Source organism: Serratia sp. Res13-Sevr-LER1-36-b (assembly GCF_015673035.1).
Classification (GTDB): domain Bacteria; phylum Pseudomonadota; class Gammaproteobacteria; order Enterobacterales; family Enterobacteriaceae; genus Chania; species Chania fonticola_C.
The window spans coordinates 115,344-230,686 of record NZ_JADACK010000020.1 but is presented as its reverse complement, the minus strand read 5'-3'; the positions used below and the strand labels follow the sequence as shown (position 1 = coordinate 230,686).

97 protein-coding genes (2 of these 97 cut by a window edge) are annotated in these 115,343 nt (G+C 54.3%); 71 read left to right on the top strand and 26 right to left on the bottom strand.

The genetic code is table 11. The annotated features are described in order from the left end of the window. Nucleotides 1–1,960: the 3' portion of a preprotein translocase subunit SecA gene (secA, locus tag IMQ33_RS15215; protein WP_065687085.1), read on the top strand. It extends 752 nt beyond the left edge of the window; only the last 1,960 of its 2,712 coding nucleotides appear in the window; its start codon lies off the left edge, out of view; its stop codon occupies nucleotides 1,958–1,960. A 79-nt stretch (nucleotides 1,961–2,039) separates the two neighbouring features. Further along, nucleotides 2,040–2,441: an 8-oxo-dGTP diphosphatase MutT gene (gene mutT / locus IMQ33_RS15210; protein ID WP_065687084.1), complete on the top strand. Its 402-nt coding sequence runs from the start codon at nucleotides 2,040–2,042 to the stop codon at nucleotides 2,439–2,441. Nucleotides 2,442–2,481: 40 nt separating this feature from the next. On the opposite strand, the gene yacG is transcribed toward mutT, so the two are convergent. The 3 genes from yacG to coaE form a co-directional block, all read right to left on the bottom strand. Then, nucleotides 2,482–2,679, bottom strand: coding sequence for a DNA gyrase inhibitor YacG (yacG, locus tag IMQ33_RS15205; protein WP_226906633.1), 198 nt, complete (start codon nucleotides 2,677–2,679; stop codon nucleotides 2,482–2,484). 157 nt (nucleotides 2,680–2,836) lie between these two features. After that, the gene (zapD, locus tag IMQ33_RS15200; protein WP_065687082.1) at nucleotides 2,837–3,589 is read right to left on the bottom strand and encodes a cell division protein ZapD; all 753 of its coding nucleotides are present in this window, start codon (nucleotides 3,587–3,589) and stop codon (nucleotides 2,837–2,839) included. Further along, on the bottom strand, nucleotides 3,586–4,209 hold the full coding sequence (gene coaE / locus IMQ33_RS15195; RefSeq protein ID WP_024527160.1) for a dephospho-CoA kinase: 624 nt from the start codon (nucleotides 4,207–4,209) through the stop codon (nucleotides 3,586–3,588). The genes zapD and coaE overlap by 4 nt, the downstream gene beginning before the upstream one ends. Before the next feature lie 363 nt (nucleotides 4,210–4,572). Between coaE and IMQ33_RS15190 the strand changes: the two genes are divergently transcribed. Further along, nucleotides 4,573–5,616, top strand: coding sequence for a GMP reductase (locus IMQ33_RS15190; protein ID WP_065687081.1), 1,044 nt, complete (start codon nucleotides 4,573–4,575; stop codon nucleotides 5,614–5,616). Nucleotides 5,617–5,677: 61 nt separating this feature from the next. Here IMQ33_RS15190 and hofC read toward each other — a convergent pair whose 3' ends face one another. The 3 genes from hofC to ppdD are packed head-to-tail and all read right to left on the bottom strand — an operon-like array spanning nucleotide 5,678 to nucleotide 8,760. Continuing rightward, on the bottom strand, nucleotides 5,678–6,877 hold the full coding sequence (hofC, locus tag IMQ33_RS15185; protein WP_196062221.1) for a protein transport protein HofC: 1,200 nt from the start codon (nucleotides 6,875–6,877) through the stop codon (nucleotides 5,678–5,680). Further along, nucleotides 6,874–8,310, bottom strand: a complete 1,437-nt coding sequence (gene gspE, locus IMQ33_RS15180; RefSeq protein ID WP_196062222.1) for a type II secretion system protein GspE — start codon at nucleotides 8,308–8,310, stop codon at nucleotides 6,874–6,876. The genes hofC and gspE overlap by 4 nt, the downstream gene beginning before the upstream one ends. Before the next feature lie 12 nt (nucleotides 8,311–8,322). Then, nucleotides 8,323–8,760, bottom strand: coding sequence for a prepilin peptidase-dependent pilin (gene ppdD, locus IMQ33_RS15175; RefSeq protein WP_196062223.1), 438 nt, complete (start codon nucleotides 8,758–8,760; stop codon nucleotides 8,323–8,325). Between the two features lie 609 nt (nucleotides 8,761–9,369). Between ppdD and IMQ33_RS15170 the strand changes: the two genes are divergently transcribed. From IMQ33_RS15170 to IMQ33_RS26405, 21 genes are all read left to right on the top strand, one after another. After that, nucleotides 9,370–9,558: a DUF4762 family protein gene (locus tag IMQ33_RS15170; RefSeq protein ID WP_071784393.1), complete on the top strand. Its 189-nt coding sequence runs from the start codon at nucleotides 9,370–9,372 to the stop codon at nucleotides 9,556–9,558. Nucleotides 9,559–9,823: 265 nt separating this feature from the next. After that, on the top strand, nucleotides 9,824–10,498 hold the full coding sequence (locus IMQ33_RS15165; protein WP_065687077.1) for a DsbA family protein: 675 nt from the start codon (nucleotides 9,824–9,826) through the stop codon (nucleotides 10,496–10,498). Beyond that, complete coding sequence (locus IMQ33_RS15160) at nucleotides 10,498–11,445, top strand: ABC transporter (RefSeq protein WP_196062224.1); 948 nt, start codon at nucleotides 10,498–10,500, stop codon at nucleotides 11,443–11,445. The genes IMQ33_RS15165 and IMQ33_RS15160 overlap by 1 nt, the downstream gene beginning before the upstream one ends. Before the next feature lie 24 nt (nucleotides 11,446–11,469). Continuing rightward, on the top strand, nucleotides 11,470–13,605 hold the full coding sequence (locus IMQ33_RS15155; RefSeq protein WP_065687075.1) for a peptidase domain-containing ABC transporter: 2,136 nt from the start codon (nucleotides 11,470–11,472) through the stop codon (nucleotides 13,603–13,605). Continuing rightward, nucleotides 13,605–14,765, top strand: a complete 1,161-nt coding sequence (locus IMQ33_RS15150; protein WP_196062225.1) for an efflux RND transporter periplasmic adaptor subunit — start codon at nucleotides 13,605–13,607, stop codon at nucleotides 14,763–14,765. The genes IMQ33_RS15155 and IMQ33_RS15150 overlap by 1 nt, the downstream gene beginning before the upstream one ends. Continuing rightward, complete coding sequence (locus IMQ33_RS15145) at nucleotides 14,758–16,713, top strand: ABC transporter permease (RefSeq protein WP_196062226.1); 1,956 nt, start codon at nucleotides 14,758–14,760, stop codon at nucleotides 16,711–16,713. Before IMQ33_RS15150 ends, IMQ33_RS15145 begins: the two co-directional genes overlap by 8 nt. After that, nucleotides 16,710–18,104, top strand: coding sequence for an efflux transporter outer membrane subunit (locus IMQ33_RS15140; protein WP_370575375.1), 1,395 nt, complete (start codon nucleotides 16,710–16,712; stop codon nucleotides 18,102–18,104). Before IMQ33_RS15145 ends, IMQ33_RS15140 begins: the two co-directional genes overlap by 4 nt. A 4-nt stretch (nucleotides 18,105–18,108) precedes the next feature. Beyond that, entirely contained in the window at nucleotides 18,109–19,359 is a 1,251-nt protein-coding gene (locus IMQ33_RS15135) for a beta-ketoacyl synthase (protein WP_098928793.1), read from the top strand. 2 nt (nucleotides 19,360–19,361) lie between these two features. Further along, complete coding sequence (locus IMQ33_RS15130) at nucleotides 19,362–20,165, top strand: MaoC/PaaZ C-terminal domain-containing protein (RefSeq protein ID WP_196062257.1); 804 nt, start codon at nucleotides 19,362–19,364, stop codon at nucleotides 20,163–20,165. Between the two features lie 16 nt (nucleotides 20,166–20,181). Continuing rightward, on the top strand, nucleotides 20,182–20,430 hold the full coding sequence (locus tag IMQ33_RS15125; RefSeq protein WP_098928789.1) for an acyl carrier protein: 249 nt from the start codon (nucleotides 20,182–20,184) through the stop codon (nucleotides 20,428–20,430). 4 nt (nucleotides 20,431–20,434) lie between these two features. After that, on the top strand, nucleotides 20,435–21,169 hold the full coding sequence (locus IMQ33_RS15120) for an SDR family NAD(P)-dependent oxidoreductase (protein WP_065687069.1): 735 nt from the start codon (nucleotides 20,435–20,437) through the stop codon (nucleotides 21,167–21,169). Nucleotides 21,170–21,521: 352 nt separating this feature from the next. Further along, entirely contained in the window at nucleotides 21,522–22,082 is a 561-nt protein-coding gene (locus IMQ33_RS15115; RefSeq protein ID WP_024529774.1) for a tyrosine-type DNA invertase, read from the top strand. A gap of 466 nt (nucleotides 22,083–22,548) precedes the next feature. Beyond that, complete coding sequence (locus IMQ33_RS15110; RefSeq protein ID WP_065687068.1) at nucleotides 22,549–23,097, top strand: tyrosine-type DNA invertase; 549 nt, start codon at nucleotides 22,549–22,551, stop codon at nucleotides 23,095–23,097. Between the two features lie 499 nt (nucleotides 23,098–23,596). Beyond that, entirely contained in the window at nucleotides 23,597–24,130 is a 534-nt protein-coding gene (locus IMQ33_RS15105) for a fimbrial protein (RefSeq protein WP_065687067.1), read from the top strand. 93 nt (nucleotides 24,131–24,223) lie between these two features. Beyond that, on the top strand, nucleotides 24,224–24,901 hold the full coding sequence (locus tag IMQ33_RS15100) for a molecular chaperone (protein WP_065687066.1): 678 nt from the start codon (nucleotides 24,224–24,226) through the stop codon (nucleotides 24,899–24,901). A gap of 83 nt (nucleotides 24,902–24,984) precedes the next feature. Then, complete coding sequence (locus IMQ33_RS15095; protein WP_196062227.1) at nucleotides 24,985–27,552, top strand: fimbria/pilus outer membrane usher protein; 2,568 nt, start codon at nucleotides 24,985–24,987, stop codon at nucleotides 27,550–27,552. Between the two features lie 6 nt (nucleotides 27,553–27,558). After that, nucleotides 27,559–28,587 carry a fimbrial protein gene (locus IMQ33_RS15090; RefSeq protein WP_230326741.1) on the top strand — a complete coding sequence of 343 codons (1,029 nt, stop codon included), beginning with the start codon at nucleotides 27,559–27,561 and terminating at the stop codon, nucleotides 28,585–28,587. A gap of 71 nt (nucleotides 28,588–28,658) precedes the next feature. Continuing rightward, on the top strand, nucleotides 28,659–29,186 hold the full coding sequence (locus IMQ33_RS15085) for a fimbrial protein (protein WP_161739166.1): 528 nt from the start codon (nucleotides 28,659–28,661) through the stop codon (nucleotides 29,184–29,186). A gap of 174 nt (nucleotides 29,187–29,360) precedes the next feature. Further along, a complete protein-coding gene (locus tag IMQ33_RS15080) occupies nucleotides 29,361–30,053 on the top strand; it encodes a response regulator transcription factor (RefSeq protein WP_080660661.1) in 693 nt (230 codons plus the stop codon). Between the two features lie 9 nt (nucleotides 30,054–30,062). After that, the gene (locus IMQ33_RS15075) at nucleotides 30,063–30,764 is read left to right on the top strand and encodes a response regulator transcription factor (protein WP_024529781.1); all 702 of its coding nucleotides are present in this window, start codon (nucleotides 30,063–30,065) and stop codon (nucleotides 30,762–30,764) included. Between the two features lie 20 nt (nucleotides 30,765–30,784). Further along, nucleotides 30,785–31,444 (top strand): LuxR C-terminal-related transcriptional regulator, encoded by a 660-nt coding sequence (locus IMQ33_RS26405; protein WP_196062228.1) that lies wholly within the window; start codon nucleotides 30,785–30,787, stop codon nucleotides 31,442–31,444. A gap of 109 nt (nucleotides 31,445–31,553) precedes the next feature. Here the strand turns inward: IMQ33_RS26405 and nadC are convergent, their stop codons facing one another. Further along, nucleotides 31,554–32,444 carry a carboxylating nicotinate-nucleotide diphosphorylase gene (gene nadC / locus IMQ33_RS15065; protein ID WP_121608724.1) on the bottom strand — a complete coding sequence of 297 codons (891 nt, stop codon included), beginning with the start codon at nucleotides 32,442–32,444 and terminating at the stop codon, nucleotides 31,554–31,556. Between the two features lie 379 nt (nucleotides 32,445–32,823). On the opposite strand from nadC, the gene IMQ33_RS15060 reads away from it, so the two are divergent. Both IMQ33_RS15060 and ampE read left to right on the top strand, forming a co-directional pair. After that, nucleotides 32,824–33,192 (top strand): hypothetical protein, encoded by a 369-nt coding sequence (locus IMQ33_RS15060; protein ID WP_196062229.1) that lies wholly within the window; start codon nucleotides 32,824–32,826, stop codon nucleotides 33,190–33,192. A gap of 355 nt (nucleotides 33,193–33,547) precedes the next feature. Next, nucleotides 33,548–34,402, top strand: coding sequence for a beta-lactamase regulator AmpE (gene ampE, locus IMQ33_RS15055; RefSeq protein ID WP_196062230.1), 855 nt, complete (start codon nucleotides 33,548–33,550; stop codon nucleotides 34,400–34,402). A 37-nt stretch (nucleotides 34,403–34,439) separates the two neighbouring features. On the opposite strand, the gene hemL is transcribed toward ampE, so the two are convergent. After that, the gene (gene hemL, locus IMQ33_RS15050) at nucleotides 34,440–35,729 is read right to left on the bottom strand and encodes a glutamate-1-semialdehyde 2,1-aminomutase (protein ID WP_024483481.1); all 1,290 of its coding nucleotides are present in this window, start codon (nucleotides 35,727–35,729) and stop codon (nucleotides 34,440–34,442) included. Between the two features lie 177 nt (nucleotides 35,730–35,906). Between hemL and clcA the strand changes: the two genes are divergently transcribed. Both clcA and erpA read left to right on the top strand, forming a co-directional pair. Continuing rightward, nucleotides 35,907–37,334, top strand: coding sequence for a H(+)/Cl(-) exchange transporter ClcA (gene clcA, locus IMQ33_RS15045; protein WP_196062231.1), 1,428 nt, complete (start codon nucleotides 35,907–35,909; stop codon nucleotides 37,332–37,334). An 89-nt stretch (nucleotides 37,335–37,423) separates the two neighbouring features. Further along, nucleotides 37,424–37,768, top strand: coding sequence for an iron-sulfur cluster insertion protein ErpA (erpA, locus tag IMQ33_RS15040; protein WP_021179368.1), 345 nt, complete (start codon nucleotides 37,424–37,426; stop codon nucleotides 37,766–37,768). 54 nt (nucleotides 37,769–37,822) lie between these two features. Here erpA and IMQ33_RS15035 read toward each other — a convergent pair whose 3' ends face one another. The 4 genes from IMQ33_RS15035 to mtnN form a co-directional block, all read right to left on the bottom strand. Further along, nucleotides 37,823–38,059: a hypothetical protein gene (locus tag IMQ33_RS15035; protein ID WP_059199768.1), complete on the bottom strand. Its 237-nt coding sequence runs from the start codon at nucleotides 38,057–38,059 to the stop codon at nucleotides 37,823–37,825. A gap of 224 nt (nucleotides 38,060–38,283) precedes the next feature. Then, nucleotides 38,284–38,898: a TRIC cation channel family protein gene (locus IMQ33_RS15030; RefSeq protein WP_024483478.1), complete on the bottom strand. Its 615-nt coding sequence runs from the start codon at nucleotides 38,896–38,898 to the stop codon at nucleotides 38,284–38,286. Then, entirely contained in the window at nucleotides 38,895–39,701 is an 807-nt protein-coding gene (btuF, locus tag IMQ33_RS15025; protein ID WP_021179371.1) for a vitamin B12 ABC transporter substrate-binding protein BtuF, read from the bottom strand. The genes IMQ33_RS15030 and btuF overlap by 4 nt, the downstream gene beginning before the upstream one ends. Before the next feature lies 1 nt (nucleotide 39,702). Continuing rightward, on the bottom strand, nucleotides 39,703–40,404 hold the full coding sequence (gene mtnN, locus IMQ33_RS15020; protein ID WP_065687057.1) for a 5'-methylthioadenosine/S-adenosylhomocysteine nucleosidase: 702 nt from the start codon (nucleotides 40,402–40,404) through the stop codon (nucleotides 39,703–39,705). Between the two features lie 138 nt (nucleotides 40,405–40,542). Here mtnN and dgt point away from each other — a divergent pair, with 138 nt between their 5' ends. The 3 genes from dgt to IMQ33_RS15005 all read left to right on the top strand — a co-directional run bounded on the left by dgt (nucleotide 40,543) and on the right by IMQ33_RS15005 (nucleotide 45,000). Continuing rightward, the gene (gene dgt / locus IMQ33_RS15015; RefSeq protein WP_024483475.1) at nucleotides 40,543–42,060 is read left to right on the top strand and encodes a dGTPase; all 1,518 of its coding nucleotides are present in this window, start codon (nucleotides 40,543–40,545) and stop codon (nucleotides 42,058–42,060) included. Nucleotides 42,061–42,258: 198 nt separating this feature from the next. Then, entirely contained in the window at nucleotides 42,259–43,665 is a 1,407-nt protein-coding gene (gene degP, locus IMQ33_RS15010) for a serine endoprotease DegP (protein WP_065687104.1), read from the top strand. A gap of 180 nt (nucleotides 43,666–43,845) precedes the next feature. After that, nucleotides 43,846–45,000: a CdaR family transcriptional regulator gene (locus IMQ33_RS15005; protein ID WP_065687055.1), complete on the top strand. Its 1,155-nt coding sequence runs from the start codon at nucleotides 43,846–43,848 to the stop codon at nucleotides 44,998–45,000. A 236-nt stretch (nucleotides 45,001–45,236) separates the two neighbouring features. On the opposite strand, the gene garD is transcribed toward IMQ33_RS15005, so the two are convergent. Further along, nucleotides 45,237–46,808, bottom strand: coding sequence for a galactarate dehydratase (gene garD / locus IMQ33_RS15000; RefSeq protein ID WP_196062232.1), 1,572 nt, complete (start codon nucleotides 46,806–46,808; stop codon nucleotides 45,237–45,239). 443 nt (nucleotides 46,809–47,251) lie between these two features. Between garD and IMQ33_RS14995 the strand changes: the two genes are divergently transcribed. Genes IMQ33_RS14995 through garR form a run of 4 tightly spaced genes read left to right on the top strand, consistent with a single transcriptional unit; the run spans nucleotide 47,252 to nucleotide 51,680 of the window. After that, nucleotides 47,252–48,610 carry an MFS transporter gene (locus IMQ33_RS14995; RefSeq protein ID WP_024483471.1) on the top strand — a complete coding sequence of 453 codons (1,359 nt, stop codon included), beginning with the start codon at nucleotides 47,252–47,254 and terminating at the stop codon, nucleotides 48,608–48,610. 48 nt (nucleotides 48,611–48,658) lie between these two features. Continuing rightward, nucleotides 48,659–49,990, top strand: coding sequence for a glucarate dehydratase (gudD, locus tag IMQ33_RS14990; RefSeq protein WP_196062233.1), 1,332 nt, complete (start codon nucleotides 48,659–48,661; stop codon nucleotides 49,988–49,990). A gap of 21 nt (nucleotides 49,991–50,011) precedes the next feature. Beyond that, entirely contained in the window at nucleotides 50,012–50,785 is a 774-nt protein-coding gene (garL, locus tag IMQ33_RS14985) for a 2-dehydro-3-deoxyglucarate aldolase (RefSeq protein ID WP_098928757.1), read from the top strand. A gap of 10 nt (nucleotides 50,786–50,795) precedes the next feature. Beyond that, nucleotides 50,796–51,680, top strand: a complete 885-nt coding sequence (gene garR, locus IMQ33_RS14980) for a 2-hydroxy-3-oxopropionate reductase (RefSeq protein ID WP_065687051.1) — start codon at nucleotides 50,796–50,798, stop codon at nucleotides 51,678–51,680. Nucleotides 51,681–51,761: 81 nt separating this feature from the next. On the opposite strand, the gene barA is transcribed toward garR, so the two are convergent. Then, complete coding sequence (gene barA, locus IMQ33_RS14975) at nucleotides 51,762–54,494, bottom strand: two-component sensor histidine kinase BarA (protein ID WP_098928753.1); 2,733 nt, start codon at nucleotides 54,492–54,494, stop codon at nucleotides 51,762–51,764. Between the two features lie 67 nt (nucleotides 54,495–54,561). Here barA and rlmD point away from each other — a divergent pair, with 67 nt between their 5' ends. The 13 genes from rlmD to IMQ33_RS14910 all read left to right on the top strand — a co-directional run bounded on the left by rlmD (nucleotide 54,562) and on the right by IMQ33_RS14910 (nucleotide 71,863). Further along, a complete protein-coding gene (rlmD, locus tag IMQ33_RS14970; RefSeq protein WP_196062234.1) occupies nucleotides 54,562–55,899 on the top strand; it encodes a 23S rRNA (uracil(1939)-C(5))-methyltransferase RlmD in 1,338 nt (445 codons plus the stop codon). Between the two features lie 9 nt (nucleotides 55,900–55,908). Further along, nucleotides 55,909–58,143, top strand: coding sequence for a GTP diphosphokinase (relA, locus tag IMQ33_RS14965; protein ID WP_065687048.1), 2,235 nt, complete (start codon nucleotides 55,909–55,911; stop codon nucleotides 58,141–58,143). A gap of 59 nt (nucleotides 58,144–58,202) precedes the next feature. Continuing rightward, the gene (gene mazG, locus IMQ33_RS14960) at nucleotides 58,203–58,997 is read left to right on the top strand and encodes a nucleoside triphosphate pyrophosphohydrolase (protein WP_186580216.1); all 795 of its coding nucleotides are present in this window, start codon (nucleotides 58,203–58,205) and stop codon (nucleotides 58,995–58,997) included. A 366-nt stretch (nucleotides 58,998–59,363) separates the two neighbouring features. Beyond that, nucleotides 59,364–61,001 carry a glutamine hydrolyzing CTP synthase gene (pyrG, locus tag IMQ33_RS14955; protein WP_024483442.1) on the top strand — a complete coding sequence of 546 codons (1,638 nt, stop codon included), beginning with the start codon at nucleotides 59,364–59,366 and terminating at the stop codon, nucleotides 60,999–61,001. A gap of 80 nt (nucleotides 61,002–61,081) precedes the next feature. Beyond that, nucleotides 61,082–62,377 (top strand): phosphopyruvate hydratase, encoded by a 1,296-nt coding sequence (gene eno / locus IMQ33_RS14950; protein ID WP_024483441.1) that lies wholly within the window; start codon nucleotides 61,082–61,084, stop codon nucleotides 62,375–62,377. 629 nt (nucleotides 62,378–63,006) lie between these two features. Further along, nucleotides 63,007–63,540, top strand: a complete 534-nt coding sequence (locus IMQ33_RS14945; protein ID WP_065687046.1) for a fimbrial protein — start codon at nucleotides 63,007–63,009, stop codon at nucleotides 63,538–63,540. Nucleotides 63,541–63,678: 138 nt separating this feature from the next. Beyond that, nucleotides 63,679–64,407: a molecular chaperone gene (locus IMQ33_RS14940; RefSeq protein ID WP_065687045.1), complete on the top strand. Its 729-nt coding sequence runs from the start codon at nucleotides 63,679–63,681 to the stop codon at nucleotides 64,405–64,407. 20 nt (nucleotides 64,408–64,427) lie between these two features. Next, the gene (locus IMQ33_RS14935) at nucleotides 64,428–66,992 is read left to right on the top strand and encodes a fimbria/pilus outer membrane usher protein (protein ID WP_083196491.1); all 2,565 of its coding nucleotides are present in this window, start codon (nucleotides 64,428–64,430) and stop codon (nucleotides 66,990–66,992) included. A gap of 29 nt (nucleotides 66,993–67,021) precedes the next feature. After that, nucleotides 67,022–68,359 carry a fimbrial protein gene (locus IMQ33_RS14930; protein ID WP_037435196.1) on the top strand — a complete coding sequence of 446 codons (1,338 nt, stop codon included), beginning with the start codon at nucleotides 67,022–67,024 and terminating at the stop codon, nucleotides 68,357–68,359. 4 nt (nucleotides 68,360–68,363) lie between these two features. Beyond that, nucleotides 68,364–69,107 (top strand): molecular chaperone, encoded by a 744-nt coding sequence (locus IMQ33_RS14925; protein ID WP_196062235.1) that lies wholly within the window; start codon nucleotides 68,364–68,366, stop codon nucleotides 69,105–69,107. Between the two features lie 33 nt (nucleotides 69,108–69,140). Continuing rightward, nucleotides 69,141–69,995 (top strand): hypothetical protein, encoded by an 855-nt coding sequence (locus IMQ33_RS14920; RefSeq protein WP_161713175.1) that lies wholly within the window; start codon nucleotides 69,141–69,143, stop codon nucleotides 69,993–69,995. Nucleotides 69,996–70,289: 294 nt separating this feature from the next. Continuing rightward, nucleotides 70,290–71,480, top strand: coding sequence for an FAD/NAD(P)-binding oxidoreductase (locus tag IMQ33_RS14915; RefSeq protein ID WP_196062236.1), 1,191 nt, complete (start codon nucleotides 70,290–70,292; stop codon nucleotides 71,478–71,480). Nucleotides 71,481–71,491: 11 nt separating this feature from the next. Further along, nucleotides 71,492–71,863 carry a hypothetical protein gene (locus tag IMQ33_RS14910; RefSeq protein WP_024529816.1) on the top strand — a complete coding sequence of 124 codons (372 nt, stop codon included), beginning with the start codon at nucleotides 71,492–71,494 and terminating at the stop codon, nucleotides 71,861–71,863. Between the two features lie 72 nt (nucleotides 71,864–71,935). Here the strand turns inward: IMQ33_RS14910 and IMQ33_RS14905 are convergent, their stop codons facing one another. From IMQ33_RS14905 to IMQ33_RS14890, 4 genes are all read right to left on the bottom strand, one after another. Then, nucleotides 71,936–73,330, bottom strand: a complete 1,395-nt coding sequence (locus IMQ33_RS14905) for an amino acid permease (protein ID WP_161713177.1) — start codon at nucleotides 73,328–73,330, stop codon at nucleotides 71,936–71,938. Nucleotides 73,331–73,470: 140 nt separating this feature from the next. Further along, the gene (gene hutH, locus IMQ33_RS14900) at nucleotides 73,471–75,006 is read right to left on the bottom strand and encodes a histidine ammonia-lyase (protein ID WP_065687040.1); all 1,536 of its coding nucleotides are present in this window, start codon (nucleotides 75,004–75,006) and stop codon (nucleotides 73,471–73,473) included. Then, a complete protein-coding gene (hutU, locus tag IMQ33_RS14895) occupies nucleotides 75,003–76,694 on the bottom strand; it encodes a urocanate hydratase (RefSeq protein WP_024483429.1) in 1,692 nt (563 codons plus the stop codon). The genes hutH and hutU overlap by 4 nt, the downstream gene beginning before the upstream one ends. A gap of 398 nt (nucleotides 76,695–77,092) precedes the next feature. Continuing rightward, complete coding sequence (locus tag IMQ33_RS14890) at nucleotides 77,093–78,430, bottom strand: aromatic acid/H+ symport family MFS transporter (protein ID WP_196062237.1); 1,338 nt, start codon at nucleotides 78,428–78,430, stop codon at nucleotides 77,093–77,095. Nucleotides 78,431–78,749: 319 nt separating this feature from the next. On the opposite strand from IMQ33_RS14890, the gene queE reads away from it, so the two are divergent. Next, entirely contained in the window at nucleotides 78,750–79,421 is a 672-nt protein-coding gene (gene queE / locus IMQ33_RS14885; protein ID WP_196062238.1) for a 7-carboxy-7-deazaguanine synthase QueE, read from the top strand. 291 nt (nucleotides 79,422–79,712) lie between these two features. Here the strand turns inward: queE and queD are convergent, their stop codons facing one another. Further along, a complete protein-coding gene (queD, locus tag IMQ33_RS14880) occupies nucleotides 79,713–80,072 on the bottom strand; it encodes a 6-carboxytetrahydropterin synthase QueD (RefSeq protein ID WP_021179400.1) in 360 nt (119 codons plus the stop codon). A gap of 420 nt (nucleotides 80,073–80,492) precedes the next feature. Between queD and cysJ the strand changes: the two genes are divergently transcribed. The 3 genes from cysJ (at nucleotide 80,493) to cysH (ending at nucleotide 84,864) form a co-directional block, all read left to right on the top strand. Then, a complete protein-coding gene (cysJ, locus tag IMQ33_RS14875; RefSeq protein ID WP_161712349.1) occupies nucleotides 80,493–82,295 on the top strand; it encodes an NADPH-dependent assimilatory sulfite reductase flavoprotein subunit in 1,803 nt (600 codons plus the stop codon). Continuing rightward, nucleotides 82,295–84,010, top strand: coding sequence for an assimilatory sulfite reductase (NADPH) hemoprotein subunit (gene cysI / locus IMQ33_RS14870; protein WP_074032408.1), 1,716 nt, complete (start codon nucleotides 82,295–82,297; stop codon nucleotides 84,008–84,010). The genes cysJ and cysI overlap by 1 nt, the downstream gene beginning before the upstream one ends. A 119-nt stretch (nucleotides 84,011–84,129) precedes the next feature. Beyond that, entirely contained in the window at nucleotides 84,130–84,864 is a 735-nt protein-coding gene (gene cysH / locus IMQ33_RS14865) for a phosphoadenosine phosphosulfate reductase (RefSeq protein WP_065687034.1), read from the top strand. 179 nt (nucleotides 84,865–85,043) lie between these two features. Here the strand turns inward: cysH and IMQ33_RS14860 are convergent, their stop codons facing one another. Next, nucleotides 85,044–86,126, bottom strand: a complete 1,083-nt coding sequence (locus IMQ33_RS14860; protein WP_161712348.1) for an aminopeptidase — start codon at nucleotides 86,124–86,126, stop codon at nucleotides 85,044–85,046. 191 nt (nucleotides 86,127–86,317) lie between these two features. Next, nucleotides 86,318–88,939: an MXAN_6230/SCO0854 family RING domain-containing protein gene (locus IMQ33_RS14855; RefSeq protein WP_196062239.1), complete on the bottom strand. Its 2,622-nt coding sequence runs from the start codon at nucleotides 88,937–88,939 to the stop codon at nucleotides 86,318–86,320. Between the two features lie 379 nt (nucleotides 88,940–89,318). Here IMQ33_RS14855 and cysG point away from each other — a divergent pair, with 379 nt between their 5' ends. The 5 genes from cysG (at nucleotide 89,319) to IMQ33_RS14830 (ending at nucleotide 94,136) form a co-directional block, all read left to right on the top strand. After that, nucleotides 89,319–90,749: a siroheme synthase CysG gene (gene cysG / locus IMQ33_RS14850; RefSeq protein ID WP_196062240.1), complete on the top strand. Its 1,431-nt coding sequence runs from the start codon at nucleotides 89,319–89,321 to the stop codon at nucleotides 90,747–90,749. 10 nt (nucleotides 90,750–90,759) lie between these two features. Next, complete coding sequence (cysD, locus tag IMQ33_RS14845) at nucleotides 90,760–91,668, top strand: sulfate adenylyltransferase subunit CysD (RefSeq protein WP_024485711.1); 909 nt, start codon at nucleotides 90,760–90,762, stop codon at nucleotides 91,666–91,668. A gap of 12 nt (nucleotides 91,669–91,680) precedes the next feature. Next, nucleotides 91,681–93,111 (top strand): sulfate adenylyltransferase subunit CysN, encoded by a 1,431-nt coding sequence (cysN, locus tag IMQ33_RS14840; RefSeq protein ID WP_098928722.1) that lies wholly within the window; start codon nucleotides 91,681–91,683, stop codon nucleotides 93,109–93,111. Nucleotide 93,112: 1 nt separating this feature from the next. Further along, entirely contained in the window at nucleotides 93,113–93,730 is a 618-nt protein-coding gene (gene cysC / locus IMQ33_RS14835; protein WP_370572399.1) for an adenylyl-sulfate kinase, read from the top strand. Between the two features lie 88 nt (nucleotides 93,731–93,818). Next, nucleotides 93,819–94,136 (top strand): DUF3561 family protein, encoded by a 318-nt coding sequence (locus IMQ33_RS14830; protein ID WP_074032400.1) that lies wholly within the window; start codon nucleotides 93,819–93,821, stop codon nucleotides 94,134–94,136. A 200-nt stretch (nucleotides 94,137–94,336) separates the two neighbouring features. Here IMQ33_RS14830 and IMQ33_RS14825 read toward each other — a convergent pair whose 3' ends face one another. From IMQ33_RS14825 to IMQ33_RS14815, 3 genes are all read right to left on the bottom strand, one after another. Further along, the gene (locus tag IMQ33_RS14825; RefSeq protein ID WP_196062241.1) at nucleotides 94,337–95,059 is read right to left on the bottom strand and encodes an amino acid ABC transporter ATP-binding protein; all 723 of its coding nucleotides are present in this window, start codon (nucleotides 95,057–95,059) and stop codon (nucleotides 94,337–94,339) included. Further along, complete coding sequence (locus IMQ33_RS14820; protein WP_024485716.1) at nucleotides 95,043–95,810, bottom strand: amino acid ABC transporter permease; 768 nt, start codon at nucleotides 95,808–95,810, stop codon at nucleotides 95,043–95,045. The genes IMQ33_RS14825 and IMQ33_RS14820 overlap by 17 nt, the downstream gene beginning before the upstream one ends. A gap of 85 nt (nucleotides 95,811–95,895) precedes the next feature. Beyond that, entirely contained in the window at nucleotides 95,896–96,666 is a 771-nt protein-coding gene (locus tag IMQ33_RS14815; RefSeq protein WP_065687025.1) for a basic amino acid ABC transporter substrate-binding protein, read from the bottom strand. A gap of 443 nt (nucleotides 96,667–97,109) precedes the next feature. Between IMQ33_RS14815 and ftsB the strand changes: the two genes are divergently transcribed. The 12 genes from ftsB to rpoS all read left to right on the top strand — a co-directional run bounded on the left by ftsB (nucleotide 97,110) and on the right by rpoS (nucleotide 109,312). Then, entirely contained in the window at nucleotides 97,110–97,430 is a 321-nt protein-coding gene (gene ftsB / locus IMQ33_RS14810) for a cell division protein FtsB (protein ID WP_024531004.1), read from the top strand. A gap of 3 nt (nucleotides 97,431–97,433) precedes the next feature. Further along, on the top strand, nucleotides 97,434–98,141 hold the full coding sequence (ispD, locus tag IMQ33_RS14805; protein ID WP_196062242.1) for a 2-C-methyl-D-erythritol 4-phosphate cytidylyltransferase: 708 nt from the start codon (nucleotides 97,434–97,436) through the stop codon (nucleotides 98,139–98,141). Nucleotides 98,142–98,152: 11 nt separating this feature from the next. After that, nucleotides 98,153–98,626 (top strand): 2-C-methyl-D-erythritol 2,4-cyclodiphosphate synthase, encoded by a 474-nt coding sequence (gene ispF, locus IMQ33_RS14800; RefSeq protein WP_021179414.1) that lies wholly within the window; start codon nucleotides 98,153–98,155, stop codon nucleotides 98,624–98,626. A gap of 3 nt (nucleotides 98,627–98,629) precedes the next feature. Further along, complete coding sequence (gene truD / locus IMQ33_RS14795; RefSeq protein WP_098928719.1) at nucleotides 98,630–99,676, top strand: tRNA pseudouridine(13) synthase TruD; 1,047 nt, start codon at nucleotides 98,630–98,632, stop codon at nucleotides 99,674–99,676. 390 nt (nucleotides 99,677–100,066) lie between these two features. Then, complete coding sequence (locus IMQ33_RS14790; protein ID WP_074423421.1) at nucleotides 100,067–100,792, top strand: fimbrial protein TcfA; 726 nt, start codon at nucleotides 100,067–100,069, stop codon at nucleotides 100,790–100,792. Between the two features lie 82 nt (nucleotides 100,793–100,874). Further along, nucleotides 100,875–101,372 carry a CS1 type fimbrial major subunit gene (locus tag IMQ33_RS14785; RefSeq protein WP_065687022.1) on the top strand — a complete coding sequence of 166 codons (498 nt, stop codon included), beginning with the start codon at nucleotides 100,875–100,877 and terminating at the stop codon, nucleotides 101,370–101,372. Between the two features lie 116 nt (nucleotides 101,373–101,488). Beyond that, entirely contained in the window at nucleotides 101,489–104,152 is a 2,664-nt protein-coding gene (locus IMQ33_RS14780; RefSeq protein ID WP_230326742.1) for a TcfC E-set like domain-containing protein, read from the top strand. Between the two features lie 10 nt (nucleotides 104,153–104,162). Beyond that, the gene (locus tag IMQ33_RS14775; protein ID WP_065687020.1) at nucleotides 104,163–105,320 is read left to right on the top strand and encodes a CfaE/CblD family pilus tip adhesin; all 1,158 of its coding nucleotides are present in this window, start codon (nucleotides 104,163–104,165) and stop codon (nucleotides 105,318–105,320) included. A gap of 309 nt (nucleotides 105,321–105,629) precedes the next feature. Beyond that, nucleotides 105,630–106,391 carry a 5'/3'-nucleotidase SurE gene (gene surE / locus IMQ33_RS14770; RefSeq protein ID WP_065687019.1) on the top strand — a complete coding sequence of 254 codons (762 nt, stop codon included), beginning with the start codon at nucleotides 105,630–105,632 and terminating at the stop codon, nucleotides 106,389–106,391. After that, a complete protein-coding gene (locus tag IMQ33_RS14765; RefSeq protein WP_065687018.1) occupies nucleotides 106,385–107,011 on the top strand; it encodes a protein-L-isoaspartate(D-aspartate) O-methyltransferase in 627 nt (208 codons plus the stop codon). Before surE ends, IMQ33_RS14765 begins: the two co-directional genes overlap by 7 nt. 267 nt (nucleotides 107,012–107,278) lie before the next feature. After that, complete coding sequence (gene nlpD / locus IMQ33_RS14760) at nucleotides 107,279–108,259, top strand: murein hydrolase activator NlpD (RefSeq protein WP_065687017.1); 981 nt, start codon at nucleotides 107,279–107,281, stop codon at nucleotides 108,257–108,259. A gap of 54 nt (nucleotides 108,260–108,313) precedes the next feature. Next, nucleotides 108,314–109,312, top strand: coding sequence for an RNA polymerase sigma factor RpoS (rpoS, locus tag IMQ33_RS14755; RefSeq protein WP_024484093.1), 999 nt, complete (start codon nucleotides 108,314–108,316; stop codon nucleotides 109,310–109,312). Between the two features lie 236 nt (nucleotides 109,313–109,548). On the opposite strand, the gene mutS is transcribed toward rpoS, so the two are convergent. After that, nucleotides 109,549–112,104: a DNA mismatch repair protein MutS gene (mutS, locus tag IMQ33_RS14750; RefSeq protein WP_196062243.1), complete on the bottom strand. Its 2,556-nt coding sequence runs from the start codon at nucleotides 112,102–112,104 to the stop codon at nucleotides 109,549–109,551. Nucleotides 112,105–113,412: 1,308 nt separating this feature from the next. Between mutS and IMQ33_RS14745 the strand changes: the two genes are divergently transcribed. Continuing rightward, nucleotides 113,413–113,979, top strand: coding sequence for a LuxR C-terminal-related transcriptional regulator (locus IMQ33_RS14745; protein WP_065687016.1), 567 nt, complete (start codon nucleotides 113,413–113,415; stop codon nucleotides 113,977–113,979). Between the two features lie 405 nt (nucleotides 113,980–114,384). Then, the gene (locus IMQ33_RS14740) at nucleotides 114,385–114,957 is read left to right on the top strand and encodes a helix-turn-helix transcriptional regulator (RefSeq protein WP_196062244.1); all 573 of its coding nucleotides are present in this window, start codon (nucleotides 114,385–114,387) and stop codon (nucleotides 114,955–114,957) included. A 103-nt stretch (nucleotides 114,958–115,060) separates the two neighbouring features. On the opposite strand, the gene IMQ33_RS14735 is transcribed toward IMQ33_RS14740, so the two are convergent. Beyond that, nucleotides 115,061–115,343: the 3' portion of a hypothetical protein gene (locus IMQ33_RS14735; RefSeq protein ID WP_196062245.1), read on the bottom strand. The gene runs 212 nt beyond the window's last position; 283 of the gene's 495 nt are visible here — the last part of the coding sequence; the start codon falls outside the window, past its right edge; its stop codon occupies nucleotides 115,061–115,063.

The window sequence follows — 115,343 nt, the reverse complement described above, 5'->3', positions numbered from 1 at the left end:
AGAAGACTCCGACACCTTCCAGGGGGAAGGGCACTTCTCAGTCGATGAAAAAGCGCGCCAGGTTCACCTGACCGAACGCGGCCTGATCATGATCGAAGAGATGCTGATGGAAGCGGGCATCATGGATGAAGGCGAATCGCTGTATTCACCAACCAACATCATGCTGATGCACCACGTCACCGCCGCGCTGCGTGCCCACGTGCTGTTCACCCGCGACGTTGACTATATCGTTAAAGACGGTGAAGTCATTATCGTTGACGAACACACCGGCCGTACCATGCAGGGCCGCCGCTGGTCCGATGGTCTGCACCAGGCGGTAGAAGCTAAAGAAGGCGTAGAGATCCAGAACGAAAACCAGACGCTGGCTTCTATCACCTTCCAGAACTATTTCCGTCTCTATGAGAAGCTGGCCGGTATGACCGGTACGGCGGACACCGAAGCTTTCGAATTCAGCTCCATCTACAAGCTCGATACCATCGTGGTGCCGACCAACCGCCCAATGATCCGTAAAGATATGCCGGATCTGGTCTACATGACCGAAAAAGAGAAGATCGCGGCGATCATCGAAGATATCCGTGAGCGTACCGCCAACGGCCAGCCGGTGCTGGTGGGGACCATCTCGATTGAGAAATCGGAAGTGGTTTCCCGTGAGCTGACCAAGGCAGGGATCGAACACAAGGTTCTGAACGCCAAATTCCACGCCATGGAAGCGGATATTGTGGCCAATGCGGGTCAGACTGCCGCAGTAACCATCGCCACCAACATGGCCGGTCGTGGTACCGATATCGTATTGGGCGGCAGTTGGCAGAGTGAAATCTCCCATCTGGAAGATCCGACTGAAGAGCAGATTGCCGAAATTAAAGCAGCCTGGAAAATTCGTCACGACGCCGTACTGGCCGCCGGTGGCTTACACATTATCGGTACCGAACGTCACGAATCACGCCGTATCGACAACCAGCTGCGTGGCCGTTCCGGCCGTCAGGGTGATGCCGGTTCTTCCCGCTTCTACCTGTCAATGGAAGATGCGTTGATGCGTATTTTCGCCTCGGATCGTGTTTCTGGCATGATGCGTAAACTGGGTATGAAGGATGGCGAAGCTATCGAGCACCCGTGGGTTACCAAAGCCATTGCTAATGCGCAACGCAAGGTTGAAAGCCGTAACTTCGATATTCGTAAGCAACTGCTGGAATACGATGATGTGGCCAACGACCAGCGCCGTGCGATCTATAGCCAGCGTAACGAATTGCTCGACGTGTCTGACGTGAGCGAAACCATCAACAGCATCCGTGAAGACGTGTTCAAAACCACCATCGACAGCTACATTCCGCCGCAGTCGCTGGAAGAAATGTGGGACGTGAAAGGGCTGGAAGAACGCCTGAAAAACGACTTCGATCTGGATATGCCGATCGCCGAGTGGCTGGATAAAGAGCCTGAGCTGCACGAAGAAACGCTGCGTGAACGTATCATGGCGAAGGCGAAGGAAGATTACCTGCGCAAAGAAGAGGTTGTTGGCGCCGAAATGATGCGCAACTTCGAAAAAGGCGTGATGCTGCAGACGCTGGATTCCCTGTGGAAAGAGCACCTGGCGGCGATGGATTACCTGCGTCAGGGTATCCACCTGCGTGGCTATGCGCAAAAAGATCCGAAGCAGGAATACAAGCGTGAGTCCTTCAACATGTTTGCCACCATGCTGGAATCGCTGAAATATGAAGTGATCAGCGTGTTGAGCAAGGTTCAGGTACGCATGCCGGAAGAGGTTGAAGCCCTGGAGCTGCAACGTCGTGAAGAAGCCGAGCGTCTGGCACGCCAGCAACAGCTGAGCCACCAGGAAGAAAACGCCCTGGCGGTCACCGATCCGAACGCTCCGGCAGTCGCCGAACGTAAAGTAGGGCGTAACGATCCTTGCCCATGCGGTTCCGGTAAGAAATACAAGCAGTGCCACGGCCGCCTGCAAAAATAAGCCGAGTGCAGTGAACGGTTAATGGTAAGGGCTCAGCATGCTGAGCCCTTTTTTTAAGTGGTAACATCTGGAGGATGCGATGAAGCACCTGAACATCGCCGTAGGGATTATCCGTAACCCACAGCAGGAGATCTTCATCACACGCCGCGCTGCGGATTCGCACATGGCTGGTTTTTGGGAATTCCCTGGTGGCAAGATTGAGCAGGGCGAAACGCCAGAGCAGGCATTAGGCCGCGAATTGCTGGAAGAAACCGGGATCCACGCCAATCAGGCACGGCTGCTGGAGGTGCTGGAGCACCGCTTTACTGACCGGATCGTAACGCTGAATTTCTATCTGGTGGAAGATTGGGCGGGTGAACCCTATGGCCGTGAAGGCCAGCCGATGCGTTGGGTGAAACAGGCCGACCTGCGCGAGGAAGAGTTCCCCGAAGCCAACGTCAGTATCATCAAACTGTTGGTGGCGCAGGCCAGTGCCGCGTAGTGCATTTTAGGCCTGGGCTACCAGGCCTAATAACACCACTTTAAAGATCCTTATCCTCTTCACTCCAATCTTCGCTTTCATTCAGCTCATTATTGCTGGGAATGCGTTTCTCTTCATCGGCCCATTCACCAAGATCGATCAACTGGCAGCGTTTGCAGCAGAACGGGCGATACGGGCTGACTTCACCCCAAACCACGCCTTTGCCACAGGTTGGGCATTTTACTACGGTCATATTCATTCCTTTCTCCCTCATACCCGTCGCCTTTCAAGCTGCAGCGTTGTTACCTGCACTCACTCACCCCAGTCACTTACAAAAGTAAGCTCCTGAGGATGAGTGAGCTTGGTGCCTAGCTGCAACTTGAAATTCTTAGGGTATAAAAGGTTAATTTCATATGCTAGCAACAGGCCAGCTCAAAGGTAAGACGCTCTGGCACTGTGCCGTTTTCGCTGTCTAGCGGCAGGAAACGGATGGCATAGCGCGTCTTGTGGCCGGAAATCTGCGGGTAAAGCTGGTAAGCCAGGTTAATACGCAAGCGTAACAGATCTGCCCCTTCGGCGTTATCCTGGAAGAAGCCGTTGAGGCTGATCTGATTGCGAAACGGCCCGGCCTGGCGCACCAGATCCAACACGATGGTCAGCGCCTGATTCAAGGGTTCGAGGGTTTGCAACCAGTCTGCCACGTCGGCATCACGTTCATGCTGCGCTACGTGCATCCACATATGCAGCGTAGGTAAATCAAAGCTGCAACAGCCGCCAGGAATGCTCAGACGTTGGCGAACCAGGCTAATCAGCCGGTCTTCACGCAGCGCCTGGCCCATACGCGGGGCAGACATCAGCGCAGAGGCACAGCCCTTCAACTGGCTGCGTAGCTGATTGACCACTGAGATATCGACACCGGGCAATTCTGCCCACTGCAGTAATTTCTGCTGCTGGCGTTCCAGCTCTTTGAGCAGTTCGGTACGTACTTCGCCACGTTCCAATACGTCCAGCAGGTCCGCAACGGTGCGGAAAAAGGTCAGGGCGATAGCGGTTTCGCTCAGCGCTCTTTGGCCATGCAGTTGCTGTAATAAAAACTCGATCCGCAGCCAGGTGCGCATTTTTTCATTTAACGGGTGTTCAAAGAGAACGGTCGGGGAAGCGTCACTCATTCGGTGTGATCCTGTCGGGTCGCTGAGGTTGCCAGCTCAAGATAGTGTTGATGCAATGCGGCGACATGGGATTCAATTCCTTGTGCGCTACCGCTATTGTCAATTACGTCATCCGCCACGGCCAGACGTTGTTCGCGCGTGGCCTGTGCAGACAGAATATTCAGCGCCTGCTGACGGCTGATGCCGTCGCGGGCCATGGTTCTGGCTAATTGTGTTTCGCTGTCGACATCCACCACTAAAACGCGGTCGGCACGATCCTGCAGGCCGTTTTCTACCAGCAAGGGGACTACCCATAGTACGTAACAACTCTGGGCGTTGGCTAGCTGACGCTGCGTTTCCCGCTGGATCTGCGGGTGCAGCAACTGGTTTAGCCAGCGCTTTTCGTCGGGATCGCTGAAGATCCTTTGACGCAAAGCCGCACGGTTGAGGGATCCATCCGCCAGCAACATTTCATTACCAAAATGTGCCGCAATGGCGTCCAATGCCGGGGTTCCAGGCTCAACAACCTGGCGAGCAATGATATCCGCATCCACAATGGCCACGCCAAAACGTGCAAAGGCGTTGGCAACGGTGGACTTGCCGCTGCCGATACCGCCGGTTAATGCCACTAGGTAGGCCATGGTCAAAGGGGATCCTGATATTCTCTAAAAATTATAAACGAATCATAAAGCGATCGCGCAGAAGTGCAAGCGGGTGCGTCTGACTTGCCCTGCGGTTGGCGTTTTGAGAGGGATAATTTGAACGGCAGGATCGAGAAAATGAGGCGGCAATCACATTGGGATGTCACAGGTAAATTTGTGGGATTGTACCGTAAATAAAGGCGAAATCGCAGTCTTGCCGAGCGATTATTAGTGCGTATGATAACACCACTGGAACTGGCAATAACAATACCCGCCGCCTTTCAAGGTAAAACTTGAAATTCATAGGGTAGTGGTTCGAAATCCCCTTGCGATCCGTCGCCAAAAACCAGGAAATCATAAGTCATGCGTATTGAAGAAGATTTGAAGTTAGGCTTTAAAGATGTGTTGATCCGCCCAAAGCGTTCCACGCTGAAAAGCCGCTCGGAAGTTGAACTGGAGCGCCAGTTTACCTTCAAACATTCAGGTTACAACTGGTCCGGTGTGCCGATTATTGCCGCCAATATGGATACGGTTGGCACCTTCCGCATGGCCGAGGCCCTGGCAACCTTCGACGTTCTTACCGCCGTTCATAAACACTACACCGTTGAGCAATGGGCCGAGTTTGTTCAGCGCTCGTCCGAATCTGTATTGCGTCATGTGATGGTGTCTACCGGCACTTCTGAAGCCGACTTCGTCAAGATGAAGCAGATCCTGGCACTTTCCCCGGCGCTGAAATTTATCTGCATCGACGTGGCCAACGGCTACTCCGAACACTTTGTTGCCTTCCTGAAAAAAGCCCGTGAAGCTTGTCCTAGCCATGTGATCTGCGCGGGTAACGTGGTTACCGGTGAAATGGTGGAAGAGCTGGTACTGTCCGGTGCCGACATCGTCAAGGTCGGGATTGGTCCTGGTTCGGTCTGTACCACCCGTGTGAAAACCGGCGTGGGCTATCCGCAGCTTTCCGCGGTCATCGAATGTGCCGATGCCGCACACGGCCTAGGTGGGCAGATTGTCAGCGATGGCGGTTGTTCTGTTCCGGGTGATGTGGCGAAAGCCTTCGGCGGCGGCGCAGACTTTGTCATGCTGGGCGGGATGTTGGCCGGGCACGACGAATGTGAAGGCACCGTGGTGGAAGAAAACGGTGAGAAGTTCATGCTGTTCTACGGTATGAGCTCAGAGTCTGCCATGAAACGCCATGTGGGCGGTGTAGCCGGCTACCGTGCTGCGGAAGGTAAAACCGTCAAGCTGCCGCTGCGTGGTGAAGTCGAGTTTACCGTGCGCGATATCCTCGGCGGCCTGCGTTCTGCTTGTACTTATGTGGGCGCAGAACGTCTGAAAGAGCTGACCAAACGCACCACCTTTATCCGCGTGGCGGAGCAGGAAAACCGCGTTTTCGGCAGCAAATAATTGCCTGACCTTGTACGGGCACAGTATGTGCCCGTATCACACAGCGCGAAAATAGAGAGCGTTACCCCAGCACGTTTCCCAACTGGAATATCGGCAAATACATCGCGATCACCAACGTCCCCACAATCCCGCCAACCACTATCATCAGCAACGGCTCCAGCGTTTGCGCCAGCGTATCGGCGAGTTCATAGGTTTGTTGTTCGTGCCAGACTGCCAGCTTGTCCAACAGAATATCCAACGTGCCGGACTCTTCCCCCACCCGCACTAATTGCTGGCACAAAGAAGGAAACAGCGGCTGTTGAGCTAGTGCGCTGTGGAAGGGATACCCTTGAGAGAGCTGCTGTTCGATCGCCGTCAGCGCCTGGCAATAAAACACAATATTCACCGATAACTTTGCCGTGCCTAGCCCTGCCACCAGCGTCAATCCGGCCTGCTGTGTCATGGCCAGAATACGGAACACCTGGCTCAGGCAATTACCCTTGACCAAAGAGGCAATCAACGGGATACGTAGCAGCATTGCTTGCTCACGTTGCTGCCAATTTGCTAACGGATGCAACCTGCGCCAATAAAATCCTGCCAGCCCAGCCACTGTGAGCAATAGATAAGGCCCGGTAGCGATCAATGCGCCGGACAGTGCCAGTAGCCCTTGAGTAAACCAAGGCAACGGGGCGTCGAATGATTGATAAATCTTGGCAAACTCCGGCAGCACCATCACCAACATCAGAATGGTGACTGAAATGGCCACCAGGCAGATAAACATCGGGTAGCGCAGTGCCTTCAGCACCTTTTTCTGTAGCCTTTGCTGGGCTTCCTGTTGCTGTGCCAACTGCAGGCAGCAGCGATCCAGATTGCCCGTCAATTCACCGATGGCGATCAGTTGGCGGTAGATTAGGGGGAATATGCGATGTTGCTCTGCAATCACTTCGGAAAAGGGCTGCCCCATCGCCACGCTATTGCTGATTTCCAGCAACAGACAGCGCCAGGCTGCCGACTGATGCTCCTGAGCCAGCAACTGTAGGCTGTTGACCAGCGGTAACCCTGCTTGCAACAAGGTAGCCAACTGGCGGGTGAATTGGATCATTGGTTCGCCACGCCATTGACGTGCAGAGACCCGTTTCCCCGCCCCCAGTTGGTAAGGCTGCAATCCTTGCTCCAGCAAATGCTGATAGACCTGATTTTTCTCCTCTGCCAGCAACTCGCCATGGCGAATTCCACCTTGGCTGTCGATGGCTTGCCAAGTGAACAGACGGCGAGTTTTCATGGCGTGCTCTCACCCTGTGCTGTCACCCCGACCACGCGGTACAGTTCCTCCAGCGAGGTTGTCCCCTGGGCGACTAGCCCCAGGCCCGCTTGCAGCAGTGTTGTTTGACCCTGCTGTTGTGCGATATCGGCCAATTGGATCACCGAGGCATTTTGCATCAGGGCATGTTGGATTTCGGGCGTGATCTTCAGCAGTTCGTAAACGCCGATCCGGCCGTAATAACCGCCAAAGCAGTGCTCACAGCCGGCCGCACGCCACGGGATCAGGGGTTCCTGCCAAATGGTGGCCGGGAAGTGCAGGATCTCAACTTGTGGATAGCGGCAATGAGGGCACAAACGCCGCACCAGGCGTTGGGCGATCACCAGTTTCAGGCAGGCAGACAGTAGGTAACCGGGAATGCCCATTTGGGTCAGGCGAGTCAGCGTTTCGCAGGTGGAATTGGTGTGCAGGGTCGACAGCACCAAATGCCCGGTTTGTGCCGCCTTGACGGCAATTTCTGCCGTTTCTTTATCGCGGATCTCGCCGATCATGATGACATCTGGATCCTGGCGTAGCAGGGCCCGTAACACGCGAGCGAAGTCCAGATCGGTTTTACTGTTGATCTGCGTCTGGTTAATACCGAACACCGGGATCTCGATAGGATCTTCAACGCTGCACAGGTTGCTCTGTGCATCGTTCAACTGACGTAACCCGCTGTACAGCGTCACGGTTTTACCGCTGCCGGTCGGGCCGGTCACCAGGATCATGCCTTGTGGGTTGCAGAGGGCATTGGCATAGCATCCAAGCGCTTCCTGGCTCATACCAAGCTGCTCGAGCGGCAATTCCTGGCGATCGGTTTGCAGGATCCTCAGTACCACCTTTTCCCCATGCAGCGTGGGTAAGCTGGATATCCGCATTGAGAAACTGGCATTATCCAGCTGCACGCTGAGTTGGCCGTCCTGTGGCAGGCGGCGCTCGGCGATATCCAGTTGCCCCATGATCTTCAACCTGGCAGTGATCCTGGCCGCCAGCGAAAAGGGGGGAGAGGCAATTGCCTGCAGCACTCCGTCAATCCTTAGTCTGACGCGGAATCGTTGCTGATAAGGTTCAAAATGCACGTCAGAGGCACGCCGTTGAATGGCGCTACGCAGCGTTTGGTTAATAAATTGCACCACCGGCGTGTCGCTGTCGTCGTTAAGCGAAGGGGGCCGCTCCTCGGTATTTTCCGGCGGTGGAACCAGAGCGAGGGATTGCCGCTGGTTCTGCGCCTGTTCCAACCGGGCAACGGGCCATTGCTCAATCCCCACGCTTTTGCCGGTGGCGAAACGCAGAGCGCTCACCAGTGCCGCAGGGATTTCACCATGCAGGGCGATAGTCAGCCGCTGCTCGTCTTCGCTGAGTGCCAGTGCCTGATAGCGCTGGCACAGCGCGTGGATTTCATCGCTGATTTCCATACCGCCCCTCCTTTACTGCGCTGCATCATCAAAACGGAAAACTTCCTGGCAGGTTTCCTGCAGGCTGGTGTTACTACTGCTGCATTGGCGTGCCCAGCGCATGGGGCCGGTGGAGTCCATTGTGGGAGCCAGAGTCACCGTCAGGCCTTGCAGGCTCTGTGTGCCGATCAGGTTGATGGTTCCCCCGGTGACCTTGATACTGCTGACGTAACGTGTTGTCGCCCCAGCAGGGATCCCTTTGCTGCCCGCATCGCAGCCTGACGGGCCACCGCCTTCCAATGCGCACAATTCAACCGCCATTTTGTACGGCACCATGGCCTGCAACATATCGGTCATGGCGGCCTTCTGGATATAGCGCTGATAGGCAGGAATGCCAATGGCGCTGAGGATGGCGACGATGGCAATCACCACCATTAATTCGATCAGGGTAAAACCGCGTTGTGTTTCCATCTGTTGTTTCCTCCGTGTCATCAGGAGGCAACGTTAAAATGACCAACAGCGGGTGGCGAGGGCGGAATGTGGATTATGCGTGGCTGTTCCACCGCAATACGTCCGTGTTACGCGGCGTTGAAAAACAATGCGTAGTGCTTCACAACCGTGAGGAGATGATGCCTTTTTGATTATACCCCATCGGCTAGGGCCGTTGACTGAGTTGGGGTACGTCCATTTTTTCTCTAAAATTTTCCACCCATGGAATGTGATTATTCTTATCTAATAAGAATGATCCTGTATTTGGCTTTTTTTAACTAATGCGATAACTCTAGGGGTTGGTTCTGATTTTATGGGTAATCACCCTTGTTTTCATAAGAATAATCCTCCATCAATAATTCCGTAATATAATTCTTATATAATATTTATCAATAAAAATACCATTGATCTGTTTTAGAGATCACGGTATCTTTGCCCTCGCCGTAACAAAGAAGTTAATAAATATCATATATTCTGCGCTTTAATAAAGGCATGGGTTATCGTGCCTTTATATTGAGCGTAGATTTGTTCTATCGTTGATGATAGACATAACTAGGGCTATTTATTTCACTTTTATATAAGGATGATGTTGTGAAAAAATTAAACGTTTCTGAAGCTAGCACAATCGTTGGCGGCACTTGCAAAACCTGTAGCGTTGAGTATGTAAACCTGACTCCAACCACTTGTAATGCTGTTACCACTTGTGTAGACAAAGATGGCAAAGTTGTTAGCGTTGACAGCAAGCCAGTTGCGCTGAGCAGCTGCCCTGCGCAGCCATAATGTAAACGTTGGTTTCCTGTCTGACAGGAACTAATGCCAGTGCTGGTGCGGTAGGGTTTATCGCATCAGCCTGTTTGATTCTCGTGCATTTTTAATGGACAGGGATGTGACTGCTGCAAGGATTATTGCAGCCTGCCTGACTAAAACAATCAATATCCCTCCGTTATTAAGTGCTAATCGATTTACCCTTATACATAAAGGTTTGTGATTATTCACACGCAACCTTGAAAGATTTTGGGTATATGTAATTTAGGACGTAGCGCTCATGTTCAAGAAGCCCTTTTATCTTTTCGCCTATACCCTTTTGGTTATTATTATATCTTCGCTGATCACCACGGCTTATTTTCACTATTTTGTGCTGAATCAGAATGCCGGTCCTGAACAACAGGCTCTGACTATGGTCAGCGAGAGCGACGTTAAAACCAGCCCGATAAACACGGATAATACGATTGTCGAGATCTTCTCTTACGGCTGCCACTATTGCGCCTTGAACGAAGAGAATGTTGCCAAGATGGAAGCGCGGATGCCAGCCGGGACTCAACTGGTCCGTGTGCATATCGCCAACCTGAACAATGATGGCCTGGCGAGCTTTGCCCCGTTGTTTGCCACCCTGACGGTGATGGGCATTGAACCACAGCACCGTGAGAGCGCTTATGACGCCATTATCAAAGGCAAAATCGATCTGAGTAATCCAGTCAATCGCGATAAATGGTTAACGAAAAACGGTATCGATCTTGCTGCCTATAACAAGGCCAGCCAGACGCCGCAGGTGGCGGAGCTACTGGACTATATGACCAAAGTTTCCGGGCATTACAAAATCAAGGCGACCCCAACGTTTATCGTCAACAAAAAGTGGATGGCCGTGCAGGATCGCGATTTCCCTGAGTTTGCCGATCATCTGCTGTCACTGTTACAGCACGACAAACCGCTGGAGCAATAATGCGCTTATTTGCCGTGTGGGTGTATCTGGCGTGGAGAGAGGCGCTCACAACCCTGGCACGCGGTTCGTTGCCCTTGCGCAGAGCATACGGCAAGACGGTTTGTTGGCTGCTGCGCCACGGCAACTACCGTTGGTTCCTTGGGCTGGCGGCGCTGAGCCGCTGGCTGCGATTAAATGACCGGGGCGATCGTCGGCGTGCCTTTGTGGCCGAGGCGAATAAGCAATCCCTGCTCGGGGCCGACTACCAAGGGAATTTTGCCCGCACCAGCCAGCGCCGCCGTTTACTGGAGCTGGCCGCAACCTATGGTCAGAGCCCTCAGGTCGCAGCCCAACTGGCTCGCTGCCAGGCAGAGCTTAATGCGGTCGTCGAGCCTTTGCATCAGGCAGGGCACCCGGTGGTGCTGGCACCGCTGCATATGCTCTCTGACGTGCTGGCCGGTATGGTCGGTGCCGGGGTATTTCCGGGACAGGCAACGGCGATTGTCTCCGTGAGCGTGGAGGTGTATCACGCCAGGGCGCGGGAATTAGGGCGCGTTAACCTGTCCTATTGCTCGATCCATGATGATAACCGGGAAATTGCTGGCAATCTGATGGGCGCGATTATGGAAGCGGCCGATCATCAACGCAATATCATGATTTTCCCGGATATCTCTCCGGATTACACCGTCAATACCAATACGGCGCAAACGGCAAAGCTCGGTTGCCGTCTGTTTGATCGCCCGGCTAATCTGCACAGCGGCGTGATCCGCATTGCCCGAGCGCTGTCGGCGCAGGTGGTGTTTTATTACCTGTATTACGACAAAGAGATAAAAATCCACATTGAGCCGCCGATGCCGGCGCGCAGTGTGAAAGCCAGGCTACCGGAAATTGTTGAGAGTTCGATCGTCCGGCACCCCGAGGACTGGCTGTTATGGCACGCACATTCGTTATTTTTTATCAATGAATAAACCGGAAATTGAAGAAGTCAGATCATGGAAAAGATAATCCCGACGCTGGTCTTTCAAGGCGAAACTAACGAATGTGGGCTGGCCTGCATCGCCATGATGGCGGAAACCCAGGGGATTGATGTCTCGCTGGAAAGCCTGCGTGAACGCTATCCGGCCTCGCAGCATGGCACCTCGCTGGCCAGACTGTGCGATATCATGGGCGAAATGGCGATGCCCGCTTATCCCGTGGCTTTTGAGCATGACGAACTGGCAGAACTGCCGCTGCCCGCCATTTTGCATTATGGTGCCAGCCATTACGTGGTGCTGGCCTACCGTAAAGGCAACCATGTCTGCGTGATGAATCCGGGCATTGGTCAGCAACTGTTGCCGATTGATGCGCTGAAACTGGATATCAGCGGCTATGCGCTGGTGCTGGACAATGAAACCCAGCCCGATCCGCAGGCGCTGGCCAACGTGCAGCGCAGTAAACGCTTTCGCATGTTCGACACCATGAGTCTGAAAGAAACGGCACGTATCCCCGGCATTTACCGATTGATGATACTGGCGTTTCTGATCTCGTTAACCCTGTTTATCATGCCGACGATGGTCAGTAGCGCCATCAACCAGGTCTTCTCTTCTGCGGGAAAAACAGATTTCCCCTATTTTTACTTCCTGCTGGCGTTTGTCGTTTCGACCACGCTGGCCTTCGGCGTGCGTTGGATCACCGAGCGATTTATTAAACGTTTCGTGGTGGTCAACAGCGTGGCCGGTTTCTCGCGCTTGCTCAGTAATTCACTGAATTTCTTTGATAAACGTGCACCAGGTGACGTCTTTAGCCGTTTTGCCAGTTGGCAGATGGCCTCGGGCATTAAAATCGAGCTGGATAACGGCCTGCGTACCGACTGGATCATCGGTGCCATCGCGCTAGCGGTGATGTGCTATATGAGCCCGCTGCTGGCCATGGTGTCTGGCATCAGTGTCACCCTGATGGGGCTGGTTAGCGTCTGGGCCATCTATCGTGACCGCTATTTTACCCAGCAAATGCAGGTCAAAACGGCCGATCAGAGCGACTTTATCCTTGAGAGCATTCAAGGGTTCGCCACCATCAAGTCCGCCGGGCTCGATAGCCAACGCAAGGGCCTGTTTGCCAAATATGCCCTGGCGCTGTTTACCTGCCGCCAGCAGCAGAGAATGTACGAGCAGGTCAAAAGCAGCCTGTATCAGCTGATCGGCAGCCTGGAGATGGTGCTGTTTATGTTCCTGGCGCTGCCGTTGTTGAAAAACGAAACTATCACGCTGGGTGAGTTCTTTGCCTATAGCTTTGTGCGTGAAATCTTCACCTCTTACATCACCAAAATTTTCTATTCCATCCTGCAAAAGAATCAGCTGAATGTGATTGATACCCGCGCCCGGGATCTGTTTCCGTCACGTTCTGCACCGGCGCCAGGCAATGATGCGGTCCCTGCGCCCATCCCGTCGTTCACCTCGCAACTGCGTTATAACCATATCGCCTTTGCCTATGACGCCCAGCAACCGGTGCTACACGATCTTTCGCTGTCGCTCAGGCCGGGGCAAAGCATTGCCATTGTCGGTGAGTCTGGCGCGGGTAAAAGCACCTTGCTGAAGGTGATGACCGGCCTGATGCCACCACAGCAAGGGGACGTAATGGTGGATGGTCAGCCGCTCGATTATCAGCAGGTGCACGCGCTGTTCTTCCTGCAAAGCCAGGAGGACATCTTGTTCAATGCCACGGTGCTGGAAAACATCACGCTGTTTGATGAGAACTTTAATGAACAAAAGCATCGGCAGATTGAGCGTTCGCTGGAGGGGCTGAATCTTGCTCCGGTGATCGAGAAATTGCCGGGCGGCCTGAATGCCCTGATCCGTGAAAGCCATGCTGGGCTGTCTCTGGGGCAACGTCAACGCCTGTTGCTGGCACGTGCCATGTACAGCGATCGCCCGGTGCTGGTGTTGGATGAACCCACGGCCAACCTGGATGAGGAAACGGCGCATCAGGTGATGACCACCTTGCTGGCACATTGTCGCGAACGGCATAAAACGTTGATCACCGTAACGCACAGCGAGAGCGTATTACCGATGTTTGATCGGGTGTTCCGCGTGAGCAATGGCCATGTGGCCAGCGTCGAAACACCACCGACACTGACTACGGCGGTGTGCTGATGAAGCTGAAGATGTTTGGCAAGGCTCGCCGTCTGGTAATGCTCGCCTTGCTGTGCCTGGTGGCCTTGATCGGCGCGATCGTCTGGTACGTCTCGACACCCGCGCAGGATCATACCTATGACACCGAAGAGATCACCCGTGGCGATATCGAAAAAACCGTGCTGGCCACCGGCATTCTTAAACCGGCACTGCAGGTCAGCGTTGGTGCCCAGGTTAACGGGCAATTGCAAAAGCTGTATGTGAAGCAGGGCGATCGTGTCACTCGCGGGCAACTGCTGGCGGAAATCGACCCGACCTTGCAACAAAACGCACTGCGTAAATCTGAAGCTGCCCTGCAAAGTGCCGAAGCGCAAAAGCAAGTCACCCTGGCAACACTCAAGCAGTATCAACAGGAGCTGAAGCGTCAGCAAAAGCTGGATCGTGATGGTTCAGGGGTGAAAAGCGAATTGGAAAAGGCGCAGGCGCAGTTCCAAACCCAGGTTGCCCAGTTGAAGGTCAACGACGCGCAGATCGTCCAGGCGCAGATGGAGCTGGAAACGGCCAAGGCCAATCTGGGCTTTACCCGCATCGTTGCGCCGATCGACGGTGAAGTGCTGGGGATTGTCACCAAAGAAGGGCAGACCATCGTGTCGTCACAAACCGTCCCGACCATTCTGGTGCTGGCGGATGTGGATACCATGACGGTACACACCCGTATTTCGGAGACCGATATCCTGAAGGTGCGCGTGGGGCAACCGCTGTGGTTTTACGTGGTGGCCGATCCAAAACAGCGCTACGAAAGCGTGATGGGCTCGATCCAGGAAGCCCCCAATGAGGCTTTGCAGGAAGACAACGCATCAAGTTCCTCCAATCAGCAGGCTTCGGCGGTGTATTACAGCGGCGTATTTGCTATTGCCAACAGTAAGCGCTTGCTGCGAACTTCGATGACCGCCCAGGTATTTATCATTACCGAGCAGGTGAAGAACGCCCTGCGTGTCCCGGTAGCCGCCTTTGGTGAACAACAGGGTAAAGATCGTTATCAGGTACAGGTGATGAACGGTAAACAGCTTGAGTCACGCTGGGTGCGCATCGGCCTGAACGACCGCCAGTTTGCCGAAGTAAAAGAAGGGCTGAAAGAGGGCGACCGCGTGGTATTGGCGGGGAGCGCTAGCAATGGTTAAGCCATCTTCTGCGTTGATCTCACTGAGCGGTATCTCCCGGCATTTTGTTTCTGGGTTGCAGACCGTAGCGGTACTGAAAAATGTCTCCCTCTCCATCCAACCGGGCGAGATGGTGGCGATCGTTGGCGCGTCCGGCTCGGGGAAATCCACGTTGATGAACATCATCGGCTGCCTGGATAAACCCACCGAAGGTGAGATGCAGATCAAAGGCATCTCCACCCAACTCGCCAGCAGTGAGCAGTTGGCCGAGTTACGCAGCCAGTACATCGGGTTTATCTTCCAGCGTTATCATCTGATGCCTTATCTGAGCGCCAGCGAAAACGTCGCCATTCCTGCCCTGTATACCGCGATGCCTGCGGCGGAACGCCAGACGCGGGCCGAATACCTGCTTACCCGGCTTGGGTTGCAACAGCGGATGAACTACAAACCGGCGCAGCTCTCCGGCGGGCAACAGCAGCGCGTCAGTATTGCCCGCGCGTTGATGAATGGGGCCGAAATCATTCTGGCCGATGAACCGACGGGGGCGCTCGATCGCGCCAGTGGGCAGGAGTTGATGGAAATTCTGCACTCTCTGCACCGCTCGGGGCACACCATCATTATCGTCACTCACGATCGGGATGTCGCCAATCAGGCGCAGCGCATTATCGAAATCAGCGACGGTGAAATTATTGACGATCGGCGGAATGAAGCGGTTGCGCCACTGGACACCCGTCCCGTATTGCCGGTGGTTGCTGCTACTGGGCGTAACCCGTTCTGGCAGAGTGTGCAAGAGGCGATCAAGATGGCCTGGCGTGCGCTGATGGGGCACCGTGCCAGAGCCTTCCTGTCGATGTTGGGCATCATTATCGGCGTCTCCTCCGTGGTGTCGTCGATGGCGGTGGGTGAGGGGGCAAGGCAAAATATTCTCAGGGAGATCGGCCAACTGGGCAACAGTACGCTGGAAATCCGCCCTGGTGAAGGGAGAGGGAAAGTGCGGCCTGACTTTGCGCGCGCATTGAAGGTTTCCGATGTAGAGCTGTTGGCTCGCCAGCCTTATGTCGACAGTGTATCGCCAGTGGTCAGCACTGCGGTGACCGCGGTGCGCGGTGGCAAAGAGGTTACGGTGGCGATTTCCGGCATCAGCAATGCCTATTTCCGCGTGCAGGGCCTGCATTTTATCTCTGGTAACGGTTTTACCCAGCGCGATCTGGACGAGCGGGAACCGGTGGTGATTATTGATCCGGAATTACGCGATACGCTGTTTGAAACGGATGAAACACCAGAAGGGGAAATCATCCAGCTTGGCGGTACGCCTTACCGGGTGATCGGCGTTGCCGAGCGTAAAGGCGGCAAATTCAGCGGCATGATGCTGGGCGCCTGGATGCCCTATACCGCGCTGCTGGAGCGCATGTCTGGTGATATGCCGATCGAGTCTATGACCTTGCGTGTACGTGACGGGCTTTCACCGCATGAAGTACAGGGGCTCGTGGAAAAACTATTAGAACAGGCTCATGGCCAGCGTGACTTTTACACCCAGACCAACGATCAGATGACGCAGGCCATCCGCAAGGCATCGGACTCCATGAATCTGCTGATCACCGCCATTGCCGGGATTTCGCTGCTGGTGGGCGGGGTTGGCGTGATGAATATCATGCTGGTGTCGGTCACCGAACGCACCCACGAGATTGGCATTCGTCTTTCGGTCGGCGCACGGCCAGCGGACATCATGCGCCAGTTCCTGATTGAAGCGATGGTGATCTGCTCGCTGGGAGGGCTGATCGGCATTATTGGCTCCGGGTTGGCCGGGGTAATTTTCTCCCAGGTGACTCAAGAGTTCTCGATGATCTTTACCTGGCCACCGTTGGTACTTGCCTGCGGATTCTCTGCACTGATCGGCCTGGGTTTTGGCTTTTTCCCGGCGCGCAATGCGGCACGTCTTCATCCCACGGAGGCGCTGGCGCGCGAATGATGATGAACAAATTCTCTCTAGCCATCTTGTTGCCCCTGCTGCTGGGCGGTTGTGGTTCCTTGACGAAAAGCGATTATCAGCGGCCAATGCTGTCGGTGCCCGCCGAGTGGCGAGTGCAGGATACCGGTTCTGGCTATCTGCAACACACTGACCACTGGTGGGATAACTTCGCGGATCCACAGCTCTCGATGCTGATCGGACGCGCGCTGACCAGCAACAACGATCTGGCCATCGCGGGCATACAGCTCCAGCAGGCCCGATTGGCGGCTGGGTTAACCGATACCAATTTAACGCCTGACGTTTCAGTGACGGGTAGCGCCAACAACAGCAAAAACCTGCGGAATAATACTACTCCGACGGAGTCTTACAGCACGACGTTGTCGCTGAGCTATGAGCTGGATCTGTGGGGGAAATTGGCACGTGCCAGAGAACAGGCGCAGTGGCAGGCTGAAGCCACGGAGCAGGATCGGCAAAACACCGCGCTGACGCTGATCGGCAATACGGCGCAATATTATTGGCAGATTGCCAACCTCAACCAGAAGATAAAACAGCAGCAAGCGGGGCTGGCAATTGGGCAGCAGACGCTGGCTCTGGTGCAGTCACGCTATGCTTCCGGTGCCGCCGGGCAGCTCGATCTGTTACAGGCGCAGCAATCGCTGATCAATCGTGAAAACACCTATCGCACGCTGCAACAGCAGCGGGAAGAGAACCGTAATGCGCTGGCGATCCTGTTTAACCGTTCGCCCACCGATCGTCAGGCAGAGCGCAGCTCGCTGGACATCAATCAGGATGTGCCGATCGCCAAGTTGTTGCCGGTTGAAGTCATTGCCCGTCGCCCTGACGTGAAGGCGGCGGAAGGGCGCCTGCGCGCAGCTCTGGCAGGTTCGGACGTGCAGCGTTTGAGCTTCTACCCATCGCTGTCACTGGCGGCCTCACTCGGTTCTGCCAGCAGCATTTTCTCTCAATGGTTCAGCGATCCGGTCAGGACGCTGGGAGCCAACGCTGCGTTGCCGTTTGTGCAATGGAACACGGTGCAATTGACCATTGAGAAGTCGGATTTGGACGTCAAACAGGCGGCGATCGTCTTTCGCAGCCAGGTCTACAACGCGCTTGCCGATGTGGATAACGCCATGTCGCAACGCCTTAGCTATCAACAGCAAAAAATCAATCAGCAACAGAATCTGCAGCTTAGCCAGCAGCGCCTGGTATTGGCCAGAAGCCAGTACCAGGCGGGGGCCGTCTCATTCCAGAGCCTACTGGATGCTGAGGACGATCTGCTGACCATCGAAACCAATTTGTCAGATCTGCAGTACAACTACCTCAATGCCACCATGAAGCTGTGGCTGGCGTTGGGCGGCGGTGTGGAAAAAGACAGTGATATAACAGGATGAGATCATGAATAAAGATGCTTTGTCACGTCGCGTGGTGGTTACAGGCTTTGGTGCGGTCACGCCATTGGGGATGAATGCCGAGCAAAGCTGGGCGGCGATTATGGATTATCAGTTGGGCTACCGGTATTTCGATCGGTCCGCCGTGGGGATCCAGTCGCGTTTCTTCGGGGTGATCGACGATGAACCCAGCCTGAAGGGCGTTCCTGCAGCGATCCGTCGCCGCCTGCCACGCTTTGCCCGCCTGGCGTTGGGGGCGGCCCGCGAAGCGATGGAGATGGCCTTCCACGGGGAGAGCCCGGCGGCCTATTACGATCTGCTTGAGTGCGGCACCATCATCGGCAGCGGCTGGGCGGGTCAGGATGAAACCCATATTAATTACGAAGGCTATCTGCGCACCGGGTTGGGTTCGCCTTTTGGCTGTTTCCTGTCCATGCCGAATGCCGCAACGGCGGCCTGTAGCCTGTTTTGGGGACTGCGCGGCTATCAGAATAGCCCGATTGCTGCTTGTGCTACCGGGACGATCGCCATCGGCGATGCGTTTGAGGTGATCCGCAGTGGCCGTGCCTCGATGATGCTGGCCGGGGCAGGTGAGTCGTTGTGTACCGATGCTGCCGTGTGGAACATCGATATCCTGCGCGCCTTGGCGAGTGAGCAGGATGATGCCAGCAAGGCCTGCTGCCCATTCAGCCTGGATCGCAACGGCTTTGTCCTTTCCGAAGGTGCTGCCGTGTTGTGCCTGGAAGAGCGCGAAGCCGCACTGGCGCGTGGGGCAACCATCTTGGGGGAAATCAAGGGCTACGGCAATTACTCTGATGCCTTCGACTTTACCGCACCGGCGGAAGACAAGATTGCCCGGGTGAAAACCATCCAGCATGCCTTGCGCCAGGCCGGGGTAACGGCGGAGGAGATTGACTATATCAATGCGCATGGCACCTCTACGCCCCTCAACGATCTGAATGAAACCCAGGCGATCAAGCTGGCCTTCGGCGAGGCGGCCTACAGCACGCCGCTTTCCAGCACCAAGTCTTACTCCGGGCATCTGATTGCGGCGGCAGGCAGCTTTGAATCCATCATCTGTCTGCAAGCGTTGCAGCATCAGCTGATGCCCGCCACCTGTCACCTGAAAAATGCCGATCCGGAGTGCGATCTGGACTATATCAGCGAAGGGCATCGCCCGGCCCGGTTACAGAACATCTTGAATCTGAGCTTTGGTTTCGGTGGCGCTAACGCGGCCTTGGTTATCGGGCAGGCATGAGCATGATCCTCAACTACACCCTGCGTGATGCTGAAGAGTGGGCCGCCTTTTCCGGCGACTACAACCCGATCCATTTTGATCTGCAGCACGTGCGCAAAATGGGGGCCGATCAGCTAAGTGTCCACGGGATGCGTGCGATGCTGGACATGAAACGTCATCTGAGTGAGGTGTTGCTTGCAACTCCGCTGGAGCATGACTTTTATGTTTTCAGCACCCGCATGCGCCGGCCGGTGCTGTGCCAGACGCCGTATCACTTGCAGATTGTGGGCAATGGCAAGCAGATCACCGGCAAGATGCTGGACAGTGTCACGCAGGAAAGCTGTTTCAACAGCAAACTGGCCCCGGTTAAGCCGTTAACGCTGGCAGCTTCTGAACAGGAGCATGTACTGAGCATTAACGAGGTGATGGCACTCAGCCAGACATTCCCGGGGCAGGCATCGGATGCCACTCAAGCGTGGAGTTTCTTTGACGCCCTGCTGTTCCAACTGCTGGTGAAATCACCGGAAACCTTGGCGGCGCTGACGACGGCGCTGCCGGAACTGCAGGTCGCTACGCTGATTGAGGTGTTTGCTCAGATCCCGGTGGTACAGACGCATCATGAAACCCACTTCAGCGCCCGATTATTCAACCCCGAAACGCTATTTGAACCCGAAGATCGGCTGTACTACCGCATTCAGCCGATGCTGGTTATCGGGGACCGAAGCAGCGGATTTGTGTTACGCGCGGTGATCGAGGCCAGAACGCAGCGGCAGCCTCTGCTCGTCACCTCGGTGACCTTAAAAACATGGCCATTGGCCGACAATTAACCACAGGGATATAACCATGGAAAACTACCAACAGGTTTACGACACCGTTACGGAAATGATTTGTGATGCCAAAGATCTCGAGATGGCCGATCTGGCGCCAGAGATGCCCCTGCAGCAGTTGAAGCTGGACAGCCTGGACTATGTGGAGCTGATGGTATTGGCCAAACGTGAGTTCGGAGTCACGCTCAACGCCGAAATGTTCATCAATCAGCCGACTATGACGCTGGGTGAACTCTGTCAAAACCTGGCCGACGCGCAAAAATAACCCTATGACTAAACAATGGGTATTAGTGACTGGCGGTAGCCGGGGGATTGGCCGCGCATTGGTGGAAGAACTGGCCAAGCAATGGAACGTGGTGTTCACCTGCCGTAGCGGCCAGTCGGCCAGCGCGGCGGTGATTGAAGCCTGCGCGGGTTTGCCGGGTTGGGTGGAAAGCTGCGTGTGTGACGGCAGTGACGAGCAGGCGGTGAACCTTGTGGCTCCGCAGTTGCTGGCCCGCCTCGGAGCGCCTTTTGCAGTGATCCACAACGCCGGGATCACGCTGGATGATTTGCATATCCAGCAAACCGGTGAGCGCTGGCGGCAGGTGATCGACACCAACCTTAACGCCATCTTCTACTGGAACCGCCACCTGCTGCCCGCCATGATGGCGCAGGGGGAAGGGGCGATGGTGCTGATGTCTTCGGTGACGGGTATCAAGGGCAACACCGGGCAAACGGCCTATGGGGCCAGTAAGGCGGCGATGATCGGCATGGGGAAATCTCTGGCGCTGGAAGTGGCCCGTTTTGGTATCCGTGTGAACTGCCTGTTGCCCGGGATTATCGAAAGCGAGATGACGCAGGCCATTCCGTCGGAGGCGCTGAAGGCGCTGCGCAAACAAATTCCTCTGCGCCGCCTGGGCAAAGCCAGCGAAGTGGCGCGTACCACCGCGTTTCTTATCGGTGATGACAGCCGTTATATGACGGGCCAAAGCCTGATCCTTGACGGGGGTTTGACCGTCTAAAGCAAGCCTGATTTATTCTTCTATTGGGGTATCTCTGCATACCCCAAGTACTTTCGATAACCCTCTATTGCCTCACCTCAGAGCATCCACGATCTCCCCCTCCTTCTATCAAATGGTGAGTTTAGCTTACGATCTGCGCGGTTAAATAAAGCACCGTTGTTAAAATTGACTGTGCAAAAAACAGACTGTTTCACACGTTATTACCACGGGGTGAAATGAATAAATGGCACTAAATCCGCTGAAATTCGATTTATTCCACAAAGTTATGCTGAGCATCAGGTTGTAGCTTGACCAGAATTTTCTTATGTCGTTAAATCCAATATCTGGAAAAACGTGTATAGGGAAATACCGCATGTCGGCTAACACCAATCGTAAGTTTTTGAGCATGGATGAAGTACAGCGTTTACTTGATGCAATTCCTGATCATAAGAATACCGTCCGCGATAAATGTATGTTGCTGGTTTGCTTCATTCATGGATTGCGCGTCTCCGAACTCTGTAATCTGCGCCTGCAGGATCTGGATTTACTCAGCAAAAAATTGTATGTCAATCGCCTGAAAAATGGTTTTTCCGTGCAACATCCGATCCAGCCGCGTGAGCACTCTGCACTGGTCAGTTGGCTGGCCCTGCGCCCGCAATATCTTGAAGCAGACAGTGATTTTCTGTTTCTGTCACGCCAGGGGGGACGACTTTCTCGCCAGCAGATGCATCGCCTGTTCCGCGAGTATGGTGAACTTGCTGGACTGAATGTCCCCGTGCATCCGCATATGTTACGCCACGCCTGTGGTTATGCGCTGGCTGATGGCGGCATTGATACTCGCTTAATCCAAGATTATCTGGGCCATAAAAATATTCAGAATACGGTAATTTACACGGCCAGTAACGCGGGGCGTTTTCGCTCGATTAGAATATAATTAAAATCTGCTTGAAAAACAGTTTATTTAATTCATCTATAATGGTTAGACTCATCCAATCTTGGTTGAGTTTAACATTAGATATATAACTGCCCCTAATTTATTATGCACTCATGGATAAGGAACTCATGAAGATATAATATATAAATACAATATTGGCTACTGCGCTCATTATTGATAAGGTATTTCATTGCATTGTGATTGAATTGTTTTTTCGGATTTATCTCTCACTTAAGAAAGAATAATCCTTTAATTTATAGGGTATTGGCTTTTCTATGGCGTTTCTTTTTTTTTGTCGGATATCCTTAGCAATTCCATGGCTGTTGTCTTTTTTCCTCTCCGCTATACTGATCTGGGATAGGTTGAAGCTGTAGCAACCCTTGCATCAGCGATCCTATGAATCTTGTAGGTATGTAAAAGGATGAATAGCCCTGCACATTTTTTAGTAAAGTCACAGTGAGGCACTATGAATAATCGCAAGCATCTGACTCCTTCTGAAGTTGCGCGTCTGCTAGGAGCTACTCAGCATGGTAAACACGCTGAACGCGATTACTGTTTGATTTGGATGTGTTTTATCCACGGATGTCGCGTCAGTGAGATAAACCGCTGGCGCCTTTCCGATATCGATTTGGAGGGCAAAAGCATTTATATCCACCGCCTGAAAAACGGCTTTTCCACCATTCATCCTTTATATGCCAAAGAACATAAAGCGTTACGCGCTTGGTTAAAGGTCAGACGCACTTATCGAGGTGCCGACAGCGACTGGTTATTTCTTTCTGAGAAGGGAAACCATCTATCCCGCCAGCGTATCTACTGGTTAATGCGTAATTATAGCGAGTTGGCTGGTCTGGAGGTTAACGCTCATCCTCACATGCTGCGACATGGTTGTGGATTCGCGCTGGCAGACCGCGGGATAGATACTCGGTTGATTCAGGATTTTCTTGGGCATAAGAATATTCAGCACACCGTACTTTATACGGCCAGCAATGCGCGGAGATTTAAAGAAGTCTGGTAAACAAAATGTAATAATTTAATTCACCCGGTACACTTTGAACTAAACTGTCACGCACTCTAAGGATTATCTTTTTGCGAGTCAACAAATTTGTTATGGCAACATTCCTAATTTTTAAATAATGTTTAATATCAATGTGTTAAATTGATTTCTGGACAACTATTCATCATTGCGCTCTCCCCCATTAGTGGCTGTTCAAGCCCACTACTGATAGGTCTAAAAATCCCCCTCGGCACTGTAGATAGTCTTAACGTTTCATGTTTGGTCGTTAATTGTTCACCGGTTGAAGTTTAATGCTGGTGGCTAGGAAATTTCAGCATAAATAATTGGACGGTACACTTTAGTTCAAAATGACTCGTCGGTTAGATAAGGCTTAACGGCTTGATGGGTTATTTAACGGGAGAGGTTCTCGCTTGGAGCTAAATAAACAGGGAACGACATAAGGCTATGTCAAATAATTTTGCTATGCACATGGGTGCATTACATTAAAGGAAAGTGTTGTATGAAAAAGAATCTGATTGCTGTTGCCGTATTGGCCTCCTCTGTGTTTGCCGTTACCGCTGCTGCCGCTGCTGATGGTCAAGTGGATTTCGTAGGTAAAATCACCGATGACGCTTGTGTTGTGACTAACAACCCAGGCAGCCCACTGCAAGTGAATCTGGGTGAAGTCGCTACCACTTCTTTCAACGTGGGTGGCGTTCCGACTGCGGGTGTTAAATCTTCCGCAACCAATTTCACCATCAAATTGACAGGTTGCCCGGCTGCGGCAACTCAAGCTTCAGTCAAATTTGACGGTATCGCTGTGTCTGGTGACAACACCGTTCTGGCACTGACTGCTGGTGGCGCAACAGGTGTTGGTATTCAGCTGAGCGATGACGCTAACGCTGTAGTTCCATTGTTTACCGCATCTAAATCATATCCACTGGTTGTGGGTAATAACGATCTGAACTTCGTTGCACGTTATATCTCTACCTCCTCCACCATCACTTCTGGTGTTGCGAACTCCACCGCTAGCTTCACCCTTAACTACAACTAAGACTTTACCAATTCGACGTAGAGATTAGTTGTTCTGATTTCAGGCCAGCGGCAGTTGAGCTGGCCTTTATGTCTCATTTCACGGGGTGTTTGTATGAAATTTATTCCTGCCACAGTGCTGACGAGCTTGCTGATGATGAGCTGTGTTGCTCAGGCCGGTGTGATTGTGGGCGGTACGCGTCTGATTTATGAAGGCGGTAAAAAGGAGTCTTCACTGAGCGTCAGTAACCCGGACAAGGGGCCGTACCTCATCCAGACCTGGGTAGAGACCACCGCAGGTGGCGCTGAGAAAGCCCCCTTTGTGGTGACCCCGCCGCTGTTCCGCCTGGATGGCGACCAGAAAAACGTCCTGCGCGTGGTGCGTGCAGGGGGCAATCTGTCCTCCGATAAAGAATCGTTGTATTGGATGAACATCAAGTCCATCCCCGCAGCCAGCAAAGCTGAAGTCCGCAATACGCTGCAAATTGCAGTGAAAACGCGCATCAAGCTGATTTACCGCCCGCAGGGCATCAAAGGCACGCCGGAGCAAGTCACAGAGAAACTAACCTGGCAACGCAGTGGTAATAACCTGCAGGTGACCAACCCGACGCCGTTTTATATGAATTTCTATGAAGTGAAGGTTGCAGGCAAGAAATTGAGCGATGTGACCTATGTGGCTCCGATGAGTACGGCAAGCTTTGCACTGCCAACCGGAGTGAGCGGCGGCCCGCTCAGTTGGAAAATTATCAATGATTACGGGGCGGTAAGCAAAGAGCAACTCGCGTCGTTATAGCGTTCAGAGAGCAGGGATCCCCACAGGCTGTGGGGCACAGGACACAGGGGTAGTTTCACCCTGTAGGCAATGGAGTCAAACGGATGAATAATTATAAAAGCCAGGCCGGGCACTCGCCGCGCGTCAGCAGGCTGGCGTATTTGATCGCTGCCCAGCTGGCATTGATGGGAACCCTATCCTTTAGCGTACAGGCGCGTGACTATTTTAACCCTGCACTGCTGCAAATGGATAACCCAAACCAGGGGGCGACAGATTTAACGGTTTTTGAGGAAGGCATAGGTCAGGCACCAGGCACCTATCGGGTCGATATCTATCTCAATAACGAACAGCAGGACACACGGGATGTGACGTTCAGTATGCAAAAAGGGGCTGATGGCAAAGAGCATCTGCAACCTTGTCTGAGCGTAGAGCAACTTAATGCCTTGGGGGTGAAAACCGATTTATTCCCAGGGCTCGGTGATGCCAAGTCACAATGCGCCAACATCAGTGCCATTCCCCAAGCCAGCGCCAAGTTCCGTTTCAGCGAACAGCAATTGCTGATCAGTATTCCTCAGGCAGCCCTCTCACAGAAAGCACGTGGTTACGTTCCTGAAAGCCAGTGGGATCAAGGTATCCCGGCATTGCTGCTCAACTACAGCATGAGCGGTGCCAACACTTATGCACGTAATGGTAATAGCCAAGACAGCAACAGCCAGTACGTCAACCTGCGGCCAGGTGTCAACCTCGGGGCGTGGCGGTTGCGTAATTACACGACCTGGAGCCGAAGCAGTGACGGCCAGGATAAATGGGACACCATCTATACCTATGCCCAGCGTGACATTATCGCGCTGAAAAGTCAGATGACGCTGGGGGATAGCAGTTCGCCTTCGGACGTGTTCGACAGCGTACCGTTCCGTGGTGGGCAGTTGGCCTCGGACGACGAAATGATACCGGACAGCCTGAAGGGCTATGCGCCAATGGTACGGGGTATTGCACGAACCAATGCGCAGGTGATTATCCGCCAGAACGGCTACGTGATTTACCAGACCTACGTGGCGCCAGGTGCCTTTGAAATCAACGATATGTTCCCTACCGGGGGCAGCGGTGACCTGCTGGTGACCATTAAGGAAGCCGACGGTAGCCAACAGCAGATAGTGGTGCCGTTTGCCTCGCTGCCCGTGCTGCAGCGTCAAGGTCGTTTGAAGTACTCGGTCACCAGCGGGCAGTACCGTTCTTATGACAACAGCATAGACAAGACCCTGTTTAGCCAGGGTACAGCGATTTATGGTCTGTCTAATGGCTTTACCGCCTACGGCGGTGGCCAGTTTGCCAGTAAGTACCAGTCTGTGGCCTTGGGGCTGGGCAAGAACATGGGTGACATCGGTGCCATATCGGCAGACGTGACCCAGGCATGGTCTACGATGCAAGACCAACCTAAAACCGATGGCCAATCATGGCGAGTTCGTTACAGCAAGAACCTCGTACAGACGGGTACCAACTTCTCGATTGCCGGATACCGTTACTCAACCGCGGGCTACTACAGTTTGCAGGAAGTATTGGACACCTACCGTGACGGTAGTAGTTACCGGCTCACCGACCGCAAGCGCAACCGCAGCGAGTTGACCATCAGCCAGAACCTGGGAGATGCGGCGGGAACCCTGTCATTAAACTGGGTCAGCGAAGATTACTGGAACAGCGATCGTACCTTACGCTCGATTGGTGCCGGCTATAACAACAGCTGGAACGGTATCAGCTACGGGTTGAGCTACAGCTATAACGAAAACTCGACGGCCAGTGGCAACAGCAGTGGCGCCGTTTATGACCGCGATCAGATCTTTGCGCTTAACGTCAGCATACCGCTGGATCGTTGGTTGAGCAGGACTTATGCCAGCTACAACCTGAACACCAGCCAGAAGGGGTCCACCAACAACTCCGTCGGCCTGAACGGCACGGCGTTAGCGGACAACAACCTGAGTTGGGGCGTACAGCAAAGCTATGGCAACAAGGGCATCGGCAACGGCGGCAACCTGAATGCCGACTATCGCGGTACCTATGGGGAAGTGTTGGCGGGCTATGCCTACGATCGCAACAGTCAACGACTCAACTACGGCCTGCAGGGCGGCATTATAGCGCATCAGGACGGGGTGACCTTCGGCCAGCCGTTGGGGGAAACCATTGCGCTGGTGAAAGCACCAGGAGCCGGTGGCACGGGGGTTAACAACCAGACCGGGGTTAAAACCGACTGGCGTGGTTATGCCATCGTGCCGTACGTCAGCCCTTATCGCAAGAATCAGGTGCAGCTGAATACCGAAACTATGGCGGATAACGTTGAGGTGGAGTTGACCTCTCAGAACGTGGTGCCAACCCGTGGTGCTGTAGTTCGAGCCAACTTCCAGGCCAACGTGGGCCAGCGAATACTGATGACGCTGTTACGCCAGGGCGGCGCACCGGTACCGTTCGGTGCCACGGTGAGCGATCCGGCACAGCAAACAGCACAGGGCTTTATCGTCGGGGACGGTGGCCAGGTTTATCTGACCGGGATGGCAGACAGCGGCAGCCTGAATGTGAAGTGGGGCAGCGGTTCAGACCAACAGTGTCAGGTGAGTTACTCACTGACAAAACAGACAACGGAAAGTGCTGGCATTCAGATGCTGAATGCGCAGTGCCGGTAAGGAACGATGATGAAGTTAATCAGGTTAGTTAAATTAACATTGGGCGGCCTGCTGTGCCTGTTTTCCGTATCAAGCTTTGCTGCAACCGGGTGGTGTACCACGGTAACCGGCACGAAGATATATAACTTCCCCTTTGTCAAACAGTACGACAATCCAGCGGACAACAAGGCTGGCATGTATTTTAATCGAACCTACGAGTGGAATTTAGCGGCGAATTACGCTGCCAACTGTGATTGTACCGCCTCGGCCAACACCTTCTATAAGGCAGAGGTCCCGGGCAATCTGACAGCTACGCGGGACTTTGATGGATTACATTTTTATTCAATAAATAAATATCTGGAAGTGGCAACTGAATTATATGTTGGAGGGAACCTGAGGAAATGGATTGCCACCCCATTCCCTGACGTGGACAATCTATTTCCCAGTGCCTGTTCGGGTGTGACGAACTGGATATCCGGCGCTAATGGCTATGTGTCTTTATACTTTACCCGGCCATTTGTGGGGCAGGTCGTCATCCCAAGCACTAAGATCCTGGACCTTTATGGCACAAAAGTCAGTGGATCCTATGGCGGGATGCCGATGTCGTCTGTCTATATGAGCGGATCGGTAACGGTACCACAATCTTGTGAAATTAATGCCGGGCAGGTCATTAATGTCAAGTTTGGCAATATCATGTCAAATGACATCAAGAATCCCGGTGAAATTGCCAATGGGTTTACCCCCAAAGTCGTTGATATGACGCTGGCCTGTAACAATATTTCTAACGGTGTTGTCGTCAGCTTATCCTTTAGTGGTGAGCCATCGGGGGGGGACCCAACCGCATTGAAGACGGACAATAATGATATCGGGGTTCGGGTACGTGACGCGAACGGTAATATCGTGCCGCCGGTCAATGGAAATCTGCCTGTCACCTTCGACTATTCTTCACAAACTGGGACCAGCTCTATGAGTCTGGCACCGATGAACGTGACTGGCAATCCCCCGGCGATAGGGCAGTTTAATGCTGTGGCCACCATTAATGCAGAAATTAATTAAGTTTTTTTAACTCAAGGAAATCAGGCAGGAATTCCCTGCCTGAATACAGACGGGAACAGTAAGGAAACCTCATGAAAAAACAAACTCAACGTACGCTGCTGGCCTTATTGGTTTTGGGGGCCGGTGTTAATCAGGCAGTGGCAGCTCCAACTCAAGTTAATATTACCGGCGTTGTGGTCGCTTCGCCCTGCACGGTAGATACCACCAACTCAGATTTGAACGTCAATCTGGGGACCAACATTCAGGCGACCAGCCTGTCGACGGCGGGAAATACTTCTACACCGGTGCCCTTCAAGCTGGTAGTGAAGGACTGTCCGACGACAACCAGCAAAGTTACCGCATCATTTAGCGGCACGACGGACGCTGCGGCTGGCGGGCGCTACGCGACGACCAGCGGTACGGGTATGGCAGATAACGTGGCGGTAGAAGTTAAACAGGATGCGGCTCCGAATGCCCTGCAAAACCCAGGATCTACCATGGATATGACGGTGGTAGGAAACTCGGCAACATTTGCATTGAGAGCCAGTGCTTATGCCAAAGGGACGGTTACGCCGGGTAATATCGCTGCGGTAATGTCAGTCGATTTTACCTATAACTGATGAGCAAGGTCAGTTCGCGCGAGGGTAAAACACGGTCAAGTTTTGACGGCCGGCGTTGGTTTCCCTGGCCGCTGTGTGTATTGGCGTAGCAAGCTTTAACATCGGCACCCAAGTCTATTTTGGGTGCCAGCACCTATCAGGACAAGCTGAGTCATTAATAACGGAACTATTATCATGATGACATCAACCGTATGGAACAACACACCCCTACCGAAAATGCAGACGGCATGCCGCATCGACCGGGTATTGCTCATGGACGCTTGCCCGATAACGCGTGCCGGGATCTGCTCTGCATTCCAGCCACCACAGTTTCAGGTCATGGATTGTGTGCACGTAGAAAAGGTGTGCGATCTGCCAGTGGCGATGCAGCAAGGCAAGGTGGATGTGGTGATCACCGAGCTGTGTGGCGAAGGTGAATCGGTATTGGAGGGGTTGCGAATGATTAGCCATTTACGCCAGTACTGGGCACGGGTGCCGCTTATCGTTGCCACCTCTTTGCAGGAACCGCACCTGCTTGCACAGTTGAGAACGTTGAGGGTCAGCGGTATCTACCTTAAACAGGATCCCCTGTCATCACTGACACAAGGCGTTCTCTGCGCGATGGCGGGGTTGTCCAGTCTTAGCCCGTCAGCGGTGAACCTGATTGGCAATGGCGCGCCGTCATTATCGCTAACCGGACGTGAGATGGACGTACTGGAGTGCCTGTTTGCTGGCAGAACCGTGACCGACACGGCGCGGGTGCTAGCTCGGGATGTGCGCACCATCAGCACCCATAAACGCCGCGCCATGATTAAGCTCGGCTTCCATAGTGATAGCGATCTCTATACACGTGGAGATTATCTGGCGCGTAATGGATTACTGATCTAGGAGTCGCTCATGAATACGCCTTTATCGGTTGTCAAACTGGCCGTTGTTGCCCCTATCCCCTTGCTTCAGGCAGGGATGGCACATTTTATTCAGAACCTTGATCCCCCTATGCATCTGGTGGTGATGGTCTCTTCGCTTGAGCAATTGCTGGCGCAATGGGCGCCGCCACAAATTGACCTGTTGGCGGTGGTGCTCAGTGGCTCGCCGCAGGAGATTGCCCGCGACACGCAACAGTTGCTGATGCTCTCTGAACGTGCGCCCGCGCTGCGTATCGTGGTGTGCACCTATTGCCGGGACATTGCGTTGTTGACGCGTTTGAATCTCCGGCCGCACATCAGCCTGCTTGCCCGCCAGGAGTCGCAGGAGCAGACTCGCCGTGATATGGCACAGGCGTTGACCGGTGCCAAGGTTTGTAGCCCCAGTATGGCAATGTACCTGCTGCACAGTGCCACTCCTGCGCAAGTGCAGGACAGCTTGGTGGTGTTGACGCAGGCGGAACATAAGGTACTGGAGTACTTGCAGCAGGGAATGAGCGTTTCTGACGTGGCTGATTTACTGCATCGCAGTGTCAAAACCATCAGCGCACATAAGTGCAATAGCATGCGCAAGTTGGGGGTTCGCAATGATGCGGAACTGTTCCAACATTTACGCAGTCAGGTCACCGACACGCCCTACAACACGCCGAATTCCCCCTGGTATGTAACGACATGATTAACCAGAAGCGGTACCGGGTGGCAGTAGTTTCACCGTGCCGTTTCTTTCAGGCTGGGATCTGGGCGTTGATCAACACCCATTCGCTATTGCGGGTCTGGCACTGCCAGAAAGCCGCTGAAGCACAATGGTATCTGGATGCACAGCCGGCGGATGTGCTGGTTATGTCATTGCACGTTGGGCAACAGGCAGACTTATTGCTAGCCTTGCGCTTTATTCAGCAGGTGCGTATCTCTTTTCCCGGCGTCGCGCTGATGGTTATTCTGGATGACCCCATTCCTTATCTGGTGACTCGGTTGCGCCGTCTGGGGGTGAGACATATCGTGGATCTGGGGCAACCGTTAGTCATGTGGCATGCGCAATTGCGTCAGATTCTGTTGGGAGAGGATAGCCGGGCTGGCTGCACTTTACCGGGGTGTGATGAGGAAACGTTGTCTATGGGTGAGCGGCAGGTGGTCGAGTACCTGATACAGGGGATGACTCCCGCCGAAATTGCCGCGCTGACGAGGCGCAGTATCAAAACCATCTCCACACAGAAGGGCATAGCCATGCACAAGCTGGGGATCCGCCACTATGCCCAGCTTATCGCGGTACAAAGCGTCTTTACCGACAGTTGGCTGCCCCATGACGGAGTCCAGATGGTCGGGGAGCTGACCCCAAGCCTTTGGTATTATTGCTGAGTTTATCAACGTGTTCGCTTAAATCCGCATTGGTAGGTAGGGAGATGCTGTGTGAGTGGCTCTCACATAAGGAACAACGCCCCAGGAAGAGGCGTTGCCAATAACTGGCTCAGTTAAAACGCATTGATAGATCGAGCGCGGTAACGTGTTTGGTCAGCGCCCCGACAGAGATATAATCCACCCCGGTTTCGGCAAACTCGCGCAGGGTCTGATCGGTGACATTGCCGGAAACTTCCAACTGCGTGCGTCCCTGGGCCAGGGCAACGGCATCACGCATCATCTCGACGCTGAAATTATCCAGCATCACAATATCGGCACCGGCATCCAATGCCTGTTGCAACTCATCCAGCGATTCGACCTCCACCTCTACCGGCACGTCGGCGTGCAGCCAGAAGGCTTTCTCTACCGCGTTTTTGATCGAGCCAGAAGCAATGATGTGGTTTTCCTTGATCAGGAAAGCATCCGAGAGACCGAGACGGTGATTGCTGCCACCGCCGCACAGCACGGCATATTTCAGTGCGGTGCGCAAACCGGGCAGTGTCTTGCGGGTATCCAGCAGCCGGGTTTGCGTGCCTTGCAGCAATTCGACATAGCGGTTTACCGCCGAGGCCACGCCGGACAGCGTTTGCACAAAGTTCAGCGCGGTACGTTCGCCCGTCAGCAGGATACGCGCCGGGCCGCTCAGGCGGCATAGCGGCTGGTTGGGTACCAGCTTATCGCCATCTTCCACCAACCACTCGATCTTCACTTGCCCACCCAGTTGGATAAACACCTCTTCCAGCCAGCGGCGGCCACAGAAAACGCCGGGTTCACGGGTGATCACCGTGGCATTGGCCTGTTTATCGGCGGGTAGTAGTTGTGCGGTGATATCGCGCTCGGCATCTACGGTTCCCCCAAGATCTTCACTCAGCGCCTGGGCGACGGTGGCAGGGACATCATTGGCAATACGTTCGAGAAGCGCGGTACGGCGGCTGTCGGCACTGTAGCGACGGGTCGGCATGGCAAACTCCGGAAATGGACGATAGGTCGGTGGATCCACATGCTACTCTGTTTTATAGCCCCGTGCCAGCCGCTAGTTTTACATAATATCAATAGGTTAGTGATGCTGTAATCCCCCTATCCCACAGGGAGAGGGGACTGAATGTGCCACAATTTTACTCCTACATCTGACCTTAACACGGGCGCGGCATGCCGCGCCCCTACGGCGTACCACCTTAGCCATGCTGCAAGTTGTACTACCAACAGCACAACCGCATTGAATATCTCAACCTTCCCTTATTTGACATACTGTTTATCCAGACAGTGTTCTGCTGGGTTAATAAAATCATCAATAGAATTTTTTAATAACTTACACTGCAGGTCTATTACGAGGATTTACTATGAAAAAGCTACCGCTAAATGTTCTCTATCGACTGTATAAATCAGAAGTTGGCGATACCATTGATAATACTTATGTTCGTCTAACAGGCGGTTGGATGACAAACGATCGGCGTGATGTCGATGATAATGGGTTGCTCCAGATAGGTCCTATCTACCAGTTCGCATTTAAGGATTTATCCGATGGGCAATACTATCAGGCAAGTCAAGGTATCAGCGAAATGATCGTTCCCGATTCCAACGGTTTCTCTGTGGTAAGGTATAAAGAGCCATTCAGTGATCGCTCGAATTACCCTCATCCCGTGTATACTTGCCAATACTCAGCAATTAGAGTGAGCGTGGCTGAATATACGGAAGCGTTGCAGCCTTAATATTATTGAAGGCCAATGGTGACGAACGTGTTTTTTAACCTATAACGTTTTCATCATAGGGTAATCAGGCCTATATTCAGTATTAATAAGATGCTGGATATAGGCCATTCACCGCGTTATTTTAGGGCTACCTTTAAGAAACGAAAAAGAGTGTACGTTAAGATAATTTTTTGTACTGACTGACATCAACAGGCCGCGACTGCCGGGGACAGTGCTTGATGTGGCGGCGCAGGTAACAAATCCATTTATTATCAATGCATTAAATTCACTTCTCGGAAACATGCTACTCTGCTGCTGGCACTCGTACCACCGCAAGCATTATGCTGGGGAACAGACAGAAGGAGAGGATTAGCTAATGACGCTGTTTACGCTGTTACTGGTTTTGGCGTGGGAACGCCTGTTTAAACTGGGTGAGCATTGGCAGTTGGATCATCGTTTAGAAGTGGTGTTTCAGCGGCTGCATCGGTTTTCTTTGGCACAAACGTTGGCAATGACCCTGGTCTGGATGTTTATCGTCTGGGGCATCCTGTGGTTGGCCCAGGGCCTGTTCTTCGGCGTTGTGGCGCTACTGTTGTGGATTGTGATTGGTCTGCTGTGCGTTGGGGCCGGGATCACACGCAAACATTATCGGGCCTATTTGCAGGCCGCGCGGCAGGGCGATACCCACGCCAGCGATCAGATGGCGGAAGAGCTGGCGCTGATCCACGGTTTACCGGTGGATTGCAGCGAGGCAGAGCGCTTGCGTGAACTGCAAAACGCTTTGGTGTGGATTAACTATCGTTACTATCTGGCACCGCTGTTCTGGTTTGCGGTGTGCGGGCCATACGGGCCGCTCGCTCTGGCAGGCTATGCTTTTCTGCGGGCCTACCAAACCTGGCTGGCACGGCATCATTCACCGCTGCAACGCTCACAAACGGGGATCGACTTCCTGCTGCATGTGTTGGACTGGATCCCGGTTCGTCTGGCTGGGGTGGCGTATGCGCTGATTGGGCATGGTGAAAGGGCACTGCCCGCGTGGTTTGCTTCGCTGGGGGATCGTCATACTCCGCAGTATCAGGTGTTGACGCGTTTGGCGCAGTTCTCTTTGGCCCGTGAACCGCATATGGACCCGGTTCAGACGCCGCGCGCCGCGGTAACGTTAGCGCGTAAAGTGACCCTGATTGTGCTGGTGGTCGTGGCGATATTGACGATTTACGGTACCTTGCTCTGAAGGTAACGGCGGGCGCCGAGTGGCGCCCGCCAGAAGATTACAGCTTGGCGAAGCAGCGGCGCGCGGCATCGACGGTGCGCTGAATATCTTCGTCGCTGTGTGCGACAGACATAAAGCCAGCCTCGAACGCCGACGGGGCCAGATAAACCCCCTCATCCAACATCAGATGGAAGAAGCGCTTGAAGCGCTCGACATCGCAACCCATCACGTCCTGATAGCAGGTGACCGTTGGCGCATCGGTAAAGAACAACCCGAACATGCCGCCTACATGGTTGACGACAAAAGGAATATTCTCTGCCTTGGCCGCCGCTAATAGGCCTTCTGCCAGCTTGTTGGTCAGTTCGGTCAAGGTCTGGTGAATGCCAACCTGGGAAACCTCGGTCAGGCAGGCGAAACCGGCGGCCATGGCAATCGGGTTGCCAGACAGCGTACCAGCCTGATACACCGGCCCGGTAGGCGCCAGAGCGGCCATCACTTCACGGCGGCCACCGAAGGCTCCCACCGGCATACCGCCACCGATAATTTTGCCCAGGCAGGTCAGGTCTGGCACCACATCGTAATAAGACTGAGCACCGGCCAGCGCGACGCGGAAACCGGTCATCACTTCATCAATGATCAACAGTGCGCCATACTTGTCACACAGGGCGCGAAGCCCCGGCAGGAAGTCTGGCAGCGGTGGAATGCAGTTCATGTTGCCTGCCACCGGCTCAACGATGATACAGGCGATCTCTGAAGGGTACTGCTCGAATGCGGTACGCACGGAGTCGAGATCGTTATAGGTACAGGTTAGCGTGTGCTTGGCGAAGTCTGCCGGCACGCCCGGTGAGTTCGGCTGCCCCAGCGTCAGTGCGCCGGAACCGGCTTTCACCAGCAGGCAGTCGGCGTGGCCGTGGTAGCAGCCTTCAAACTTGATGATCTTGTCGCGGTTGGTATAGCCACGCGCCAGACGAATGGCGCTCATGGTGGCTTCGGTACCGGAGTTCACCATACGTACCATATCCATAGTTGGCACCAGATTGGTCACCAACTCGGCCATTTTCACTTCCATCTCGGTAGGCGCGCCGAAGCTCAGGCCGCGCTGTGCCGCCTCGATCACCGCATTGCGGATCGCCGGATGGTTATGGCCCAGTACCATCGGGCCCCAGGAACCGACATAATCGATATAGGCTTTACCATCGGCATCAAACAGATAGGCACCGTCGGCACGTTCGATAAACAGCGGGGTACCGCCTACACCGGTGAATGCACGCACTGGGGAGTTGACTCCGCCTGGGATCAGCTGTTGCGCCTGGGCGTACAGACTTTCGGACTTACTGTGTAAGCTCATAAACCGGCTCCTGGGTTTGCTTTTGAATGATTTGACCGCGCTATTCTAGTGGAGAGTACGGAGTTATGAAACGATCATAGACCGATACCTATTTTGAGGGGGCGGTAAGGCAACGACTGAGCTAGAATAGCTTACATCGCTATTAGTCTGATTTTTCAATTCAATAATGAACTCACTATGACTGAATTACAGCAACAGCCTCCTGTGGCTTCAGGCGTACGCCTGACTCGCAACCATAGAGTCCGTCAGTTTCTTCGCCAGGATAAAACGCCGGTTGCCATCCTGATCATGGCGGCGGTGGTAGGGACGTTGGCGGGATTGTTGGGCGTCGCCTTTGATAAAGCGGTGGAGTGGGTGCAACAGCAACGGCTGTCGGGCCTGGCCTCTGTCGCCAACTCCTGGTTCCTGGTGTGGCCGCTGGCGTTTATTTTGTCTGCCGTGCTGGCCGCTTTTGGCTTTTATCTGGTCAAACGTTTTGCGCCAGAGGCGGGGGGGTCAGGGATCCCAGAGATTGAAGGGGCGCTGGAAGAGTTACGCCCGGTGCGCTGGTGGCGGGTGATCCCGGTGAAATTTATCGGCGGTATGGGGACGCTCGGCGCTGGCATGGTGCTAGGGCGTGAAGGGCCGACGGTACAGATGGGGGCTAATGCTGGGCGAATGGTGCTGGATATTTTCCGTATGCGCAGTGCGGAAGCGCGCCACTCCATGCTGGCTACCGGTGCCGCAGCCGGTCTCTCCGCCGCGTTTAACGCCCCTTTGGCAGGGATCTTGTTCGTTATTGAAGAGATGCGGCCGCAGTTTCGTTACAACCTGATTTCCATCAAGGCGGTGTTTATCGGCGTGATTATGTCGAGCATTGTCTTTCGCATTTTTAATGGTGAGAGTCCGCTGATCGAAGTGGGTAAACTCGCTTCGGCACCGCTCAATACGCTGTGGTTGTACCTGGTGTTGGGGACGGTGTTTGGCGCGGTAGGGGTGATGTTTAACGCACTGGTGTTTCGTACGCAGGATATGTTTGCCCGTTTCCATGGTGGCAAGATGAGCAAATTCCTGCTGATTGGTGCCCTGCTAGGGGGCGTTTGTGGCGTGCTTGGGCTGATCGAGCCAGCTGCCGCGGGCGGCGGTTCGGCCTTGATCCCGATCGCGGCGGCGGGTAACTACAGCGTTGGCATGCTGTTGTTTATCTTTATCGCACGGGTGATCACCACGGTGCTCTGCTTCGGTTCAGGCGCACCGGGCGGTATTTTTGCACCGATGCTCGCTCTGGGGACGCTGCTAGGCACCGCTTTTGGCCTTTTTGGCGCTCACCTGTTCCCAGAGTATGGGCTTGAGGCTGGCACCTTTGCTATTGCGGGCATGGGTGCGTTGTTTGCCGCGACCGTGCGTGCCCCGTTAACCGGTATTGTGCTGGTATTGGAAATGACCGATAACTATCAGCTGATTTTACCGATGATTATCACCTGCCTCGGCGCGACCCTGGTGGCGCAGTTTCTGGGCGGTAAGCCATTGTATTCCGCCATTTTAGCCCGCACCTTACAAAGGCAGCAGCAGGAATTGGCCGAGAAAACAGGTAAAGAAAATACAACAAATGCGGTGAATACTTGAACGCAACACTCAGGTATTAGATAATCAGCACCATTAATCAGGTTACCGTCGTCGTCGCCTGATGTGAAACACTGTTGGGAGTAACGAGTATGAGTGATGAAACAGCACTGCCCCTGCAATTTACCGAGGCAGCAGCAAGCAAGGTGAAATTCCTGATTGCTGATGAAGAGAATCCAAACCTGAAGTTGCGGGTTTACATTACCGGTGGCGGCTGCAGTGGATTCCAGTACGGCTTCACGTTTGATGACAAGATCAACGACGGCGATATGACCATCGAGAAACAGGGCGTTGCGCTGGTGGTTGATCCGATGAGCCTGCAATATCTGGTTGGCGGCGCGGTGGATTACACCGAAGGGTTGGAAGGTTCACGCTTTATCGTGACTAACCCGAATGCCAAAACCACCTGTGGCTGCGGTTCTTCATTCAGTATCTGATCCGCCGCCGTTAAAAAACCCGCCTGCCTGTACGGTGCGCGGGTTTTTTTGTGCCTACCATTCCACGGTGATCAGTTCGCTTTCCCGATCGTCTACTATCCGTTTGCTATGGCTCATCTTCGGCTGCAAGACTGTGCCATTGCCGCATTCCACCTGTGGCGTGTTGCCGGTCGTGGTTACGCTGCAGGTGGGCACAATCGTCAGGCTGATACCCATCTTGCCGCTGGTGTTTTCGGCCAGCACACTGCTGCTCAACAACAGTGTGCTGGCGATCAAAAGATTTTTCTTCATGCGTAAACTCAAAACAATACCTATCCGCAGGCCACAGCAATAGGACCTATCGGCAAAAGTGAACGGAACTTAACGGCGCGGGATAATTTTTAACGAAGAGTTAACCAGATGATTACATTATTCAAGCGCATTTTAATAGCGCAAAATAATAGCACATTGCTTATATAGTAGTCGAATATACTACTTGGCAGGAAAGCCTCCGCCGAAGCTGGCGGAGGCAAGAATTACTGTTCGAGGATAAAGGCCGGTAGTTTCAGATGCCAACGAATGGCGGCCAGGCGGATCCCCAGCGTGATGATCATTCCCAGCATCATGGCATGCTGTAGCGGCATGCCAAAGGTGTAGAACGCCGTGACGTGCACCGTGCCACCAACGATGCAGGCTGTGGCGTAGACTTCGGTTCGCAGGATCATCGGGATCTCGCGGGCCAGCACGTCGCGGATAATCCCGCCGCCGACGCCGGTGATCACTCCCATGCAGACGGCCACCAGCGGCCCACTGCCAGCGGCGAACGCCTTATTGACGCCGATCCCCACGAACACCGCCAGCCCGATGGCATCCAGCACCGGCAGGATCCATTTCGGTAAGCGACGTGGCTGGCGCACCAGCAGCAGCGTCAGCACACAGGTGATCATCGCCACCACCAGATCGGTGGGATCCTTTACCCAGAATACCGGGCCGTTGGCGAGCGCCATATCACGGATCGTCCCGCCACCGACGGCGGTCACTACCCCCAGTACCAATACGCCAAAGGGATCCATCCGTAATTTGCCCGCCAGCAACACGCCGGAAATGGCAAACACCGCCGTACCAAGAATATCCAGCCAAAATACCATCAATGGATCTCCGCCAATTGACCGCATAGTGATTGTGCCGCCAGCATGATGCGTGGCCCGGCACGGTTAAACCAATCTTCCTCAAGGGCAATCACCGGCACGTCCAGCTGTGGGCCCCAGAAGGCTTTCACATTGGCTATCTGCTGGGCATTCCCGCTGATCACGATGGCCTGCGGTTTACGCACCAGCACCTGCTCACGGCTTACCTGTGGCCAAGGCACGGGGCTATCGGCAAAGATATTCTCTGCGCCGCACAAGGACAGCACCTGGCTTTGCAACGTGGCCGCCGAACTGGTGAACAGCGGTTGGGTGCCAAACTGTAACAGCACCGGTCTTGGCGAATTGCTGGCATAGCGCGTTTTCAGCTCCTCTACCTGTTGGCGGAGGCTGGCTGCGGCCTGATGTGCCTGTTCCGGATGAGGGCTGTATTGCGCCAACGCATCCAGAGATTGGGCGATCTCGTCAATATTTTTGGCATCTGCATAAAAAATCGGGATGCCGAAGGAGGCGAGCTGATCCAATACCCGCTGGGGGTTACCGCCACGCCAGGCGAGAACCAGATCGGGTTTCAACGCCAGGATCCGCTCCAGGTTGATCCCTTGCCAGGAGGCGACCTGTTCCAGCTGCTTGGCGGCAGGGGGATAATCGGAGTAAGCGCTGACGGCCAGCAGGGTATCCCCCATACCGGCCGCGTAGGCAAGCTCCGTGGTGCTCGGTGCCAGGCTGATCACCCGTTGGGCGGCGCTGGCAGGCAGCAGCATCCCCAGGATCAGCCAGCTCAGCAGGGCGCACAGACGCAGCTTCACATTAACCGCGCTTGGCCAGGGCTTGCAGCATGGCATTGACCATCAGCGAGGACTGCTTGGCGGCCACTGCCAGGAATTCGTCGAAGCTCATGTGGGATTCACTATCGGCGACGTCGGAAATCGCGCGTACCACCACGAATGGCGTGCCGAACTGATGGCAAACGTGGCCAACGGCGGCGGCTTCCATCTCAACGGCGGCAACGGTTGGGAAGGTGCTGCGGATGCGGGCCAGAGGCTCGGCACCGTTAATGAAGGCGTCACCGCTGCAAATCAGGCCGCGTACCGCGTTCAGGTTAAGCTGTTTGATGCAGTTTTCCGCTAGCTCGATCAACGCGGGATCGGCAACGAACGCTGGTGGGCAACCGGCCATCTGGCCCGGTTCATAGCCAAAGGCGGTCACGTCGGCGTCGTGGTAGCGCACTTCTTCAGATACCACGATATCGCCCACGTTCAGCGTAGCGGCCAGGCCACCGGCGGAACCCGTATTGATCACCACATCGGGTTGGCACTGTTCCAGCAGCAGGGTGGTACCCAGAGCCGCTGCCACTTTGCCGATGCCCGACTTGAGCAGGGCGACTTCCACGCCGTTGATTTGGCCGGTATAGATCTCACAGCCCGCACGTTGCAGGGTCTGGCGGTTCGCAATTTGCTCGCGCAGCAGGGTAACTTCTTCTTCCATTGCGCCGATGATGCCTACTTTCATAAATAATACTCGCTGATAGGGTATGGAAATTGCGCCATAGTCTATCATGGCTCTGTGAGAGAGATAATCCGCAATACCGTTGCATCCGCCGCCGGGAATTGTTATCACGGAGGGAATGCGCAACGGGAGGAGAAACAGATGTCCGGGATCGACTTTAAGCAGAAGATCAGCTTTCAGCGGCCTTTTAGCAAGCCGATTGAAGCCGAAGAAGAGTACGACATCATTCGCCAGTTCGAGAGCGATCGCGGTCGCATCGTCAATTCTGCGGCGATACGTCGTTTGCAGCAGAAAACGCAGGTGTTTCCGCTGGAGCGTAACGCGGCGGTACGCAGCCGTCTGACCCACTCGATGGAAGTACAGCAGGTGGGGCGGCATATTGCCAAAGAGATCCTCAACCGCTTCAAACAGGAAAAGCGTATTGATGCGCTCGGCCTGAGCAAGCTGCTCGATCCTTTCGAGAGCATTGTCGAAATGGCCTGCCTGATGCACGACATAGGTAATCCGCCATTTGGCCATTTCGGCGAATCTGCCATCAACGACTGGTTCCGCCAGAGGCTCGATCCCGCCAGCTGTGGCAGTGAACCGGGTAGCCACGATCGTTGCCAGGTAGAGGTGTTACGCCTGCATGAAGGGGAGAGCGATCTTAACCGGCTGCGCAGCCGTATTCGCCACGACCTCAGCCACTTTGAGGGCAATGCTCAGGCGATCCGTCTGGTCTACACGTTGCTGAAATTGAACCTGACCTATGCGCAGGTTGGCTGCATCCTGAAATATACCCGCCCGGCCTATTGGGCGAGCGATATTCCCGCCAGCCACAGCTATCTGATGAAGAAGCCGGGGTTTTATCTGGCGGAAGAAGCCTTTGTCGATCGCTTGCGGCGCGAATTACATATGGGAGAGTTCGATCGTTTCCCTCTCACCTATATTATGGAGGCCGCCGATGATATTTCTTATTGCGTGGCCGATCTGGAAGACGCGGTAGAAAAGAACATCTTTACCGTGGAACAGCTGTATCAGCATTTAACCCAGGAATGGGGCGAGATTGCTCCAGGGGATCTGTTTGATAAGACCGTGGCCAGTGCGTTTCGTAAAATTGAGCGTAGCGCAGCCCGCCGCAGTTCAGAAGATCAGTTCTTTATGTACCTGCGGGTATTTACCGTTGCCAAATTGGTTCCCCATGCGGCCCAGCGGTTTATCGATAACCTGGACGCGGTGTATCACGGCCACTTTAACGGAGCCTTGTTGGAGGATGCCAGCCCGGCTTGCCGCCTGCTCGCTATCTTCAAGAACGTTGCGTTCAAACACGTGTTCAACCACCCGGAAGTGGAGCAGTTGGAACTACAGGGCTACCGGGTGATCAACGGCCTGCTGGACATTTATAGCCCGCTGCTGGCCATGTCGCTGGCCGATTTCAGCCAGTTGGTGCGGGAAGACAGCCACCGGGCGTTTCCGATTGAAACGCGGCTGTTTCACAAGCTTTCTACCAAACATCGCCTGGCCTATGTCGAGGCGGTGGAAGGTTTGCAGCATCTTTCGGCCGAGCAGCAGGCTATTAGGGAATATTATTTCCGGGCGCGGTTGTTACAGGATTATATCAGCGGCATGACCGACCTTTATGCCTATGATGAATATCGTCGTTTAATGGCGGCGGAATAAATTCATGAGATAATTCTCGCTTATTTTAGCGAGATAACTCTCAGGCTGGAACATTATTTCGAGTTTTGTAAAGACCGACAATATTTGTTTACTATTAGCCAGCCGCACCAGGGGAACTTCAGCTAATCAGCAGGCTCTTACTAAGCACCAAGACCCGGTATTCCTTTTGAACGACTTTTAAGAGACACACAGATGAAGATGAAAAAAACAGCACTGGTTTTAAGCGCCCTGGCTTTGAGTATTGGTTTGGCAATGGGTCCGGTAACTACCGCCAACGCCGCAGAAACGGCTTCTGCCTCCACTAGCGCCCAACCGTTGCCAAGCCTGGCACCGATGTTGGAAAAAGTGATGCCTTCAGTGGTAAGCATTAACGTGGAAGGAAGTGCCGCGGTGAATGCGAAAACGGTACAGCAAATGTCGCCGTTCTGCCAGGATGGTTCACCCTTCCAGGGTTCCCCAATGTGCCAAGGTGGCGCACCGGGTGGGCCAACTACCCAGGAAGCCTTTAAAGCCCTGGGTTCAGGCGTCATCATCAACGCGGAAAAAGGCTATGTGGTCACCAATAACCACGTGGTAGACAATGCCAGCAAGATCACGGTGCAATTGAGCGATGGCCGTCGCTTTGAAGCCAAGGTGATCGGCAAGGATCCGCGTTCTGATATCGCGTTGATCCAGCTGAAAGACGCCAAAAACCTGTCAGCGATCAAAATGGCCGATTCCGAGCAACTGCGCGTGGGTGATTACACCGTGGCGATCGGTAACCCGTATGGCCTGGGTGAAACCGTGACCTCCGGGATCGTTTCTGCCTTGGGGCGTAGCGGCCTGAACATTGAAAACTACGAAAACTTTATCCAGACCGATGCGGCGATCAACCGGGGTAACTCCGGCGGTGCGTTGGTTAACCTGAACGGTGAGTTGGTTGGCATTAACACCGCGATCCTGGCGCCGGACGGCGGTAACATCGGTATCGGCTTCGCTATTCCAAGCAACATGGTGAAAAACCTGACTTCACAAATGGTGGAGTATGGCCAGGTGAAACGTGGTGAGCTGGGCATTATGGGTACCGAGCTGAACTCCGAGCTGGCGCAAGCGATGAAAGTAGACGCCCAGCGTGGCGCATTCGTCAGCCAGGTTATGCCGAAATCCTCCGCTGCCAAGGCCGGTATCAAGGCCGGTGACGTGATTGTCACCCTGAACGGTAAAGCCATCTCCAGCTTTGCGTCGTTCCGTGCCGAGATCGGCAGCTTGCCGGTGGGCACCAAGATGGCGCTGGGCATTATCCGCGACGGCAAGCCGGTAACCATTGACGTAACGCTTGAGCAAAGCAGCCAGGAGCAGGTTGATTCCAGCAATATTTACACCGGTATTGAAGGTGCAGAACTGAGCAACAGCACCGACAAAGTGAAAGGTGTGAAGATTGAGAAGGTGAAACCTGGCAGTGCCGCTGCGCGCATCGGGCTGAAAAAAGGCGACGTGATCATGGGTGTGAACCAGCAGCCGATCAATAACCTGGGTGAACTGCGTAAGGTGCTCGACAGCAAGCCTGCGGTACTGGCGTTGAACATCCAACGTGGCGACTCAACGCTGTATCTGCTGATGCAGTAATGTTGTTCCGTTGTTCTACAGAGGCACGCTGCGGCGTGCCTTTTTTTATGGCTTAAAAACTGTGAGTTTGAGCACAAACTCGTGCCCGGCTAAAACGTATTTGGGCATCTGCACAATGTGCCCGTAGAGGCGCGTCGGTATGCTGAACGTTGGTTTATCATCCGACGGGGATAAGACGCAATGGCGGAGTATCATCTTGATGCCAAGCTAGCCAGGGAAATTGTCGCTCGCACCATGAAAATTATTGATAGCAATATCAACGTGATGGACAACCGGGGCCGGATTATTGGCAGTGGCGACCCTGAGCGGCTGGGGGAACTGCATGAGGGGGCATTGCTGGTGTTGTCTCAGGCCAGGGTGGTCGCTATTGACGATGCCGTTGCCCGTCATTTGCACGGCGTTCGGCCCGGTATTAATCTGCCGTTGCACGTTGACGGGAATATCGTTGGGGTCATCGGCCTGACCGGCGATCCGGTGCAACTGCGGCAGTACGGTGAACTGGTCTGCATGACCGCTGAAATGATGCTGGAGCAGGCGCGTTTGTTGAGCTTGTTGGCGCAGGACAGCCGCTTTCGTGAAGAGTTTGTGTTGAACCTGATCCGTACGGAGGAGTTGTCACCGGCCTTGATGGAATGGGCGCACCGCCTGGGGATAGATCCCAACCAGCCCCGTGTCGCGGCGGTAGTAGAGGTGGATAGCGGCCAGTTGGGGGTAGACAGCGCCATGGCCGAGTTGCAGCAGTTACAGGAGCTGCTGACGCTACCCGAACGTGACAACCTGATCGCCATTGTTTCTCTCAGTGAGATGGTGGTACTTAAACCGGCGCTGAATCACCACGGGCGTTGGGATGCCGAGGCCCACCGGCGGCGAGTGGAGAATCTGCTGGTGCGCATCAATGAAAGCAGCCGTTTGCGAGTGCGTATTGCGCTCGGCAACTATTTCATTGGCCCAGGCAGCCTGGTGCGTTCCTACCGTACTGCGCGTACTACCATGGCCGTTGGCAAGCAGCGCATGCCTGGGCGCTGGGCCTATTATTATCAGGATCTGATGCTGCCGGTGTTGCTGGGCAGCCTGCGGAGTGGTTGGCAGGCGGATGAGCTGGCTCGGCCTTTGGAGCGTTTGAAAGCCATGGACGGTAATGGTTTGCTGCTGCGTACCTTAAATGCCTGGTTCCTGAATAATGTGCAGCCCACCGCGACCGCCAAGGCACTCTATATTCACCGCAATACGCTGGAATATCGTCTCAATCGCATTTCCGAACTGACCGGTTTGAACCTGGCCAATTTCGATGCTCGCCTGTTGCTGTATGTGGGGTTACAGCTTGATGAAGACTAGCCTAGCTGTACGCAATAGCGTTGCTGGTGGGAGTCATACAGAACGCCGACACGCCGTGAACCCGTCCATGGGGACTCGCAATCGCGCATCCGTGCGCTCAACGGTCGGCTAACCTGCATGACTCCCGCCAGCCTCAAGCTTCAGTGTCGCGGTATTTAAACCCCAGCTAATACGGAGTCGGGAGGCTAAATAGTTGCACGATCGGTTCCCTCTCCTTGGGGAGAGGGGCGTTGCACTCAAGTCACTGGTGCCGGGTTAAATACCGCCAACGCGTTGAACAAACCCCATCGATCTGACCAGGTTTGCTTGCGGCCGCTGGCGATATCCAGGATCAGTTCAAACAGTTGCCAACCCACCTGCTCAATACTCGCCTCCCCGGTGGCGATAGTTCCGGCGTTGATATCGATCAGATCGTGCCAGCGTTCAGCCAGCGCGCTGCGCGTCGCCATTTTGATCACCGGCACGGCGGTCAGGCCGTAAGGGGTTCCCCGGCCGGTAGTGAACACTTGCACCGTAATGCCGGAAGCCAACTGCTGCGTGCCGCAAACAAAGTCGCTGGCAGGGGTGGCGGCATAAATCAGCCCACGCTTGCTGGGGCGTTGACCAGGGGAGAGCACTTCGACAATCGCGCTACTGCCAGATTTGGCTATTGAGCCCAATGCCTTTTCCACCACGTTAGCCAAACCGCCTTTCTTATTGCCGGGTGAAGGGTTGGCGCTGCGATCGGTTTGCCCTTGGTTGAGGTAGTCGTCATACCACGCCATCTCCTCCAGTAAGCGCTTGCCAACTTGTTGATCGGCGACCCGTGGGGTTAACAGGTGGATGGCATCACGTACTTCGGTAACTTCAGAAAACATCACGGTTGCCCCGCAGCGTACCAGCAGGTCGGAAGCAAAACCCACCGCCGGGTTGGCCGTCACCCCGGAAAAGGCATCGCTACCACCACATTGCATCCCCACCACCAGCTCTGAGGCTGGCACGGTTTCCCGCTGGCGACGGTTCAGGCGTTGCAGGTGCTGCTCTGCAACGGCCAGAATATCGGCCACCATGGCCTGGAACCCAACGTGCTTCTCATCTTGTAGGCGTACAATCCGGCTTTCATCCACGGTAATGGGTTGGACATCTGGGGTGCCCTGCAGCAGGCGTTCCGGCTGCAACTTCTCGCAGCCTAGCCCCACAACCATCACTTCGCCGCCAAAGTTCGGGTTGAGCGCCAGATTGTGTAGGGTGCGGATAGGGACCACCGCTGCGGGAGCGTTGATGGCGACGCCGCAGCCATAGAGATGATTCAGCCCCACCACGCCGTCGACGTTGGGGTATTTCGCCAGCAGGTCGCGCTCAATGATTTTCACCACATAATCCACCACACCGGCCACGCAGTGCACGCTGGTGGTGATAGCCAACAGGTTCTTGCTGCCAACGCTACCGTCGGCATTACGGTAGCCTTCAAAGGTATAACTTTCCAGGGGCGGTAATGCTTGGGGCACATTGTTGGCGAGTGGCAGGCTGGCCAACTCGGGAGCCGGGGGAAGCAGCACCAGCGATTCATCAATCCAGCTGCCACGGCGAATATCCCGTGCGGCAAAGCCAATCACTTCTCCATAGCGCAAAATAGTGCCGTCTTGCGGAATATCTTGCAGCGCAACTTTATGCCCTTGGGGAATATGCTCCAATAATGTCAGACCGCAAGGGAAGCTTGCCCCTTTAGGCAGACCATGGTCATTAACCACAATGGCGACGTTGTCTTGCCGATGAACCTGAATATAGCGCGGTAATGCTGTAATACTGCCAACTGCATATTCGGACATAGTGAAACCTCACGTACTCTGATTTATGTACGCCGTGGGTAATAATCGAAAGACTGGCTCAGCAAAAAGCATAACATTCGCTATTGTGTCGGGCATTATGCAAATGACCTAGATTTGGCGTTTTCCAGAGGTCAATCTTTGGCATTGTGCTAATCCGCTGTGAGATGGCTCACGCAACCGCGGGAACCGTGAACCAGCCCGCGCCCGATTGGGCATACGCCATAAATAAGCCGCCATCTTAGCCCTGTTATTGGGTTATTTGCCCGATGAGTCCCGGCGGTTGGTTCCCTATACTTTTCTCCACCAAGCGTTAATGCGTTTAAAAATTGCCGATGCCGTATTAATCGAACTGCTCAAAAAAGGCTGCAATTTAATTTAAACCTTTCGTTCTGAGATATTTTTAGCAGTTTTTCAGGATGAATATAGTAATGCAGGAGAGCACCATGTCTACTATCAGCGCTGCCAACAGTGCCATCAAGCGAACCAATAAACGTTATTGGATCGTGGTAATGCTGTTTATCGTCACCTCATTTAACTATGGCGATCGTGCCACGCTTTCCATTGCCGGTACCGCAATGGCTCAGGATATTGGCCTCGATCCGGTTGGAATGGGTTATATCTTTTCGGCGTTTTCGTGGGCCTATGTGATTGGCCAGATCCCCGGTGGCTGGTTATTGGATCGCTTCGGCTCCAAGCGGGTCTACTTCTGGAGCATCTTCATCTGGTCGCTATTTACCTTGCTGCAAGGCTTCGTAGATATCTTCAGCGGTTTTGGCATTGTGATAGCGCTGTTTGCGCTGCGCTTCCTGGTCGGCCTGGCAGAAGCACCGTCATTCCCCGGTAACAGCCGGATTGTCGCCGCCTGGTTCCCTGCCCATGAACGTGGCACGGCAGTATCGATCTTCAACTCGGCCCAATACTTTGCCACGGTGATCTTCGCACCGATCATGGGCTGGCTGACGCATGCCGTTGGCTGGTCGCACGTGTTCTTCTTTATGGGCGGGCTGGGCATCATCCTGAGTTTTGTCTGGCTTAAGGTGCTGCACAATCCCAAAGACCACCCCAGCATCAACCAGGCCGAGCTGGACTATATCGAAGCCGGCGGTGCCTTGATCAATATGGATCAGAAACAGGCCACACAGGTGAAGGTCAAAGGCGAGAAGTGGTTCCAGATCAAGCAGCTGCTGCAATCACGCATGATGATTGGGGTCTATATCGGCCAGTACTGCATCAACGCACTGACCTATTTCTTTATCACCTGGTTCCCGGTGTATCTGGTGCAGGCGCGGGGTATGTCGATCCTCAAGGCCGGCTTTGTCGCCTCGGTTCCTGCCATTTGTGGTTTTGTCGGTGGGGTGCTCGGCGGCGTGATTTCCGACTACCTGATGCGCCGTACCCAGTCGCTGACCTTCGCCCGTAAAACGCCGATCGTGCTGGGCATGCTGTTGTCGATGTCGATGATCTTCTGCAACTACGTTGAAACCGAGTGGATGGTGGTGGGCATCATGGCCGCCGCGTTCTTCGGTAAGGGACTGGGCGCGCTGGGGTGGGCAGTGATGGCAGATACCGCCCCCAAAGAGATCAGCGGCCTGAGCGGTGGCCTGTTCAATATGTTCGGCAATATCTCCGGCATCGTCACGCCGATCGCTATCGGCTACATCATTGGTACCACCGGATCGTTTAACGGCGCGTTGGTCTACGTCGGGATCCATGCGCTGTTGGCGGTGGCCAGCTACCTGTTCATCGTGGGGGATATCAAGCGTATCGAACTGAAACCGATGGCGAAGGCCAGCAGGCAATGACACGGCGGCAAGTTTGATAATTGAACCCAAAATTTTGAGGACATCTCTATGACTACAGCACCAAAGATTACTGCCATGCAGGTTGTACCGGTGGCCGGTTACGACAGCATGCTGCTCAATCTCAGCGGCGCTCACGCCCCATTCTTCACCCGTAATATCGTGATCTTGCAGGATAACGCCGGTAACACTGGGTTAGGGGAGATCCCAGGGGGCGAGAAAATCCGCCAGACCCTGGAAGAGGCTCAGTCTCTGGTGGTTGGCAAAACCCTGGGGGAATACAAGAACGTGATGAACCGGGTTCGTGAACGCTTTGCCGATCGGGATGCCAGCGGGCGCGGCCTGCAAACCTTCGATTTGCGTACCACCATCCACGTGGTGACCGGCATTGAAGCGGCGATGCTGGACCTGCTGGGGCAGTTCCTTGATGTGCCGGTAGCCGCCCTGTTGGGGGATGGGCAGCAGCGTGACTCGGTGGAAATGCTCGGTTATCTGTTTTATATCGGCGATCGCAACAAAACGCCGCTGCCTTACCAGAGCCAGCCAAGTGAAGCCTGCGACTGGTATCGCCTGCGTCATGAACAAGCGCTGACACCGCAAAGCATAGTGCGCCTGGCGGAGGCGGCTTTTGATAAGTATGGCTTCAACGATTTCAAGCTAAAGGGCGGCGTATTGGCGGGCAGCGAAGAGGCCGAAGCCGTCACGGCGTTGGCGCAGCGTTTTCCTCAGGCGCGCATTACGCTCGATCCCAACGGCGCCTGGTCGCTGAAGGAGGCGATCGTGCTAGGCAAACAGCTGCGTAACGTGCTGGCCTATGCCGAAGATCCTTGTGGGGCAGAGCAGGGCTTCTCTGGGCGGGAAGTGATGGCCGAGTTCCGCCGCGCCACTGGCCTGCCTACCGCGACCAACATGATTGCCACGGACTGGCGGCAGATGGGGCATACGTTGCAGTTGCAGTCGGTAGATATCCCATTGGCGGATCCTCATTTCTGGACCATGCAGGGATCGGTGCGCGTCGCCCAGATGTGTCATGAGTTCGGCCTGACCTGGGGCTCACATTCCAATAACCACTTCGATATCTCGTTGGCGATGTTCACCCATGTGGCCGCAGCGGCGCCGGGCAACATTGCGGCGATCGACACCCATTGGATCTGGCAGGAGGGCAACCAACGGCTGACGCGGGAACCGCTGCAGATTATTGGTGGCCGCGTACAGGTTCCACAGCGGTCAGGATTAGGGATCGAGCTGGATCGGGATCGTTTAATGCAGGGTCATGAGCTTTACCAGAAACACGGGCTTGGGGCACGCGACGATGCGCAGGGTATGCAGTATCTGATCCCTGGCTGGATCTTTGATAACAAACGCCCGTGCCTGGTGCGTTAATCCGTCTACAGAGGAAATTTCATGAAGAGCTGCCATAACCCTTTTCGCCAATCGTTGCTCGCGGGTGAAACCCTGATCGGCTGCTGGTCTGCGCTTGCCAACCCGATCTCCACCGAAGTCTTGGGGCTGGCCGGTTTCGACTGGCTGGTGCTGGATGGTGAGCATGCGCCGAATGACATTGGCACTTTCGTACCGCAACTGATGGCGCTGAAGGGCAGCCCTAGCGCCGCAGTGGTACGCCCGCCCTGCAACGAACCGGTGATTATCAAACGCTTGCTGGATATCGGTTTTTACAACTTTCTGATCCCATTTGTGGAAAGTGCTGAGCAGGCACAGTTGGCGGTAGCGTCGACGCGTTATCCCCCTGCGGGGATCCGTGGGGTCTCTGTGTCGCACCGCAGCAACGGTTACGGCACCGTGCCGGACTATTTCGCCCAGATCAACCAGCAGATAGCGGTGATGGTACAGATCGAAAGCCAGCAGGGGGTCGATAACCTGGACGCGATAGCTGGCGTTGAGGGCGTTGACGGCATCTTTGTCGGGCCGGGGGATCTTTCCGCCGCTTTGGGGTATCTCGGCCAGCCAAATCACCCGGAGGTGCAGGCGGTGATCCGTCATATTTTCGAGCGTGCTAGCGCGCACGGTAAAGCTAGCGGCATCTTGGCACCGGCGGAGGCTGATGCTCGCCGTTATCTGGAATGGGGAGCCAGGTTCGTGGCTGTCGGCAGCGATCTTGGCGTATTCCGCACGGCCACGCAGGCTTTGTGCGATCGGTTTAAACAGGGTGTTGAATAAGGAGAGCGGGATGAAAATTGGCTTTATTGGTTTGGGAATTATGGGGAAACCCATGAGCAAAAACCTGCTGCAGGCGGGTTATTCGCTGGTGGTGATGGATCGCAATGCCCAAGCGGTGGCTGAACTGGCCGCACTGGGTGCCGATGTTGCCGCCACGCCAAAGGCGGTGGCCGCACTGAGTGATATCGTGATCACCATGCTGCCCAACTCGCCGCAGGTGCGGGAGGTGGCATTGGGAGAAAATGGCCTGATTGAGGGGGCCAAGGCAGGCTCCGTGCTGATCGACATGAGTTCTATTGCTCCACTGGCAAGCCGTGAAATCAGCGAAGCACTGGCTGCCAAACAGATTGCCATGCTTGATGCTCCGGTGAGCGGCGGTGAGCCTAAAGCGATAGATGCCACATTGTCGGTGATGGTGGGCGGCGATAAAGAGGTATTTGATCGCTGTTTTGATGTGATGAAAACCATGGCCGGTTCGGTGGTGCATACCGGCGATATTGGTGCTGGCAACGTCACCAAGCTGGCGAATCAGGTGATCGTGGCGCTGAATATAGCGGCCATGTCCGAGGCGTTGGTGCTGGCCACCAAGGCCGGGGTCAACCCAGACCTGGTTTTCCAGGCAATCCGTGGCGGGCTGGCGGGCAGCACGGTGTTGGAAGCCAAGGCTCCGATGGTGATGGATCGCAATTTCAAACCGGGTTTCCGCATTGACTTGCACATCAAGGATCTGGCCAACGCGCTGGATACCTCCCATGGTGTGGGGGCGCAGCTACCGCTTACTGCTGCGGTGATGGAAATGATGCAGGCACTGCGCGCCGATGGTCTAGGCAATGCCGATCACAGCGCACTGGCGTGTTATTACGAAAAGTTGGCCAAGGCAGAAGTCACCCGATAAGGGCAGCGAGCTGGCGGAACGCTGGTTAACCCCTCACGCCAACCTTCTCCCACGGGAGGGTTGGCGTGAGGGGCATCAGGCTTATCCCAACTGGAACTTCGCTTCCGTCTCCACCAGCTCAATCTCATCCAACAGCTCCAGCCATTCCGGTTCTAAATCACCGTTGCTCACACCCTGACGCAGTTGCTGCTCAAGATAGAAACACAGTTGCTTAAGGCGCGGAACGCCGCTGTAGCTGCAACTGCCGTGCAGCTTGTGGATCAGATCGAGAATGGTGTCGTCCTCTTCTCCTTCCAGCACGGCTTTTACCCGATCGCTGACCTGTGGCAGGAACTCGATCAGCATCTGCAACAGATCGCGCGCCAGATCCTCTTTATTGGCGGCTTGGCGCAATGCCAACGGCCAATCCAGCGATAACGGTGGTTCGGCCGGGCTACGCGGCTGGGCTGCTTCTGGTTCAAGCTCGACGGTGTGATATCGGGAGAGCACCCGTGTCAGCATGGCTTCGTCAATCGGCTTGGCCAGATAGTCATCCATGCCAGCCTGCAACAGGTGTTCGCGTTCGCCGCTCACCGCATGGGCGGTAACCGCAACGATCGGTGTGGAGTTGTGATGCGGCATCTGGCGGATCAGCTCACTGGCGCGGATACCGTCAATGTTCGGCATCTGAATATCCATCAGGATCATATCCAGCACGTTATCACGTGCCAGCACGATGGCCTCCTCACCGCTTTCGCACAGCAGCGTTTTTTCTACCTGTTCTGCCAGCAAGGCACCGATCAGCTTCAGGTTGGCCGGGTTATCATCTACTGCCATCACCGTCAGCGGTAAGCGTCTATGTACCTTTGGCGCATTCTGACGCAGCGGGGCCTCCAGACGCAGTAACGGATACAGGCGATTACTGCTGAGCGGTTTGGTCAGGCAGCCGATAGCGCCCAGCTTTTTCATTTCTTCGGCATCGATCTGCGACTGGCTAGGTACCGCCAGGATCACCCGCTCGGCAAGACGCAGTGACTCCAGCAGCTTGTCTCGATGCTGGCCGATACCGTCCCGATAAGGGATCGGTACGCCTGCCAACAGGAAGTCATAATGATTTTTCGGCAATTGCCCCAGAGTTGGCGAATGGGTCACCACCAGATGGGTAGCGCTCAACATATTCAGCGTGGCCTGAGCCGCCGTTGGGTTGGCTTCGATATAGGCCAGGGTTTTACCGCGCAGATCCGGCAGGCTAGGTGGCAGCGACAACATGCCTTCGTTGAGATCGAGAGTGATGTGGAACCAGAAGGTTGAGCCGCGATTGAGCTGGCTGTGGAAGTTGATATCACCTCCCATCTCTTTCACCAGCTTCTGGGTGATCACCAGGCCCAGCCCAGTACCGCCGTGGCGGCGCGAGATGCTGGCATCTGCCTGGCGGAAAGCCTGGAACAACTGCGATTGCTGACGTTCAGAAATCCCGATGCCGGTATCGTGGATCTGCACTTCCAGCTCCACCTGGCGTTCCAGTTGGTTACGAAGCTCGACGCGGATATCGATATTGCCGGTTTCGGTGAACTTCACCGCATTGCCGAGCAGATTGGTGATCACCTGCTGTAGGCGCAGTGAATCGCCAATCACCTGCTCTGGCACATCGTTTTGCACATCCAGGGTCAGCTCCAGCCCTTTGTCGTGTGCGCTAGGGGCCAGCAATACCAGCACCTCATCCAGCGTTTCACGCAGCGAGAACGGAATGTGTTCCAGGATCAGCTTGCCAGCCTCCAGTTTGGAGAAGTCCAGCACGTCGTTGATGATGGTCAGCAGGTTGTTGGCCGAGCGTTCGATAGTTTGCAGATAGTCGGTCTGGGTGGCGCTCAGGTCGGTTTTCAGCGTCTGGCGGGTAAAGCCGATCACCCCGTTGAGCGGGGTACGCAGCTCATGGGACATATTGGCCAGGAATTCCGATTTGATACGGGCGGCTTCCTGCGCGCGCTTCTTCGCCAGATCCAGCTCAACGTTCTGGATCTCCATTTGCTCCAGCGTTTCACGCAGATCGGAGGTGGCTTGGTCGATGTTCTGCTGCATCTCCTCATGATAGGCGGTCAGCGACATCGCCATCGAGTTGATACCGTTTTTCAGCATTTGCAACTCGCCGAGCATAAAGCCTTCTACCCGGCTATCCAACTGGCCGCGGCGGATACGGTCAACGGTGTTGACCATATTGCGGATTGGGCCGGTGACATCGCGCATCAGACGGTAGGCAAACAGAATGGCAATACACATACACAGCAGCAGCAGCAGGGTAGAAACGAACACCTCTTTATATTGCTGCAGGCGTACCGATTGCAGATCCAGCTCGATCGCTACGTAGCCGAGGTTGCTGTCGGGATGTGCCTCCTCGCCGCTGTCCTCATCCGGGAACTGTGATTCCGACAGGATTGGCGTGCGCAGGATCAGTGAATCGCCGCGCCGGGTCAGCATCATATCGGTGGGCACCGGCACACCTTTGGGCAACTGCAACTGGGTATAATTGTGATGATAGTTGGAGGTGACAAACAGGTTGTTCTGCGCATCAAACACGGTGATCGCCCGGACGATATCCGAATGGCGGCGATGCAGCAGGCTGACCAGTTGCCGCACCGACTCACGGCTGCGGAAGGTCATGCCATATTCGCTGGCGACGGCCAGAGGTTCGATGATGCTGGCACCGGCATCGACCAATTGCTCCTGCAACTCGTTGTAGCGGTGCACTACAAAGAAGGTGCTGAGCAGCAGACCGATCAATAAAGTCGGTGCCAGGATCAGGATCATCATGCGCGCGCGCAAGCTGTATTTGGTCATGGGATTCCAATGTGGGAGAATTGGAGGCTAATCTTAAGCTGAATTAACCAACACACAATCAATAATTATGGCGCAATTCTACTCTCCGAAACGCCGCGTGACGACCCGGCAAGCTTCACAAATATTCACGGTAACGGTAACGGACCTCGATCCATTTGGCCAGGGAGTGGCGCGCCATGAAGGCAAAGCGGTATTTGTCCCCGGCGTTTTGCCGGGTGAACAGGCCGAAATCCAGTTGACGCAGGACAAACGACAGTTCGCCAAAGGTCAGCTCAGGCAACTGTTGAATTGCAGCATACAACGTGTTGAGCCGCGCTGCCCACACTTTGGTGTGTGCGGAGGGTGCCAGCAGCAGCATGTCTCCGAGGCGCTGCAACAGCAAAGCAAGGCGGCGGCGCTGGGGCGCTTGATCTGCCGCGAAACCGGGGTGACGCCGCAACAGGAACCGGTGATTGCCGGGCCACAATATGGCTACCGTCGACGGGCGCGGCTGGGGTTACAGTGGCAACCCCAGCAGCATCGTTTGCTAATGGGTTTTCACCAGACCGCTTCGTCCGATCTGGTGGCGGTGAAGCAGTGCCCGGTATTGGCACCGGAACTGGAACGGCTGCTGGTGCCGCTGTATCAATGCCTGAGCAGCTTGCAGGCCGTGCAGCGTCTGGGCCATGCGGAGCTGGTGTTGGCAGATAACGGACCGGTGCTGGTGTTGCGCCACCTGGATGCGCTCAAGCAGGGCGATCGTCAGGCTTTGCAGCAGTTTGCCCAGCAAAATGGCACCGCCGTTTATTTGGCACCGGATAGCGATCGGCTGGAAAAACTGTGCGGTGAAGCGCCGTATTATCAGGTTGACGGGCTACGCTTAGACTTCAATCCGCGCGATTTTATTCAGGTAAATGATGCGGTAAATCAGCAAATGGTGGCTCAGGCCCTTGAATGGCTCGAGATTGAGCCCAATGATCGCATATTGGATCTGTTTTGTGGCATGGGCAACTTTACCCTGCCGCTGGCCAAGCGGGCCAAGGCAGTGGTCGGGATTGAAGGTGTTGCCACGCTGGTAGCGAATGGGCAATATAATGCCGATAGGAATAGGCTCAGTAATGTCTCCTTTTTCCATGAAAATCTGGAAGATGACGTTGCGCGACAACCATGGGCAGCACAGGGATTTGATAAAGTGATGCTGGATCCAGCCCGCGCAGGCGCGGCTGGGGTGATGTCACATATTGTAAAACTGGCGCCAGAGCGCGTGGTGTATATATCCTGTAACCCCACGACATTGGCACGCGACAGCAAAGTGTTGCTGGACGCCGGTTATCGTCTTGCGCGTGTGCGGATGTTGGATATGTTCCCGCACACGGGGCATCTTGAATCCATGGCGCTGTTTATCCACGGGTCGCGGAAAAAGTAGGGAGAAGTTATGGTCGCGGTAAGAACTGCACATCTGAATACGGCGGGTGAATTCGCGCTTGATGACTGGATAGCCAGCCTGGGGTTGCCCAACCCGCAGTCAGGTGAGCGATTAGCCGCAACCTGGCGTTACTGTGAACAGCAGACGAAAGACCATCCCGATGCGCCGTTGCTGCTATGGCGTGGCCTGGAGATGGTGGAGATCCTCTCGACCCTCAGCATGGATAACGACAGTATGCGCGCGGCGCTGCTGTTCCCGTTGGTAGACGCGGCGATCGTTCCTGAAGCCACCCTGACCGAAGAGTTCGGTGCCGGCATTACCTCCCTGGTGCACGGCGTACGTGATATGGACGCCATCCGCCAACTGAAAGCCACCCACAACGACTCGATGGGCTCCGAGCAGGTCGATAACGTGCGCCGCATGTTGCTGGCAATGGTGGAAGATTTCCGCTGCGTGGTGATCAAGCTGGCAGAGCGCATTGCCCACCTGCGCGAAGTGAAGGATGCGCCGGAAGACGAACGCGTGCTGGCGGCGAAAGAGTGTTCCAATATCTACGCCCCGCTGGCCAACCGTCTGGGTATCGGCCAGTTGAAGTGGGAACTGGAAGATTTCTGCTTCCGCTATCTGCATCCCGATGAATATAAACGCATTGCCAAGCTGCTACATGAACGCCGTATCGATCGCGAGCAGTTTATTGATGACTTCGTGGCTTCATTGCATAGCGCGATGGAGATCGAAGGCATCAAGGCGGACATTTATGGCCGCCCGAAACACATTTACAGCATCTGGCGCAAGATGCAGAAAAAATCGCTGGCGTTCGACGAGCTGTTCGACGTGCGTGCAGTGCGCGTAGTGGTGGAGCGCCTGCAGGATTGCTATGCGGCATTGGGCATCGTCCATACCCATTTCCGCCATCTGCCGGATGAGTTTGACGACTACGTCGCCAACCCGAAACCGAACGGCTATCAATCGATCCATACCGTGGTGCTCGGGCCGCGTGGCAAAACGCTGGAGATCCAGATCCGCACCCGCCAGATGCACGAAGATGCCGAGTTGGGCGTTGCGGCGCACTGGAAATACAAAGAAGGCGCGGTGGTTACGGCGCGTTCCGGCTACGAAGAACGTATTGCCTGGCTGCGTAAGCTGATCGCCTGGCAGGAAGAGATGGCGGACTCGGGCGAAATGCTCGACGAAGTGCGCAGCCAGGTGTTCGACGATCGCGTCTACGTGTTTACGCCGAAGGGCGATGTGGTGGATCTGCCAGCCGGCTCCACGCCGCTGGACTTTGCCTACCATATCCACAGCGACGTCGGCCACCGTTGTATCGGTGCCAAGATCGGCGGCCGTATCGTGCCGTTTACCTACCAGTTGCAGATGGGCGATCAGATTGAAATCATCACTCAGAAGCAGCCGAACCCGAGCCGCGACTGGCTGAACCCGAACCTGGGCTATGTCACCACCAGCCGTGGACGCTCCAAAATCCACAACTGGTTCCGCAAGCAGGATCGCGATAAAAACATCCTGGCCGGGCGGCAGATGCTGGACAACGAGCTGGAACACCTCGGTATCAGCCTGCGGGAAGCCGAAAAGCTGCTGATCCCACGCTATAACGTCAACTCGTTGGATGAAGTATTGGCGAGCATTGGCGGCGGCGATATCCGTCTGAACCAGATGGTGAACTTCCTGCAGGGCAAGCTCAACAAGCCCAGCGCCGAGGAGCAGGATCGCGAAGCGTTACGCCAACTGACCCAGCAGAAAGCCCCGGCAACCTCGGCCCGCAGCAAAGATAACGGCCGGGTGGTGGTCGAAGGCGTCGGCAATCTGATGCACCACATTGCCCGCTGCTGCCAGCCGATCCCGGGTGACGACATTGTCGGCTTTATCACCCAGGGGCGCGGGATCTCGATCCACCGTGCGGATTGCGATCAACTGGCGGAGCTACAGTCTCACGCGCCGGAACGTATCGTGGATGCGGTCTGGGGGGAAAGCTACTCCAGCGGTTATTCGCTGGTGGTGCGCGTCGTGGCCAACGATCGCAGCGGTTTGCTGCGTGATATCACCACTATCCTGGCCAACGAGAAGGTCAACGTATTGGGCGTCGCCAGCCGCAGCGACACCAAAAAGCAGCTGGCCACCATCGATATGGACATCGAAATCTATAACCAGGTGGTGCTGGGGCGCGTGTTGGCCAAACTCAATCAACTGCCCGACGTCATCGATGCCAAACGCCTGCACGGCGCTTGATTTTTCTTTTTTGCTTAAGGGCTCAGCATGCTGGGCCCTTAATTATTCAGAGACTCAACATGATCCAATCAACACCACTGCAACGCCTGCTGACCATTATGAAAACCCTGCGCGATCCGCAGGTGGGTTGCCCGTGGGATCGTAAGCAGACCTTCGCCACCATCGCACCTTACACCCTGGAAGAAACCTACGAAGTGCTGGACGCCATTGAGCGCCAGGACTATGCCGAGCTGCGTGATGAACTGGGCGATCTGCTGTTTCAGGTGGTGTTTTATGCCCAGATGGGGCAGGAGCAGGGGCTGTTTGACTTCGATCAGGTGTGCAACGCCATCAGCGACAAGCTGGAACGCCGTCACCCGCATATCTTCGGTGAGGCAGAGGCAGCAGACAGCGCGGCGGTTTCCGCCCGCTGGGAGCAGTTGAAGGCGGGAGAACGGGCAGAGAAAGCGCTGCACTCGGCGCTGGATGATATTCCCAACGCCTTACCGGCGCTGATGAAGGCTCATAAAATCCAAAAGCGCTGTGCCGCGGTCGGCTTCGACTGGAACACCTTGGGGCCCGTCGTAGGCAAAGTGTATGAAGAGCTGGATGAAGTGATGCACGAAGCTCAGCAAGCGGTGGTGGACGAACAGAAGCTGGAAGAGGAAATTGGCGATCTGCTGTTTGCCACGGTCAATCTTTCCCGCCATCTGGGGCATAAAGCGGAAAAGGCGTTGCAGGTGGCCAACCGCAAGTTTGAACGCCGCTTCCGCCAGGTTGAGGAGATCGTGCAAAGCCGCGGTCTGACAATGCAGGAAGCTACGTTGGAGCAGATGGAAGAGGCCTGGCAGCAGGTAAAACGCCTGGAAAACTAATTGCTGATCGCGTTGTCCTAACTGTGTCGCTTGTTTGATCGGCGACAATATTTACTCAAGCTGAAACGGTTAAGCTCGGGGTTGTGGATTGCTGAATCTGGTTTAACCGGCAGAAAAGCTCAACAAACTGAAATCTAAGGTGTTTTATTGCATCCAAAGTCGGTTTGTACGCAGTTTTTTACGCTAACTCATTGTTTCTAAAAGGCTCTAAAACGGGGGCCGGACGATTAAACCGGGATGAACTCACGAGGGTGGTTGAGATGATGGCAGGTAAAACGATCGTTTGTAGGTCAAGAGAGGTTCGGGTATACTACTTTCCCGTCTTGGTTCTTCCATCGTCTTTAAACCTAAACTCTCAGGTTCAGCATGACAACTAACTATATTTTTGTAACCGGCGGGGTCGTATCCTCTCTGGGTAAAGGCATTGCCGCAGCCTCCTTGGCGGCTATTCTTGAAGCCCGTGGCCTCAACGTTACCATCATGAAACTGGACCCGTACATCAACGTGGATCCGGGCACCATGAGCCCGATTCAGCATGGGGAAGTTTTCGTCACCGAAGACGGGGCAGAAACCGATCTGGATCTGGGTCACTACGAGCGCTTCATCCGTACCAAAATGACGCGTCGTAACAACTTCACCACCGGGCGTATCTACTCCGATGTGCTGCGCAAAGAGCGCCGTGGCGACTACTTGGGTGCCACCGTACAGGTGATCCCACATATCACCAACGCCATTAAAGAACGCATTATCGAAGGCGGCGAAGGCCACGATGTGGTGCTGGTCGAAATCGGCGGCACCGTCGGCGATATCGAATCCCTGCCGTTCCTGGAAGCCATTCGTCAGATGGCCGTCGAAGTGGGCCGTGAGCACACTCTGTACATGCATTTGACGCTGGTGCCATACCTGGCTGCCGCGGGTGAAGTGAAAACCAAACCTACCCAGCATTCGGTAAAAGAGCTGCTTTCCATCGGTATTCAGCCAGATGTGCTGATCTGCCGTTCCGATCGCGCAGTTCCTGCTAATGAACGCGCTAAAATCGCCCTTTTCTGTAACGTACCGGAAAAAGCGGTTATCTCCCTGAAAGACGTTGATTCCATTTATAAAATCCCAGGCCTCTTGAAATCTCAGGGCTTGGATGATTATATTTGTAAACGATTCAGCCTGACACCGCCGGAAGCTAATCTGGGCGAGTGGGAGCAGGTGATCTACGAAGAAGCCAATCCAGGCGGCGAAGTGACCATCGGGATGGTCGGCAAATATGTCGAACTGCCAGATGCTTACAAGTCGGTGATCGAAGCGCTCAAGCACGGTGGCTTGAAAAACCGTCTGACCGTCAACATCAAGCTGATCGATTCGCAGGATGTTGAAACCCGCGGCGTTGAAGTGCTGAAAGATCTGGATGCAATCCTGATCCCTGGCGGCTTTGGCTATCGTGGCGTGGAAGGCAAGGTGATGACCGCACGCTACGCGCGTGAAAACAAAATTCCTTATCTGGGCATTTGCCTGGGTATGCAGGTGGCGTTGATGGAGTTTGCGCGCAACGTGGCGGGTATGGAAAATGCTAACTCCACCGAATTTGTGCCAGACTGTAAGTACCCGGTTGTTGCATTGATCACCGAGTGGCGTGACGAAGACGGCAACGTCGAAGTCCGTACCGAAGAAAGCGATCTGGGCGGCACGATGCGCGTCGGTGGCCAGCAATGCCACCTGACCGACAACAGCCTGGTGCGCAAGATGTACGGCGAGCCAACCATCGTGGAACGTCACCGTCACCGTTACGAAGTCAACAACATGCTGTTGAAGCCGATCGAAGCCGCGGGTATGCGTGTGGCAGGTCGTTCTGCGGATAACAAGCTGGTTGAGATTATTGAATTGCCTGATCATCCGTGGTTTGTGGCCTGTCAGTTCCATCCGGAATTTACGTCGACGCCGCGTGATGGACATCCGTTGTTCGCTGGCTTTGTCAAGGCGGCTGGTGAGCACCAGAAGCGTCAGGTGAAATAAGAGTTTTAGTAAGCAACGCGCGGCCAAAACCGCGCGTTGTTTGTCTGGAGTTTTAGTTTAACTTGTCTGAGGAAAACCTAATGTCCAAAATCATTAAAGTCATCGGTCGTGAAATCATCGACTCACGCGGCAACCCAACTGTTGAAGCCGAAGTTCATCTGGAAGGCGGTTTCGTCGGTCTGGCTGCAGCGCCGTCAGGTGCTTCTACCGGTTCCCGTGAAGCACTGGAACTGCGTGACGGTGACAAGTCTCGTTTCCTGGGTAAAGGCGTACTGAAAGCCGTTGCCGCAGTAAATGGCCCAATCGCTCAGGCGGTTGTGGGTAAAGATGCCAAAGACCAGGCTAACATCGACAAGATCATGATCGATCTGGACGGTACCGAGAACAAATCCCAGTTTGGTGCTAACGCCATCCTGGCTGTCTCTCTGGCTGCTGCCAAGGCCGCCGCTGCCTCTAAAGGTATGCCGCTGTATGAGCACATCGCTGAACTGAACGGCACTCCAGGCAAATTCTCTATGCCATTGCCTATGATGAACATCATCAACGGTGGTGAGCACGCAGACAACAACGTCGACATTCAAGAGTTCATGATCCAGCCTGTTGGCGCTAAAACTCTGAAAGAAGCCGTGCGTATGGGTTCTGAAGTGTTCCACACCCTGGCTAAAGTGCTGAAGTCTAAAGGCATGGGCACTTCTGTTGGTGACGAAGGTGGCTACGCGCCAAACCTGGGTTCTAACGCCGAAGCGCTGGCTGTTATCGCTGAAGCGGTAAAAGCGGCAGGCTATGAGCTGGGTAAAGACATTACTCTGGCGATGGACTGTGCAGCGTCTGAATTCTACAAAGACGGCAAATATGTTCTGGCCGGCGAAGGCAACAAAGCCTTCACTTCTGAAGAGTTCACTCACTTCCTGGAAGACCTGACCAAGCAATACCCAATCGTGTCTATCGAAGACGGCCTGGACGAATCTGACTGGGATGGTTTCGCATATCAGACCAAAGTGCTGGGCGACAAAATCCAGCTGGTGGGCGACGACCTGTTCGTGACCAACACCAAGATCCTGAAAGAAGGCATCGAGAAAGGCATCGCTAACTCCATCCTGATCAAATTCAACCAGATCGGTTCTCTGACCGAAACTCTGGCTGCAATCAAGATGGCGAAAGATGCGGGCTACACTGCGGTGATCTCTCACCGTTCAGGTGAAACCGAAGATGCTACCATCGCTGACTTGGCGGTAGGTACTGCGGCTGGCCAGATCAAAACCGGTTCTATGAGCCGTTCTGACCGCGTTGCTAAATACAACCAACTGATCCGTATCGAAGAAGCGCTGGGCAACCGCGCACCGTTCAATGGCCTGAAAGAAGTTAAAGGTCAGTAATATTACGGTTTGATTCGTTACCGAATCAGTAAGCAAACGGAGAGTGCCGTAAAGGTACTCTCCGTTTTTTTATGCCTGCGTGAAATGGATTCACCAATCTGCACCCTAAAGCAATAATGGACTTAAGATTTTACTTGGGCTGCAAAAGAAATTATTTCAGCGTTAATAGTCCTGTTTTGGGAGATATTTTTCTGCCCTCTGACGCAAGTTTTGATATCGGACTGGTCACTTAATAATCAATAATGACCTGATCAATGATATTAAATTATTAAAGTGTTAGGAATAATCCTAACCATGAATAATACCCCTAAAAAGACCCATATGTTTCAAAATATTTCATATGATGACAAAGTAATTCCATTTGGTTTTTAACTTGTTGATATTTATTGATTTAATTTTGCAATAATGCCGGTTTAATAAGTGTAACCAAATGTAAGTTCAATCTATTGTCTACTCTCGCTACGAAAAAATAGTTGTTAAGAAAAATCTTGGTTTGCTAGAATAATCTCACATGTCCACAGGGCGTCTGAGAAAGATAGTGTGACATGTTTATTTTTAGTGAGTTTAAGCCAGTAAATAATTACTGCCAGGACTGCTTTATTGGAAAAAGTAAATTAAAAGGATTTCTTATGAAAATCAAAATGATCTCTCTCGCTTTAATTGCATTCTCAAGCACCTCCATGGCAGATTCAGCCAATACAGTGCAATTCAAGGGTGAAGTTAGTACCCAAACCTGCTCGGTTAATATTAACGGCAATGAAGCCAATCCTGTGGTGTTACTGCAGACGGTTGCGGCCAACTCGCTCGCTACCAAAGGTGCCACCGCTGGGGAAACGACCTTTACCGTTAACGTAACCGGTTGTACTACCGCAGCCAGCGACACCTCCATCAAAACGGTATTTGTGGGGAATAACACGACCACCAATGGCAACCTGGGTAACACTGGTGATGCAACCAAGGTTTCCATTCAACTGTTGGATAGTGATGCCACCACGCCATTGAGCTTTGCTACGGGTTCAACGGCCACCACCAGCGCAATGACGCTGGCAACCGGCGCGACATCAACGTCGCAGGAACTGGTTGCCCGTTATTATGCCGAAGAGGCTGGGGTGACTGCAGGTTCAGTGATCGCCACGGCACAATATGCGATTACGTATAAATAACACTCTGCCGCTCTAGGTTGTTTCCGCCACCGGGCTCAAGCCTGATGGTGGGAAATAACCTGTTACCCATAATAACGCCAGCACTGCCCTAAACGCTAAGGGGTGCTGGGTTATTAGTCTTGTTGACTGGTCTCTCTTATGGCGTATACCACACGTACCTTTTCTTGTTGGGCGGCATTGCTGTTCAGCCTGACATTGTTGATTGTCGATAGCGCAGCTGCCAGCGTCACCATGCTGGGCAACCGGGTGATCTACCCCGCTCAGGCGCGCGAAAAGACGCTGCAGTTTACCAACGATGATGCTGCTCCGGCGCTGATCCAGGTCTGGCTTGATATTGATAATGACAAGTCGACGCCGGAAACGGCCGATGCCCCCTTTATCGCATCGCCACAGATTTTCCGGATGAATGCCCATAGCGGGCAAATGGTAAGGCTGATGTACACCGGGAAAGGCTTACCGACTGACCGCGAATCCCTGTTTCACCTTAACTTCCTCCAGGTGCCAGCCGTCAAACAAAGCGAAACGGATAAAAACAAGTTGGTGCTGTTGGTCAGCAATCGGCTGAAGGTGTTCTATCGGCCCGAAGGGCTGCCGGGAGAGGGTAATCAGGCGGGCAAACAGTTGCGTATCCAGCGTAATGGCAATGCACTCCAGGTCAGTAATCCCACGCCTTATTACGTCAGCATCAGCTATGCCAAAAGCGGCAATAAAAACCTGCATATTGAACCGGCCGATATGGTCGCGCCTTTTTCGCAGGTGAGTTGGCCGCTAGGTTCGGCGTTCCCTAAAGGGAAGCTGAAAGTGGTGCTCGGCGTTATGAATGACTATGGGGTAGAGGTTCCCGTAACGCTAGAGACGCCGCACTAAAAAAGGACAGGGAGGTCCTGATGTCGTTGAAAAACTATCCCACATTTCCGTCTCTGCTATCAACGTGCTGCCACTATGGCCTCTTTTTGCTCTCTCTGGGCGGGATCTCCCTGGCACAAGGCGCGACGGACGACTACGCCTTCGACGCCGATTTACTGCGTGGCAGCGTTTTCAGCAGCACGCAACTCGAACAGTTCAACCAACAGGATCTGGTAACGCCGGGCAATTATGAGGTCGAGCTGTTTACCAACGGTGTATTTGTTGAACGCAGCCAAATCCGCTTTGTTCTGGGCGACGATCGCCGCGTATTGCCGTGTTTTGAGCAGCAACAGCTGGAGCGCCTTGGCCTAAAGGAAGTGCCGGCGGTGCCTGCAGAAGGCTGCCTGCAACCTGGACGCGATCTTAAAGACATTCAGGTTCAGGCCGATATGTCACAACTAAGATTGGATCTCAGCATTCCACAGAGTTTGCTGAACCATAAACCCCGTGGCAGCGTCAGCCCTGGCAGCCTGAGCAGCGGTGAATCGATGGCGTTTTTCAACTACAACGTTAACCAATATCACGTCAACTACCGCCAGGGGCAGACCAAGGACCTCAACTCCACCTTCGCCAACCTGAATGGGGGTTTTAACCTGGGGCTATGGCGTTACCGTCAGCAATCCAGCTTCCGCTTTGATAATGAGTTTGGCAGCCATTGGGACACCAGCCGCCGCTATGTCCAGAGGGCGGTACTGCCGTTACGCAGTGAGGTTTTGCTGGGGGAAGGTTTTACCGACGGCCATTTCTTCGCTGGGCTGGGGTTTCGCGGCGTCCGGATGACGTCGGACGATCGTATGCTGCCGGACTCGCTGCGAGGTTATGCTCCCGTGGTGCGCGGTATTGCCAACAGTAACGCCAGAGTGACCGTATTTCAGGGTAAAAGCCAACTGTATGAAACCACGGTGGCCCCTGGTCCCTTTGCGATTGACGATCTGTTTGCCACCAACTTCTCCGGTGACCTGACGGTGGTGGTGACAGAGGCCGATGGTAGCGTCAGCACCTTCACCGTGCCATTCTCTGCCGTTCCCCAATCCATGCGCCCCGGATCCTCACGCTATTCGGCGACTCTGGGGAGATCGCGCTTTATCGGCGACAACGACCTGTTCAGTGAGCTGACCTGGCAGTATGGATTGAGCAACTCGGTGACGTTTAACGCGGGTAACCAGTTGGCTGATGGCTATCAGGCCTTGATGCTGGGTGGGGTCTACAGTAACTCACTGGGGGCTTTTGGCCTGGATAGCACTTTTTCCCATGCCAGCTTGCCGGAAGGCACAACCTCGGGTTGGATGCTGCACCTCTCCTATAGCAAAAGCTTTACCCCAACGGATACCACGCTTTCCATCGCCGGGTATCGTTACTCCACCGAAGGGTTTCGTGATTTGAGCGATGTGCTCGGCGTACGTCAGGCAGACAGCAGTGGACAAAGCTGGCAATCCGATTCCTATCGCCAGCAGTCGCGCTTTGAAGTTGCCGTCAATCAGGGGATTGGCTCATTGGGTAACCTGACGCTGTCAGGCTCTACCCAGGATTACCGCGATGGGCGCGGCCGGGATAATCAGCTACAGTTGGGGTGGGGCAAGGTGTTTGGCAACGGCGTAGCGTTGAACCTTTCGGTGACGCGTACCCGTAGCCTGAACGGCAACAACAGCGCCTATTACGACGGCAGTCAGCCCTATGTGAATACCAATGATTTCGCGAGTACCAATACCTCGCAAACCGTTAGTTCGCTCTCGGTTTCCTTTCCTCTTGGTCGCTCTTCTTCTGCACCAACGGCATCGTTGTTCTCTAACCATAGTCAGGGGCAGGGAGGGAGCTATCAAGCGGCGATCTCGGGCAACGTGGGGGAGACACAGCAGGTCGGTTATGGGCTTAATTTCACTACCGACGATAATAACCATAACAGCATCTGGGGGGGGAACCTGCAAACCCGTCTGCCTTATGCCAGTGCTACCGGCTCGGTTTCAGCATCCAGCCAATATTGGCAGGGATCGGCTGCGCTGCAGGGGGCTGTGGTTGCCCATCGCGGTGGGGTCACGCTCGGGCCTTATGTTGGGGATACCTTTGCCCTGATTGATGCCCCTGGTGCTCGTGGTGCGCAAGTGATGGATGGACAGGGCGCCCGTGTCGATCGTTTCGGCTATGCGCTGGTTCCTTCGCTGGTGCCCTATCATTTCAATACTGTGGCTCTGAATCCGCAGGGGATGAGCAGCAAGGCAGAATTGGAAGATGGGCAACAGCGCGTGGCACCTTTCGCAGGAGCCACGGTGCGAGTGCACTTCAAGACGATACGGGGTCAGGCTGTGCTGATCAAAGTTCAGCGGCCGGATGGCAGTATAATCCCGATGGGTACCTCGGTCTTTGATGAGAACAATAACGATGTCGGCATGGTTGGCCAGGCTAATCAGATCTATCTGCGCAGTGATAAACCGCAAGGGAAATTGACCTTACGCTGGGGAGAGGGGGCGAATGAACGATGCAGTCTGCCCTATAAATTACCCCCGGAAAGCGATGAGCCGCTCCTGCTGCTGAAGGCGACATGCCGCTGATTCACCGATTATTCACCGGAGGTTATTCCATGAAGTTATTTTCACTGCTACGGTTGGCGCTGTTGGGGAGCCTACTTGCTGGGATCAGCTTACCAGCGGCGGCCAGATGTACCCGTGTGTCGCCAGCCATCGACTCCGGTTGCGACGCCTGTGGCGTCGGTGTCGGCCTGGGGCGTATCAACCTGACCAGCACTTACCTGCAGCCCGTAGGCACGCCGCTGGGCAGTAGCGTGTTTGATTTCACCTCCGGCGTCCGTTACCCGGATCCGAACAAAGTCTTGTATCAGTGCGATACCAGTGACGTCGGGCAGATTTTTGAAGTGTTTGCCACCAACGGTGATGACCGGGTAGGGGGCTATTATGATTTAGGGGCGGTGGACGGCAACCCCAATTATTATGCCACCTACTTTCCCTATGTCGGCATTCGGCTAACCCATCTGGATTCGGGCAAGGTATTTACCCGTTACTGGCAGGCAACGCCGATCACCCGCTACGCCACGGTGGGTGACAAGATCCAGATCCGGGTCAAGGATTTCAGCCCCATCCGGGCAGATCTGATCCGCATCAGTTCGCTCCCTGGCCGTGGTGCCAGTAACTACTGTGGTTACAGTGCGTCTAATCCGCTGAGTGGCATGGCTTCAACCACCGGTAATTCGAACTATACTTGCATCCAGCCTAATGGCTATGTGACCTTCCAAGGGCCCGGTATTGCGTCTGATCCTATCGGTAGCGATTCTGCCACCAACTATTCGACCTGGGGAACTGGGCGTTGGAACGCGATGGGGATGGGAACGTCGCCGATTTCTTCCCTTTCTTATACCGCCACCTGTGTGGCACGCAACGTCACGCCGCTGGTGATCTTGCCAACGCTTTCCGTCGGCCAATTAACCGCAGGGCGAACTTCTCAGGCCCAGTTCACCATCAATATTGAATGTGATAATGCAGCCGTTTCGGGGATTAGCACCAATCGTACCGCCCTGGGCCTGCAAGTCCCTTATGCCAGCTTTGCTCTGGCGCAACAGCTTGGCCTGGTCAACGCCAGCGGTGGTGTAAGCTATCTGCTCTCAGACGGTTATGGCACGGACAGCAGTGTAGCGACCGGCGTGGGAATTGCGCTTTCCAACAGTAGCAACGGTACGCCAATGAACTTTGTCGGCTGGGCTCGCTGTAGTGCTGGCCAGTGCCCGCAGGGTAACAATGCGGGTTGGTACCCTGTTCTCGATGGTGCAAGCAACGGGGGCAGCACCGCGACGGGGTATACCCATTACACCACCCAGTTGACAGCCACATTATCACGCTTGCCGGGCCAGACCGTTACGGCGGGTAAGGTTGATGCCAAGGCTTACGTTTGGGTTAAGGTACAATAAGACCATGAAGAAAATCGTCTGTACGTTACTGCTGCTCGGTGGTTTGTTACCCGCAATGCTGGCTCAGGCCGGTATTATTGCCTCCGCGACGCGAGTGATTTTTCGCGAGGGCGATAATGAAAAAAGCTTGATGCTCCTCAATACCAACGAATACCCGATCGTGGTGCAAACCTGGGTAGACGATGGGGATGTCAATGCGGCACCCGAACAATCAACAGCGCCTTTTGTCAGCCTGCCTGCGGTATTTAGCATGCAGCCCAAGACCATGAAAGGGCTGAGGCTGATTTATAACCAGCAGTCTCTGCCAACGGATAGGGAATCGGTCTTCTGGATTAATCTGTACGAAATCCCACCGACGCGCCCGGTGATCCCCCCGCTACAGCCTAGCGTGACCATGGCGATGAACACCCAGATGAAGATATTCTATCGGCCCAAGGCGGTGGTCGCGGCCGAGAAGGATGCGCCTAAGCCGGTGTTCACCCTGAAAAAGGAAGATAATCATTACGTCTTGCAGTGCGATAACCCGTCGCCGGTTTATCTCTCTTTTTCCCGTCTTGCGCTGCGCATTGGCCAGCAGGATTATCCGGTGCAACAAGAGAGCGATATGATGACACCGCCTTACGGCAGTAAGCAGTATCGGATTAATGATATTGTTCAATCAAGGGCTATCTCTTCAGCGATGGTCAACGCCGCCATTATCGATGATCAGGGTAATGCAGTCGATCAGCAATATGCCGTACGGAAATAACAGACCGCACTTTGCGTCCAAATAGAGAATAAGATGATACCCAATAAACATCAGATCGAACTTGAATTGGAAGAACGAGCCACCAAGATAAGAAGCTCTGGGCAGTTCCATCAGGCGATAATTAAGCATGGCGTGATGATAGATGAAACCTATCGGAATCATCCCATGTTCTACAAAATCATCTTTCGTAACAGCCGCTTTATTATCTGTTCGACTCTGCTAGCCATTTATTACAACCAAAGCGAGGCAGCCCTGAAGGATGTTAAAGCCTTTTTTAAAGGCAAAGATATTATCAGCGAGAACGCGTTGGATTCGTTTCTGTTCTTCCTGCGCGTTGGGCGCTGGCTAGAGGTCAAGAAGGACGATCAAGACCGGCGCACGCTGTTGTTTAGGCCTACCCCGAATGCCCTGCGCCAAACCCATGAGCTGGTTTCCTCGATGGCATTGCCCTATCAAACGTTAGCCCCCGAGATCCCGGTTGCCGACCTGCTGGATCAGAGCTGGTTTTTACCTGCATTCTTCAAGGTTTACGGCCAACTGATGATACAGGAGATCTATCTGAACGATCTGGTACCACAGGCCGCATTATTTATTACTAAAGATGCGGGCCATATGGTGTTGCTGATGCTATTTATGGAAAGTATCCGCCACAATTCCCACATGCTGTTTTTGTCCTCGGCGGAGATCGCCAAGTTTAGCTCGGTGTCCCGTACGCATATCAATCGGATCCTGCTGGCGGCGGAAAAATCGGGCCTGCTCACCACCAAAAATAACGTGCTGATTGAGTTAAATAGTTCGTTTATTGAGATGGCAGAGCGCTACTTTAGCCTATATATGGCGATGGTGGGTTATAGCCTGGATGGAGCATGTCAGCAGCATAATATCTAGGTCTGCCAGGAAAGCCACCGTAGTGATATAGCTGCAATATGAAATTTATAGCATTTAACTAATTAGCATGGTATTTGTTTTATTTTTAACTTTTATAACGCCATGATTTTATTGGTGTAATAAAAATCCTATTTTTATATTCCTTTTTGCTATGTCTTATAGCTGTTAGCTACTAGACTCTTAATTCTATCAGGGAAATATCTGTTTTCCCCCTCGATTAAATACCTTAAATAGAGTCGATGGAATAATGCCATTGGCTATCGTACTTTATTGCATACAGACTGAGAGGTTGGAATGCGAAGTAGGATAATTATTGTAGGTGGTGGTACGGGAGGTACCATACTGGCCAATCTTTTGGCCGCCAAGTTACATCGGGAGGTTATCAATAATCAGGTTGAAATCATGATGATTTCTGACTCACCGGTGCATTATTACAAGCCCGCGTTTATGTATGTCGCCTTTAATGCTTTTTTCAAACAAGAACTGACCAGGCCACAGCAAAGCCTATTACGGCCAGAGATACAGTTTATTGTTGATAAGGTTGAACAATTCGATTTATCCCAGCGTTGTATTGATACCCGCAGTGGCAATAAATATCACTACGACTTTTTAGTCTTTGCCACCGGTTGCGTACCCTGGCCTGAACAAATTGAAGGATTGGCCCAGGCAGGCGATCACTTTTACCAATATCAGGCGGCTCGCCAGTTGGCGCAAAAGTTGGCCACTATTGAGAAAGGGCGCATTTTTATCACGGTGTCGTTCCCGCAAACGCCCAACGTACCGCACCAATGTGGTATAGCCCCGATAGAAACCACCCTGATGCTGGATGACTACCTGCGGCGGCGCGGGGTGCGTAACAACGTTGAAATTGTTTATACCTACCCGACCATTTCACAGCTCCTGCGTAACTGCCTGTTCCTGCAACGCCCCACCGGCGAGGCTCTGCCCAGCATATTTGCGGCCCGCGATATCAAACATCAGCGCGGTTTTACCCTGAGCAAAGTGGATAGCGAACGGCGCATTGCCTATTCCACCGAGGGCGACGAACAACCCTTCGACATCTTGATGGCTACCCCGCCGATCCGTGCGGTGGAAGCGGTGCGCAACACCGGGTTGAGCGATATCGATAACGGCGAAGGCTGGCTGCCCACCGATCACCAGACGCTGCAGGTTTATGGGCAGCAGGGCGTTTATGTGATTGGCGATACCGTCGATCTGCCGGTCAGCAAGGCGGGCGGTTCCTGCCATAACCAGGCCCCGGTGATTGCCGACAATATCGTCGCGGAACTGCGCTTAGGCCAGCCCCATACCCATTACGACGGCAAGGTACAGGCCATCGCCCAAATGGGACTACAGGCCGGTATGCCGTTGGTTTACGACTATCGCCATGACGTGATCCCCACACCTGCCACTAAGCTGGGCGGCATGCTGCGCAACGGGTTTAACCGTGGCCTGTACTGGGCCACCGTACGCGGACTGATTTGAACGGAGGAAATATGGACTCATCGCAAGCACAGCCGTTAGATGCCCTGTTGGCCAAGCTCGATCCGCTTCTGGCGACCGGCAGGCTGGATAACGTGGTCGATCTGCTGTCGTTGCTGTCTGACATAACGGATATTGCGGACAACGCGCTGGTGGAAAAACTGGCCGGGGTTTTCGAAGGCGTGGTCGCTGCGGGTTGGGAGGGGGGCATGGCGCTGAAGATGGCGCATAGCGAGCTGCAATTGAACACTTCGCCCGCCAACTACCGTTCGGTTTATGCGCTGCTGCGCCAGCCGGACACGCTATTGGGATTGATGCTGGTGTTGCGCACGTTGCAAATCATCGGCCAGCGTTTGCGAACCTCCGCGTTGCCAGCAGAAAGCTGACGGCAACTCTTGGGCGAGTAAACCTGCCACAGCAGCCACCAGCCTCATGAATCGAGGCTGGTGGGCTGGGTTTTAGTGGCTTTCTGTTGAGACTACGGCAGGGGTTTCCCCACCTTTTTTGCGTACCCACAGCGTATAAGCCAGCGTCAGGAAGGCTACCCAGACTAGCCCGACATACAGCGCGATACGGCTTTCCTCGAAGTAACCGAGCAGGCCGATCACGAACACCATAAACGCGGTTGCCAATGCAGGAGCTACTGGCCACCAAGGTACTGGGAAGCTCAGCTTGGCCACTTCATCTTTAGTGAGCGTGCGGCGCATGGCGATCTGCGACAGCAGGATCATCAGCCACACCCACACCGTGGCAAAGGTGGCGATGGAGGCAATGATGATAAAGATCTGTTTGGGGATCAGATAGTTGAGCACTACGGCCAGCAGCAGGGCAATGGACATCACCAACACCGTCATCCAAGGTACGCCGTTACCGGTCAGCTTGGTGAAGGCCTTAGGTGCTTGCCCATCTTGCGCCATGCCGTACATCATGCGGCCAGCGCCGAAGATGTCGCTGTTGATAGCGGAGATGGCGGCGGTGATCACCACTACGTTCAACACGTTAGCCGCCGAGCTGATGCCCATATGGCTGAAAATCTCGACAAACGGGCTACCGTTCTGGCCGATGCTGTTCCACGGATAGATAGACATCAATACCAGCAGGGTCAGCACGTAGAACAACAGGATACGGACCGGCACGGCGTTGATCGCTTTAGGCAGCACCTTGGCGGGATCTTTGGCTTCGCTGGCGGTGATACCGATAATTTCAATCCCGCCGAAGGCAAACATCACCACCGCCAGGGAGGCAATAACGCCACCGATGCCGTTAGGCATAAAGCCACCGTGTTGCCACAGATTACTGAAGCCGGTAGCTTCCTGCGTGACACCGAAGCCGAACAACATCACGGCAGCCCCACCAACGATCATCGCCACGATGGCGGCAACCTTGACCAGTGACAGCCAGAACTCCATCTCGCCAAACACTTTGACGCTGCACAGGTTAAGCGCGCCGATAAACAGAATGATGCTCAGCACCCAGACCCATTGCGCGACATCCGGGAACCATAGCCCCATATAGATGCCGAAGGCCGTTACGTCGGCCAGGGCCACGATCACCATTTCAAAGGTATAAGTCCAACCGGTGAGGAAGCCCGCCAGCGGGCCTAGGTAATGGCTGGCATAGTGGCCGAATGAGCCGGAGACGGGCTGATGCACGGCCATCTCCCCCAAGGCTCGCATTACCATAAATACCGCCGCGCCACCCACCAGATAGGCAAGCAGCACGGCCGGGCCAGCCAGTTGAATAGCGCCAGCGGAACCATAGAACAGACCGGTACCGATGGCCGAACCCAGGGCCATAAAGCGGATATGTCGCGCGTTCAGGCCACGCCGGAGCTGGGGTTTCTCATTACGCATGTTGCTTCTCCGTTTTAATCATATTGTTGTCGGACAGGCAGCGCTATCCGCACAGGGGGAACGAACCCCGGCGGGATAGAGGATGAATTGTGCAGGGTAATAGGCCGTGCCCCAGACTGACGGAGCACGGCCTAAAGGCGTTACGCCTGGCTAGGTAACAAGGTGGCTGGGATCAGCGCGGTCAGATGGCCTGCTGCCAACAGTTGGCTGGCAGCTTCGATATCGGGGGCGAAGAACCGATCCTTATCGTAGTAGGCGACATGCTCGCGCAGCAGATGCCGAGCCTGCTCCAGCCCTGCGGTGGTTTGCAGACCTTTACGCAGATCCAGCCCCTGACAGGCCGCTAGCCATTCTACAGCCAGAATGCCGCGGACGTTATCCGCCATTTCCCACAGGCGGCGGCCCGCTGCCGGTGCCATCGAGACATGGTCTTCCTGGTTGGCCGAGGTTGGGATACTGTCAACGCTGGCCGGGTGTGCCAGTGCCTTGTTCTCGCTGGTCAGCGCGGCGGCGGTGACCTGGGCAATCATAAAGCCGGAGTTCACCCCGCCGTTATCCACCAGGAACGGTGGCAGCTGCGACATGTGTTTATCCATCATCAGTGAAATACGGCGCTCGGAGAGTGAACCGATTTCGGCAAACGCCAGCGCTAGGTTATCGGCCGCCATGGCTACCGGTTCGGCGTGGAAGTTGCCACCGGACAGCACATCGCCCTGTTCGGCAAACACCAGCGGGTTATCGGAAACGGCATTGGCCTCAATCTCCAGCACTTCTGCGGCCTGGCGGATCTGCGTCAGGCAGGCCCCCATCACCTGCGGTTGGCAGCGCAGGGAGTAAGGATCCTGCACTTTTTCGCAGTTGGCGTGTGAGTCTGACACGGCGCTACGTGCGCCAAGCAGGTGGCGATAAGCGGCGGCGGCGTCGATCTGCCCACGCTGGCCACGTACTTCGTGAATGCGTGGATCGAACGGGCTACGAGATCCCAGTGCGGCTTCCACGGTCAGGCTGCCGGTTACGGTGGCGGCAGCAAACAGATCTTCAGCATCAAACAGGCCACGCAGCGCAAAGGCGGCGGAAACCTGGGTGCCGTTCAGCAGTGCCAAGCCTTCTTTGGCTGCCAGCGTTAACGGTTTCAGACCCGCTTTGGCCAGCGCCTCGGTCGCCGGTAACCACTCGCCCTGATAGCGGGCTTTACCTTCACCCAACAACACCAGACTCATGTGCGCCAGTGGGGCCAGATCGCCTGAAGCACCAACGGAGCCTTTCAGCGGGATATGCGGATACACTTCGGCATTCACCAGCGCCATCAGCGCCTGGATCACCTCCAGACGGATGCCGGAGAAACCACGCGACAGGCTGTTGATTTTGAGCACCATAATCAGGCGCACCAGGCTGTCATCCGTAGGCGCACCTACACCGGCCGCATGTGACAGCACGATGGAACGTTGCAGGTTCTCCAAATCTTCGCGGGCGATACGGGTGGAGGCCAGCAGGCCAAACCCGGTATTGATGCCGTAAGTGGTACGGTTCTCTTCCACAATGCGTTCCACGCAGGCCACGCTTTGCTGGATCGCGCCGTAGGCGTTGTCGTCCAGCGTCAGGGTGACCGGGTGCTGATAAACCTGGCGCAGTTCGGCAAGCGTCAGCTTACCTGGGCGGATAGTCAGAGCGTTCATGCTTTTTCTCCCTGAGTAGCGGCAACCATTGGCAGGTTCAGACCTTGCTCGCGGGCGCAGTCGATGGCGATCTCGTAACCCGCATCGGCATGGCGCATGACGCCGGTGGCCGGATCGTTATGCAGCACGCGGGCGATACGCTCGGCGGCTTCATCGGTGCCGTCACAGACGATCACCATGCCAGAGTGTTGGGAGAAGCCCATGCCGACGCCGCCGCCGTGGTGCAGAGACACCCAGGTGGCACCGCTGGCGGTGTTGAGCAGGGCGTTCAGCAGCGGCCAGTCGGATACGGCATCAGAGCCGTCTTTCATTGATTCGGTTTCACGGTTCGGGCTGGCAACTGAGCCGGAATCCAGGTGGTCACGGCCAATGACGATTGGAGCAGAAAGTTCGCCGCGGCGTACCATCTCGTTAAACGCCAGGCCCAACTTGGCACGCTGGCCCAGGCCGACCCAGCAGATACGGGCTGGCAGACCCTGGAAGCTGATGCGCTCACGCGCCATATCCAACCAGCGGTGCAGGTGCTCATCGTCTGGGATCAGCTCTTTGACCATGGCGTCGGTTTTGTAGATATCCTGCGGATCGCCAGACAGCGCAGCCCAACGGAACGGACCGACGCCACGGCAGAACAGCGGGCGAATATAGGCAGGCACAAAGCCCGGGAAGTCAAAGGCGTTATCAACGCCCATCTCTTTGGCCATCTGGCGGATGTTGTTGCCGTAGTCGAAGGTAGGTACGCCCATTTTCTGGAACGCCAGCATGGCTTCTACGTGTTCGGCCATCGACTGTTTGGCAGCCTTCACCACCACGGCAGGTTCGGTTTGTGCACGGCGGCGATACTCTTCCCAGCTCCAGCCTTTTGGCAGGTAACCGTTGAGTGGATCGTGGGCGCTGGTCTGGTCGGTGACCATGTCTGGGCGCACGCCGCGCTTGACCAACTCCGGCAGGATTTCTGCTGCGTTGCCACACAGGGCAATCGAGATGGCTTTGCCTTCGGCGCAGTATTTTTTCAGGCGCGCCAGTGCGTCATCCAGATCGGTGGCCTGCTCATCGACATAGCGGGTTTTCAGGCGGAAATCGATGCGGCTCTGCTGGCATTCGATATTAAGTGAACTGGCTCCAGCCAAAGTGGCGGCCAGTGGTTGTGCTCCACCCATACCACCCAGACCGGCGGTCAGCACCCAGCGGCCTTTCAGACTGCCGTCGTAATGCTGGCGGCCAGCTTCGACGAAGGTCTCGTAAGTGCCTTGCACGATGCCCTGGCTACCGATGTAGATCCAGCTGCCAGCGGTCATCTGGCCATACATCGCCAGGCCCTTGGCATCCAGTTCGTTAAAGTGTTCCCAGGTTGCCCAGTGAGGCACCAGGTTGGAGTTGGCAATCAGCACGCGCGGGGCGTTACTGTGCGTTTTGAATACGCCGACCGGCTTGCCGGACTGCACCAGCAAGGTTTCGTCGTCTTCCAAAGTCTTGAGGGTGGCAACAATCTTGTCGTAACAGTCCCAATCACGGGCTGCGCGGCCGATACCGCCATAAACGACCAGTTCGTGTGGATTTTCAGCCACTTCAGGATCGAGGTTGTTCATCAGCATGCGCAGCGGCGCTTCGGTCAGCCAGCTTTTGGCGTTTAATTGTGTGCCGCGGGGCGCGCGAATATCAACATGGCGAACTTTGTTATTTGCAGTCACAGCTAGTTCCTCAAACAGTATCGGTACAAATCTCATCTTATGACGGCAACTCACAGGCCATAACAATGAGCGGGGTTTATTAACATATACTTGTATGTACAAGCATATGCAACAGCGGCGAAAATTTGAGGAAAATGGCATAAGCAAAGGTTATTTATTATTTAAATCAAGTTGTTATGCTTTGTTTTTGGATTGTAGCTATGAGCTGGATATGGCAAAACAGTGAGCTGCTCTACAAAAATGAATTAAAATAGTGTCATTTTTGAGCGACAAATCACAATAATTTTACATATGGATTACAACTAAGCGGGAGCGATAAAAAAAACGTATTACAGGGGGGTTGGGAGACAAGGATACATAGGGCGCCGCATACAGCGCCCATCAATATAATCAATAGGTTAGATGGCCGGTTGCAATGCGCTTGAACGCGTCATCTTGAATACCGTGGCCAGGCTGGCTAGCAGCGCCGGGATCGCCAGGAACAGTAAAATACTCTGCACTTGCCACTCCATCGCCAGAAGCTGAGCCGCCATCATGGTACCAGCCACGCCGCCAAAGCGGCCAATGCCCTGCATCCAGGCAATACCGGTAGCGCGGCTGTGCGTTGGGTAGTAGGTGGCAGCCAGGGTTTGCAGGCCGGATTGCGCGCCGTTCATGGTGATGCCCATCAGGAAGATAAAGGCGCCGAGCAGCACGATCTGGCTATCCTCGGTGGCCATCGCCACAATCAGCAGGGCGCTGATGGCAAAGCCGGTGGAAACCACCTTGTGGGCATTCCAGCGGTCCATCAACCAACCGGCCATCAGGATCCCCATCGTTCCGCCGAAGGTGAACAGCGACGTCAGGATCGCAGACTGCTCAAGCTGATACCCCAGCCCTTGCATCAACAGCGGCATCCAGCTCAACAATACGTAGTAGATCACCAACCCCATAAAGTAGGTGAGCCACAGCATCAGTGTCCCCACCAGGTAGGGGCGGCTGAACAGCAGGCCGACGCTGGTCTTCGACAGGGCCAGCTTGTCTTCATACAGGTAGAAACGGGTGATATGGCTGATGTTGTGGTTGATAAAGCGTTGGGCAATCTGTTTGATTTTAGCGGCATCCTGACCACGGTTAACCATGTATTTCACCGATTCCGGCAGCAGCAGGATCAACAGCACGGTGAGCAATAGCGGGGCAATGGCCCCCAGCAGCAACACGCTGTGCCAGCCGTAAGCAGGGATCAGCCAGGAAGAGATGGCGCCACCGCCTGCCGCTCCCAGCGGAAAGCCGCAGTACATGGTGTTAATGGCCAGCGATCGGCAGCGCTGCGGAGCATATTCGGAGATCAGCGTAATGGCGTTTGGCATGGCGGCACCCAGCCCAAGCCCGGTGAGGAAGCGCCACAGCGTCAGGCTATTGAGTGAACCCGCGTAGGCGGTGGCCAGGCTGGAAAGGCCAAAGAACAGGCAGGAGAACACCAGCACCCGTTTGCGGCCAACGCGGTCAGAAATCGGCCCGGCAACCAGGGCTCCCAACGAAAGGCCAAGCAGCGCCGCGCTTAATACCGGCCCCAGATCCTGTTTCACGATCCCCCAGTCTTTGGCCACCGAAGGGGCGATATAGCCCATCGCCGCCGTATCGTAACCGTCAATTGCCAGGATCAGGAAACCCAGGATGATCAGGGTCCAGTGAAACAGCGAAAATTTGCTGTCGTCGATAGCCTGCTGAATATTCAACTCGGTGGAATGGGCCATAGTTTCCTTAAACGCAGATAGGATGTTGATGGATCGTCGGAACTGCGCCCGACTTGTGCCTGCCTGTCTATACATCTGCGTCACAGGCGCTTTTATGTCAAATATTTTCGTTTTAAATGTTAATTTTATGTTTGTTTTGAGCGGTGGATAACATCGGTGGTTGGCGTTAAGTCTGCAATAAACGTCACCCATTAGCGGGTTAACCGGAGAAAGCTGCTGGGCACCGCCGAACGGACAAAATTTAATACACTTTTCCAGGTTTGGTCGCCCGGTCGGGATCTGCGATAATGCGTCTTTACCTAGACAGATTGAGAAAGCGATGCAGTACCCGATTAATGAGATGTTCCAGACTTTGCAGGGCGAAGGCTATTTCACCGGCGTTCCGGCCATTTTTATTCGCCTACAGGGTTGCCCGGTGGGATGCAGCTGGTGCGATACCAAACACACCTGGGAAAAGGACGCCGATCGGGAAGTGGATATGCAACGCATCCTGGTGAAAACTGCCGAGAGTGATGCCTGGGGGAGCGCCAGTGCAGAACAGTTGCTGGAGGTAGTCGAACAGCAGGGCTATACCGCACGCCATATCGTGATCACCGGCGGTGAGCCGTGCATCTACGATCTGATCCCGTTGACCAAGCTGTTCGAGAACGCAGGCTTCGGCTGCCAGATCGAAACCAGCGGCACCCATGAAGTCCTCTGTACCCCCAATACCTGGGTGACCGTTTCACCCAAAGTGAATATGCGCGGTGGTTTGAAGGTGGTAGAGCAGGCGCTGATGCGGGCCGATGAGATCAAGCATCCGGTGGGGCGTGAACGTGATATTGAGGCATTGGATGAGCTGCTGGCAACGTTGCACGACGAAAAACACCGCATTATCGCTTTGCAGCCGATCAGCCAGAAAGAAGAGGCGACGCGGTTGTGTATTGAGACCTGCATTGCCCGCAACTGGCGGCTTTCAATGCAGACGCATAAGTATTTGAATATCGCTTAAGACCGGCCCCTCACCCCAACCCTCTCCCACAGGGAGAGGGAGCTGATAGCCCCTGCTCTGTTGTGAGAAGAGAGATAATCTCAGCAACCTGGATCATTCCTTCAACCGCTGGTGCTGATGATACATCACTAGACTATCAGCTTAACTCGATGGGTTTCCTTCAACCGCTGGCGCTGATGATGCATCACTGTACTTTCAGCTTAACTCGATCGATTCCCTCTCCTTGGGGAGAGGGTTAGGGTGAGGGAGATCGCACCGGAGCCAATTGCCTCACCCCCGAACCTTGCTCTGTTAACCTTTATATACGCAGCCTGCAGTACAGGTCTCTTTGACCATCACCGCCGACAACTCTGGCAACTGCGGTTTCAACTGCTGCCAGATCCAGGCGGCGAGCACTTCGCTGGTCGGGTTCTCCAAGCCAGGAATATCGTTCAGATTATAGTGATCCAGGCGCTGCCAAATCGGCTTGAAAGCGGCCTTCAGCTCGGCAAAGTCCATCACCCAACCGGTGTGGGCGTCCACTTCCCCGGTCACTTCAATGCGCACCATAAACGAATGCCCGTGCAGGCGGCCGCATTTATGGCCCTCCGGTACGTTTGGCAGATGGTGTGCGGCTTCAAACTGAAAATCTTTAAATAGCGTGGTTGCCATTATTACGGCCTCATTGACTCAAAAACCGCCGAATACTAACGGAAAGCGGCCCTGGTTACTATCTTTTGGGCTGCTTCAGGGGAGATCCAGGGGGGCAGCATGTAGCGCTGCTGGCATTTTTTTATTTGGGCGGGATTGAGCCTATCGGAGGCGGTTATCAACCTCAAATGCGATTCATTCAAACTTTAAAAAAATAAATCATTAGATATCAATTTATTAAAAATAAATATCTAACGATTTAGCCACTATCCCTTACCAGGAAAACTGCTTAGTCGTTTTGGTTATTAATTATTGCTATCCCTTATTTAATCGTTGCAATTACGCTCGGTAACCTTACAAACTCTCCTGGTCTTTTCAGGACATTACACAACAACCATTACAGCGACTGACACTGGCTAAGCATAGGATATCCGTACCGCGATGACGACTCAGGTTCCTCCAACATCTTTGCTCCCGCTGACCCCCGAACAGCTCTCGAGTTTGCAGGCCGTCATTGGCGGGTACTCCCCAACGCAGCTGGCGTGGCTCTCTGGTTACTTCTGGGGCAGGGTTAATCAGCAGCCGGAAATCGTGGCTTCAGCACCGGTTGCCGCGGCCCCTGCGGCCAGCATCACCCTGATTTCTGCTTCCCAGACCGGTAACGCACGCCGTCTGGCCGAACAGCTACGCGACGATCTGCTGGCGGCTAAGCTGAGCGTCACCCTGGTGAATGCCGGTGACTATAAGTTCAAGCAAATCGCCCAGGAGCGCCTGTTGGTGGTGATCGCCTCCACCCAAGGGGAAGGGGAGCCAGCGGAAGAAGCGGTGGCGCTGCACAAATTCCTCCATTCGAAAAAAGCCCCCAAACTCAATGAAACTGCCTTTGCGGTGTTTGGCCTGGGGGATAGCTCTTATGAGAATTTCTGCCAGTCCGGCAAAGACTTTGATGGCAAGCTGGCCGAGCTGGGGGCCGAGCGCCTGGTGGAGCGCATCGATGCCGATGTGGATTATCAGGAACTGGCTATCGCCTGGCGTAAGCAGGTGGTGGAAGTCCTGAAGGCTCGAGCGCCAGCGGAAAACAGCTCTCCGGCGGCATTGGCCAGCGGTGCGGTCGATCAACTGGACAGCAGCCCCTACAGTAAAGAACAGCCGCTGACCGCGCAATTGGCGGCCAAGCAAAAGATCACTGGCCGTGCTTCCGATAAAGACGTGCGCCATATTGAAATCGATTTAGGCGATTCCGGCCTGCGTTATCAACCGGGCGATGCGCTGGGCGTATGGTTTGATAACGATCCGGCGCTGGTGGATGAGCTGGTACAACTGCTGTGGCTGAAAGGTGACGAACCGGTCGAGGTTGAGGGGCAAACCCTGCCACTGCGTGAAGCTTTGCGTAGCCACTTTGAACTGACGCAGAACACCACGCCGATCGTGGAAAAATATGCCGGGCTATCGCGGGACGAAAAGCTGATTGGCCTGCTGGCTGACAAGCCTAAACTGCAACACTACGCCCATAACACCCCAATTGTGGACATGGTACGCCAGGCTCCGGCCGACCTGAACGCAGAGCAGTTACTCAGCCTGCTGCGCCCGCTGACGCCGCGCCTGTACTCCATCGCCTCCTCTCAGGCAGAGAATGAAAACGAAGTGCACATCACCGTTGGCGTGGTGCGCTACGACATTGATGGCCGCAACCGTGCCGGTGGGGCTTCCAGCTTCCTGGCCGATCGTCTGGAAGAAGAAGGCGAACTGCGGGTGTTTATCGAACATAACGACAACTTCCGTTTGCCTGCCAACCCGGAAACGCCGGTGATCATGATCGGTCCTGGTACCGGTATTGCCCCGTTCCGCGCCTTTATGCAGCAACGTGAAGCGGAAGGTGCCGGGGGCAAGAACTGGCTGTTCTTTGGCAACCCGCACTTTACCGAAGACTTCCTGTATCAGGTTGAATGGCAGCGCTATGTGAAAGAGGGCTTGTTGACCCGCATCGATCTGGCCTGGTCACGGGATCAACAACATAAAGTTTATGTGCAGGACAAGCTGCGTGAGCAAGGTGCGGAAATCTGGAACTGGATCCAGCAGGGCGCGCACATCTATGTCTGTGGCGATGCCAACCGCATGGCGAAAGACGTTGAAAACACATTGTTAGCACTGGTGGCCGAGCACGGTGGTATGGATACCGAGCTGGCAGACGAATTCTTAAGCGAGCTGCGCCTTGAGCGCCGTTATCAGCGAGACGTTTACTAATGAGTGATAAACACCCTGGGCCTCTGGTGGTTGAAGGCAAATTGGCCGATGCCGAGCGTCTGAAGAAAGAGAGTAACTTCCTGCGCGGAACCATTGCCGAAGATTTACAAGACGGTCTGACCGGCGGCTTTACCGGCGATAACTTCTTGCTGATCCGTTTCCACGGCATGTACCAGCAGGACGATCGCGATATTCGCGCCGAACGTGCCGAACAAAAACTCGAGCCGCGCCACGCCATGATGCTGCGCTGCCGCCTGCCGGGCGGGATTATTTCCCCACAACAGTGGTTGGGGATCGACAAATTTGCCGCGGAAAGCACGCTCTACGGCAGCATCCGTATCACCAACCGGCAGACGTTCCAGTTCCATGGCATCGTCAAAGGTAACGTGAAACCGGTGCACCAGTTGTTGAACCGCCTGGGGCTGGATGCGTTGGCGACGGCTAACGACGTGAACCGTAACGTACTTTGCACCTCGAATCCGGTGGAGTCGGAGCTGCATCAGGAAGCGTACGAATGGGCGAAGAAAATCTCCGAGCACCTGCTGCCGCGTACCCGTGCCTATGCTGAAGTGTGGCTGGATAAAGAAAAAGTCGCGACTACGGACGAAGAGCCGATCCTGGGCGCTACTTACCTGCCGCGCAAGTTTAAAACCACGGTGGTGATCCCGCCGCAGAACGATGTGGATCTGCATGCCAACGACATGAACTTTGTGGCGATTGCCGAACACGGCAAGCTGGTGGGCTTTAACCTGCTGGTGGGCGGCGGTCTGTCTATCGAGCATGGCAACAAGAAAACCTATGCGCGTACGGCGAGTGAGTTTGGCTATATTCCGCTGGAACACACGCTGGCCGTCGCCGAAGCGGTGGTGACCACCCAGCGCGACTGGGGCAACCGCACCGACCGTAAGAACGCCAAAACCAAATATACGCTGGAGCGGGTGGGGGTTGATACCTTCCGCGCCGAAGTAGAAAAGCGGGCTGGCATCACCTTTGCGCCGGTGCGTCCGTACGAGTTTACCGGCCGTGGCGATCGCATCGGCTGGGTCAAAGGGGTTGATAATCACTGGCACCTGACGCTGTTTATTGAAAACGGTCGCCTGCTGGATTATCCAGGCCGTCCGCTGAAAACCGGCGTGGCCGAGATCGCCAAGATCCATCGGGGCGACTTCCGACTGACAGCCAACCAGAACCTGATCGTGGCCGGCGTACCGGAAAGCGAAAAGGCGAAGATCGAAGCCCTGGCGCGCCAGCATGGCCTGATCGACGACGGCATCAGCGAGCAGCGCAAGAACTCGATGGCCTGTGTGTCCTATCCAACCTGCCCACTGGCGATGGCGGAGGCCGAGCGCTTCCTGCCGGAGTTTGTGACCAAGGTAGAAGGCATCATGCATCGGCATGGTGTGGGCGATGAGCACGTGGTACTGCGTATCACCGGCTGCCCGAACGGCTGTGGCCGAGCGCTGCTGGCGGAGATTGGGCTGGTCGGTAAAGCGATTGGCCGTTACAACCTGCATCTGGGCGGTAACCGTGAAGGGACGCGTATTCCGCGCATGTATCGGGAAAATATTAACGAAGAAGAGATTTTGCAGACCATCGACCAACTGGTAGGGCGTTGGGCAACCGAGCGCACCGCTGGCGAAGGTTTTGGCGATTTCACCGTGCGTACCGGGATTATCCGGCCGGTGGTGGATCCCGCGCAGGATTTCTGGGAATAACCTTGCTGGCTTCCCTCACTCTTTGTGCAGCAGCTAAGTTTGTGCACCTTACTGTCCCCTCTCCCTGTGGGAGAGGGTTAGGGTGAGGGGCCACATCAACACTTTCAGGAGATCGCATCATGGCTGAATTGGATCTGGCGGCGCTGAACGCGCTACCGAAGTCCGGTCAAGCGCTGGCACTGGCGGTCGTTAACGGCCAGTTGGAACAGCTTTCTGCACAGGAGAGGGTTGCCTGGGCGCTGGAACATCTACCGGGGGAGTTTGTGCTTTCCTCCAGCTTTGGTATTCAGGCGGCGGTGTGCCTGCATCTGGTCACGCGCATCAAGCCGGATATCCCGGTGATCCTGACCGATACCGGCTACCTGTTCCCAGAAACTTACCAGTTTATCGACCAACTGGCCGACAAGCTGAACCTGAACCTGCAAGTGTTCCGCGCCGAGCATTCACCAGCCTGGCAAGAGGCGCGCTACGGCAAGCTGTGGGAGCAGGGCGTTGAGGGCATTGAGCGGTACAACCAAATCAACAAAGTTGAGCCGATGAACCGCGCGCTGGAAACGCTAGGTGCGCAAACCTGGTTTGCCGGCCTGCGCCGTGAGCAATCGGGCAGCCGAGCCAATCTGCCGGTGCTGGCGGTGCAACGAGGGGTGTTCAAGATCCTGCCGATCATCGACTGGGATAACCGCCAGATTTACCACTATCTCACCGAGCATGGCCTGAGCTACCACCCGCTGTGGGATCAGGGCTACCTGTCGGTGGGTGATACCCACACCACCCGTAAATGGGAGGAAGGCATGAGCGAGGAAGAGACCCGCTTCTTCGGCCTGAAGCGCGAGTGTGGTCTGCACGAAGGTTGATGTCCCTAACCCTCTCCCACAGGGAGAGGGAGCTGAAAGTCACTGCTCTGTTGGGAGAAAGAAGTTCACTCTTAGCCGAGGCGAGTTACTCGGTGTTGATGATGAATCACTCACTTTCAGCCTGACTCGATCGGTCACTCTCCTTGTGGGAGAGGATTAGGGTGAGGGGCTGTAACGTACTACTTCTTCTTTTTCTTCTTCTGCTCTGGAGCAGGATGCGCCTGCACCCATTCTTTTACCAACGGTAACAGGATCCGCACGCTGTCGCGGCTGCGTTTGTCGATCCGCCCTGGCAGGTGGGTTTCCAGATATTGCAGATTGTCGTATTGCGGGCGATGCCAGGTAATGCCCTGCGGGAAGCTGGGGCTGACAGCACGCTGCTGGTAACCGTTCTGATCCCCCAGCGACCAGTTGGTGGCTTCTACCGCCATCACCGGAATTTTGGCGTTATCAAAGACAATCTGATCGGAACAGCAACCGGTGCCGGTTGGAAAACCTTTGCTGCCTGGGTTGATGGCCGCTTCAATGCCATAACGGTGGGCGATGCTCAACGCACGATCGCGGGATCTGGCCACCACTTCCGGCTCGGTGTTACGCCCGGAATGGAAATAGAGGCGATCGCCGGTGATCAGGCTATCGAGGTTAATCACCAGCAGCGTGTTGTTACGCTCTTCCGGCGTCATACGGGCGAGGTAGTTCTTAGCCCCTATCGACTTGAGCTCTTCACCGCTCGTGGCCACAAAGCGCAGGCTATAGGTGGTGGGGATGTTTTTCAGCCTGTTGGCCAACTCCAGCATCACGCCCACGCCGGAGGCATTGTCATCGACCCCCTGTAGCGTCAGGCCACCAAGATTATTGTCCACCTCATCGTCGCTAAGCGGGGTGTAGGTATCGAAGTGCGCCATGATGATGACCTGTTGGGGCCGCTCACCCTTTTTGGTGGCAATCACCGAGGTGACGCTGATCTTGCGCCAGTTTTCACTGGTGTCTTTATTGGTGTAGAGATAACGGGCGTCAAAGGTGCGGGTATCAGCCGGGTAGCCCATCTCGGTAAACTGCTGTTTCAGGTAATCTGCGGCCAGTAATTCTGCCGGGCTGCCCGCCATGCGGCCGGGGAAGTAGGTAGCGATATGGCGGATCTGTTTAGCGGCGAACTGGCCCATCGGGGCTTCTTTTACGGGTTTGGTAGCGGCCGAAACGCTTACAGCACTGCCGAGAGCGACTAGCAACAGCCCTGCTCTCAGACACAAGCGGGAAAACATACCGAAAAATCCTTCTTTGACAGCGGTGATGCCGATTATTTTTGCGATGTTCAGTATGGGACGCTACGGGCGATAAGACAATTTCTTCGCGTCCTATTTTTGTCTGAGGTGCGCGCCGTTAAACCGCTGCTATCAACGTTTGGGGACTAACATGTTCGGCCGTAGGCGCGCCGCATGTTGCGCCCGATAGCCTACGATAACCAGTCGCTGGCCCGAATAGCGTCATGCCATTTCCCACGCATCAGGGCATAACCCACACTCTCTGGCGGTAGATTGAAATTACCTTCCAATACCGCGGCCAACATGGGTTCCTTAAAATCAGGCTGTGTAGCGTACGCTGTGCTACCGCTTCCTTGGAGAATACGCTGGTAAAAATTCCACGGGGATTCATCGTCATTCCTGGTATAGAGAACCGTGTTTTGGCCACGGATCCACACCTGTCGAGTGCGTGCTGCGGCATGTAGTACCGTGAGCTGAAACATCGTGGGCCGTATGCCCATACCAAAATAGCTCATGACGTCGGCGCAAATACGCTGCAATGCCGTTTGCGAATTGGCGACGTTGTTGTAGGCAAATCCACCCTGGTTGCTGGCATCCAGCCAGAAAATACGGTTTTCCTCCACATCCAGAACCAGAGGCACAAACGTGCCAGTCTCACCGGCGAGCTGGAATTTGTGTTCTACGGTGCGTGGATCGAATACCGAACTGTCATCACTGTCTACAGGATCGCGTAGCATGATACCGGCAAAGCCGCGCTCCAGGCCTGAAAATGGCAGCCCGGAATATTTATGGATCTGCATGACGGCATAGCGGATCCCGCTGTTCATCGCCGCTTCGCGGTGCAGATCGATAAACTCCGAGGCACCATCCGGGTAAGGGGCATCCTGATAATCACCCGAGTGAATGGCAACTTTTTTTCCCTCAATATCGCAGCTTAGATGGTAGTAGGTGCATTCGTTGACGAAGTTCCAGTCCTTATCGAAAAAAGCCACGGCCAGATCGAGATCGGTGGAATAACCTTGTGGTGGCTGACACCAATGTGTAAATAGACGGATCAAGCTGCCAGAGGGAACCGATAACGACGAGCCGCGTGGCAGATCGATCGCCTGGGAACTGGCGGTGCGCTCGTTGAACGGCACCATAATATCCCGCAGCGCTTCATCGATGAAGGCAGTCTGAAAATCAGGCTGTTGCGCAAAGCGTTGCAACAGTTCCTGCTCAATGGCGGTTACCAACGGTAGCGTCATTTCCGGTGGCAGAGGTATCCGCCGATCGGCGGTTGCCGGTGCCAGAAATTGAGCTCCTTTCGGGAAGTAGACCCGCACGGGCCAACATTGGTCACGATGGGCCAAACTGCTTGCCAGCGTGAGCAACACCGGGGTGGCTAACAAGGGCAACTTGCTGCAAAACAGGGCCTGAATACCGGAGCTGCCTTGCTGTGTCTCCATACGGAGTAGATGATCAAGGCGACGCGCCAATTCCCCTGGTCGCGTGGCCAGCAATCGACACAGTGCTGGCAGATCCTGGGTATTAATATGTTGTTCTACTTCAGCATTGAAGCTGATAAAACGGACTTTTCCTTTGGGATCATGGCGATAGCGGGGAAGATCTAAAGCTGAGTAAAGATGCTTAGCCAGCGGTGTTGCCGACTGGCGGACCAAGGCAAAAGCAGTCGCAACCCGTGGGAAGCGTTTTACGTACTCAAACGGATGCAAAAACTCGCCTACCCAAACCCAGAAAGAGGCGTGCCGCAGCATATCCTCTACCATGCTCTCCTGTGGCAAACACTCAAGACGCGACAGTAATTCACGACGCAGCAAGCGCGGTAATGGTGCCATCTTAAAGCGCTTGACTTCGGCCGGTAAAAAACGCACTTGCGGGTATTGTTGTTGGTAGAGCTGCCAGCGTTTACTCAGCCGTTCAGGTGAAACCTTTCGCACATCCATGGTGACTAGTGCGGGTAACAATGCCGGGCTTGCATTAGAAAATGCGGCCAATAAACGCAGGAAATCGGTGGCCGTTGTCAGATAAGGTTCCGCCGCTTGCAGCACCTCAGTGGCGCTATTTCTCTGCAATAAGGTGCCAAACAGCCAGGCAATGTTTTCCCGTAGTGGGATCTCGGCGGGTAGCCACTCAAGCACCGTAAAGCCATAAGCGTCGATTAGCGTTTTAAACGCCTGGACATCGTTAGGTGACATCGCCTGGCGGCGTTCACAGAGCGATACAAATAGCCGACGCGCACATGCCATCTCATCGTCTTGCAGATCAAGCCATTTAAAACGGATGGTCTTTTGCTTGCTCGCCGGACGTTCTAGATGGAGGTCTTTAAAAAAAGGAGAGGAGAGATCGACGTGATGCTCGCAAACGGGGCAGGCCGAATAGTTACTGCCATCAAAACAGTAGTCACAGACGATATGCTGGCAGGGATTCAATACATGAACGGTGTCATGATGCCCGCAGAACAGGCAGGGTTGATCTTCCGCCTGTAGATAATGCGTCAGCACCTTTTGGGACCAAAGTTTGTAGGTATCTGCCGGGATCCCCCGAGGAAACGAGCGGAATAACGGGCGATGCTGAACGCCTCCACCAGCAGCTTCGTTGAGCGTTTTGCACAGGCTGAGTATCAATTGGGTTAATGCGTTGACGTCGAGTGTTTGCAGACGGTCGCGTAATTTATAGCTGAGTACGTAACCCAATGCCGCCAACTCTATTTCTGCAGCCTCGATGAGGGTTTTATCCAACCGTTCACCCGCAGGGGCAACATCAAGCAAGCCATAGCGAACCAAAAGAAGTTTCTGGACAGGGGAGAGCATAAAAATCCGTTTTGATGGCAGAGAGTAAGTGGTGCGGAGATAATAGCATTGGGTGTGGAAGGAAAGCGCCTGAGCTAATTCAAAGGAGAGAAGGAAGCCCAGACTAAGCCTTCCACCGGACGATAATAGCATGTGCCAATTCCAGGGAGCAATGTTGCTGAATCTGTTGTGGGTAAAACGTACGCAGTGTGTAGCCCCCGTACCAATACGAGTCTGAGTTGCGTTAACCCACACCTGTAACCTCAATACGTACAGCGAGTTAGGCGCACTGCCAACAGCCTTATTCCATTTAAGAACATCTCATGCCTTTTCGTCATTTCAGGGGGCAAATCGCACGCCGTATAGTCACCCTATCAATCTGTTATATGAAAAGGCCGTTGTGGACTATCTACCAATATTTGCCGACCTGAAACAACGCCCAGTGCTGGTGGTTGGCGGCGGCGAAGTGGCTGCACGCAAAGTCGACCTCCTGCTACGAGCGGGGGCGGAAGTGCGGATCGTGGCGCAGGCGCTCTTAGCTGAGCTGGAGCACCAACACCTGCAAGGGCGCGTTGAGTGGCTGGGGCAGAATTTTGTGCCGCAGCAGTTAGACGACGTCTTTCTGGTAATTGCCGCTACCGACGATAGCGCGCTGAACGCCGAGGTGTATGCCGAAGCGGATAAGCGCCGCGTGTTGGCCAACGTGGTGGATGACCAACCGCGCTGCTCCTTTATCTTCCCGTCGATTATCGATCGTTCACCGTTGGTGGTGGCCGTGTCATCTAGCGGCCAGGCTCCGGTATTGGCGCGGATGTTACGTGAGAAGCTGGAGGCGTTGTTGCCCGCCAGCCTGGGGCAGATGGCGGAAATGGCCGGAGGGTTGCGTGGCAAAGTGAAGCAACGGCTGGCTTCCCTCGGGGCCAGGCGCCGTTTCTGGGAGAAAACCTTCAACGGCCGTTTCGCGACTTTGGTGGCGAATGGTCAGACGGAGCAGGCGCAGCAGCAGTTGGAACAGGATTTAACGGCTTTTGCGCAGGGTAATGAGGGGGCACAAGGTGAGATCGCACTGGTCGGGGCAGGCCCGGGCGATGTCGGTTTGTTAACCCTACGCGGGCTGCAGGTGATGCAGCAGGCCGACGTGGTGCTTTACGATCATCTGGTGAGCGAAGAGACGCTGGATTTGGTGCGTCGCGACGCCGAACGTATCTGCGTGGGCAAACGCGCCGGTGCGCATTCGGTGATCCAGGAAGAGACCAATCGGCTGCTGGTGGAACTGGCGCAGCAAGGGAAGCGGGTTGTGCGATTAAAAGGCGGCGATCCCTTTATCTTTGGCCGGGGTGGCGAAGAGTTACAGGTGGCCGCCGCTGCCGGGATCCCCTTCCAGGTGGTACCGGGCGTAACCGCTGCCGCAGGGGCTACGGCCTATTCAGGTATTCCGCTAACGCACCGCGATCACGCCCAAAGCGTGACCTTTATTACCGGCCATTGCCGTGACGATGACGACGGCTTGGATTGGCCCGCTTTGGCGCGGGCGCGGCAGACGTTGGCGATCTACATGGGCACCATGAAGGCGGCAGATATCAGCCGCAACCTGATCGCCCATGGCCGTGATGCGGATACGCCAGTCGCGGTGATCAGCCGGGGTACGCGGGCCGATCAACAGGTGCAGACTGGCACCTTGCAACAGCTGGAACAATTAACTCGGCAGGCCCCGTTACCGGCGCTGCTAGTGATCGGTGAAGTGGTGGAGCTACACCATCAAATCGCCTGGTTTGGGCATCAATCGCAGACGGCAGTGGCAGCGCGCCCGGCCGTCGTGAATTTGGCTTAAAGGATCTGTTATGGACCAAAAACGACTCACTCATTTGCGGCAATTGGAGGCGGAGAGCATCCATATCATCCGTGAAGTGGCCGCCGAATTCGGCAATCCGGTGATGCTCTATTCCATCGGTAAAGACTCCTCGGTGATGCTGCATCTGGCACGCAAGGCGTTCTACCCGGGCACGCTGCCGTTCCCACTGCTGCATGTGGATACCGGCTGGAAATTCAACGAAATGTACCAATTCCGCGATCGTACTGCCAAAGAGTACGGTTTCGAGCTGCTGATCCATAAAAACCCGGAAGGGGTGGCGATGGGGATTAACCCGTTTGTCCACGGCAGCGCCAAGCACACCGATATCATGAAAACCGAAGGCCTCAAGCAGGCGCTGAACAAGTACGGCTTTGATGCTGCTTTCGGTGGCGCACGCCGTGATGAAGAGAAATCCCGCGCCAAAGAGCGAATCTACTCTTTCCGCGATCGCTTCCACCGTTGGGATCCGAAAAACCAGCGTCCAGAGCTGTGGCACAACTATAACGGCCAGATCAACAAGGGCGAGAGTATCCGCGTGTTCCCGCTGTCGAACTGGACCGAGCTGGATATCTGGCAATACATCTTCCTGGAGAAGATCGACATTGTTCCGCTCTACCTGGCCAAACCTCGCCCGGTGGTGGAACGCGACGGCATGCTGATGATGGTGGATGACGATCGTATCGATCTGCAACCGGGTGAAGTGATCAGCCAGCGTATGGTGCGGTTCCGTACCCTCGGCTGCTGGCCTTTGACCGGCGCGGTGGATTCTTCAGCGCAGACGCTGCCGGAGATCATCGAGGAAATGCTGGTTTCTACCACCAGCGAACGTCAGGGCCGCATGATCGACCGCGATCAGTCCGGTTCGATGGAGCTGAAAAAGCGCCAAGGGTATTTCTAAGGAGCCGCCGGAATGAACAACGTTATTGCACAACAAATCGCCGAACAGGGCGGGGTAGAAGCCTACCTGCACGCGCAGCAGCACAAGAGCCTGCTACGCTTCCTGACCTGCGGCAGCGTGGACGACGGCAAAAGCACCCTGATTGGCCGCTTGCTGCACGATACCCGCCAGATCTACGAAGATCAGCTCTCAACCTTGCATACCGACAGCAAACGCATCGGCACCCAAGGGGAGAAGCTCGATCTGGCCTTGCTGGTGGATGGCCTGCAGGCAGAACGTGAGCAGGGCATTACCATCGACGTGGCCTACCGCTATTTCTCGACCGAAAAGCGGAAATTCATCATCGCCGATACGCCGGGGCACGAGCAGTACACCCGTAATATGGCCACCGGCGCGTCGACCTGCGATTTGGCGATCCTGCTGATCGATGCGCGCAAGGGCGTGCTGGATCAGACCCGTCGCCACAGCTTTATTGCCACGTTGCTTGGCATTCGCCATTTGGTGGTCGCGGTGAACAAAATGGACCTGGTGGATTACAGCCAGGCGGTGTTTGAACAGTTCAAACAGGACTACCTGACCTTCGCCGAGCAGTTGCCCAACGACCTGGAGATTAAATTCGTCCCGTTGTCGGCACTGGACGGGGACAACGTCGCTACCCAGAGCACACAGATGCCTTGGTACAGCGGCCCGACGCTGCTGGAAGTGCTGGAAAGCGTGGATGTGATCAGCGAGCGTGAACATCAGCCGCTGCGCTTCCCGGTACAATACGTCAACCGCCCGAATCTCGATTTCCGCGGTTATGCCGGTACGTTGTCTGCCGGTGTGGTCCGCGTGGGCCAGCGCATCAAGGTGCTGCCGTCTGGCGTTGAATCCACCGTGGCACGTATCGTGACCTTTGATGGCGATCTGCAGGAGGCGGGGCCGGGTGAAGCGATCACACTGGTGCTGAAAGACGAAGTCGATATCAGCCGGGGCGACCTGCTGGTGGATGCCAGCGAAACCCTACAGGCCACGCAAAGTGCCTTGGCAGACGTAGTATGGATGGCAGAACAGCCGCTGTTGCCGGGCCAAAGCTACGACATCAAGGTAGCCGGGAAGAAAACCCGCGCCCGCGTTGAGAGCATTCGCCATCAGGTGGAGATTAACTCGCTGTCACAGCATCAGGCCGATGTGTTGCCTTTGAACGGCATTGGGCTGGTGGAGCTTACCTTCGACGAACCTCTGGTGCTGGACAGCTATCAACAGAATCATGATACCGGCGGCCTGATCTTTATCGATCGTTTGACTAACGTCACGGTTGGCGCGGGGTTGATCCGCGAAGCCTTGCAGCAGGATAATCCGGCAGCGGCGGGGAACTTCAGCGCCTTTGAACTGGAGCTGAACGCCTTGGTACGCAAGCATTTCCCACACTGGGGTGCGCGTGACCTGCTGAAGGGGAATTAACGTGGCCGAGGCTGAGTTAGCGAAAGACGAAAACGTCGTGTGGCACCCGCATGCGGTAACGCGTGCGGAGCGTGAAACCGCGAACGATCATCAGGGTGTGGTGCTGTGGTTTACCGGCCTGTCTGGTTCAGGGAAATCGACCGTGGCCGGTGCATTGGAACAGGCGTTGCACCAGTTGGGGGTCAGCACCTATCTGCTGGATGGCGACAATGTGCGCCACGGCCTGTGCCGCGACTTGGGGTTCTCTGACGACGATCGGCGTGAGAATATCCGCCGGGTGGGTGAAGTGGCCAAACTGATGGTGGATGCCGGGCTGGTGGTGTTGACGGCGTTTATCTCACCGCACCGTGCCGAACGGCAGATGGTGCGGGAAATGTTGGCAGAGGGGCAGTTTATCGAAGTGTTTGTCGACACTCCGCTGGCAATTTGTGAGGCTCGCGATCCGAAAGGATTGTACAAAAAGGCCCGCGCTGGTGAACTGCGTAATTTCACCGGTATCGACTCGGTGTATGAAGCGCCGGAACGACCGGATATCCGGCTTAATGGTGAACAATTGGTAACAAATTTGACCGCGCAATTGTTAGACCTGCTGCGTGGTCAGGCTATTATCAAACCCTGAATTCGCAAAAGGCGCATGGCGTGATCCAGCCACGCGCTTTTTACTCTAGTAAGTCGCCGCAGAGCGAGCCAATAGACCAGGGAACGCTATGCAAAATGCCACGCCACTAGTGATTGATAGCCAACTCGAGCCAGAGGAACCCTCATACTCCTTTTTGGGCGGTACTAGCGGCTTTGTCTTCTATTGGTTGGCGTTTACCGTGCCTTTTCTGGTTTACGGCTCTAACACCTTGTTTTTCCTTCTCTATACCTGGCCGTTTTTCCTGGCTTTGATGCCGGCCTCCGTGCTGCTGGGTATCGTCTTCAGCGTGGTGCTGCGCGGGCGTTTGTTCCTCACGCTGCTGCTGACCGGTATCACCGTCATTTGTCTGTTCTGGCTGGTGTTCAGCTTTCTGAGCGGTTGGTAATCCAGACGCCCTCACCCTAGCCCTCTCCCCCAGGAGAGGGGACAGCATGTGCCACAGATTGAGTTTGTGCCTATCTAGGCCCCGAATCAGGTCAAAGCCAAAGATTGGCTTCGGTTCCTGCCGCTAGCACTGGGCCAACTCCCTCTCCCTGTGGGAGAGGGTTGGGGTGAGGGGAACATGCGTCCAAGAGATGCCGAAGGTTACAAAACTTTGCTTAAAAATGCCTGGGTGCGTGGATTGGTCGGGTTACCGAAGATGTGCTCCGGTGTGCCTTCTTCCTGAATAATTCCCTGATCGATAAACAGCACCCGATCAGCCACTTCACGGGCGAAGCCCATTTCGTGGGTTACCACCACCATTGTCATGCCTTCAAGGGCCAGCGCTTTCATCACCGCCAGCACTTCACCGACCAACTCCGGATCCAGCGCCGAGGTAGGCTCATCAAACAGCATGATTTGCGGTTCCATCGCCAATGCGCGGGCGATGGCGACACGCTGTTGCTGCCCGCCGGACAGGCTGCTGGGATAGGCATCGATCTTGTCCAGCAGGCCTACTTTATTCAGTAGCACTTCGGCACGTTCAATGGCCTCGCTGCGGGACAGTTTTTTCACCTCCACCGGCGCCATGATGATGTTTTCCAACACCGTCATGTGCGGGAACAGGTTAAAGCGTTGGAATACCATGCCCACGCTTTCACGCATCTTGTTCAGATCGGTCTTCTGGTCGTGAATGGCAAAGCCGTTAACGTCGATCTCACCGCCAGAAAGCGTTTCCAGCGCGTTGATACAGCGCAGAAAGGTACTTTTACCGGAGCCGGATGGGCCGATAATACACACCACTTCTTTCGGCGCGATCTGGCAGGAGATCCCGCGCAGCACGTGGGCTTCGCCAAATTGTTTTTGCAGGTTATGTACGCGAATCACTTTTACCGAACCTTTTTTCCATGTGTTGCACCATCAGCGAGAGCAGGAAGGTGATGATCCAATAGATCACTGAAATAGTCAGATAGGGCTCCCAGTAGGTGGCGTACGCGCCGGAAACGGTACGCGCGGCATAAGCCAGATCCGCCAGACCAATCGCGGAGGCCAGGGACGAATCCTTGACGATGGCGATGGCGTTGTTGCCGAGCGGTGGCAGCATGCGGCGGAAGGCCTGCGGCAGGATCACCTTACGCATGGTTTTGCCGTAGCCCATTCCCAACGAGCGCGATGCCTCCATCTGGCCGCGATCGATCGACTGGATCCCGGCACGGAAGATCTCCGAGACGTAGGCACCGGCGTTCAACGTGATGGCGACTACGCAAGACAGGAAGGCACCGTAATCGGAACGTAATGCGCGCGCGAAGTCGACGCTCATCAAACCGTTGCTGACCAGCAGGCCGTCACGCGGATTGATAAACAGCGGCACCAACGCGAAGTGGACCACCATGATTTGCACAAACAGCGGCGTGCCCCGGAAGGCGCTAATGTAGATGCGCACCGGCCATTGCACGCAATAGTGCAGGATCGGTTTCCAGATGCCGTGCGGAGCCTGCGCCAGGCGGCCTAAGCCGAGGAGTAGCCCCCAAGTGGTGCCCAGGATCACGCAGATGATGGTACATTTGATGGTCATCCAGGCACCCTCCATAAACAGCGGAGCGTATTCCTCAATGATCTCCCAACGGAATGCTGACAAAATAGAATCCTTACGGTGGTAGTGCGAACTTGCAGGTCATTGATACGTAGGGGCACAGTCAATTGCGCCCCTATTTACAGCCGGTTTATTCTGCTGGCAGCGTAGGGACGTTGCTGTCGAACCAGGTCTGGTAGATTTTGGCGTAGGTGCCATCGGCGATGATTTTCTTCAGGCCGCTGTTAATCTTGTTGCGCAGCTCATCGTTGCCCTTGGCCACCGCAATGCCGAAATACTGGCGCTCAAACTTGGCGTCTGACACCAGCTTGAACTCTTTCTCCGGGTGGGTCTTGATATAGAACTTGGCCACGCCAACGTCACCCACGGCCGCGCCAATACCATCTTCATACAGCTCTTGCAGCAGCAGCGGGGTATTATCAAAACGCTTAATGGAGGTGCTGTTCTTACCCAAGACGTCGGAAACCACGATGTCGCCGGTGCTGGAGTTAACCACGCCCACCTTCAGGGTTTTCAGCGCGTCGATGGAGTCTACCGTAGACTCTTTAGGGACTACGATAGCCTGCTCTGCCGGGAAGTACGGCGTAGAGAAGTCGACCATCTGCTTGCGCTTGTCGGTAATGGTGATGCCGGAAATGATGATGTCGCGGTCACCAGAGTTCAGGGTGGCAAAGATGCCTTCCCACGGCGTATTTACCAGCTTCACCTGGAAACCTTCCGCTTTGGCGACGGCCTTGATCACATCGATATCAAAACCTTCCAGCTCTTTTTTGCTGTTTTCGTATTCGAACGGACGATAGGTACCGCCGGAGCCGACAACATACGTCGGTTCTGCGGCAAAGGAGGCCGCGGAAAAAGTGGCCGCCAGGCAGGCACTAATCAGCACGAGACGTTTTAACATGAGCAATCCCCGAATAAGTTGAGTCGTTAAGTAAAGGTTATACATTGGATTTATTTATGCACTTTAGATGCATAAAAATAAACTTACATGAATAAAAACACAACCCCTACCTGATGATGAAAATGCTAACAGTGTTAAATATGAATAATTATTTAAAAACTGGCTTAAATGTCGGTAAAAATACCCTCAGCCCAGTTATTCTTACTGCATACTGATGTGGGGTGACGATGTGCGCATGATGTCGATATATGCAGCAGCATGTTGCGCCCGTCGAGCCATGCTGCCTGCGGCCACCTGGATTTAATGCCGCTTTCAGGCGACAATCAGGCGCTAAACTCAGGAAATTCTGATTACGCTTGATGGCTACAGGTGAAAAGCCGCTGCTGCTGTGGAGTCAAACGGCAAGTTGTGGGATGATTAAGCGCTTTTTTTAGGGGGCGGAGATGGGAAAACTGACGCTGCTATTGCTGGCGCTGCTTGGCTGGTTACAGTATTCGCTGTGGCTGGGGAAGAATGGTATTCACGATTATGTACGGGTCAATGATGATGTTGTGGCTCAGCAGAGCAACAATGCCAAATTGAAAGCGCGTAACGATCAGCTGTTTGCCGAGATCGACGACCTGAACGGCGGTCAGGAAGCGATAGAAGAACGCGCACGTAATGAACTGGGCATGATCAAGCCCGGCGAGACTTTCTATCGTCTGGTTCCTGAACCTTCCGGGCGCAACGCGGCGTCTGCCACACAGAACAACCCACCGAAGTAACGCATGAATCCATCCGTAGGCTCCTCCCCTCAGGTGATCGCCGTCCTGCCCGCTGCCGGTATTGGCAGCCGTATGCAGGCCGAGTGCCCGAAGCAATATTTAACCATCGGCCATCAAACCATTCTTGAGCACGCGATCCACGCTTTACTGCGCCATCCGCGTATTACCCAGGTGATCGTGGCTATCAGCCCCGAAGACCAACAATTCAAGACATTATCGATCGCCAGCGATCCGCGGGTCCTGGTCACTGAGGGTGGGCAGCAGCGCGCCGATTCGGTACTGGCCGGGCTGCAATTGGCAGGCAACGCACACTGGGTTTTGGTACACGATGCTGCCCGCCCTTGCCTGCATCCCGACGATCTGGAGCGATTGCTTGCGATCACGGCACACAGTAAGGTCGGCGGCATTCTTGCCGCACCGGTGCGTGATACCATGAAGCGTGCGCAGGTGAGCCAAAGCATCATCTCGCACACCGTCGAGCGCCAGGATTTGTGGCATGCACTGACGCCGCAGCTATTCCCGCTGGAATTGCTTAAACTCTGCCTGCAACGCGCCCTGGATGAAGGGGCGACGGTAACCGATGAAGCCTCGGCGCTGGAGCATTGCGGCTATCATCCGCTGCTGGTGGCGGGGCGTGCGGACAATATTAAAGTGACGCGGCCAGAGGATTTGGCGCTGGCGGCGTTCTATTTGACTCAGTTGAACAACTAAAGGAGCGCATCATGCGTATCGGTCACGGTTTTGATGTCCATAAATTTGGCGGCGAAGGGCCGTTGGTGATCGGCGGTGTTCGCATTCCTTATGAAAAAGGACTGCTGGCTCACTCCGATGGTGACGTGGCGCTGCATGCGGCCACCGATGCCCTGCTGGGGGCGGCGGCGTTGGGGGATATCGGCAAGCTGTTCCCGGATACCGATCCGGCTTTCAAAGGGGCAGACAGCCGCGAGCTGCTGCGCGAAGCTTGGAAACGCATTCGTGCCAAGGGCTATCGTCTGGGTAATCTGGATGTCACCATCATTGCGCAGGCACCGAAGATGGCACCACACATTCCTCAGATGCGCATCTTCCTGGCGGAAGATCTGCAATGCCATATGGACGACGTTAACGTCAAAGCGACCACCACCGAGCAACTGGGCTTTACTGGCCGTGGCGAAGGCATTGCCTGCGAAGCGGTTGCCTTGTTGATCAAGGAATAACGCATGGACATGGCTAATCTGACCTGGTTGCACGGCAAGCCAGCGGCTACCGGCGTGCTGAAAGCCAACCCGGAAGACTTTGTGGTGGTTGAGGATCTGGGCTTTACGCCGGACGGCGAAGGTGAGCACCTGCTGGTGAATATCCGCAAGAACGGCTGCAACACCCAGTTTGTGGCGGACTATCTGGCGAAGTTTGCCGGCATTCATGCCCGTTCGGTCAGCTATGCCGGTTTGAAAGATCGCCATGCGGTCACCGAGCAGTGGTTCTGTCTGCATCTGCCGGGGAAAGAATCTCCCGATCTCCGCCAGTTTGCGTTGGAAGGCTGCGAAGTGCTACAGGCCGCTCGCCACCTACGTAAGCTGCGCATCGGTACGTTGAAGGGTAACGAATTTACCTTGGTGCTGCGCCAGATCAGCGATCGCCAAGAAGTAGAGCAGCGTTTGCAGGCCATCGCGGCGGGCGGCGTGCCGAACTACTTTGGCAGCCAGCGCTTTGGCCGTGGTGGCAACAACCTGACGATGGCACGTCGCTGGGCCAACGATGAGATCCGGGTCAAGGAACGCAGCAAACGTAGCTTCTACCTGTCTGCCAGCCGCAGTGCGTTGTTCAACCTCATTACCAGCCAGCGTTTGGCTAACCAACAGCAGCAAACGGTGCTGGAAGGGGATGCGTTACAGCTGGCTGGCCGCGGGAGCTGGTTCGTGGCCAAAGCGGAAGAGCTAGCCACCCTGCAACAACGGTTAGACGCAGGTGAACTGATGATCACCGCTCCGTTGCCGGGGGATGGTGAGCCGGGAACTGCCGCAGAGGTACTGGAGTTTGAACAAAGTTGCCTGGCGCAACAGCCGGAATTGCTGAGTCTGTTAAAGCGTGAGCGCGTAGAGCCTGCACGACGGGCCTTGCTGCTACAGCCGCAGAAAATGCAGTGGAACTGGTGGGATGATGTCACCGTGGAATTACGTTTCTGGTTACCGGCAGGCAGTTTCGCTACTAGCGTAGTGCGCGAAATAATGCAATTGGCTAGCGGTGACGCGGATATTGCCGAGTAGCCGTTAACTTAATCCTCAGCTATCAATTCTTGCTTTCTCGTTCAGGCGGAGAGGAACTCTGCCTGAACTGAATAAGACAGCGAAAATGCTGTCACCGGCCTGGCTTGCCAGGCTAATTTTCCCCGTATTGCGCCATTGATTAAAACCTCATCTTGTAATTCATCTTAAATATTATAATTTGTTTATTTCTGTTTGTTATAATTAAAAATTATCTTGTTTTTTATCATGAGGTTACCGAAGGTATTATTCTTGTTTTTATTATTATAATTATTAAGTTGATCTGCGTGCTCATTGGTTTTTATACTTGCTGCGAATTTTACGAGACTAAGCGTGGCTGGAGTTGGCTGTGTTTTAAAGTTTGATATAAAAGACTCTCATTACGGATTAATCATGAAGCTCAATATTATTAAACGCCTGAGTGGTGTTGCTATTTTTTGTTTTTTACCAGGTTATGTATTGGCTAATATGAGCGTTTATCCTATGGAAGTCGGGATCGGCGAAACTGGAGCCGCTCAAATAAGGGTTATATCCCAAAGCGACGCGGTGCAATTCGTCAAGGTAACAGAAAAACAAATACTAAATCCCGGCACTAAACAAGAACAAGAAGCGGACGTTGAACAATTTGGACAAAGCTCGCTGGTGATAACGCCGCAAAAATTGGCTATTTCGGCAGGTAGCCAACGCCTTGTACGGTTGGTCGCGCTGGAGTTACCGGAAAAAGAAACCACCTGGCGAGTTTATTTTGAAGGCGTGCCGGAATTAGAAGATAACGTCGCTGCTGCCAGCCCACAGATGACCACGACCAAGGTAGGTATCAACCTGGTATGGGGAGCATTGGTCCACGTTGCGCCTAAAAAGGCTGTTGCCAGCCTGACGCTGGATGCACAGCGCGGTCAGGTTATCAATGATGGTACGTTACGTATTCCGCTACGAGAGGTAGGGGTTTGTGACCAGGGCGGTGTTTGCAACTGGAAAAAAGAAACCACCACGATATATCCCGGTACCGAGCTTAAAATTGCCTCGCTAATGGTAATGCCAGGGAAGAAATATAAAGCGCGTTATTTTAACTGGCTTAAGAAGCGCGTTGAAGAAATTGATTTGTCTGTAAAGCTTTAAGTGTGGAGTCAAATCATGTATAGCCCCGATTTTATGGGGTGAGTAAAGTTGGATGTTATTTATAAAATAAAATGGAGATTTTATGAAAAAGTTTATTAAACCACTGCTGATCGTTTCAACCATGGCTGCCGTATTTTCAGTTCAGGCAGTGCAGAAAGATATTACTGTGAATGCCAACGTGGATGCGACGATTGATATGACGCAACCTGATAATACCGGTTTGCCAAGCAGCATCGATATGCAGTATTTGCCAGGCAAAGGCCTGACGCCTTTTAACCTGAACACCAAGGTCTGGTCTAACAACGCTACCGCTGGCGTTAACGTTCGCCTGGTCAGAGCCGCGAGCCTGGCGGATGTCAATGGGGTTAACAAGATCCCATTGACCGTAAGCCTGGGTGAAACGGTACTGACCACCACCAACCAACTGCTGGAAGCGGCGACCCTGTTCCCTGCGGGAATCGAAAATGGTTCAGACGTTCTGCCGCTGCGTTTTGCCCAGACCACGCAAGGCACTATCGCCACTGGCACCTACAGCGGCATTGTTAGCCTGGTGGTGACTCAGGCGACCAAGGCTCCTTAAGACGACCCAATTCAAAAGTTTGTTTTCATATCTTATGGGGCTCTTAGCCCCATTTTTATCAGGGATGAATAATGGCTTTTCGCGCTAGCCTATCTGCAGGGTTGTTGGTAGGCCTTATGATTATGCAACACGATTCGTCGGCTACCCCTAAAATTCCACCAGGCTTCGAGGCCTTGGCACAAGGGCAGCTTGTTTGGGTTGATGTTTCCCTTTATGGCAAGTCTCTCGGGCTTTATGAAGCCAATATTAATCTGGAACAGGTTGTCTTCATAAAGCCAGCGGAACTGGCTGATGCCGTGAAGCAACAGTTCAACGACGATCCTGAGCTTGGTGCACAACTGATGGCAGCGCTGGGGCAACCGCTCGCGCGTAATGGCAACCTTGCCTGCAGCGGTAATGGTAACGCGCCAAGTTGCGACTATCTGGAAACCCAGACGGTTGGCATCATCTATGACGAGAATAATTCCCGGGTTAACCTGTTCCTTGACCGTCAGTACCTCCCGAAAAAAGCTGTCGGTAGCGGTTTCTATCAGGCGACAGCAGAAAGTGAAAATGCGCTGATCCATCAGCAAAACCTCAATTTTGTTGCTGATGAAAGCTATCAGTCATTGTCGCTGCAGGGGACTGGCTCACTGGGCGTCACTGAAAATGGCTATCTTAATGCCGACTGGTTCTATACGGGGCAGCGCTACCGCCATAGCAACCATCAGCAGATAGAGATGAATAATGCCTATTTTCGGCAGGACTTGTGGAAAAGCCTCTATCTGCAAGGCGGAATGATGGACTCCCGTGACATCTTCAGCAATGCGGGGGGCAACATCAACCTGAGCCAATTGCCGATTGGCAAGATCCGTGGGTTACGGGCTGGTTCGACCATGGCCTGGGTCAACCAGAGCCAGGTTTCCCGTGGGACCCCGGTCTCGGTCTTCCTTTCGCGCAACGCTCGCATCGACGCCTATCGTGACGAACAGTTACTGTCTTCCTTTTACCTGAATGCCGGGGCACAGGAACTGGATACGCGTACCTTCCCCAGCGGCAGCTATACCGTCACATTGCGGATCTATGAGGATAACCAGTTAGTCAGGACAGAAACCGTTCCTTATACCAACACCGGTGTGTCTCAGCTCAATGGCCCTCAGTGGTTCCTGCAAGCCGGGGTTGAAGTAGACCACGATACGCATCCTATGGCGGACGATCGGCGGGTGGTGCAAGGCGGGTTGCGTATTCCGTTGACCGATTCGCTGTCGCTGACGGCGGGTAGCACGATATTGAGCGACGTACACTACTGGGAAGGGGCGGCGGACTGGAGCCATGGTTTTAACAGTGGCCCGTTGGATGGCGTCATGACGGCTCGCGCCAGTTATCTGGCCGGTAGCGAGGGGACGCGGGGAAATATTCAGCAAATAAACTATAACGACGGTTTTTCATTGAGTTTCTACCGCTCGGCCCTCTCGGTGCCTGACTGCGGCTCTCAACAGAGAAACTATGGTTTTAGCGGTTGTTACCAGAGTTCCAACCTGATGCTTTCAGTCCCGCTCGCGCAGTGGTTTGCCAATATTGGCTACTCGCTTAACAGCAGTGGAGGGCGTTACCGCTATCGCAGTGAACTGTCTGGCAATGATGACAACCATCAGGATGTCGCCCCTTGGGAGCAGATCTACACGACGCGTTCGCGTAGTCAAACCTGGCAGATTGGGGTCAGCCGTTCCTTTGCGTTCAACGACATTAACATCAATAGCGGAGTCAGCGCTTTCAGGCGCCATGATAGCGGCCAGCAGGGAACCGACAAAGGCGGCTACTTCACCATCAGCCTATCGTTCTCAGGGCGCCGTGGCGGTGCCACTAACAGCACTACCTCTCTGGGCGCCAACTATCGCAATAGCCAGCGTGGGGAAGGGCAACTCAGTTATAACGCCAACTACAGCCGCTATATGGATGAGAGCGGGCAAAATGAGCTGGGGGCTTCGATTTATGGCGTCAATAGCCAGACCCTGACCGCTGCAACCTACGCCCGTGCCGGTGGACAGTACGGTAACGGCAGCTTCGCCGTCAGTGACGCCTATGACAAGGTAGCGAACCGGCACACGCTCAGCAGCAGCGGCAGCTATAGCTCTTCTTTGTTGGTCGATCGCAGCGGACTTTATTGGGGACGCTGGGGAGATGGCCGCCCGGCCTCCGCGATCACGGTTGGGGTGGATGCAGGGGAAGAAAGCCGTGCCGCATTGATCAGCGTAGCGGTAGACGGCAGCGGCCAGACGGACGTACGCAGCAACAGCCGGGCACTGTTTACCGTACCGGGCTATCAGCCAACCACCTTTGATATCAACGAATCACTTAGCGCTCCTGCCGGTATCAGCAGCGAGATCCGCCGAGGGGCGGGAACGCGTATGGCGTTTATGGTGCCGGGGAAAGTGCTGCGCCGGAATATTGAGGTGACTTCGCGTTACACCTGGTTGGGCAGAATGCTGGATGAGCAGGATAGGCCTTTGGTTAACGGCATTCCTCTTAACGTACTGTCCTGGACCCCGCTGGGTGAAGGTGGCTTTAGCCTGGAAACCACCCAGCCAATGAAGCAACTGTATCTGATGCGTGGCTCGCAGTTCTATCAGTGTGCCATGAAGGTGCAGGCCATGCGTGACGTGGTGCGCTATGTCGGTACCACCCGCTGTGCAGGGGTGACCATGGCTAACATACCGCCAGCCGAGCAGAAGCAGGCGCAATTGATGGCCGTGCGGCAGGGCCATGGCTCTGGAGTGCCGGTGGCGATGAACATGAATTAAGGATTTGAAAATGAAAATAAGCGTCAATGCTTTAATGCTCCTGCCAGCGTTGTTGGTTTTCCCCACCGCGACGTTGGCTGCGACACCACCCGTAGCACAAAATACGGTGTTAACCATGGGGCTAGCTCTGGACTCTATGCCTGCAAAAGTTGTTATCTGGGATAATTTATCTGCCGGGTTTGATGAAAATGATCAACCAAAGTGGGGGCGTAACACTCTGGTCTGCCAAAGTCGGACCGACAAAAAATATGGTGCATGCCTGAATAGACCGGTCTGGAATAATTCATCGGTAAGGCCCACAAAAATAACGCTGAATTTTACTTTGGCAGAAACGACAACCGTGGTCTCTTTGGTCATTGAAGGCAGCAGAAAAACGATACCGAAGACGGACGGGAAGAAGTGCACTCTGGGTACGATTGGTAGCGCTGAGGCTGACGGGCCCTGTGAGGCCTTTTTTACGTTTTCGATTCCTCAGGCAGAACTGAAGAAGTTAAGTGCTGGACGTTGGACGGCCACGCTTAAACAAGACCTGATGCAATGGCCTATTACTTCTTGTTCGGGAGACTGGAGCAGTACGGCAGAGGGGTGTACGAACGTCACGAAATTACATACCTGGTCTGCGGACATCGTGTTCAATGTGACGGATAATAGTAATCAGCAGATTTATCTACCCGCCTTCCCGACTTCGGCACCCGTTGTTAACCTGAACCTGAAAACTCGGCCAGGCGTTGGTAGCGGCAAGAGCGTTAGCGGTAGTACCAGCCTGGATGTGTGCCTCTACGACGGCAACAACTCGGCCAGTAAACGTATCAGCCTGCTATTTCAGGATGAGGGTATCACCGCACCGGAGCGAGCCGACGGGCAATTCTCCCTGTATCGTAATGGGGGGGATAAATCCAAGCCACGTGACCGGCTGGACTACCAGGTCAGCGTGATCAATCCCACCACCGGGGCAGTGCAAAACGTCGCCAATGGCAAAGAAATCGTCTGGAGCGATACCAACCGTCGCAATATTCAGCGGCTGGTGGTTCTACCTGGCGGTGGAGCCGCGGTACTTTGCGTGCCGGCCCCGCTGACCCTGACGACGCCTGCCTTCTCAATGGCGGATAAAACGGCGGGGGATTACACCGGCAAGCTGCGCGTAGTTTATATGCCCACGACCCAATAGTCTGGAGGGGCGAACTCGTCGGCCCTCACCCTACCTCAGGTATTCAACCTGGCCCCTTTGCCGAGGGGGCTATCCTGCCCTGTTTGCCACTGATGACCGTTGAATTGTATAGTAGATCGCATAGCTGGCCGTTTTGGCTAATACTATCAGCAACAGCGAGGCAAGCCTTGCTGTACCACGCAAGTCACAATGGGTAACACGGCAGGTTGGGCTTACTATTGAAAATATCATTAAAAACAGATGGATGTAGCAAGGTAAGTCAAACTCTTCGTTTTATCGCTTTCATCAAGAAAGTCGTTTAAATTCATTATGAGAATACTACTGAGCAACGACGACGGCGTTAGCGCCCCGGGTATCCAGATACTGGCGGCGGCGTTGCGTGAATTCGCCGAAGTGCAGGTGGTGGCCCCCGATCGTAACCGTAGTGGCTCTTCCAACGCGCTGACGCTGGAATCGCCGCTGCGTACGCTGACGTTGCCCAACGGCGATATTGCCGTGCAGCAGGGCACCCCGACGGACTGTGTCTACCTTGGCGTTAATGAACTGATGCTGCCAGCACCGGAGATTGTGGTGTCTGGTATCAACGCCGGGCCAAATCTGGGTGATGACGTTATCTATTCCGGCACCGTGGCTGCTGCGATGGAAGGCCGCCATCTGGGGCTACCCGCTTTGGCGGTGTCGCTCAATGGTCATCAGCATTATGAGACGGCGGCGGTAGTCACCTGCCGAATATTGCGCGCGCTGCAACAAGAACCGCTGCGTACCGGTAAAATCCTAAATATCAATGTCCCTGATTTACCGTTGGCGGAAATTAAAGGGATACGAGTGACCCGCTGTGGCAGCCGGCATCCCGCCGATAAGGTGTTTAGCCAACCGGATCCGCGTGGCCAGATGCTGTATTGGATCGGGCCACCGGGTGATAAATTCGATGCGGGCCCAGACACGGATTTTGCCGCCGTGGAGCAGGGTTACGTGTCGGTCACGCCTTTGCAGGTGGATTTGACCGCCTACGGGGCGCAAGATGTGCTATCAAAATGGTTAACCAAAGCAGAGGTTAGCGGGGAATGGTGAACAAACGCATACAAACGCTGCTGGCACAGCTGCGCCAGCAGGGGATCAGGGACGAACGGCTGCTCAAGGCAATCGAGAACGTTCCGCGTGAGCGTTTTGTTGATGAAGCATTAGCCCATAAAGCCTATGAGAACACGGCCCTGCCTATTGGTTCGGGGCAGACGATTTCTCAGCCTTATATGGTCGCGCGCATGACCGAGCTGCTGAACCTGCAGCCGAGCTCACGCGTGCTGGAGATTGGCACCGGTTCGGGTTATCAGACCGCGATCCTGGCGCATATGGTGCAGCATGTCTGCTCCGTTGAACGCATCAAAGGGCTACAGTGGCAGGCCAAGCGTCGTCTCAAGCAGCTTGATCTGCACAATGTCTCAACCCGCCATGGCGACGGTTGGCAAGGCTGGGGGTCGCGTGGACCATTTGATGCGATCATCGTAACGGCCGCGCCGCCGGAGATCCCGCAGGCGTTGATGCAGCAGTTGGACGACGGTGGAATTTTGGTGTTGCCGGTGGGCGAACAGGCTCAGGTACTGCAATGCATTCAGCGGCGGGGCGGTGAATTTTCCATCGATACCGTTGAAGCGGTGCGATTCGTTCCCTTGGTCAAGGGCGAACTGGCTTAGCCTACGCAGAGCAACATGACGGATAAATAAGTTGAATAATATTAATTTTTATTAGAATTGTTCCAGTATGTAGTTGTCTTATGGCGTGATCGTGCCAATGTGGCTAGCATTGGCGCCACGGTTTTTTAGCTCCCTGGTGGGTGATCTTCTGGTTTTCAGGGATCGGCCGGGGAAACCTTGTGCTGTAGAACGATAAAGCTCGGCTACGATGTATAAGGTATTTTTTGATATTGCTGTCATGGGGGAAGCATGAGCACGGGAAGCCCAATGAGTTCTTTACGCCGAGTTGCGGTGTGTACGATGTTAAGTGTTTGGTTAGTGGGTTGTTCGGATAAAAATTCTACTTCGGCACCTATCAGCAGCGTCGGTGGTGGTGGAGCTGCCGCATCGGCCAACGCCGGTGGCGGCAATGCATCACAGGGGCGTATTGTTTACAACCGTAGCTATAACTCGATCCCCAAAGGGAGCTACAACGGTGGTAGTACCTATACCGTTAAACGTGGCGACACGTTGTTCTACATTGCCTGGATCACCGGCAACGATTTCCGCGATCTGGCCCAACGCAACAATATTCCACAGCCATACAGCCTGGAAGTCGGCCAAACCCTGCAACTGGGGAGTGGTTCTGCCAATGGCGGCGGTGGGATGTTAGCGGGTGGTAATGGTACGGTGTCAAAACCACCTTCTACCACTCAGATACAAACTGCAACGGTTGATTCTCAATCAACGAACGCGTATTCTGATAACTCGAGTAAACAGAATGTAGGTAAAATGTTACCTACATCAGGAGCCGTAGTGGCAGGCTCAGCCGCAGCTCCTGTTACCGCACCAGCCGCTACGCCTCCGGCGAGCAGCACCGCCAGCAACAGCGCCCCAGTTAGCACCTGGAAATGGCCAACTGACGGTAAGATCATCGATAACTTCTCCTCATCGGAAGGTGGGAACAAAGGCATCGATATCTCTGGTTCCCGTGGGCAGCCGATTGTTGCTACCGCCGATGGCCGTGTAGTGTACGCAGGCAACGCTTTGCGGGGTTACGGTAATTTAATCATCATCAAACACAACGATGATTACTTGAGTGCCTACGCCCATAACGACACCATGCTGGTCCGGGAACAACAAGAAGTTAAGGCGGGGCAAAAAATAGCAACGATGGGAAGCACCGGAACCAGTTCAGTACGTTTGCATTTCGAGATTCGTTACAAGGGGAAATCCGTAAACCCGCTGCGTTATCTTCCGCAGCGATAGATTGGGCAGAATGCGTTGTATTCTGCTCGCGGTATCACGGGTAGGAGCCGCTTTATGAGCCAAAATACGCTGAAAGTTAACGAGTTACATGACGATGCAGATTTCGATGAGAACGCCATGGAGGCTGAGTCATTCGATGAAAAAGCGCAGGTAGAAGAAGAGACCAGCGAGAATGACTTGGCGGAAGACGAGCTGTTGTCTCAAGGTGTTACCCAACGCGTATTGGATGCCACGCAGCTCTATCTGGGCGAAATCGGTTACTCCCCTCTGCTAACCGCAGAGGAAGAAGTTTATTTTGCGCGGCGTGCACTGCGCGGAGATGTGCCGTCCCGCCGCCGCATGATAGAAAGTAACCTGAGGCTGGTAGTGAAAATTGCCCGTCGTTATAGCAATCGCGGCCTGGCGCTGCTGGATCTGATCGAAGAGGGTAACCTTGGTCTGATCCGTGCGGTGGAAAAGTTTGACCCAGAGCGCGGTTTCCGTTTTTCCACCTATGCGACCTGGTGGATCCGCCAGACGATTGAACGGGCGATCATGAATCAAACCCGGACTATCCGTTTGCCGATCCATATCGTCAAAGAACTGAATGTTTACTTGCGCACCGCGCGCGAGCTTTCTCACAAACTGGATCATGAACCCAGCGCTGAAGAGATTGCGGAGCAACTCGACAAACCGGTTGATGACGTCAGCCGTATGCTGCGCCTGAACGAACGTATCACTTCTGTCGATACGCCGTTAGGTGGGGATTCAGAGAAAGCCCTGTTGGACATTCTGACCGACGAGAAAGACAACGGGCCTGAAGACACCACGCAAGACGATGATATGAAACAGAGCATCGTCAAATGGCTGTTCGAATTGAACGCCAAACAGCGTGAAGTGTTGGCTCGCCGTTTCGGCCTGTTAGGGTATGAAGCGGCTACGCTGGAAGATGTTGGCCGTGAGATTGGCCTGACACGTGAGCGTGTTCGTCAGATCCAGGTTGAAGGCTTACGCCGCCTGCGTGAAATTCTGCAAATGCAGGGCCTGAGTATTGAGGCACTGTTCCGCGAATAAACGCGTTATAGTCATAAAATAAGAACGGTGAGCGTTGATGACGCTCACCGTTTTTTTATGCCTGCGATTTGCTGCGATTGACGGTGTTGTCATCAGGTACGGTGATCGTTCTGTTTTTCCGTAAAAGAGAGATGACGAGTAACGTGGTTAGGCCAGTGTCTGCAATTGATAACGAACTCGGACAATCCCCTCTCACTGTGGGAGAGGGGTCATATGCCCAAGTCAATGAAACCGCCTCAGACCAGGCTTTTCAACCGGTAGATCCACTCCAACGCCTGGCGTGGCGAAAGAGAATCCGGATCCAACGTCTCCAACGCTTCTACCGCCGGTGACACCTCTTCGTTCAACAACGTCATCTGGGTGGCATCTACCGTACCCGCCGCCGTCTGGCTGGAGAGGCTCTCCAACTCACGCAGCTTCTGGCGCGCACGTTTGATCACATCACGCGGTACGCCAGCCAACGCCGCTACCGCCAAGCCGTAGCTCTTACTGGCAGCGCCATCTTGTACGCTATGCATAAAGGCAATGGTATCACCGTGCTCCAGCGCATCCAGATGCACGTTAACCACGCCCTCCATTTTCTCCGGCAAGGTGGTCAGCTCAAAGTAATGGGTGGCAAACAGCGTCATAGCCTTGATGCGGCTGGCCAGGTTTTCGGCACAGGCCCAGGCTAAGGAAAGCCCGTCGTAGGTGGAGGTGCCACGGCCAATCTCATCCATCAGCACCAGGCTGTTTTCCGTGGCGTTATGCAGGATATTGGCAGTTTCGGTCATTTCCACCATAAAGGTTGAGCGGCCAGAAGCCAGATCGTCTGCCGCGCCCACGCGGGTAAAGATACGATCCACCGGTCCGATGGTGGCTTTTGCCGCCGGTACATAGCTACCGATATGTGCCAGTAACACAATCAGGGCCGTTTGCCGCATATAGGTACTTTTACCGCCCATATTCGGGCCGGTAATGATCAGCATACGGCGCTGCGGTGAAAGAGAAACCGGGTTGGCAATAAAAGGTTCTTTTAACACCTGCTCCACTACCGGGTGGCGGCCATCGACGATGCGAATGCCGGGCTGCTCAGTGATGGTCGGGCAGGCGTAGTTCAGCGTTTCGGCACGTTCCGCCAGGTTGGCTAACACATCCAGCTCGGCCAAGGCTCCGGCGCTCTGTTGCAGTTGCTCCAGATGCGGCAGCAGCAGATCAAACAGCTCGTCATACAGCCCTTTTTCGATCGCCAAGGCTTTCCCTTTTGAGGTCAGCACCTTGTCTTCATACTCTTTCAGCTCGGGAATGATGTAGCGTTCTGCATTCTTCAGCGTTTGGCGGCGCACATAGTGGATTGGCACCAGGTGGCTTTGGCCACGGCTGACCTGAATGTAGTAACCATGTACGCCGTTGAAACCAACCTTCAGCGTATCCAGGCCCAGCTTCTCGCGCTCGCGGATCTCCAGGCGATCCAGATAGTCGGTAGCACCGTCGGCCAGCGCCCGCCATTCATCCAGCTCTTCGTTATAACCCGGAGCAATCACACCACCATCACGGACCAACACCGGTGGGGATTCCACAATAGCGTGCTCCAGCAGTGCCTGTAGCTCGTCAAATTGACCGACCTGTGACAACAGCTTTTGCATCTGTGGTGCATCAGCGTTTTCCAGCAGGGCGCGGATATCCGGCAACTGCTGGAAGGCGTGGCGCATACGTGCGAGATCCCGTGGTCGAGCCGTGCGCAGTGCCAAACGGGCAAGAATACGCTCCAGATCGCCAACCTGACGCAGAGGTTGCTGCAACTCGCTACTCAATGGCTGCAATGCAGCGATGGCCTGCTGGCGGTTGTTCAGCACCTGGACGTCACGGGTGGGCATATGCAACCAGCGCTTGAGCATACGGCTACCCATTGGGGTAACGGTACGATCGAGGATGGCGGCCAGGGTATTTTCGCCGCCGCCGGACAGGTTCTGGGTGATTTCCAGATTACGGCGGGTGGCCGCATCCATAATGATGCCGTCTTGCTGGCGCTCCATGGTGAGGCCACGGATATGTGGCAGCGAAGTACGCTGGGTATCTTTGACATATTGCAGCAGGCAGCCCGCCGCGCGTAGCGCCTGATGGGCCTGCTCGACGCCAAAGCCGGTCAGATCGCGGGTGCCGAACTGCAGGTTCAACTGCTGGCGTGCGGTATCCAGCTCGAATTCCCACAGCGGGCGGCGGCGCAGGCCGTGGCGCTGTTCGATCAGCGCCATTTGCTCGAAGTTTTCCGGGTACAGCAGCTCAGCCGGATTGGTACGTTGCAGCTCGGCTGCCATGGTTTCAAGATCTTCTGGCTGGGCAACGCGGAAGCGGCCGGAGCTGAGATCCAATGTGGCATAGCCAAAGCCGCGGCCATCTTGCCAGATGGCGGCCAGCAGGTTGTCCTGGCGCTCTTGCAGCAGGGCTTCGTCGGTGATGGTGCCAGGGGTAACGATGCGCACCACTTTACGCTCTACCGGGCCTTTGCTGGTGGCAGGGTCGCCAATCTGCTCACAGATTGCGGCCGATTCCCCAAGCTGTACCAGCTTGGCGAGATAATTCTCCACCGCATGGTGAGGTACGCCCGCCATTGGGATGGGTTCACCCGCAGAGGCACCGCGTTTGGTCAGCGAGATATCCAGCAACTGAGAGGCTCGTTTGGCATCGTCATAGAACAGCTCGTAGAAATCCCCCATCCGATAGAACAGCAAGATCTCCGGATGCTGCGCCTTAAGGCGCAGGTATTGCTGCATCATCGGGGTGTGCGAATCGAGTTTTTCGGTGCTTGTCATAACGTTACCGTTCCAATCCATTGAATTCAAAGTTGATTGTGATATTCATTGTCGTCATTGGGTATCACGTCGCCTCATTAAAAAACCGCCAAAACGTTCAGGATGAGCAACAGCAAGCGCTGCTCAAATAAATCAATCGGTTGGTCAAGGGATTGAGCATATATGACCGGCAAACAGGCTGGCAAACCTTTGTCACTCAAAGCCTGCACAATGGCGAGATTGGCGGATAAAATCCACCCCAAACTCGGCAAGATCCTAGGTTTACAGGCGCAGCATCAGGATCTTTTTTCAGCCGCTATACTAGCCCAATAGGCAATAGGCTGTCACAGCCAAAAATTGGAAGCATTCCGCAAACTGCTCTTGTAATAGACTGAATAGGTTACATCGATGAGGTTAAACGGTAAGGAAAGGGGAGCTGAAAGAAGCAACTTCTGCATTAGAGAAGAGAACATGGAGCCCAATGGTTAGCTATTTTCGCAATACAGTGGTTTATAGCCCACTAACCCAGTCGTTGGGATGGCATCAACCAGTGTAGGGATATCTCTTGCCAGTAGCAGAATGCGTTTAGTCCGACGCAAAAGCCATGAGCAAAATAGTGGTCGTGCTCGGCGATAAAATGGAAAAAGTGCGCTTTATCATAGCGCTTCCTTGCAGGTATGAAAGGCCCTTCAGCCCCGCCCTATATCCTGTATGGCGGTGGTATCTTTTTGGTCAGCGCTTCTTTTTTTGAAGATTGGTGGGTATTGATATCTACCTGTCCCGATGAACGGTCATTTACGCGCGAAAGAGTTCTACTTATCAATATGAAAATCAAAGCATAGCAATAAGCTCTGATGGGGTTAGACATCCTGATTGAAAATCAATTTGCTGGGTTGTGTTGAATGTCATGGCGTTATTGTATTGACGTTTATAACGGATTTAAATGGGAGTTTTCTCTTTGTTTTTTCTTATTGTCTTATAATTTAGTGTTTTGTTGAATAAATCCACCTATAAGCGATTATAAAATATGGTGAATGTTTTTCATGGTGTGTAATGATTATTTTAAGCAATAAAATTGATTGACGATAATAATTTTATAAGAATATACTGATAAGGCTGGGTGTAAAAGGATATCATGACTCTATCCAGGTGATGAGAGAGTTTTTTACATAAATAAAAGAGCCATAAGTTAATTTTGGTTTGCTCTATCTATGGTATTAGAACCTGGGTGTATATTAAAAACAATATTGGATCGCCAGTCATTGGTGCTCCTGAATGCTGCGCGTTCCAATATGGATGGATTATTTTTACCAGGAGGTAAGTATTCCAATGATTCTAATAGACTCGGATTATTCCTGTTCATTAAGCAAAATAACGTTTAAATCGCTGATCGACACCTTAAGTTGTGAGCCAATTCCTGCCTTGTCTTATGGCGAGGGCTCTATCGCTTTTGTTGATGGGGACTCGGCTAATATCTACAGCGTCGTCAAGTCGGTTTACGAGCTACGCAAGAACAGCGAAGTCGTTTATATGGTCACGTTGCTGTCAAAAGATAAAGATTGTTCCTCGGTGATCAGGCATCTATCCGATTACGTGGTAGATAAAAAAATCACCTATGACGATCTGCAACGGCTGATCAGAACCATGGTTACGGCAAAACCCAAGGCGTTAGCGGATAATGTTTTTGGCGATATCTGGGGGGATATTCTGAAGTCTTCTCAGAAAGAGTATCTGGTATTGAAGCTGTTGTTGGATGGCCACAGCCAATACCAAATAGCCAAAATGTTAAACTTATCGATAAAAACCATCAGCGGCTATAAGGTTAAGGCGATAAAAAGGCATGGGGCAAGAAACTTCAACGAGCTCTACATGTTAAAGCTAAGCAATCATGCTTGAAGTCACCTATTAGATAGCATCCTTGGCGTGTAGGTTAAGCAATAGGGTGACTTGTTGCTAAACTCAACTGCGGTAACCAGGTGTTAAGCTCCATAAATGTCATTAATAAACTTAAAATTTAGAATTTAAATCTATAAATAACGTAATTTCAGTTATAAATAACTGCGTGGTAACTTTTCCTGTAACTTGAGGCTCAGATTGATGTGGGGCGCAGTTTGCCGGGTTTAGGTGTGGCAGGCGCAACGTCAATCCTGAGCAGTACGATAAGTTCAGTACCAGGTAGACATCGGCAAAACCCTTATGGGTTAGGCTTCTGACGTCGGTTAACAATGAACAAGGTTATTTGGGATAGCCTTAGGCCTGGTACTTCACCAAATCCAAGTATCATTTTTCAGGAAGTTACCCATGTTATTATTTGACACGAATTACCCTTGCCCTTTTAATAAGATCGCCTTCGGTTCAATTGTCGAGTCCCTAAACTCTGAGCCAAAATCAAGCTTGTGCCTTAATGAAAGTTACGTTGCTTTTATTGATGGGGACTCAAACGATATATACAACACCATAAAACAGATTTATGGTCTGAAAAAGGAAAATAAAACGATTTATGTGGTCACTCTGCTTTCTAAAGGTAAAGAGTGTTCTGCGATGGTTAAGCATTTATCCGACTTTGTAGTCGATAAAAAAATTGCCTATGCCGATCTAAAAAATCTGGTCAGAACTATGGATTCAGCGCAACCCAGGACGGTGACGGATAATCTCTTTGGTGATATTTGGGGGGAGGTGCTGAAGTCGTCGCAGAAAGAGAATCGAGTATTAAAGCTTTTAGTGGAGGGGTACTCGCAATCACAGATAGCCAAGATGCTGCATCTGTCGATAAAAACGGTCAGTGGCTATAAGGCCAAGGCGGTAAAACGGCATGGGGCAAGAAACTTCAATGAACTCTATATGCTTAAGTTCGGTAATAATCATGTGCAATAAACCGAGAAATACCCGTGCGATGGTGTCGGATGCTATCCTTGAGCCATCGCATTCACCGAGTGGGAAGAGAGAGCGCTTTACTGTTCAGTCATAAACTGGCCTGTTATTGATTATGGATGCACATCATCACTGGTGAAAAGTCATTCCACAATAAATAGCCATCGCCCACTTCGGTGATCCTCAGTTTCCTGGTTTTCACCGAAAAATCAAAAATGGACTGGTTAAACAACTCATTCGGCATAGTATCGCTGGCATTTTTATTGACATCCACCAGTTGCAAGGCGAGATAACCATCACCTTCATAACGATAGTCAAAATTGACGTTACGCAGCAGATTATACTTTACTGCGCCAACGCTATCCTTGACCGTAGCTGAGATATGCATT

Bases quoted from the DNA above. Each gene is read 5' to 3' on its own strand.
- ispF (WP_021179414.1), top strand. From the start codon at position 98,153: ATGCGTATCGGTCACGGTTTTGATGTCCATAAATTTGGCGGCGAAGGG.
- mazG (WP_186580216.1), top strand. From the start codon at position 58,203: ATGATCCAATCAACACCACTGCAACGCCTGCTGACCATTATGAAAACC.
- dgt (WP_024483475.1), top strand. From the start codon at position 40,543: ATGTCCGGGATCGACTTTAAGCAGAAGATCAGCTTTCAGCGGCCTTTT.
- mutS (WP_196062243.1), bottom strand. From the start codon at position 112,104: ATGACAAGCACCGAAAAACTCGATTCGCACACCCCGATGATGCAGCAA.
- hemL (WP_024483481.1), bottom strand. From the start codon at position 35,729: ATGAGCTTACACAGTAAGTCCGAAAGTCTGTACGCCCAGGCGCAACAG.
- IMQ33_RS14915 (WP_196062236.1), top strand. From the start codon at position 70,290: ATGCGAAGTAGGATAATTATTGTAGGTGGTGGTACGGGAGGTACCATA.
- IMQ33_RS15005 (WP_065687055.1), top strand. From the start codon at position 43,846: ATGGCGGAGTATCATCTTGATGCCAAGCTAGCCAGGGAAATTGTCGCT.
- IMQ33_RS15090 (WP_230326741.1), top strand. From the start codon at position 27,559: ATGATGAAGTTAATCAGGTTAGTTAAATTAACATTGGGCGGCCTGCTG.
- IMQ33_RS15190 (WP_065687081.1), top strand. From the start codon at position 4,573: ATGCGTATTGAAGAAGATTTGAAGTTAGGCTTTAAAGATGTGTTGATC.
- clcA (WP_196062231.1), top strand. From the start codon at position 35,907: ATGACTGAATTACAGCAACAGCCTCCTGTGGCTTCAGGCGTACGCCTG.
- IMQ33_RS15110 (WP_065687068.1), top strand. From the start codon at position 22,549: ATGAATAATCGCAAGCATCTGACTCCTTCTGAAGTTGCGCGTCTGCTA.
- IMQ33_RS14745 (WP_065687016.1), top strand. From the start codon at position 113,413: ATGATTCTAATAGACTCGGATTATTCCTGTTCATTAAGCAAAATAACG.
- IMQ33_RS15080 (WP_080660661.1), top strand. From the start codon at position 29,361: ATGATGACATCAACCGTATGGAACAACACACCCCTACCGAAAATGCAG.
- IMQ33_RS15120 (WP_065687069.1), top strand. From the start codon at position 20,435: ATGACTAAACAATGGGTATTAGTGACTGGCGGTAGCCGGGGGATTGGC.
- ispD (WP_196062242.1), top strand. From the start codon at position 97,434: ATGAATCCATCCGTAGGCTCCTCCCCTCAGGTGATCGCCGTCCTGCCC.
- IMQ33_RS14930 (WP_037435196.1), top strand. From the start codon at position 67,022: ATGAAGTTATTTTCACTGCTACGGTTGGCGCTGTTGGGGAGCCTACTT.
- IMQ33_RS14860 (WP_161712348.1), bottom strand. From the start codon at position 86,126: ATGTTTTCCCGCTTGTGTCTGAGAGCAGGGCTGTTGCTAGTCGCTCTC.
- coaE (WP_024527160.1), bottom strand. From the start codon at position 4,209: ATGGCCTACCTAGTGGCATTAACCGGCGGTATCGGCAGCGGCAAGTCC.
- cysN (WP_098928722.1), top strand. From the start codon at position 91,681: ATGAACAACGTTATTGCACAACAAATCGCCGAACAGGGCGGGGTAGAA.
- IMQ33_RS15115 (WP_024529774.1), top strand. From the start codon at position 21,522: ATGTCGGCTAACACCAATCGTAAGTTTTTGAGCATGGATGAAGTACAG.
- IMQ33_RS14945 (WP_065687046.1), top strand. From the start codon at position 63,007: ATGAAAATCAAAATGATCTCTCTCGCTTTAATTGCATTCTCAAGCACC.
- garR (WP_065687051.1), top strand. From the start codon at position 50,796: ATGAAAATTGGCTTTATTGGTTTGGGAATTATGGGGAAACCCATGAGC.
- barA (WP_098928753.1), bottom strand. From the start codon at position 54,494: ATGACCAAATACAGCTTGCGCGCGCGCATGATGATCCTGATCCTGGCA.
- IMQ33_RS14855 (WP_196062239.1), bottom strand. From the start codon at position 88,939: ATGCTCTCCCCTGTCCAGAAACTTCTTTTGGTTCGCTATGGCTTGCTT.
- garL (WP_098928757.1), top strand. From the start codon at position 50,012: ATGAAGAGCTGCCATAACCCTTTTCGCCAATCGTTGCTCGCGGGTGAA.
- IMQ33_RS14785 (WP_065687022.1), top strand. From the start codon at position 100,875: ATGAAAAAGTTTATTAAACCACTGCTGATCGTTTCAACCATGGCTGCC.
- truD (WP_098928719.1), top strand. From the start codon at position 98,630: ATGGACATGGCTAATCTGACCTGGTTGCACGGCAAGCCAGCGGCTACC.
- cysI (WP_074032408.1), top strand. From the start codon at position 82,295: ATGAGTGATAAACACCCTGGGCCTCTGGTGGTTGAAGGCAAATTGGCC.
- cysJ (WP_161712349.1), top strand. From the start codon at position 80,493: ATGACGACTCAGGTTCCTCCAACATCTTTGCTCCCGCTGACCCCCGAA.
- IMQ33_RS15105 (WP_065687067.1), top strand. From the start codon at position 23,597: ATGAAAAAGAATCTGATTGCTGTTGCCGTATTGGCCTCCTCTGTGTTT.
- yacG (WP_226906633.1), bottom strand. From the start codon at position 2,679: ATGAATATGACCGTAGTAAAATGCCCAACCTGTGGCAAAGGCGTGGTT.
- IMQ33_RS15160 (WP_196062224.1), top strand. From the start codon at position 10,498: ATGCGCTTATTTGCCGTGTGGGTGTATCTGGCGTGGAGAGAGGCGCTC.
- nadC (WP_121608724.1), bottom strand. From the start codon at position 32,444: ATGCCGACCCGTCGCTACAGTGCCGACAGCCGCCGTACCGCGCTTCTC.
- IMQ33_RS14740 (WP_196062244.1), top strand. From the start codon at position 114,385: ATGTTATTATTTGACACGAATTACCCTTGCCCTTTTAATAAGATCGCC.
- IMQ33_RS14775 (WP_065687020.1), top strand. From the start codon at position 104,163: ATGAAAATAAGCGTCAATGCTTTAATGCTCCTGCCAGCGTTGTTGGTT.
- IMQ33_RS15155 (WP_065687075.1), top strand. From the start codon at position 11,470: ATGGAAAAGATAATCCCGACGCTGGTCTTTCAAGGCGAAACTAACGAA.
- ppdD (WP_196062223.1), bottom strand. From the start codon at position 8,760: ATGGAAACACAACGCGGTTTTACCCTGATCGAATTAATGGTGGTGATT.
- IMQ33_RS15060 (WP_196062229.1), top strand. From the start codon at position 32,824: ATGAAAAAGCTACCGCTAAATGTTCTCTATCGACTGTATAAATCAGAA.
- IMQ33_RS15125 (WP_098928789.1), top strand. From the start codon at position 20,182: ATGGAAAACTACCAACAGGTTTACGACACCGTTACGGAAATGATTTGT.
- IMQ33_RS15150 (WP_196062225.1), top strand. From the start codon at position 13,605: ATGAAGCTGAAGATGTTTGGCAAGGCTCGCCGTCTGGTAATGCTCGCC.
- IMQ33_RS15100 (WP_065687066.1), top strand. From the start codon at position 24,224: ATGAAATTTATTCCTGCCACAGTGCTGACGAGCTTGCTGATGATGAGC.
- eno (WP_024483441.1), top strand. From the start codon at position 61,082: ATGTCCAAAATCATTAAAGTCATCGGTCGTGAAATCATCGACTCACGC.
- erpA (WP_021179368.1), top strand. From the start codon at position 37,424: ATGAGTGATGAAACAGCACTGCCCCTGCAATTTACCGAGGCAGCAGCA.
- IMQ33_RS15135 (WP_098928793.1), top strand. From the start codon at position 18,109: ATGAATAAAGATGCTTTGTCACGTCGCGTGGTGGTTACAGGCTTTGGT.
- IMQ33_RS14790 (WP_074423421.1), top strand. From the start codon at position 100,067: ATGAAGCTCAATATTATTAAACGCCTGAGTGGTGTTGCTATTTTTTGT.
- IMQ33_RS14780 (WP_230326742.1), top strand. From the start codon at position 101,489: ATGATTATGCAACACGATTCGTCGGCTACCCCTAAAATTCCACCAGGC.
- IMQ33_RS15075 (WP_024529781.1), top strand. From the start codon at position 30,063: ATGAATACGCCTTTATCGGTTGTCAAACTGGCCGTTGTTGCCCCTATC.
- queE (WP_196062238.1), top strand. From the start codon at position 78,750: ATGCAGTACCCGATTAATGAGATGTTCCAGACTTTGCAGGGCGAAGGC.
- rlmD (WP_196062234.1), top strand. From the start codon at position 54,562: ATGGCGCAATTCTACTCTCCGAAACGCCGCGTGACGACCCGGCAAGCT.
- pyrG (WP_024483442.1), top strand. From the start codon at position 59,364: ATGACAACTAACTATATTTTTGTAACCGGCGGGGTCGTATCCTCTCTG.
- IMQ33_RS14910 (WP_024529816.1), top strand. From the start codon at position 71,492: ATGGACTCATCGCAAGCACAGCCGTTAGATGCCCTGTTGGCCAAGCTC.
- IMQ33_RS14765 (WP_065687018.1), top strand. From the start codon at position 106,385: ATGGTGAACAAACGCATACAAACGCTGCTGGCACAGCTGCGCCAGCAG.
- ampE (WP_196062230.1), top strand. From the start codon at position 33,548: ATGACGCTGTTTACGCTGTTACTGGTTTTGGCGTGGGAACGCCTGTTT.
- mutT (WP_065687084.1), top strand. From the start codon at position 2,040: ATGAAGCACCTGAACATCGCCGTAGGGATTATCCGTAACCCACAGCAG.
- hofC (WP_196062221.1), bottom strand. From the start codon at position 6,877: ATGAAAACTCGCCGTCTGTTCACTTGGCAAGCCATCGACAGCCAAGGT.
- IMQ33_RS14935 (WP_083196491.1), top strand. From the start codon at position 64,428: ATGTCGTTGAAAAACTATCCCACATTTCCGTCTCTGCTATCAACGTGC.
- IMQ33_RS14815 (WP_065687025.1), bottom strand. From the start codon at position 96,666: ATGTTAAAACGTCTCGTGCTGATTAGTGCCTGCCTGGCGGCCACTTTT.
- relA (WP_065687048.1), top strand. From the start codon at position 55,909: ATGGTCGCGGTAAGAACTGCACATCTGAATACGGCGGGTGAATTCGCG.
- gudD (WP_196062233.1), top strand. From the start codon at position 48,659: ATGACTACAGCACCAAAGATTACTGCCATGCAGGTTGTACCGGTGGCC.
- degP (WP_065687104.1), top strand. From the start codon at position 42,259: ATGAAAAAAACAGCACTGGTTTTAAGCGCCCTGGCTTTGAGTATTGGT.
- surE (WP_065687019.1), top strand. From the start codon at position 105,630: ATGAGAATACTACTGAGCAACGACGACGGCGTTAGCGCCCCGGGTATC.
- IMQ33_RS15165 (WP_065687077.1), top strand. From the start codon at position 9,824: ATGTTCAAGAAGCCCTTTTATCTTTTCGCCTATACCCTTTTGGTTATT.
- IMQ33_RS15085 (WP_161739166.1), top strand. From the start codon at position 28,659: ATGAAAAAACAAACTCAACGTACGCTGCTGGCCTTATTGGTTTTGGGG.
- IMQ33_RS15130 (WP_196062257.1), top strand. From the start codon at position 19,362: ATGATCCTCAACTACACCCTGCGTGATGCTGAAGAGTGGGCCGCCTTT.
- queD (WP_021179400.1), bottom strand. From the start codon at position 80,072: ATGGCAACCACGCTATTTAAAGATTTTCAGTTTGAAGCCGCACACCAT.
- IMQ33_RS14995 (WP_024483471.1), top strand. From the start codon at position 47,252: ATGTCTACTATCAGCGCTGCCAACAGTGCCATCAAGCGAACCAATAAA.
- gspE (WP_196062222.1), bottom strand. From the start codon at position 8,310: ATGGAAATCAGCGATGAAATCCACGCGCTGTGCCAGCGCTATCAGGCA.
- cysH (WP_065687034.1), top strand. From the start codon at position 84,130: ATGGCTGAATTGGATCTGGCGGCGCTGAACGCGCTACCGAAGTCCGGT.
- rpoS (WP_024484093.1), top strand. From the start codon at position 108,314: ATGAGCCAAAATACGCTGAAAGTTAACGAGTTACATGACGATGCAGAT.
- IMQ33_RS15035 (WP_059199768.1), bottom strand. From the start codon at position 38,059: ATGAAGAAAAATCTTTTGATCGCCAGCACACTGTTGTTGAGCAGCAGT.
- ftsB (WP_024531004.1), top strand. From the start codon at position 97,110: ATGGGAAAACTGACGCTGCTATTGCTGGCGCTGCTTGGCTGGTTACAG.
- zapD (WP_065687082.1), bottom strand. From the start codon at position 3,589: ATGAGTGACGCTTCCCCGACCGTTCTCTTTGAACACCCGTTAAATGAA.
- IMQ33_RS14920 (WP_161713175.1), top strand. From the start codon at position 69,141: ATGATACCCAATAAACATCAGATCGAACTTGAATTGGAAGAACGAGCC.
- cysD (WP_024485711.1), top strand. From the start codon at position 90,760: ATGGACCAAAAACGACTCACTCATTTGCGGCAATTGGAGGCGGAGAGC.
- IMQ33_RS14940 (WP_065687045.1), top strand. From the start codon at position 63,679: ATGGCGTATACCACACGTACCTTTTCTTGTTGGGCGGCATTGCTGTTC.
- IMQ33_RS14890 (WP_196062237.1), bottom strand. From the start codon at position 78,430: ATGGCCCATTCCACCGAGTTGAATATTCAGCAGGCTATCGACGACAGC.
- IMQ33_RS14830 (WP_074032400.1), top strand. From the start codon at position 93,819: ATGCAAAATGCCACGCCACTAGTGATTGATAGCCAACTCGAGCCAGAG.
- mtnN (WP_065687057.1), bottom strand. From the start codon at position 40,404: ATGAAAGTAGGCATCATCGGCGCAATGGAAGAAGAAGTTACCCTGCTG.
- hutH (WP_065687040.1), bottom strand. From the start codon at position 75,006: ATGAACGCTCTGACTATCCGCCCAGGTAAGCTGACGCTTGCCGAACTG.
- nlpD (WP_065687017.1), top strand. From the start codon at position 107,279: ATGAGTTCTTTACGCCGAGTTGCGGTGTGTACGATGTTAAGTGTTTGG.
- IMQ33_RS15095 (WP_196062227.1), top strand. From the start codon at position 24,985: ATGAATAATTATAAAAGCCAGGCCGGGCACTCGCCGCGCGTCAGCAGG.
- IMQ33_RS14905 (WP_161713177.1), bottom strand. From the start codon at position 73,330: ATGCGTAATGAGAAACCCCAGCTCCGGCGTGGCCTGAACGCGCGACAT.
- IMQ33_RS15145 (WP_196062226.1), top strand. From the start codon at position 14,758: ATGGTTAAGCCATCTTCTGCGTTGATCTCACTGAGCGGTATCTCCCGG.
- IMQ33_RS14925 (WP_196062235.1), top strand. From the start codon at position 68,364: ATGAAGAAAATCGTCTGTACGTTACTGCTGCTCGGTGGTTTGTTACCC.
- IMQ33_RS15140 (WP_370575375.1), top strand. From the start codon at position 16,710: ATGATGATGAACAAATTCTCTCTAGCCATCTTGTTGCCCCTGCTGCTG.
- garD (WP_196062232.1), bottom strand. From the start codon at position 46,808: ATGTCCGAATATGCAGTTGGCAGTATTACAGCATTACCGCGCTATATT.